At 62.5% G+C, this 114654-nt stretch carries 103 protein-coding genes, 1 tRNA gene and 1 pseudogene (1 of these 105 running past the window's edge); 54 read left to right on the top strand and 51 right to left on the bottom strand.

Features of this window, described 5'->3' with window-relative positions:
* Positions 1-73: 73 nt before the first annotated feature.
* A complete protein-coding gene (locus tag MSIL_RS08330; RefSeq protein WP_012590652.1) occupies positions 74-1879 on the bottom strand; it encodes a chloride channel protein in 1806 nt (601 codons plus the stop codon).
* 161 nt (positions 1880-2040) lie between these two features.
* On the opposite strand from MSIL_RS08330, the gene MSIL_RS08325 reads away from it, so the two are divergent.
* From MSIL_RS08325 to MSIL_RS08300, 6 genes are all read left to right on the top strand, one after another.
* Entirely contained in the window at positions 2041-2724 is a 684-nt protein-coding gene (locus MSIL_RS08325) for a 50S ribosomal protein L25/general stress protein Ctc (protein WP_012590651.1), read from the top strand.
* A 121-nt stretch (positions 2725-2845) separates the two neighbouring features.
* Positions 2846-3436, top strand: a complete 591-nt coding sequence (gene pth / locus MSIL_RS08320) for an aminoacyl-tRNA hydrolase (protein WP_012590650.1) — start codon at positions 2846-2848, stop codon at positions 3434-3436.
* 252 nt (positions 3437-3688) lie between these two features.
* Positions 3689-4135, top strand: a complete 447-nt coding sequence (locus MSIL_RS08315) for a PIN domain-containing protein (protein WP_012590649.1) — start codon at positions 3689-3691, stop codon at positions 4133-4135.
* A 15-nt stretch (positions 4136-4150) separates the two neighbouring features.
* A complete protein-coding gene (ychF, locus tag MSIL_RS08310; RefSeq protein ID WP_012590648.1) occupies positions 4151-5248 on the top strand; it encodes a redox-regulated ATPase YchF in 1098 nt (365 codons plus the stop codon).
* 18 nt (positions 5249-5266) lie between these two features.
* Positions 5267-5923 (top strand): 5,6-dimethylbenzimidazole synthase, encoded by a 657-nt coding sequence (gene bluB, locus MSIL_RS08305; protein ID WP_012590647.1) that lies wholly within the window; start codon positions 5267-5269, stop codon positions 5921-5923.
* A 244-nt stretch (positions 5924-6167) separates the two neighbouring features.
* Positions 6168-6401 carry a hypothetical protein gene (locus MSIL_RS08300; RefSeq protein ID WP_012590646.1) on the top strand — a complete coding sequence of 78 codons (234 nt, stop codon included), beginning with the start codon at positions 6168-6170 and terminating at the stop codon, positions 6399-6401.
* Between the two features lie 59 nt (positions 6402-6460).
* On the opposite strand, the gene rpoD is transcribed toward MSIL_RS08300, so the two are convergent.
* The gene (gene rpoD, locus MSIL_RS08295; protein WP_012590645.1) at positions 6461-8512 is read right to left on the bottom strand and encodes an RNA polymerase sigma factor RpoD; all 2052 of its coding nucleotides are present in this window, start codon (positions 8510-8512) and stop codon (positions 6461-6463) included.
* A gap of 432 nt (positions 8513-8944) precedes the next feature.
* Positions 8945-10888 carry a DNA primase gene (gene dnaG / locus MSIL_RS08285; RefSeq protein WP_012590644.1) on the bottom strand — a complete coding sequence of 648 codons (1944 nt, stop codon included), beginning with the start codon at positions 10886-10888 and terminating at the stop codon, positions 8945-8947.
* 208 nt (positions 10889-11096) lie between these two features.
* Between dnaG and panB the strand changes: the two genes are divergently transcribed.
* Both panB and MSIL_RS08275 read left to right on the top strand, forming a co-directional pair.
* Positions 11097-11915, top strand: a complete 819-nt coding sequence (gene panB, locus MSIL_RS08280; protein ID WP_012590643.1) for a 3-methyl-2-oxobutanoate hydroxymethyltransferase — start codon at positions 11097-11099, stop codon at positions 11913-11915.
* Between the two features lie 134 nt (positions 11916-12049).
* A complete protein-coding gene (locus MSIL_RS08275; protein WP_012590642.1) occupies positions 12050-13243 on the top strand; it encodes a serine hydrolase domain-containing protein in 1194 nt (397 codons plus the stop codon).
* Here the strand turns inward: MSIL_RS08275 and MSIL_RS08270 are convergent.
* On the bottom strand, positions 13230-13682 hold the full coding sequence (locus MSIL_RS08270) for a GatB/YqeY domain-containing protein (protein ID WP_041368778.1): 453 nt from the start codon (positions 13680-13682) through the stop codon (positions 13230-13232). The two genes, MSIL_RS08275 and MSIL_RS08270, sit on opposite strands and share 14 nt — an antisense overlap.
* Before the next feature lie 244 nt (positions 13683-13926).
* On the opposite strand from MSIL_RS08270, the gene carA reads away from it, so the two are divergent.
* The 3 genes from carA (at position 13927) to MSIL_RS08255 (ending at position 17009) form a co-directional block, all read left to right on the top strand.
* The gene (carA, locus tag MSIL_RS08265) at positions 13927-15123 is read left to right on the top strand and encodes a glutamine-hydrolyzing carbamoyl-phosphate synthase small subunit (protein WP_012590640.1); all 1197 of its coding nucleotides are present in this window, start codon (positions 13927-13929) and stop codon (positions 15121-15123) included.
* A gap of 297 nt (positions 15124-15420) precedes the next feature.
* Positions 15421-16272, top strand: coding sequence for a 3'(2'),5'-bisphosphate nucleotidase CysQ (gene cysQ, locus MSIL_RS08260; RefSeq protein ID WP_012590639.1), 852 nt, complete (start codon positions 15421-15423; stop codon positions 16270-16272).
* A 149-nt stretch (positions 16273-16421) separates the two neighbouring features.
* Positions 16422-17009: a DUF1134 domain-containing protein gene (locus tag MSIL_RS08255; RefSeq protein WP_012590638.1), complete on the top strand. Its 588-nt coding sequence runs from the start codon at positions 16422-16424 to the stop codon at positions 17007-17009.
* A gap of 29 nt (positions 17010-17038) precedes the next feature.
* Here the strand turns inward: MSIL_RS08255 and MSIL_RS08250 are convergent, their stop codons facing one another.
* Positions 17039-17524 carry a peroxiredoxin gene (locus MSIL_RS08250; protein ID WP_012590637.1) on the bottom strand — a complete coding sequence of 162 codons (486 nt, stop codon included), beginning with the start codon at positions 17522-17524 and terminating at the stop codon, positions 17039-17041.
* Between the two features lie 273 nt (positions 17525-17797).
* Here MSIL_RS08250 and MSIL_RS08245 point away from each other — a divergent pair, with 273 nt between their 5' ends.
* Positions 17798-21391: a YhdP family protein gene (locus tag MSIL_RS08245; protein WP_012590636.1), complete on the top strand. Its 3594-nt coding sequence runs from the start codon at positions 17798-17800 to the stop codon at positions 21389-21391.
* Between the two features lie 132 nt (positions 21392-21523).
* Here MSIL_RS08245 and MSIL_RS08240 read toward each other — a convergent pair whose 3' ends face one another.
* The 5 genes from MSIL_RS08240 to MSIL_RS08220 all read right to left on the bottom strand — a co-directional run bounded on the left by MSIL_RS08240 (position 21524) and on the right by MSIL_RS08220 (position 28503).
* On the bottom strand, positions 21524-22651 hold the full coding sequence (locus tag MSIL_RS08240; RefSeq protein ID WP_012590635.1) for an alpha/beta hydrolase family protein: 1128 nt from the start codon (positions 22649-22651) through the stop codon (positions 21524-21526).
* Between the two features lie 269 nt (positions 22652-22920).
* Positions 22921-24180, bottom strand: a complete 1260-nt coding sequence (gene tyrS / locus MSIL_RS08235; RefSeq protein WP_012590634.1) for a tyrosine--tRNA ligase — start codon at positions 24178-24180, stop codon at positions 22921-22923.
* Between the two features lie 67 nt (positions 24181-24247).
* The gene (locus tag MSIL_RS08230) at positions 24248-25870 is read right to left on the bottom strand and encodes a PEP/pyruvate-binding domain-containing protein (protein ID WP_012590633.1); all 1623 of its coding nucleotides are present in this window, start codon (positions 25868-25870) and stop codon (positions 24248-24250) included.
* Positions 25867-27792, bottom strand: coding sequence for a hypothetical protein (locus MSIL_RS08225; protein WP_012590632.1), 1926 nt, complete (start codon positions 27790-27792; stop codon positions 25867-25869). The genes MSIL_RS08230 and MSIL_RS08225 overlap by 4 nt, the downstream gene beginning before the upstream one ends.
* Positions 27793-27903: 111 nt before the next feature.
* On the bottom strand, positions 27904-28503 hold the full coding sequence (locus MSIL_RS08220) for a hypothetical protein (RefSeq protein WP_012590631.1): 600 nt from the start codon (positions 28501-28503) through the stop codon (positions 27904-27906).
* A gap of 151 nt (positions 28504-28654) precedes the next feature.
* Here MSIL_RS08220 and MSIL_RS08215 point away from each other — a divergent pair, with 151 nt between their 5' ends.
* Together MSIL_RS08215 and MSIL_RS08210 are read left to right on the top strand one after the other, a co-directional pair.
* Positions 28655-29767 carry an anhydro-N-acetylmuramic acid kinase gene (locus MSIL_RS08215; protein ID WP_012590630.1) on the top strand — a complete coding sequence of 371 codons (1113 nt, stop codon included), beginning with the start codon at positions 28655-28657 and terminating at the stop codon, positions 29765-29767.
* A 97-nt stretch (positions 29768-29864) separates the two neighbouring features.
* Positions 29865-30434: a carboxymuconolactone decarboxylase family protein gene (locus tag MSIL_RS08210; protein ID WP_012590629.1), complete on the top strand. Its 570-nt coding sequence runs from the start codon at positions 29865-29867 to the stop codon at positions 30432-30434.
* Between the two features lie 25 nt (positions 30435-30459).
* Here the strand turns inward: MSIL_RS08210 and MSIL_RS08205 are convergent, their stop codons facing one another.
* The gene (locus MSIL_RS08205) at positions 30460-31149 is read right to left on the bottom strand and encodes an alpha/beta hydrolase (RefSeq protein WP_012590628.1); all 690 of its coding nucleotides are present in this window, start codon (positions 31147-31149) and stop codon (positions 30460-30462) included.
* 424 nt (positions 31150-31573) lie between these two features.
* Between MSIL_RS08205 and MSIL_RS08200 the strand changes: the two genes are divergently transcribed.
* From MSIL_RS08200 to MSIL_RS08175, 6 genes and pseudogenes are all read left to right on the top strand, one after another.
* Positions 31574-32752, top strand: a complete 1179-nt coding sequence (locus MSIL_RS08200) for a cysteine desulfurase family protein (RefSeq protein ID WP_012590627.1) — start codon at positions 31574-31576, stop codon at positions 32750-32752.
* A 100-nt stretch (positions 32753-32852) separates the two neighbouring features.
* Positions 32853-34325, top strand: a complete 1473-nt coding sequence (sufB, locus tag MSIL_RS08195; protein WP_012590626.1) for a Fe-S cluster assembly protein SufB — start codon at positions 32853-32855, stop codon at positions 34323-34325.
* Between the two features lie 113 nt (positions 34326-34438).
* Complete coding sequence (gene sufC, locus MSIL_RS08190; protein WP_012590625.1) at positions 34439-35188, top strand: Fe-S cluster assembly ATPase SufC; 750 nt, start codon at positions 34439-34441, stop codon at positions 35186-35188.
* 12 nt (positions 35189-35200) lie between these two features.
* A complete protein-coding gene (locus tag MSIL_RS08185; protein WP_012590624.1) occupies positions 35201-36547 on the top strand; it encodes a SufB/SufD family protein in 1347 nt (448 codons plus the stop codon).
* A pseudogene (locus tag MSIL_RS08180) lies at positions 36544-37789 on the top strand (cysteine desulfurase). Before MSIL_RS08185 ends, MSIL_RS08180 begins: the two are co-directional and overlap by 4 nt.
* 226 nt (positions 37790-38015) lie before the next feature.
* On the top strand, positions 38016-38372 hold the full coding sequence (locus MSIL_RS08175) for an iron-sulfur cluster assembly protein (RefSeq protein ID WP_041368776.1): 357 nt from the start codon (positions 38016-38018) through the stop codon (positions 38370-38372).
* 913 nt (positions 38373-39285) lie between these two features.
* Here the strand turns inward: MSIL_RS08175 and MSIL_RS08165 are convergent.
* From MSIL_RS08165 to MSIL_RS08155, 3 genes are all read right to left on the bottom strand, one after another.
* Positions 39286-39975, bottom strand: coding sequence for a DsbA family protein (locus tag MSIL_RS08165; RefSeq protein WP_012590622.1), 690 nt, complete (start codon positions 39973-39975; stop codon positions 39286-39288).
* A 136-nt stretch (positions 39976-40111) separates the two neighbouring features.
* The gene (locus tag MSIL_RS08160) at positions 40112-40618 is read right to left on the bottom strand and encodes a DUF721 domain-containing protein (RefSeq protein WP_012590621.1); all 507 of its coding nucleotides are present in this window, start codon (positions 40616-40618) and stop codon (positions 40112-40114) included.
* A 45-nt stretch (positions 40619-40663) separates the two neighbouring features.
* Positions 40664-41155, bottom strand: a complete 492-nt coding sequence (locus MSIL_RS08155) for a VOC family protein (protein WP_012590620.1) — start codon at positions 41153-41155, stop codon at positions 40664-40666.
* Between the two features lie 171 nt (positions 41156-41326).
* Between MSIL_RS08155 and mutY the strand changes: the two genes are divergently transcribed.
* From mutY to MSIL_RS08140, 3 genes are all read left to right on the top strand, one after another.
* Positions 41327-42406 carry an A/G-specific adenine glycosylase gene (gene mutY, locus MSIL_RS08150; RefSeq protein WP_012590619.1) on the top strand — a complete coding sequence of 360 codons (1080 nt, stop codon included), beginning with the start codon at positions 41327-41329 and terminating at the stop codon, positions 42404-42406.
* The gene (locus tag MSIL_RS08145) at positions 42403-42678 is read left to right on the top strand and encodes an Imm74 family immunity protein (RefSeq protein ID WP_012590618.1); all 276 of its coding nucleotides are present in this window, start codon (positions 42403-42405) and stop codon (positions 42676-42678) included. The genes mutY and MSIL_RS08145 overlap by 4 nt, the downstream gene beginning before the upstream one ends.
* A 73-nt stretch (positions 42679-42751) precedes the next feature.
* A complete protein-coding gene (locus MSIL_RS08140; RefSeq protein WP_012590617.1) occupies positions 42752-43096 on the top strand; it encodes a nuclear transport factor 2 family protein in 345 nt (114 codons plus the stop codon).
* Between the two features lie 15 nt (positions 43097-43111).
* Here the strand turns inward: MSIL_RS08140 and MSIL_RS08135 are convergent, their stop codons facing one another.
* A complete protein-coding gene (locus MSIL_RS08135; RefSeq protein WP_041367777.1) occupies positions 43112-44311 on the bottom strand; it encodes a site-specific DNA-methyltransferase in 1200 nt (399 codons plus the stop codon).
* Between the two features lie 101 nt (positions 44312-44412).
* Positions 44413-45039: a ribonuclease HII gene (locus MSIL_RS08130; protein WP_012590615.1), complete on the bottom strand. Its 627-nt coding sequence runs from the start codon at positions 45037-45039 to the stop codon at positions 44413-44415.
* Between the two features lie 288 nt (positions 45040-45327).
* Between MSIL_RS08130 and MSIL_RS08125 the strand changes: the two genes are divergently transcribed.
* From MSIL_RS08125 to MSIL_RS08075, 11 genes are all read left to right on the top strand, one after another.
* A complete protein-coding gene (locus tag MSIL_RS08125) occupies positions 45328-46740 on the top strand; it encodes a mannose-1-phosphate guanylyltransferase/mannose-6-phosphate isomerase (RefSeq protein WP_012590614.1) in 1413 nt (470 codons plus the stop codon).
* A gap of 157 nt (positions 46741-46897) precedes the next feature.
* Positions 46898-47356 carry a hypothetical protein gene (locus tag MSIL_RS08120; RefSeq protein ID WP_012590613.1) on the top strand — a complete coding sequence of 153 codons (459 nt, stop codon included), beginning with the start codon at positions 46898-46900 and terminating at the stop codon, positions 47354-47356.
* 34 nt (positions 47357-47390) lie between these two features.
* Entirely contained in the window at positions 47391-48266 is an 876-nt protein-coding gene (locus MSIL_RS20685; protein WP_244406237.1) for a ribonuclease T2 family protein, read from the top strand.
* A 3-nt stretch (positions 48267-48269) separates the two neighbouring features.
* Positions 48270-49127, top strand: coding sequence for a 23S rRNA (adenine(2030)-N(6))-methyltransferase RlmJ (locus tag MSIL_RS08110; RefSeq protein ID WP_012590611.1), 858 nt, complete (start codon positions 48270-48272; stop codon positions 49125-49127).
* A 106-nt stretch (positions 49128-49233) separates the two neighbouring features.
* Positions 49234-49779 (top strand): hypothetical protein, encoded by a 546-nt coding sequence (locus MSIL_RS08105; protein WP_012590610.1) that lies wholly within the window; start codon positions 49234-49236, stop codon positions 49777-49779.
* A gap of 110 nt (positions 49780-49889) precedes the next feature.
* The gene (locus tag MSIL_RS08100; protein ID WP_012590609.1) at positions 49890-50486 is read left to right on the top strand and encodes a glutathione S-transferase family protein; all 597 of its coding nucleotides are present in this window, start codon (positions 49890-49892) and stop codon (positions 50484-50486) included.
* 115 nt (positions 50487-50601) lie between these two features.
* Positions 50602-50895 carry a hypothetical protein gene (locus tag MSIL_RS08095; protein ID WP_012590608.1) on the top strand — a complete coding sequence of 98 codons (294 nt, stop codon included), beginning with the start codon at positions 50602-50604 and terminating at the stop codon, positions 50893-50895.
* Positions 50889-51272 (top strand): hypothetical protein, encoded by a 384-nt coding sequence (locus MSIL_RS08090; protein ID WP_012590607.1) that lies wholly within the window; start codon positions 50889-50891, stop codon positions 51270-51272. The genes MSIL_RS08095 and MSIL_RS08090 overlap by 7 nt, the downstream gene beginning before the upstream one ends.
* Positions 51273-51827: 555 nt before the next feature.
* Positions 51828-53633: a lanthanide-dependent methanol dehydrogenase XoxF5 gene (gene xoxF5, locus MSIL_RS08085; RefSeq protein WP_012590606.1), complete on the top strand. Its 1806-nt coding sequence runs from the start codon at positions 51828-51830 to the stop codon at positions 53631-53633.
* A 137-nt stretch (positions 53634-53770) separates the two neighbouring features.
* Positions 53771-54253: a c-type cytochrome, methanol metabolism-related gene (locus tag MSIL_RS08080; protein ID WP_041368769.1), complete on the top strand. Its 483-nt coding sequence runs from the start codon at positions 53771-53773 to the stop codon at positions 54251-54253.
* Positions 54250-55098 carry a substrate-binding domain-containing protein gene (locus MSIL_RS08075; protein ID WP_012590604.1) on the top strand — a complete coding sequence of 283 codons (849 nt, stop codon included), beginning with the start codon at positions 54250-54252 and terminating at the stop codon, positions 55096-55098. The genes MSIL_RS08080 and MSIL_RS08075 overlap by 4 nt, the downstream gene beginning before the upstream one ends.
* A gap of 43 nt (positions 55099-55141) precedes the next feature.
* On the opposite strand, the gene MSIL_RS08070 is transcribed toward MSIL_RS08075, so the two are convergent.
* The gene (locus MSIL_RS08070) at positions 55142-55825 is read right to left on the bottom strand and encodes a hypothetical protein (RefSeq protein WP_012590603.1); all 684 of its coding nucleotides are present in this window, start codon (positions 55823-55825) and stop codon (positions 55142-55144) included.
* A gap of 458 nt (positions 55826-56283) precedes the next feature.
* Between MSIL_RS08070 and folP the strand changes: the two genes are divergently transcribed.
* Positions 56284-57156, top strand: coding sequence for a dihydropteroate synthase (gene folP, locus MSIL_RS08055; protein WP_012590600.1), 873 nt, complete (start codon positions 56284-56286; stop codon positions 57154-57156).
* Positions 57137-57652: a 2-amino-4-hydroxy-6-hydroxymethyldihydropteridine diphosphokinase gene (folK, locus tag MSIL_RS08050; RefSeq protein ID WP_012590599.1), complete on the top strand. Its 516-nt coding sequence runs from the start codon at positions 57137-57139 to the stop codon at positions 57650-57652. The genes folP and folK overlap by 20 nt, the downstream gene beginning before the upstream one ends.
* A gap of 4 nt (positions 57653-57656) precedes the next feature.
* On the opposite strand, the gene MSIL_RS08045 is transcribed toward folK, so the two are convergent.
* A complete protein-coding gene (locus MSIL_RS08045) occupies positions 57657-59585 on the bottom strand; it encodes a S9 family peptidase (protein WP_012590598.1) in 1929 nt (642 codons plus the stop codon).
* 202 nt (positions 59586-59787) lie between these two features.
* On the opposite strand from MSIL_RS08045, the gene MSIL_RS08040 reads away from it, so the two are divergent.
* Entirely contained in the window at positions 59788-60192 is a 405-nt protein-coding gene (locus MSIL_RS08040) for a winged helix-turn-helix domain-containing protein (protein WP_012590597.1), read from the top strand.
* On the opposite strand, the gene MSIL_RS08035 is transcribed toward MSIL_RS08040, so the two are convergent.
* Positions 60122-60625, bottom strand: a complete 504-nt coding sequence (locus tag MSIL_RS08035) for a TOBE domain-containing protein (RefSeq protein ID WP_041367772.1) — start codon at positions 60623-60625, stop codon at positions 60122-60124. The genes MSIL_RS08040 and MSIL_RS08035 overlap by 71 nt on opposite strands.
* 113 nt (positions 60626-60738) lie before the next feature.
* Here MSIL_RS08035 and MSIL_RS08030 point away from each other — a divergent pair, with 113 nt between their 5' ends.
* Complete coding sequence (locus MSIL_RS08030) at positions 60739-60948, top strand: TOBE domain-containing protein (protein WP_012590596.1); 210 nt, start codon at positions 60739-60741, stop codon at positions 60946-60948.
* Positions 60949-61231: 283 nt separating this feature from the next.
* Here MSIL_RS08030 and MSIL_RS08025 read toward each other — a convergent pair whose 3' ends face one another.
* The 3 genes from MSIL_RS08025 to MSIL_RS08015 form a co-directional block, all read right to left on the bottom strand.
* Positions 61232-62065: an amino acid kinase family protein gene (locus MSIL_RS08025; RefSeq protein WP_012590595.1), complete on the bottom strand. Its 834-nt coding sequence runs from the start codon at positions 62063-62065 to the stop codon at positions 61232-61234.
* Between the two features lie 11 nt (positions 62066-62076).
* On the bottom strand, positions 62077-62889 hold the full coding sequence (locus MSIL_RS08020; RefSeq protein ID WP_012590594.1) for an amino acid kinase family protein: 813 nt from the start codon (positions 62887-62889) through the stop codon (positions 62077-62079).
* 422 nt (positions 62890-63311) lie between these two features.
* A complete protein-coding gene (locus MSIL_RS08015) occupies positions 63312-63644 on the bottom strand; it encodes a polyhydroxyalkanoic acid system family protein (protein ID WP_012590593.1) in 333 nt (110 codons plus the stop codon).
* Positions 63645-63926: 282 nt separating this feature from the next.
* Here MSIL_RS08015 and MSIL_RS08010 point away from each other — a divergent pair, with 282 nt between their 5' ends.
* The 3 genes from MSIL_RS08010 (at position 63927) to MSIL_RS08000 (ending at position 68794) form a co-directional block, all read left to right on the top strand.
* Positions 63927-66497 (top strand): heavy metal translocating P-type ATPase, encoded by a 2571-nt coding sequence (locus tag MSIL_RS08010; RefSeq protein ID WP_012590592.1) that lies wholly within the window; start codon positions 63927-63929, stop codon positions 66495-66497.
* A 178-nt stretch (positions 66498-66675) separates the two neighbouring features.
* Positions 66676-68268, top strand: a complete 1593-nt coding sequence (gene purH, locus MSIL_RS08005) for a bifunctional phosphoribosylaminoimidazolecarboxamide formyltransferase/IMP cyclohydrolase (RefSeq protein ID WP_012590591.1) — start codon at positions 66676-66678, stop codon at positions 68266-68268.
* Between the two features lie 238 nt (positions 68269-68506).
* Positions 68507-68794: a heavy metal-binding domain-containing protein gene (locus MSIL_RS08000; RefSeq protein WP_012590590.1), complete on the top strand. Its 288-nt coding sequence runs from the start codon at positions 68507-68509 to the stop codon at positions 68792-68794.
* A 196-nt stretch (positions 68795-68990) separates the two neighbouring features.
* Here the strand turns inward: MSIL_RS08000 and MSIL_RS07995 are convergent, their stop codons facing one another.
* The 3 genes from MSIL_RS07995 to MSIL_RS07985 form a co-directional block, all read right to left on the bottom strand.
* Positions 68991-70298, bottom strand: coding sequence for an alpha/beta hydrolase (locus MSIL_RS07995; RefSeq protein ID WP_012590589.1), 1308 nt, complete (start codon positions 70296-70298; stop codon positions 68991-68993).
* 190 nt (positions 70299-70488) lie between these two features.
* A complete protein-coding gene (locus MSIL_RS07990; RefSeq protein WP_012590588.1) occupies positions 70489-71331 on the bottom strand; it encodes a transglutaminase-like domain-containing protein in 843 nt (280 codons plus the stop codon).
* Between the two features lie 124 nt (positions 71332-71455).
* The gene (locus MSIL_RS07985) at positions 71456-72043 is read right to left on the bottom strand and encodes a YbhB/YbcL family Raf kinase inhibitor-like protein (RefSeq protein WP_012590587.1); all 588 of its coding nucleotides are present in this window, start codon (positions 72041-72043) and stop codon (positions 71456-71458) included.
* Between the two features lie 249 nt (positions 72044-72292).
* Here MSIL_RS07985 and MSIL_RS07980 point away from each other — a divergent pair, with 249 nt between their 5' ends.
* Entirely contained in the window at positions 72293-72610 is a 318-nt protein-coding gene (locus tag MSIL_RS07980; protein ID WP_012590586.1) for a hypothetical protein, read from the top strand.
* Positions 72611-72617: 7 nt separating this feature from the next.
* On the opposite strand, the gene MSIL_RS07975 is transcribed toward MSIL_RS07980, so the two are convergent.
* From MSIL_RS07975 to MSIL_RS07960, 4 genes are all read right to left on the bottom strand, one after another.
* Positions 72618-73058: an EamA family transporter gene (locus MSIL_RS07975; protein ID WP_012590585.1), complete on the bottom strand. Its 441-nt coding sequence runs from the start codon at positions 73056-73058 to the stop codon at positions 72618-72620.
* Positions 73055-74137, bottom strand: coding sequence for a peptide chain release factor 1 (prfA, locus tag MSIL_RS07970; RefSeq protein WP_012590584.1), 1083 nt, complete (start codon positions 74135-74137; stop codon positions 73055-73057). Before prfA ends, MSIL_RS07975 begins: the two co-directional genes overlap by 4 nt.
* A gap of 108 nt (positions 74138-74245) precedes the next feature.
* Entirely contained in the window at positions 74246-76510 is a 2265-nt protein-coding gene (gene ptsP / locus MSIL_RS07965; protein ID WP_012590583.1) for a phosphoenolpyruvate--protein phosphotransferase, read from the bottom strand.
* A gap of 174 nt (positions 76511-76684) precedes the next feature.
* A complete protein-coding gene (locus MSIL_RS07960) occupies positions 76685-77920 on the bottom strand; it encodes an aspartate kinase (protein WP_012590582.1) in 1236 nt (411 codons plus the stop codon).
* 170 nt (positions 77921-78090) lie between these two features.
* Here MSIL_RS07960 and ubiG point away from each other — a divergent pair, with 170 nt between their 5' ends.
* Positions 78091-78861, top strand: a complete 771-nt coding sequence (gene ubiG / locus MSIL_RS07955; RefSeq protein ID WP_012590581.1) for a bifunctional 2-polyprenyl-6-hydroxyphenol methylase/3-demethylubiquinol 3-O-methyltransferase UbiG — start codon at positions 78091-78093, stop codon at positions 78859-78861.
* 123 nt (positions 78862-78984) lie between these two features.
* On the opposite strand, the gene MSIL_RS07950 is transcribed toward ubiG, so the two are convergent.
* Positions 78985-81351: a hypothetical protein gene (locus tag MSIL_RS07950; protein ID WP_210160589.1), complete on the bottom strand. Its 2367-nt coding sequence runs from the start codon at positions 81349-81351 to the stop codon at positions 78985-78987.
* Between the two features lie 780 nt (positions 81352-82131).
* Here MSIL_RS07950 and MSIL_RS21645 point away from each other — a divergent pair.
* The 4 genes from MSIL_RS21645 to MSIL_RS07930 all read left to right on the top strand — a co-directional run bounded on the left by MSIL_RS21645 (position 82132) and on the right by MSIL_RS07930 (position 86575).
* Entirely contained in the window at positions 82132-83409 is a 1278-nt protein-coding gene (locus tag MSIL_RS21645; RefSeq protein WP_012590579.1) for a COG4223 family protein, read from the top strand.
* Positions 83410-83464: 55 nt separating this feature from the next.
* Positions 83465-85015 (top strand): heme biosynthesis protein HemY, encoded by a 1551-nt coding sequence (locus MSIL_RS07940; RefSeq protein ID WP_012590578.1) that lies wholly within the window; start codon positions 83465-83467, stop codon positions 85013-85015.
* Between the two features lie 110 nt (positions 85016-85125).
* Positions 85126-85201, top strand: a tRNA-Thr gene (locus MSIL_RS07935).
* Positions 85202-85363: 162 nt separating this feature from the next.
* The gene (locus MSIL_RS07930; RefSeq protein ID WP_012590577.1) at positions 85364-86575 is read left to right on the top strand and encodes a tyrosine-type recombinase/integrase; all 1212 of its coding nucleotides are present in this window, start codon (positions 85364-85366) and stop codon (positions 86573-86575) included.
* Between the two features lie 647 nt (positions 86576-87222).
* On the opposite strand, the gene MSIL_RS07925 is transcribed toward MSIL_RS07930, so the two are convergent.
* The 10 genes from MSIL_RS07925 to MSIL_RS21245 form a co-directional block, all read right to left on the bottom strand.
* Entirely contained in the window at positions 87223-87609 is a 387-nt protein-coding gene (locus tag MSIL_RS07925; protein ID WP_210160588.1) for a hypothetical protein, read from the bottom strand.
* A 107-nt stretch (positions 87610-87716) separates the two neighbouring features.
* A complete protein-coding gene (locus MSIL_RS20675) occupies positions 87717-88568 on the bottom strand; it encodes a hypothetical protein (RefSeq protein WP_210160587.1) in 852 nt (283 codons plus the stop codon).
* Between the two features lie 92 nt (positions 88569-88660).
* A complete protein-coding gene (locus MSIL_RS07915) occupies positions 88661-91618 on the bottom strand; it encodes a type I restriction endonuclease subunit R (protein ID WP_012590573.1) in 2958 nt (985 codons plus the stop codon).
* A complete protein-coding gene (locus MSIL_RS07910) occupies positions 91615-92658 on the bottom strand; it encodes a restriction endonuclease (RefSeq protein ID WP_012590572.1) in 1044 nt (347 codons plus the stop codon). Before MSIL_RS07910 ends, MSIL_RS07915 begins: the two co-directional genes overlap by 4 nt.
* Entirely contained in the window at positions 92655-93974 is a 1320-nt protein-coding gene (locus MSIL_RS07905; RefSeq protein WP_012590571.1) for a restriction endonuclease subunit S, read from the bottom strand. Before MSIL_RS07905 ends, MSIL_RS07910 begins: the two co-directional genes overlap by 4 nt.
* Positions 93971-95992 carry a type I restriction-modification system subunit M gene (locus MSIL_RS07900; RefSeq protein WP_012590570.1) on the bottom strand — a complete coding sequence of 674 codons (2022 nt, stop codon included), beginning with the start codon at positions 95990-95992 and terminating at the stop codon, positions 93971-93973. The genes MSIL_RS07905 and MSIL_RS07900 overlap by 4 nt, the downstream gene beginning before the upstream one ends.
* Positions 95993-96550: 558 nt before the next feature.
* A complete protein-coding gene (locus MSIL_RS21250) occupies positions 96551-97351 on the bottom strand; it encodes a hypothetical protein (RefSeq protein ID WP_012590569.1) in 801 nt (266 codons plus the stop codon).
* Positions 97352-97465: 114 nt separating this feature from the next.
* Entirely contained in the window at positions 97466-97666 is a 201-nt protein-coding gene (locus MSIL_RS22330) for a helix-turn-helix domain-containing protein (protein WP_083772197.1), read from the bottom strand.
* 106 nt (positions 97667-97772) lie between these two features.
* Positions 97773-98291 (bottom strand): hypothetical protein, encoded by a 519-nt coding sequence (locus MSIL_RS07895; protein WP_012590568.1) that lies wholly within the window; start codon positions 98289-98291, stop codon positions 97773-97775.
* Positions 98292-99152: 861 nt separating this feature from the next.
* Positions 99153-99518 (bottom strand): hypothetical protein, encoded by a 366-nt coding sequence (locus tag MSIL_RS21245; protein ID WP_148213055.1) that lies wholly within the window; start codon positions 99516-99518, stop codon positions 99153-99155.
* A gap of 39 nt (positions 99519-99557) precedes the next feature.
* Here MSIL_RS21245 and MSIL_RS07890 point away from each other — a divergent pair, with 39 nt between their 5' ends.
* Positions 99558-100673 carry a hypothetical protein gene (locus MSIL_RS07890; protein WP_012590567.1) on the top strand — a complete coding sequence of 372 codons (1116 nt, stop codon included), beginning with the start codon at positions 99558-99560 and terminating at the stop codon, positions 100671-100673.
* 190 nt (positions 100674-100863) lie between these two features.
* Here the strand turns inward: MSIL_RS07890 and MSIL_RS07885 are convergent, their stop codons facing one another.
* The 3 genes from MSIL_RS07885 to MSIL_RS07875 all read right to left on the bottom strand — a co-directional run bounded on the left by MSIL_RS07885 (position 100864) and on the right by MSIL_RS07875 (position 103848).
* Complete coding sequence (locus MSIL_RS07885; RefSeq protein ID WP_012590566.1) at positions 100864-102201, bottom strand: S49 family peptidase; 1338 nt, start codon at positions 102199-102201, stop codon at positions 100864-100866.
* Between the two features lie 36 nt (positions 102202-102237).
* Entirely contained in the window at positions 102238-102819 is a 582-nt protein-coding gene (locus MSIL_RS07880; protein WP_187148712.1) for a MarR family transcriptional regulator, read from the bottom strand.
* 324 nt (positions 102820-103143) lie between these two features.
* Positions 103144-103848, bottom strand: a complete 705-nt coding sequence (locus MSIL_RS07875; RefSeq protein WP_148213054.1) for a hypothetical protein — start codon at positions 103846-103848, stop codon at positions 103144-103146.
* A gap of 526 nt (positions 103849-104374) precedes the next feature.
* Here MSIL_RS07875 and MSIL_RS07870 point away from each other — a divergent pair.
* The 4 genes from MSIL_RS07870 to MSIL_RS07855 are packed head-to-tail and all read left to right on the top strand — an operon-like array spanning position 104375 to position 108849.
* The gene (locus MSIL_RS07870; RefSeq protein ID WP_049768125.1) at positions 104375-105781 is read left to right on the top strand and encodes a hypothetical protein; all 1407 of its coding nucleotides are present in this window, start codon (positions 104375-104377) and stop codon (positions 105779-105781) included.
* A complete protein-coding gene (locus MSIL_RS20110; RefSeq protein WP_012590562.1) occupies positions 105756-106583 on the top strand; it encodes a hypothetical protein in 828 nt (275 codons plus the stop codon). Before MSIL_RS07870 ends, MSIL_RS20110 begins: the two co-directional genes overlap by 26 nt.
* Positions 106580-107785, top strand: a complete 1206-nt coding sequence (locus MSIL_RS20105; RefSeq protein ID WP_012590561.1) for a hypothetical protein — start codon at positions 106580-106582, stop codon at positions 107783-107785. Before MSIL_RS20110 ends, MSIL_RS20105 begins: the two co-directional genes overlap by 4 nt.
* The gene (locus tag MSIL_RS07855) at positions 107782-108849 is read left to right on the top strand and encodes an OmpA family protein (protein WP_012590560.1); all 1068 of its coding nucleotides are present in this window, start codon (positions 107782-107784) and stop codon (positions 108847-108849) included. The genes MSIL_RS20105 and MSIL_RS07855 overlap by 4 nt, the downstream gene beginning before the upstream one ends.
* A 329-nt stretch (positions 108850-109178) precedes the next feature.
* Here the strand turns inward: MSIL_RS07855 and MSIL_RS07850 are convergent, their stop codons facing one another.
* The 8 genes from MSIL_RS07850 to MSIL_RS07815 form a co-directional block, all read right to left on the bottom strand.
* On the bottom strand, positions 109179-110378 hold the full coding sequence (locus MSIL_RS07850) for a hypothetical protein (RefSeq protein ID WP_012590559.1): 1200 nt from the start codon (positions 110376-110378) through the stop codon (positions 109179-109181).
* Between the two features lie 69 nt (positions 110379-110447).
* Positions 110448-111266 (bottom strand): hypothetical protein, encoded by an 819-nt coding sequence (locus tag MSIL_RS07845; RefSeq protein WP_012590558.1) that lies wholly within the window; start codon positions 111264-111266, stop codon positions 110448-110450.
* Between the two features lie 34 nt (positions 111267-111300).
* A complete protein-coding gene (locus tag MSIL_RS07840) occupies positions 111301-111612 on the bottom strand; it encodes a hypothetical protein (protein ID WP_012590557.1) in 312 nt (103 codons plus the stop codon).
* Positions 111609-112082, bottom strand: coding sequence for a hypothetical protein (locus MSIL_RS07835; RefSeq protein WP_012590556.1), 474 nt, complete (start codon positions 112080-112082; stop codon positions 111609-111611). The genes MSIL_RS07840 and MSIL_RS07835 overlap by 4 nt, the downstream gene beginning before the upstream one ends.
* A complete protein-coding gene (locus MSIL_RS07830) occupies positions 112079-112300 on the bottom strand; it encodes a helix-turn-helix transcriptional regulator (RefSeq protein WP_012590555.1) in 222 nt (73 codons plus the stop codon). The genes MSIL_RS07835 and MSIL_RS07830 overlap by 4 nt, the downstream gene beginning before the upstream one ends.
* A 221-nt stretch (positions 112301-112521) precedes the next feature.
* Entirely contained in the window at positions 112522-112821 is a 300-nt protein-coding gene (locus tag MSIL_RS07825; protein WP_041367759.1) for a hypothetical protein, read from the bottom strand.
* Positions 112822-112849: 28 nt separating this feature from the next.
* Positions 112850-113299, bottom strand: a complete 450-nt coding sequence (locus MSIL_RS07820; protein WP_012590553.1) for a hypothetical protein — start codon at positions 113297-113299, stop codon at positions 112850-112852.
* Positions 113296-113991, bottom strand: coding sequence for a hypothetical protein (locus MSIL_RS07815; RefSeq protein WP_012590552.1), 696 nt, complete (start codon positions 113989-113991; stop codon positions 113296-113298). The genes MSIL_RS07820 and MSIL_RS07815 overlap by 4 nt, the downstream gene beginning before the upstream one ends.
* A 24-nt stretch (positions 113992-114015) precedes the next feature.
* On the opposite strand from MSIL_RS07815, the gene MSIL_RS22235 reads away from it, so the two are divergent.
* On the top strand, positions 114016-114546 hold the full coding sequence (locus MSIL_RS22235; RefSeq protein WP_083772195.1) for a helix-turn-helix domain-containing protein: 531 nt from the start codon (positions 114016-114018) through the stop codon (positions 114544-114546).
* 44 nt (positions 114547-114590) lie between these two features.
* Positions 114591-114654, top strand: partial view of a hypothetical protein gene (locus tag MSIL_RS07805; protein WP_012590550.1) — the 5' portion only. It continues 1085 nt past the right edge of the window; the window shows 64 of its 1149 coding nt (coding positions 1-64); the start codon lies at positions 114591-114593; its stop codon lies off the right edge, out of view.

Genomic DNA, 114654 nt, shown 5'->3' with positions numbered 1-114654 from the left:
CCCTTTGATTGCAGCGCTTCCAAGCGGGCCGGCAAGCATTGTCGGCCGAAAGAGCGCGGCAAAGGACGAACTCCTATCCGCCCGGCGGCGCGAAGGGTTCGCCCGAGAGTTCGCGCCGCGCCTTGTCCAGCTCCTCAGCGTAGCGACGCAAAAGATGCGCTTCGGTGAGAAGCCCGATCACGCGGCGGTCCGCGCTGTTGTCGACGACGGCGAGGGCCTCAGCTTCCGTCTGCTCGAACAGCTGCGCGGCTCCCTTGACGTTCGTCTCGGCGACGAGGAACTGCCCAGGCAGGCGGGACAACGCCGCAAGGTCCTTGTGCTTGAGCGCGTCCGGCGCCTTCAGCACATAGGCGTCGGGAACGAAAACCATGCCCTTGTAGCGCCCGAGCGGATCGACGCAGACGACCCATTGCGCCGATCCCAGCGGAAACAATCGGATGAATTCGTCGATGCTCATGTCAGATCGCGCGATCTCCACGTCGGGCCGCATCAGGCGGCCGACGGTGAGGTCGCGCATCCAGCCGACGTCCTGCGCGCTGCGGATCGATTCGCCGCGCAGATGCAGGCGCCATGTCGCGAAGGAATAGCCGAAACTGCGGCGCACGATGACCGAGACGAGGGTTGTGACTGTCAGGATCAAGACGCTCAAGGAGAAGTTGCGCGTCGTTTCCAGCGCCAAAAAGCTCATGGTCAGCGGTCCGCCGACGATGGCGACGGCGAGACTGACCATGCCGATGATGGCGCTCGTCAAGCCGTCGAGCGGCGCTTGCGGCATGTAAAGCGCGGCGATCTGCGCATAAAGCCAGCCGACCAGGCTGCCGAGATAAAGCGAGGCGAAAAACAATCCGCCGCGGAAGCCCGAGCCGATCGAGACAGCCGAGGCGATCGATTTGGCGCCGATCGCCAGCGCGACGGCGCCGATCGCCGGCGCGGCGTCGTCGAAAAGTTCGATCGTCGCGCCATGGCCGGAGGACAGGACATGCGGGGACACGAAGACGAGGGCGCCGACGATGAGGCCGCCGATGACGGGATGCAGCCATTGCGGCAGGCGCGACCAGCGAAACAGCGCCTCGACGCTACCGACGCCGCGCATGATGGCGATGCCGAACGCCGCGCAAAGAATGCCAAGAGCCAGCAACAGCGCCATGTCGGTTTCATGCAGGACAATGGCGGGGTCCGGCATTTTCACGAAATCGCCGGCCGAGCCGAGCAGGCGCGAGACCACGGCGCCGCCGATGGCCGCCGCGCCGACGGGAGCCAATCCGAACGGCGTATAGGCGCCAAGGATCAATTCGAAGGCGTAGAACGCGCCGGTCAGCGGCGCCGCAAACGCCGCGGCGATGGCGCCGGCCGAGCCGCAGGCGACCAGCGTGCGCAGATCGGCGCGCCTGAGGCCGAGCAGCGAGCCGACAGAGGAGGCGAAGCCCGATCCCATCTGCGTATAGGCCGCCTCGAGGCCGACCGAGGCGCCAAAGCCGTTGGAGATCACCGTCTGGCCGACGATGACCGCGCTGTCGGCAAGCGACATCTGGCCGCCGCGCAGCGCATTGGCCTCGATCGGATCGACCGGCCGCTCCTTGCGCCAGCGCCGGATGAAGAGCCCGGATATGCCGAGAAGCAGGCCGCCGGCGGCCGGCACGAGCGCCTGCCAGGGCGACTCCAGCCGGGCGATGGCGCTGATCCGCTCATGTCCGAACAGATGCGTATGCAGGAACAGCGAGGCCCATAAGATGCCGGTCGCGAAAAGACCCGCCGTCGCGCCGACCACAAGGCCGAGCGCGATCAGGCTGATTTCGTTGCGCCGGATCAGGGCGCGCGCCCGCTGCGAGAGGGAGAGACGACCGGCGGGCTTTGCTTCGGCGCGCGCGGCCTCGGCCATCGGCGGTCAACCCTTCAAAAGTTCATGGCGGAGCGCGCGAGGCTCCGGGCGGCGTCGCGCAAGGTTGCGCTGCGGCCGCGCCGCCGTTATAAGCCGCCTCGCGTCCCTTCCGACACCCCTGGAGGCGTGGGCGCACATTCTTTTTATTTAAGGACAGCAACATGGCCGAGACCAAAACTCTCGCGGCCGCGGCGCGTCATGGGACCGGCAAGGGGGCCGCCCGCAGCGTTCGTCGTGAAGGCCGCATACCCGGCGTCATCTATGGCGGCGGCGATCCCGCCGAGCCGATCACGCTCGACTACCGCGAATTGAACAAGCTCATCTACGCCGGTCACTTCCTGACGACGCTCTTCGAGATCGACGTCGCGGGAACGAAGCAGCGCGTGATTCCGCGCGACTATCAGCTCGATCCGATCAAGGATCTGCCGCTGCATGTCGATTTTCTCCGGCTGAAGCCGGGCGCGAGCCTCAAGGTCGAGGTGCCGGTGCATTTCCTCAATCAGGAAACCTGCCCGGGCGTCAAAAAGGGCGGCAGCGTCAATATCGTGCGCCATTCGATCGAGCTGCGCGTGCCGGCCGACGATATCCCCGAGGCGATCACCGCCGATCTCGGCGAGCTTGAAATCAATGATTCGCTGCATCTGACCGCGCTCGCCCTGCCGCAAGGCTGCAGGCCGACGCAGCGCGAGCGTGATTTCACCATTGTGACCATCACGCCGCCGCTGGTCGTCGCCGAAACCCCCGTCGCCGCCGCCGCGGCCGCCGCCGCGCCGAAGGGCAAGGCCGGGGCGAAGGCCGCTCCCGCCGCAGCCGCGGCTCCGGCCGCTCCCGCGAAAAAGAAGTAGTTTTCGCGAGACTTTCGCTGCGTTCCGCGCCGGGGCAGGTCAATCCTGACCCCGGCGATTTTTTGTCCGACGGAGCGAACGCGGGCCGACGCGAGCCGTCGATCTTTTAAGGCATGGGGCCATGATCCTTCTTGTCGGTCTCGGCAATCCGGGCAAAGCCTATGCCGGCAATCGGCACAATATCGGCTTTATGGCGCTCGATCAGATCGCGCGCGATTATTCTGCCCCGCCATTCCGGTCAAAGTTCAACGGATTAATCAGCGAGATCACGCTCGCCGGCGAGCGTTGCGTGCTGCTCGCGCCGCAGACCTATATGAATGACTCCGGCCGCTCCGTGGGCGAGGCCGCGCGCTATCTCAAAATCGAGCCCAAAGACATCGTCGTGCTGCACGATGAACTCGATCTGCCGGCGGGAAAAGTGCGGGTCAAGACGGGCGGCGGCAACGCCGGCCATAATGGCTTGAAATCGATCACCGCCCATATTGGCAATGAATACCGCCGCGTGCGCCTCGGCATCGGCCACCCCGGCGACCGCGCGCTGGTGCATAATTATGTGCTCGGCGATTTCGCCAAATCCGAAGCCGCCTGGGTCGAGGCGCTGTGCAAAGCCGTCGCGGCCAGCGCCCCGCTGCTCGCCAAGGGCGAGGACGACGCGTTCCAGACCAAGATTTTCAAGGATATGGAGGCGGCGCTGGGGAAGAACGTTCCATAGATCTTGACACAAGATCTGTGTTGCACGATATCCGTGTGATGAAGAACGTCACCATCACCCTGCGCGAAGAGATTGCCGATTGGCTGCGGGTCGAAGCCGCAAAGGCGGGGATGAGCATGTCCGCTTTTGTCGGCAGCCTGCTCGAAACCCGCATGGGCCGCGGCAAGGAGCAGGTCGCCGGCCTTGAATTTTTCCTGAGCGGGCCCGGCTTTCCGGGCCTCGCCGCCGACCTGCCCAAGCGAGACGAGCTTTATGACCGCGCGGCTCTTCATCGACACCAACATTCTGATCTACGCGCTCGATCCGGCGGAGCCGATGAAGCGCGCGATCTCGGCGGATTTGCTGAGGCGGACGATAGCGGACCATACGCTGGTTCTCAGCCCGCAAAATCTAAATGAATGCTATAGGGTGCTGTCGCAGCGCCGCCACTTTGTTGACGAGGCGGCGGCGCGGTCCTATTTGACCCAGCTCATGCCCTGGTGCGTCGCGCCGCTCGACGCCAAGACGACCGTCAAGGCCTGGGCTGTTCAGGACGAGGCCGGGCTTGGCTGGTGGGACGCCTTGCTGGTCGCGTCGGCGCTGATGGCGGGTTGCCGGCTTTTCATCTCCGAGGACATGCAGGACGGCCGGACAATCGCCGGAATGCGCATCGCCAATCCCTTTACGGCTGAGTTTTCCAACCGCGCTGAAGCGCATTAGACGAGTTTCAAAACCATGGGCTTCAAATGCGGCATCGTCGGCCTGCCCAATGTCGGCAAGTCGACCCTTTTCAATGCGCTGACGCAGACCGCGGCGGCGCAGGCGGCCAATTACCCATTCTGCACCATCGAGCCCAATGTGGGCGACGTCGCGGTGCCGGACCCCCGTATCGAGATATTGGCGCGCATCGCCGGATCGAAGGAGATCATCCCGACGCGGCTGACTTTCGTCGATATCGCCGGCCTTGTGCGCGGCGCCTCGAAAGGCGAGGGGCTCGGCAATCAGTTTCTGGCCAATATCCGCGAATGCGACGCCATCGCCCATGTCGTGCGCTGTTTTGAAGACGACGACGTCACCCATGTCGAGGGCAAGATCGCGCCGGTCAACGACATCGAGACGGTCGAGACCGAATTGATGCTGGCCGATCTCGACAGCCTCGAAAAACGGGTCATCGCGCTCGAAAAGAAAGCCAAGGGCGCCGATAAGGAGGCCAAGGAAACGCTGGACCTGGTGCAGCGCTGTCTGGTCCTGCTGCGCGAAGGCAGACCGGCGCGTCTCGTCGAGACAAAGCCCGAAGAGCGCAAGCTGTTCGCGGGGCTCGGGCTGCTGTCGTCAAAGCCGGTGCTCTATGTCTGCAATGTCGAGGAAAGCTCCGCCGCCTCCGGCAACAGCTTCTCCAGGGCGGTCGAGGCGCGGGCGGCAGAGGAGGGCGCGGCGGCGGTGACCGTCTCAGCCAAGATCGAGGCCGAGATCGCCGTGCTGCCGGAAGAGGAGCGCAAGGACTATCTCGAAGCCGTCGGCCTTGCCGAGCCCGGCCTCAACCGGGTGATCCGGGCGGGCTATGACCTTTTGCATCTCATCACCTATTTCACGGTGGGGCCCAAGGAGGCGCGCGCCTGGACCATCGAGGCCGGGACGCGGGCGCCGCAGGCGGCTGGCGTCATCCATACCGATTTCGAAAAAGGCTTTATCCGCTCCGAGACGATCGCCTATGCTGACTATGTCGCAAACGACGGCGAGGCCGGCGCGCGCGAGGCGGGCAAATTCCGTCTTGAGGGCAAGGATTATGTGGTCGGCGATGGCGACGTGCTGCATTTCCGCTTCGCCAACTAAGGCGCGAGGGCGATCGCTTTGAGCGAGCGTCTAGCTGAGCGGCCGCCTGTCTTCGACGCGGGTTTCTTGCGCGGGCTTGAGGATTTGTTCAAATGGCGGCGCGACGTTCGCAGCTTCCGCTCGGACGCAGTGCCGGACGGATTGGTCGAGCGATTGCTGCGCGCAGCGTCGCACTCTCCCTCCGTCGGCAACAGCCAACCCTGGCGCTTCGTCAGCGTCGAGACTCCCGCCCGCCGCGAGGCGGTCATCGCTAATTTCTCTGCCTGCAATGCGGCGGCGCTCGCAACCTATGACGGCGAACGCGCCTCGCTCTATGCGCGGCTGAAGCTCGCCGGCCTTCGCGACGCGCCTGTCCATCTCGCAGTTTTCTGCGATCATGCGACCGCGACCGGCCACGGCCTCGGCCGCGCCACCATGCCGGAAATGCTGGATTACTCCGTGGTCGCCGCAATCCATACGCTGTGGCTGACGGCGCGCGCGCATGGTCTGGGATTGGGCTGGGTCTCGATCATCGATCCGCTGGAAATAACGCGCGCGCTCGATGCGCCGGCGCCCTGGAAGCTGATCGCCTATCTCTGCCTCGGCTACCCGGAAGAGGAATGCCCGGACCCCGAACTTGAGCGGCGCGGCTGGCAGGCGCATGAGGCGGCGGGCGCCGAACTGCATCGCCGCTAGGTCTGGCTCTGCGTAAGAGATTTTATTGCGCGGGCAGGGGCTCCGTGTAACAAAATTCTCCGCGGCTCCGAAATATTCGGCGACTGACCCGTCACGCCGCCCCGCTCCCGGATCAGTGAGAGCGGATCCAACAGCGCAGGCGGCCTCTGCCTGCGCGCAGATACGCTTCAATCCCAAATCTTTAACCGCAGAACGGACGCGACGCGGCCAACTACGGGTAACGATAATCCAAGGAGTAAAAATAATGCTCGGACGCCTGATCCCGGCCGCCGCTTTCGGCGCGGCCCTATTCTTTGCCGCCGGTGCGGTCGAAGCCAAGATGATGCAAGTCGAACTGGTGAAACAGCAGGAAGTAACGCTTGCTGACGGCAAGAAGGCGACCGTCTATGTCGTCAAGATGAACGGCCATACGATGGTGGCTATGCCGGAAAGCACCATTCCGGATGCTCTGCATCAACAATTATTCAAGGTTCAGTAGAATCTAAAAAGCATTGCGCGCCGTTATCAGCTTAGACCTGATTGCGGCGTCGCACGCGATTAGTTGTCGAGGAAGCTGCGCAGTTTGCGCGATCGCGACGGATGCTTCAGCTTGCGCAGCGCCTTTGCCTCGATTTGCCGGATGCGCTCACGCGTCACCGAAAACTGCTGGCCGACTTCCTCCAGCGTGTGATCGGTGTTCATGCCGATGCCAAAGCGCATGCGCAGGACGCGCTCCTCGCGCGGCGTCAGCGAGGCGAGCACACGGGTCGTCGTCTCGCGCAGATTGGACTGGATCGCGGCGTCGATCGGCAAAATCGCGTTCTTGTCTTCGATGAAATCGCCAAGATGCGAATCTTCCTCATCGCCGATCGGCGTTTCGAGGGAGATCGGCTCTTTGGCGATCTTCAAAACCTTGCGCACTTTCTCAAGCGGCATGGCGAGCTTTTCGGCGAGTTCTTCAGGCGTCGGCTCGCGGCCGATCTCATGCAGCATCTGTCGCGAGGTGCGCACGATCTTGTTGATCGTCTCGATCATATGGACCGGAATGCGGATCGTTCTGGCCTGATCCGCAATGCTGCGGGTGATCGCCTGCCGGATCCACCACGTCGCGTAAGTCGAGAATTTGTAGCCGCGGCGATATTCGAATTTATCGACCGCCTTCATCAGGCCGATATTGCCTTCCTGGATGAGGTCGAGGAATTGCAGGCCGCGATTGGTGTATTTCTTGGCGATCGAGATGACGAGGCGAAGATTGGCCTCGACCATTTCCTTTTTCGCCTGCCGGGCTTCGCGCTCGCCCTTTTGCACCATATGCACGATCTTGCGGAATTCCTGGATTTCGAGTCCGGTTTCCGTGGCGAGCGCATGGATTTCGGCGAGCAGATCCTTGATCTGATCCTTGGCGGTCGCGACGAAATCACGCCAACCGCGCCCGCCAAGCTTCGAGACGCGCAGCAGCCATTTCGGATCGAGCTCGGAATTCTGGTAATTGCGCAAGAAATCTTCGCGCGTGACCCCGGAGCCCTCGGCCAGCCGCAAAAGCCGCGTCTCGAGTCCGATCAGGCGCTTGTTGATGTCGTAGAGCTGCTCGACCAGCGCCTCGATCCGGTTCGGATTGAGCGACAGCGATTTGACGTCGGTGACGACCTCTTTCTTGAGCGTTTTATATTTGCGCTCCTGCGAGGGCGACAGCGACTCGTTCTTCAGCTTGTTCTCGACGTTCTGGTCCTGCAGCCGGCGCAGCTTCTTATAGGCGTCGGCGACGCGATCAAAGGTGTCGAGCACCTTCGGCTTCAGCTCGGCCTCCATCGCCGAGAGGGAGACGGAATTCTCCATATCGTCTTCTTCGTCGAAGACGTCCTCGGGGATCGGCGGATCTACGCCATCTTCGCCGGCGGGGCGAAGACGCGCGGGCGGCGTCAGCGGCGCAGTGGCCGGCGCGGCCTGCTGCGCGGCGAGGGCCTCGGCGGCGCCGGGAGCAGTCATGTCGATTTTCGGCGTATTGCGTCCGTCCGGGCCCGCGTAGGTCGCCTCGAGATCGATGATGTCGCGCAGCAGAACCTTGCTGTCGTTCAATTCGTCGCGCCAGATGATGATGGCCTGAAACGTCAGCGGGCTTTCGCAAAGTCCAGCGATCATCGCCTCGCGTCCCGCCTCGATGCGCTTGGCGATCGCGATTTCGCCCTCGCGCGACAAAAGCTCGACCGAGCCCATCTCGCGCAGATACATGCGCACCGGATCGTCGGTGCGGTCAGCGGGCTCGGAGGAGCGGACCGTGACGGCTTTCACGGTCGAGGCCTCGACGAGATCGCCGCCTTCGGCTTCCTCTTCCTCGGCGGCTTCCTCGGCTTCGCCTTCTTCCTGCTCTTCGGTCTCGACGACATTGATGCCCATTTCATTGAGCATCGCCAGAATGTCTTCGATCTGTTCCGAATTGACTTCCTCGGACGGAAGCACGGCGTTCAATTCGGCATAGGTGACGAAGCCGCGCTTCTTGGCGGCCTTGATCATCCGCTTGACGGCGGCGTCGGACAGATCGAGCAGGGGGCTGTCCGCGGTCTCGACCACGCCGCCTTCCGCCTCGGTCTTTTCGTTATCCTTCTTCGCCATCATGGTCTCCGCGTTGAGGACCGTTCAAACAGACGTTTCGCGCACAAAGAGGCTGCCGCCGCCGGCGAATTCCGCGGCGAAAGCGCTGGAGCGCGTCGCGTCTGTCGTGAACAGTCCTTCAAGATGAACAGGGCCAGCTTTGGGCCAGCCGTTAAGGTGACATGCGCCATCGATTGCAGCGAGGCGGCCCGCACGCCGATCCAAGCTGCGCGAAAAGATCCTGACGTCCTCGAGATCGCGATGGGTCACCAGATCGTGAACTTTGAAAATTCGTCAACCCTGAAGCGCACACATGATCTTTTTGTTTTCGCCGACGCTCGTTCCAAACAGCCGCGCGCCGCCAAACACAAACCAGCGCCCGAAGCTCGCTATGAGTTTCGGGGGTTTGCCCCTTCTATATGAAGAAAAACGCACGAGTCAAAGACCCGAGCGTCACAAGCTCCCGCTTTGGCGCCCGGAAAGCGCCCCAAACCCCTCGACCGTGGCCTCCGTTCCGCCCAAAGCATTAAGGTCCTCGCGGATGGCCTTGAGGCGCGCGAGATTGACGTCGGTCATATCCCGCTCGAACGCCTGCTGCGCGGCGCGGAGGTCCTTATTTAAGCCGCGCTCCTTGTGGTGCAAGGTCAAAGCCTGCTTCAAAACCTCATCGGCGTCCGCTTCGGCGGCGTTTTCCTTCATATACCAATGCGAGGCATGGGCGGCGAAGGCGTCGAGCCGCGCCAGCACGGCCCCAAATCCCTCCTCCTGCGCGAAGGCGCGCGCGCCGGCCGGATCGAGCGGCGCCGAACTGACCTTGTCGATAAGCCGATCGCGCAGAACGCCGGCGTCACGGCCGGAAAATTCAATATCGGCGATGTCTTCCAAATGCTGCTCGATCAGGCCCGGATGGCTGATCAAAATCAACAAGATAAGGGCCTCGCGCGGGGGCAGGCCGGAGGCGCCGGAGCGCATCATCAGCGCGGATCCCGCAAGGCTCGGGCTTGCGGTAAGCCGGACGGGCGCCGCGTCGGCGGTTTGGAAGCCGTCGCGCCCCGGTCCGAATCCGCGCCGCGCGCCTTGCGCGGGCCGGGAGCCCTCGCGCCAGGGCGCTTTGACGGTGCTGCGCTGCGGCGCGAAGAGGGATTGCCGGCGCTGGCGGAACTCGTCCCGATAGTAGCGCCGCAGAGTTTCGTCGCGGATCTCCTGGGCGATCTCATCAAGCCGGCGCTCGAATCCCGCGCGCCGTTCGGGCGTTGAAAAATCCGCGCCTTCGGTCTCGCGGCGCCAGATCAAATCGGCGAGCGGCAGGGCCTGCGACAAAACGTCCGCCATGGCATGAGGGCCGGCCGAGCGGATCAGATCGTCCGGGTCCTGGCCTTCGGGCAGCAGCGCGAAACGCAGCGAGCGGCCGGCGCCGATCAGCGGCAGGGCCATGTCGATCGCGCGATAGGCCGCCTTGCGGCCGGCCTTGTCGCCGTCGAAACAGAGGATCGGCTCCGCCGTCATCTGCCACAAAAGCTCGGCCTGATCCGGCGTCAGCGCCGTGCCGAGCGGGGCGACCGTCTCCGCAAACCCGGCTTCGGACAAAGCGATCACATCGACATAGCCCTCGACGACGATGATTCGATCCGAGCTATGCGCAGCCGTCCGCGCGCGGTGGTGATTGAACAGCACGCCGCCCTTGTGAAACAGCGTCGTTTCCGGCGAATTCAGATATTTGGGCTGCGCCTCGGCGCTCAGCGCCCGGCCGCCAAAGGCGATCGGCCGGCCCGAGCGGTCGCAGATCGGGAAGATGATGCGGTCGCGGAAGCGGTCATAGGGGACGGCGATATCCTCGCCATGGATCAAAAGACCGGCTTCGATCATGGTGTCGCGCGCGACGCCCTTGCCGGCGAGGTGGTCGCGCAGGGCGAATTTGTCGGCGGGCGCATAGCCGATGCGGAAGTTTTTTTGCGCCTCAGCGCTCAGCGCGCGCCCGGTGAGATAATCGCGGGCCTTGCCGCCGGACGGCCCGGCGAGTTGCGCGCAGAAAAAATCCGCGGCCAGCCCGAGCGTCTCATGCAGGCCGGCGCGCTTTTGCTCCTGCGCCTCGGCTTCCGGCGAGGCCTGCGGCAGCGGCACGCCGGCCTCGGCGGCGAGCCGCTCGACGGCCTCGCGGAACGACAGGCCCTCGGTCTCCATGACGAAGTCAAAAATATTGCCGTTCTTGCCGGCCGACAGGTCGAACCAGGCCATTTTCTGGTCGTTGACGAAAAAGGACGGCGTCTTCTCCGTATTGAACGGCGACAGCCCTTTCCACTCGCGTCCGGCGCGAATCAGCTTGACGCGCCGGCGCACGACCTCCGAGACCGGAAGCCTCGCCTTGACGTCATCGAGGAAGCTTGGAGAAAAGCGCATGGTCAATGTCCAAAGGCGCAGAACGGGGCGAAGGATCAAGCCGGATCGCGCTTTTCCCCACAGATCAAGATGCCGGTTCGAACGTCTGCGACTTTTCGGGATCATATCAGGCGCAGCGGAATCATGATTTAAGATCGCGCAAAAGGGCGCGGCGACGTTGCTCCGCCGCATGATTGCGGCGTGTTGAACCTGCGAGGCACGGCTGGCGATGAACAAAAGCGCACGATTTTTCGAAATGAAGCGGCGCGGCGAACCCATCGCCGTGCTGACCGCCTATGACGCGCCGACCGCTCGCGCCGAGGCCGAGGCCGGCGTCGATGTCATTCTCGTCGGCGACAGCGTCGGAGCCAATGTGCTTGGCTATGCGAGCGAGCGCGAAGTGACGCTTGCCGACATGCGCCATCATGTCGCCGCCGCGCGGCGCGGCGCGCCGGACGCCGTGATCATCGGCGATCTGCCGTTTGAAACTTATGGCGGCCCCGAGATCGCCATCGCCAGCGCGCGCGCGCTGATCGGCGCGGGCGCCGACATCGTCAAATTCGAGGGCGCCGACGTTGCGGTCCTGAAAGCGCTTACCGACGCGGGGATCGAGGTCTGCTGCCACTTGGGCCTTGAGCCGCAAACGCATGCCGACAAGCGCCTCAAGGGCCGCTCGGCGCAAGATGCCGCAAGACTCCTCGCCGACGCGATCCGTCTCGACGAGGCCGGCATGAAAATGCTGGTGCTGGAAATGATCCCCGAGGAGGTGGCGGCGGAAATCACCCGGGCCGTCCGCGCCCCGACCATCGGCATCGGCGCCGGCCGCCGGACCGACGGGCAGGTGCTGGTGATCACCGATGTTTTGGGCTTTGGCGCGCGGAATTTCCGCCACAACCGCCGCTATCAGGAGGTCGGCCGGCTGATGCGGGAGACGGCCGCGGCCTATGTGCGCGACGTGCATGACGGCGGCTTTCCGGCCGAGGAAAACCTGGTTCACATGACGCCCGAGGAGCTTGATCTTTTCATGGCCGCGCGCGCCCATGTCTGAATGCAGGCCCAAGTCTTAAGGCCGTTTTGCGCGCGAAACCCGCTTGACGCCAGCTTCGGTTGGTTGACGCCGCACGGCCTCAAGATGACTTTACCGCCCGTGCAAGGACGCGGGAGCGTTGGGTGGGGGAAGCAATGCCGGAGTTTTACGAGCCGAGCCGAAGCGATCTTTTGAATCTCGTCAGGCTCTATTTCAAGACGCAGCCGAAAGGTCTTGGCATTGCGGCGGGATGCGCCAGCCCCTCTTTCCCCGAGGGTCGAATGTTTTTCTTCGGCAATGTGCAAAACCAGTTCGGCCAGGATCTCGCGCTCGACCCGCATACGCCGTTCGAGATCGCCTCGGTGTCAAAGACATTCACCTCGACGCTCTACGTCGACGCGCTCCGCAGTCTCTCCGGCGACGATACGCTCGCGATCTACACGGCGCCGAGCGGGCTGCTGCCGATCAGCCCGAAGCTCGGCAAGATCACGCTCGACAGCCTGATGAGCTACAGCTCCGGCCTGCCGGCGGATAATCTTCCCGGGCCGACCGATTTGCCGCCGTTTCTGCCGCAGCCCTATTCGCAGATGGCGATGCTCAATTATCTCAACGCCGCGCCGCCGGCGCTCGTCGGGCTCAACGAGCAATATCTCTATTCCAATCTCGGCTTCGCCCTGATGGGCGCAATCCTGTCCGGCGACAGCCTCGAACTCCGCAGTTTCACCGATCTCGTCGCCGAAACGCTCTTCCAGCCGCTCGGCATGAAATCCTGCTTTTTCGACTGGGCCTCGCTGGAGCGCCTCCCTCAAGGCTTTAACTACGACTACTCCGTCAAGCCGAATTTCTCGGCCGTAACGCCGGGTTGGCCTCTGTTTCCCGCCTATTTCGGCGCCGGGGGCATCGTCGCCTCGGCCGCCGACATGCTGCAATGGCTGCTGTTCAACATGGGCCTGATTTCTAACGATCTATCGCCCACCCTGGCGGCGACGCAATCGGCGGCGACGACGGTCAAATGGGGCGATCAGAGCCTTGGCCTTGGCTGGTTCCTGAGCCCTGCCGCCGGGAACTTTCCCGCCACCGTTTGGAAAGACGGCGATCTCGACGGCTTCCGATCCTATATTGCGTTTACAGCAAGCAATCAGCCGGGCGTCACAGCCGCCAACGCCGGCGCCTTTGTGATGATCAACGCCCTTGGAGTCACGGTCGATCAAACGAACTCCGGCCCCGATCTCGCCGTGGCGCTGACCAACGATATTATCAATTTGATTCTCGGCCAAAGCATTCCCGAGGACAAATCATCCTATCCGGGCACACTCCGCGGCCGCAGCCGCCTCGTCACGCCGCGTTGAGCTTCGCCTTGACGCCGGCGCTGGCCTTGGCGAAATCCATCCGCCCGGCATATTTCGCCTTGAGCGCGGCGACCACCTTGCCCATGTCCTTGATCGAGGCAGCGCCGGTCTCGGCGATGGCCGCAGCAATGGCGGCCTCGACCGCGCTGTCATCGAGCGGTTCGGGCAGAAAGCTTCGGATCACGGCGATCTCTCCGCTCTCCTGCTGCGCCAGGTCGTCGCGGCCGGCTTTTTCATAGATTTCGAGCGATTCCTGGCGGCTTTTGACCATCTTTTGCAGCAGCGCGAGGATATCGTCGTCGCTGACCGTCTTGCCAAGGCCGCGCGCCTCGATGTCCTTATCCTTCAGCGCCGCCGTGATCATCCGGATCGCCCCGACGCGGACCTTGTCGCCGGCTTTCATCGCTACTTTGAGCTCGCTCGTAAAATCTTCCCGCATCGACATGGTCGTTAACTTTCCAAAAACACCGGCAAAAACCGCCACAAATTGACGCGAGGGGCCCTTCCCTCTAATTTTGCGCCGGTCGAAACCCCACATGGATTTCGAGCCCCTGGCCGCGCAAGGCGCCTTATGCGCCAGACTGAGAAGCGCGCGACTCTCGTCAGGGGTTCGACCAAATCAAACAGCGCGAGCGATCCCGCCGGGACGTCATCGCTCTCAGGCGCATGGGTGTAAAGCGAGCATGATTTTGGATCAAGACAAAGCGCCGACCCCCGTTTGGCCGGCTCCGCGCCCGACCGCCCTTCTGGTGCTTGCGAACGGCCTTGTGCTTGAGGGCGTCGGCCTGGGGGCGACCGGCGAGGCGGTCGGCGAGGTTTGCTTCAACACGGCGATGACCGGCTATCAGGAAATCCTGACTGACCCCTCCTATGCTGGCCAGATCGTCACCTTCACCTTTCCTCACATCGGCAATGTCGGGGCCAATGACGAGGACATCGAAACCAGCAATCCGGCCGCCGCCGCCGGCGTGCGCGGCGCCATCGTGCATGCGCCGATCACGGGCCCGTCAAATTACCGCTCGACGCGCCATTTCGACGGCTGGCTCAAAAGCCGCGGCATTATTGGCCTTTGCGGCGTCGACACGCGGGCGCTGACCGCGCTGATTCGCGACAGCGGCATGCCGAATGCAGTGATCGCCCATTCGCCCGACGGCGAATTCGACCTTGAGCATTTGAAGCGGCTCGCGGCGCAATGGCCCGGCCTCGAAGGCATGGATCTCGTGCCGAGCGTCGCCTCGACGCAGCGTTACGAATGGAGCCAGACCCCCTGGACGCAGGCGAACGGCTATGGCTCCGCCGAGGGCGGCAAGTTCAAGGTCGTCGCCATCGACTATGGCGTCAAGAGCACCATCCTGCGGCTCCTCACCGACGCCGGCTGCGACGTCACCGTCGCGCCCTCGACCGCGACGGCGGCGGAAATCCTCGCGCTGAAGCCGGACGGCATCTTTCTGTCGAACGGTCCGGGGGACCCGGCCGAGACCGGCAAATACGCCGTTCCGGTCATCAAGGCGCTGCTCGACGAGAAAATCCCGACCTTCGGCATCTGCCTCGGCCACCAGATGCTGGCTCTCGCCCTTGGCGGGCGAACCGTCAAAATGCGCCAGGGCCATCATGGCGCGAATCATCCGGTGCAGGACTTCACCACTGGAAAGGTCGAGATCGTCTCGATGAATCATGGCTTTGCGGTCGACCCTTTGAGCCTTCCCGAAAATGCGCGCGAGACGCATCGCTCGCTGTTCGATGGCTCCAATTGCGGTTTGGAGCTGACCGACCGGCCGGCTTTTTCGGTCCAGCATCATCCCGAAGCCTCGCCCGGCCCGCGCGATAGTCATTATTTGTTCCGCCGTTTTGCCCAGATGATGGAAAAGTCAGCGGGTTAGAGAAATATTAATCAGATTTAACAATTCTTGGCCGCCAAAATTCAAGCGGTTGAATCTCTTGAGCTTTGAGGCGGAATTGATCTGCTGACCGGCGGCGATAGTGAGCGCGGCCCCCCACGAAAGCCGCCTCTGCCAGCCCCTGCGCGAAGTTGTGATTTCACGAATATTGCCTGATTGTTAAATAATTTGCGTCTTACTTTATTTTGCGGCGCGCCGTTCCTACGTTACTGTGATGCTCGGAACCGCGCCGCGCCGATCGTCGCCAAAAAACGCGGTCGGGCGGAACCTGGAAATTTCATGGCTTTCGAAATTAATTCCATTGTCGACGCAGGGCCAAACGAGGGCCCACTGGACCGGGACGCAGCCGCCGAGATTTTCGCCGAAATCGCCGTCGAGGCGGCGATCGCTGTGATGTCGGTCTACACGTCGGACGCCCACGCCCGCCATAAGCCGGACAAAAGCCCCGTCTGCGACGCCGACGAATATGCCGAGGCAATTATCCTTGAGCGCCTCGCCGAGCGGCTCCCCGCCTATCCCGTCCTCGCCGAAGAAGCTTCCGCTCACGGCAAGAAGACGGTCGAAGGCGCAAGCTTCATTCTCGTCGATCCGGTCGACGGCACACGCGAATTCCTGCAACACAGCGGCGAATTCACGATCAACATCGCTCTCATCGTCGATGGCGCCCCGGTCGCCGGCGTCGTCTACGCTCCTGCGCTCGGGCGGATCTGGATCGGCGGAGCTGTCGCGACAAGCTGCCTCGTCGAGCCCGGCGCGCCGCTGCCGCCGCCCGCGGAGCGCCGCGCCATCCATGTCCGCACAGCGCCCTCGCATGGCCTGACCGCGCTGGCGAGCCGCTCGCATCTTGACGCGGAGACGGAAGCCTTCCTCGCCAGCCTGCCCATTCACGAGCGCCGGGCCGCCGGCTCCTCGCTGAAATTCTGCACCGTCGCCGAGGGCGACGCGGACGTCTATCCGCGCTTCGGCCAGACGATGGAATGGGACACGGCGGCGGGCGACGCCATTTTGCGCGCCGCCGGCGGCATCGTGCTCGATGGCGAGCGCCACCCGCTGCAATATGGCAAGGCCGGACGGCAGTTCCGCAACGGACCGTTCATCGCCTGGGGCGATCGCAACGCCATTCGCCCGTAGGAACGCGGACTTCGTTCGCTCCGCTTCGCCCCCGGGGTGAGGCGGATCTGACGCGTTTCCAACATCCTCAACGGTTCGTTAACCCTCTTGCCGCAATGCTCGCTATAAGAGCGCAGCGTTTGGCGCGAGGATAGGCGCGGAGGATCGACATGCGGTCGCGAAGGGAGTTCACCCAAAATCTCGCCGCCTTGGCGGGCGCCTCATGGATCGGGGTCGGCGGGGCCGCTTTCGCCAATCCGGGGTCTGAGCGGCCGGCCGAATATTCGCCTGACGACATTGTCGCCGACGGCCATAAATTCTTCGGCTCGATCTCGCGCGGCCTCGCCCAGGCCGTCGAGTCGGCGACGCAGCGTTGGGGCAAGCCGAACGGCTATATCCTTGGCCAGGAAGCGGGAGGCGCCTTCTTCGGCGGTCTGCGCTATGGCGAAGGCGTCATGCATACCCGCAATGCCGGCGACCTGCGCGTCTTTTGGCAGGGGCCGTCGCTTGGGCTCGACGCCGGCGCCGACGGCGACCGCACGATGATGCTCGTCTACAATCTGCCCTCGACCAATGCGATCTTCCGCCGCTTCGGCGGCGTCGACGGATCGGCCTATCTCGTCGGCGGCTTCGGCGTCACTGCGCTGATCAACGACGATGTTTACGTCGTGCCGATCCGCTCCGGCGTCGGCGCGCGGCTGGGATTCAACGTCAGCTATCTAAAATTCACCCCGGCCTCGACCTGGAACCCGTTCTGACGCCCTGACCTTGATCTGCGGCCTGCCGTTCAGGGCAGCGCCTTTGCCGCCGCCAGCACGGCCTCGGCGTGTCCCGGCACCTTCACCTTCGACCAGATCTGCGCGATGACGCCCTGCCTGTCGATCAGCAGAGTGGTGCGTTCGACGCCCATATATTTGCGTCCATACATGCTCTTTTCGACCCAGACGCCATAGGCGCCGAGCATTGCCTTGGATTCGTCCGAGGCGAGATCGAGGCCGAGCTGGTGCTTTGTCTTGAACTTTACGTGACTTGCCACCGTATCCGGCGAGACGCCAAGGATCGCGGCGCCGGCCTTTTCGAACTCCGGCTTCAGCTGATTGAAATCGATCGCTTCCTTGGTGCAGCCCGAGGTGTCGTCCTTCGGATAGAAATAGAGCACGAGTTTGCGCCCTTTGAAGCTTTGCAGCGAGATCGGCTCACCGCGATCGCCGGGAAGCTTGAACTCCGGCGCAGCCATTCCCGGCTCGCATTTTCCCCCTGCCGCGCGCGTCATGCCGCCTTCCTTTCGTCGCAATGGACCGCCATCGATCTTTCCTCAATCTGAAAACAAAATTGCTAGAGCCGCGAGCGCGCCGCAGTTGATAAATCAGAGGCTTCCCGGAGCCGAAGCCGTATCATTACGCCGCCCCCGCATTGTCGCGCGTCGCGGGCGGACGCGGTGACGGACGAGGCGTTTCATGACGGCGAACCAGCGCTTCACGGCAAGCGTTGGCTTCGACAGTTTTCCTATAATCGCGTAGCATCGAAGTTTCCAGCTTCAGCTTGCATGAAAGGCCGCGAGCGGTTGGTCGAACAGCGTGAGGACTCGCCAGAGCGCGCCGTCCCGGACAAGCCGGCAGAGTTCCCGGCCGGCGTCGATCTGCCTCGGCTGAAAATGCGCGGCCGGTTGCCCGTGTTTGCGCGCTCCTGCGCTTATGTCGCCGCCTCCCTGCTCGCCATCTTCGTCACCGCGGGCGTGTTCCTGACCGTCCGGCTTGCGCAGGGGCCCATGGCGATCGACGCGCTGGGCTCCAGCATCGCGCAGGCGCTCGATCAGCGTTTTGGTCACGGCTATGATTTTGCCTTCGGCCAGACGTCCATGCTGCAGCGCGGCTATGCGCCGACGCTCGGCGTCGACCGGCTCGTCGTCAAGGACCAGTCGGGACGGACGCTGCTCAGCGCGCCGCGCGCCGAGGTCTCGGTCGATCTCCTGTCGCTCGTCGCCGGCAAGGTCGCGCCCAAAAGGCTCGAAATTTTCGATGTCGAAGTACGGCTGGCCCTGCTGCCGGACGGCTCGATCGCGCAGCTCGCCGGCGCCGGGTCGGACGACGCCATTGCAATCACCCCGCCGCTCGCCGAATCGCTGCGGCGGGAGGCGATCCCGGCCGCCGCGGCGCCAGAACCGGCGGTCCCCGGCGGGGCGCCCGCCGCCGAGCCGCCCGCGCAGCCAAAGCCGCGCGCGCTGCTCGTCAAGCAGCTGTCCTCGGCCATGCGTCTCGTCATTGACGCTTTGACCAGTCCGGACAGCCAGATCGCCGCCGTTGATCGTGTGGGGATCACGCGCGGGCGCATCGTCGTCGACGACCGCACCTCCAATCAGAAGATGACCTTCGACGGCGTCAATCTCGCCTTCGACAAGACCGACGCTGGCACACGTTTCACCCTGTCGGTCGACGGCCCGAATGGGCGCTGGTCGGCGAGCGGGCTCGCCAGCGGACAGCCAGGCGCCGACCGTCGGCTGACGTTCTCCTTGGAGAATCTGTCGATCGACGAAATTTTGCTCGCGACCGGCGTGCGTTCGATTGGGGCGGATTTCGATATGCCCCTGTCGGCGCATGTGAATGTGGGGCTGCGCGCCGACGGCGTGCTGTCGGAGGCGGTCGCGACTTTCGGCCTTGGCTCCGGCTATCTGCGCTTCGACGATCCGAACGATGAGCCGATGCTCGTCGATGAGATCAAGGGCGGCGTCCATTGGGACGGCGGCCAGCGGCGCATCGTGGTCGATCCGGTGCGGCTGGTCGCCGGACAATCGCATGGCGCGGTCTCCGGCTTCATCGCGCTGCCGCAGCGCGAGGGCGACGCCTGGACCTTCGAACTCGGCGCGCCGGAGCCTCTGGTCGCTGCGCCCGAGCGTCCGGGTCAACAGCCGGTCGTCCTCGATCTTGCCGCTCTGACGGCGCGCCTCTTCCTCGCCGACAAGAAATTCATCATCGACAAATTCGTTCTCGGCGGCCCGCAGGCGGGCTTCTCCATGACCGGCGATGTCGACTGGACCAATGGGCCGCGAGTGCGCCTCGGCGCCTCGATCGATCCGACGCCTGTTTCGGTCGTCACTCGCCTCTGGCCGTCCTTCATGGCCGCGCCGATCCGCAATTACCTGCTCGATCATGTCAAGGCGGGCGTCATTCGGCAGGGCTCGATGCGGCTTGACTTCAACGCCGCCGACATCGAGTCGATGCGCAACGAGCATTCGCCGCCGGACGAGGCTCTGCTGGTTGATTTCACCGTGTCCGGGGGAAGCGTCGAATTCCTGAACGGCGCGCCGCCCTTGACCGGGGTCGACGGCGTCGGACATGTCACCGGCCGCAGTTCGACTTTTACGACGACAAACGCCGGCGTCGTCGAGGCGGGCGCCGGCCGCATCTTGACGGTTGCGCCGGGCGGGTCCTTCCATATTCCCGATTCGGAGCAAAGACCTGTTCCGGCGGCGATCGTCGCCAATATCTCAGGCGCCGTCGAGGCGGTCAGCGAACTCTTGTCGCGGGACGCGCTAAAACCATACGCCAGCCTGCCGCTCGATCCGGCGACCTTGCGCGGACAGGTCGACGGCCGGCTCGAGGTCGATCTGCGGCTCGGCCCAAAAATGGGACCGGCCGACACCAGCCTGAAAATCAACGCCACCGCCTCCAATTTCACCGCCGAAAATATTCTCGGCAAAGAGCCGCTCGATGCAGCCACCTTGAGCATCATCGTTGACTCGACGGGGCTGAAGGCGAGCGGGCAGGGCAAGATGTTTGGCGCGCCGGCGACCGTCGAGCTTGCGCAGCCCGCCGGCAAGCCGGCTTTCGCCAATGTGCATGTCCTTGTCGACGACGCCGCCCGCGCTCGGCAGGGACTTGGCGGCGTTCCGGGCGTGACCGGCGTGATCGCCGCCGCGATCAGCGCGCCGCTCGGCGCGGGTCCCAACATCAAAGCGGAGGTCGATCTCGATTTGAGCCGCGCGGCGATCGACTGGCCGGGCGCCTCGAAGCCTTTGGGGCGGCCAGGCAAGGCTAAATTCGCGCTGATCGTGACGGATGGGCAAAGCGTGCTCGACCAGATCGCTTTCGACGCGGGGACGATCCAGGCGCGCGGCCAGATCGAGCTTGGCGCCGATCAGTCGATCCAGTCGGCGAAATTTCCTCAAGTGAAATTTTCGACCGGCGACGACGCCAGGATGGAGGCCTTGAAGGTCGGCGAAACGCTCAAGGTCGTCGTGCGCGCCCAGTCGATCGACGCGCGGCCGTTCCTCAAGACTCTGCTCGCCTCGTCGGCCGATTCAACGCCCGCCCCCGGCGCCGCGGGAGGATTGCCGGCCGCCGGCGCGTCCGCCTCGGCGATCAAGGAAATCGATCTCGATGTGAAATCCTCGCTGCTCACCGGCTACAACAAGCAGGTCTTGAGCGGGCTTGAGCTGCGCATGCTGAAACGAGGCGATCAGTTCAAGCAGTTATCCTTCGCCGGCCGTTTCGGCCGCGATACCGTCTCGGGCAATCTTGCCGGGCCCTCGAGCGCTTCGCAGCTGACGATGCTGTCCGACGACGCTGGATCATTGCTTCTATTCACCGATCTCTACCGGCATATGGAGCGGGGGCGCCTGCAGGCCGATATGCAGCTTGGCCCGGCGATGTCGGGCACGCTCGTCATCAATTCCTTCGTGCTGCGGGACGAGCCGGCCCTGCGCCGTCTCGTCGCCGAAAGCGCTCCCGCGGGCGACGCCGCCGACAAGTTGCGCAACATCGACGCCGGCGCGATGGCGTTCAATCGTCTGCAGGTGCGGTTCGATCGCGCCGGCACCAGGCTGCAGCTCCATGACGGCGTCATCAATGGCGAGGCGATCGGGCTCACGGTTGACGGCTGGCTCGATTTCGCGCGCGACTCGGTCGATATGAAAGGCACCTTCGTGCCGGCCTATGCGGTCAATAATCTGTTCTCGAAAATTCCCGTCGTCGGCCTCATTCTCGGCGGCGGCGCCAACGAAGGGCTGATCGGCGTCAATTTTCGCGTCGAGGGCAGCATCAGCGCGCCTACGCTCAGCATCAATCCGCTATCGGCCATCGCGCCCGGAATTTTCCGGCAGATTTTCGGAGTCGGGCAGCATATACCGGGCCCGGGGCAGTAACGCCTCTCCCCTCCAACTTATGACGCCGGCCGCGCCTGAGCCTTTGTGTCTGCGAGGCCGGCCGCAACCCGCATACTCTGCGATGATGGAGGCGGCCTGTTAACAGGCCGCCTGTTTTGGGTATGCTGCGCCTCAGTTATCCGACGCGTTGCGGTTCTTCCCGACAAGCGCCCTACCGTGATTCTGCTTCACATTCTTGTCGATCCAGTCGAGAACATAGTCTGCTATTTCCAGATTGTTCCTGTCCTGCATCAGCATGTGGCTGTTGCCGTGAAGTCCGATTTGCGGGAGTTGCACCAGTGTTGCTTTTCCTCCGGCGGCCTTCAGCTGCTGGACGAAGGTCTGGCAGCCCTGCAGGGCGGACGACCACAGCGAAGCTGAGATGGGCGAGCCGGTGAGATGATCGCCGAACATAATGAGCGTCGGTATCTTCGCCAGCGTCTTGATCTGGGCGCCATTCAACGGGGAGCAAACGCCCTCGATCGAGATGACGCCTTTGACGGCGGAGCTGTTCACGAGCGCCGCCTGTTCGGGGAAAAAGCCCGACTCTGAATGGCCGACGAGGACGGCGCCGCCGGCGAGGATGGCGAGGTTCGCCATGTTCTGGTAAGTCGGATTGGGCGTCGGCAAGGTCGCGTTGAGATCGGGGATCACCTGATTGCCGAAATCGCTTAACGATTCGACCGGGAATTGCTCGTCCGCGAAGGGCGTCGGATAGGCTGGTCCAAACCGGAAAAGATCCCAAGCGGACACGCGGCCGAAAAGGAAGACATTTGGCAGAGCGGTCGCCGGTTTTTGGCCAAGCTTGACCTCGTTGATCGTCGTCGCGTCAAAGCCCGATCGCGCGCGCGACGATTGGTCCGGCAGATAGACGGCATGATTGTTTCGCAGGAAATATTCGGCCCAGCCCATGCGGCCATCCGGCGTGTCCTCCCATGTTTTCGCCGTCAGACAACAGCCATGCAACAGCACGATCGGGATGTTGCGCGCGCTTTTCATCGGGACCTGGAACTGAACATACATCTGATTGACTTTGATGTAGTCCGAGTTCGAATATCCAAATCCGCCTGGCCCGCTCGTCTGTCCGGAAATCGCGTCGCTGAATTCGGTGTCGCCGCCGACGAAGAAGCTGCCCTGGTCCTTGAGGATCAGAGGCCCTCCGATGTTGTTGTTCGCGGCTTGTGCGGAGGTCGTCAGCGCCAGCGCGCTCGCCAGCAAAGCCGCGGCTCCAATTTTCAGAGCTAAGGTTTTCTGCGTCATGTTGTCCCCCCTCGTACGCCGATTGATGTCGGCTGCTCTCAAGGCGGCCATCGATCCACATGCGATCGACGGCGGGGACGAATCTACCAACAGCATTCAGCAAAGTTCTTCCATGAACTTCCGCCAACTATAAGAAAATGGATATTATTCGCCATGACAGGCCGTAAATTGACTCTGTCATTGATGTATTGCTCAGGCGACGTTTGAACTCTGATCGGACAAACGGAATAGTCTATTGGACGTATTCTCGCCGAGCTCTACTCTGAGCGTCAGACAAGCTTCAGCAGCACATGCCGTTTGCGGCCGAGCGAAAGTTTAATGACGCCGCTGGCGACGTCGCCTTGTTGAAGCGCAGCCCGCTCGTCCGCGACGGGCGCGTCATTCACCCGCAATCCGCCGCCTTTGATCTGGCGGCGCGCCTCGCTGGTCGAAGCCACCAGCCCGGCCTTGACGAAGGCGGCGAGAACGCCAAGCCCCGCCTCGATCTCCGCGGCGTCGATGTCGATCGAAGGCAGGCTTTCGGCGAGCGCGCCTTCCTCGAAGGTTTGGCGCGCGGCCTCTTCGGCGAGCAGCGCGGCCTCGCGCCCATGCGCCATGCTGGTGGCTTCCGTCGCGAGAATTTTCTTGGCTTCGTTGATCTCGGCGCCACCCAGGGATTCGAGCCGGACGGTTTCGTCGAGCGGCAATTCTGTGAACAGCTTTAAAAAGCGCCCGACGTCGCGATCCTCGCAATTCCGCCAGAACTGCCAATAGTCGAATACCGGCAGCATGTCCTCGTTGAGCCAGACCGCCCCTTGCGCCGTCTTGCCCATTTTGGCGCCGGACGCCGTGGTCAGCAGCGGCGAGGTCAGCGCATAGAGCTGCGGGGCGCCTAACCTGCGTCCAAGATCGAGGCCGGTGACGATATTGCCCCATTGATCGGAGCCGCCCATCTGCAGCACACAGCCATAACGGCGGTTGAGCTCGACGAAATCATAGGCCTGCAGGCACATATAGTTGAATTCGAGGAAGGACAGCTCCTGGTCGCGTTCGAGCCGCAGCTTGACAGAGTCCATCGCCATCATGCGATTGACCGAGAAGTGCCGTCCGACGTCGCGCAGGAAGTCGACATATTTCAGCGCCGTCAGCCATTCCGCATTGTCGACCATAAGCGCTTGCGTCTTTCCGTCGCCGAAGGCGATGAATTTGGAAAAGACGCTGGCGATGCCAGCCTTGTTGGCCTCAATCGTCTCAAGCGAGAGGATCTTGCGGCTTTCGTCCTTGCCGGAGGGGTCGCCGACCTGCGTCGTGCCGCCGCCCATGAGCGCAATCGGCTTGCCGCCGGTTTTTTGCAGCCAGCGCAGCATCATGATCTGCACGAGCGAGCCGACATGCAGCGACGGCGCCGTGCAGTCGAAGCCGATATAAGCGACAAGTTCGCCCGACTGCGCCTTGGCGTCGATGCCCTCGAGGTCGGAGCATTGATGCACATAGCCGCGCAGGAGCAGCGTCTGCAGGAAATCGGAGCGGGGGCGAAAATCTTCGGACATGGCGCTGTCCGTAGCGTGGCGCCGCGCGCTTATCAAGCCGGGTGCGGCTCGCTGCGCCGCGGCGGGCTCAGCTCGCCTTTCGCGCTTCGCGCCAGGAGGCGATTTCGGCGAGCTCGGCGTCCGGGCGCTCGATCACGATTTCCCGCCGCCCAAGGAAAATCTCGCCGCTCGATCCGTCGAGCGAGAGGAAATCGCCTTGGCGGACGACGTGCTCCCCGAGCCGCGCCTCGTGCAGCGCCGGGTCGACGCGCAGCGCTGCGCAGCCGACGAGACACACCTTGCCCATTTGCCGCGCCACCACTGCGGCGTGGGCGGTTCGCCCGCCCGTCGCCGTGAGAACGCCGGCGGCGGCGGCAAAGCCCGCTATATCGTCAGTCGCAACGTCCGGCCGCACGAGAATGACGGGATCGCCCGCGGCCGCCAGCTCCTTGGCGCTTTCGCTGTCGAAGGCGGCGCGCCCGCTGGCGACGCCCTGCGCGGCCGCAGTCGCATGCGCGACCGCTTCGGCAGAGCCGACAAAGCGCTGCTCGCCGAGGGCTGCAAGATCAATCCCCTCGATGCGCTGCAGCGCGGCCGCCGCGTCGATGACGCCCTCGCGCTTCAGATCGGCGGCGATGCGCACGGCCGCCAGCGGCGCGCGTTTCGCCGCACGGGTTTGCAGGAAAAAGAGCTTTCCTTCCTCCACGGTGAATTCGATATCCTGAACGTCCTTGAACTCGGCCTCCAGCCGCGCCGCCGCGAGGCCAAGCTCCTGCGCGACCTGCGGCAGACGCGCCGCCAGAAGCGCGGCGTCGCCCGGCGTGCGCCGCCCTGACACAACGTCCTCGCCCTGCGCGTCGAGAAGGAAGTCGACGTAAAGCTCTTTCGCCCCGGTCGAGGGATTGCGCGAGAAAGCGACGCCCGCGCCCGATTGTCCGCCAGCGTTGCCAAAGACCATGGCCTGAACGGTCACGGCCGTCCCTTGCAGTCCTTCCAGCGCGTTGAGCCGGCGATATTCCCGCGCCTTGGGGCTGTCCCAGGAGCGATAGACGGCGCGGGCGGCGCCGGCCAATTGCTCGAACGGATCGTCGGGCAGAGGCGCCTCGCATTCGCGCGCGGCGATCGCCTCGAAATCCTTGACGAGCCGCTCCAGCGCCTCGCAATCGAGCTCAGCTTCGTTCAAAGCGTCCTCTTCGCCCATCATGGCCGCGAGGCGCTGCGCCAGGGCGGACGGATCGACGCCGCCGACGACCTCGCAATAACTTTCGATGAAGCGGCGGCGGCTGTCGAAGGCGAGCCGCGGGTTGCCGGTGAGGCGGATCAGGCCGCGCAGCGTCGCAGCGTTGAGGCCGACGTCAAGGACGGTTTCGAGCATTCCCGGCATCGAGCGTTCGGCCCCGGAGCGCACCGAGACGAGCAGGGGCCGGCGGGCGTCGCCAAAGTGTCGTCCCGTCGCCTGTTCGAGAAAGGCGACGCCCGCGCGCAGCCCTTCGTCAATGGCCCGCAGCGCGGGCGCCTCGCCGGCGTTGGCCGGCGCGCACAGGGCCGTCGGCAGGACGAAGGCGGGGGGGACCGCGAAGCCAAGCGCATTCATGCGCCAGAGCATCGCGGCCTTCGAGCCCAGCTCTCTTGCGCCGAAATCTTTGGCGGCGGCCTCGTCCCCCGTCCCGGCGGCGCCGATGAAGATTGGCTCAAAACTTTGCTGGATCATGCAGATAACTCCTTCAGGACATGATCGCGCAGGGCCAGCGCCGCATGAGCGAGATGATCGGTTGAGGCCTCAATCATGCGCGCGACTTCGAGCCGCAGCGTCAGGCCGCGCGCGTCGAGGCTTGCCGCGCCGAAGCAGGCGCGCATCGCCTCGCGCAGGGCGGCGTCGGCGCGATGTTCGGCGTCGAGCACGGCGTCGATCGAACGCAGCGCGTCTGTGGCGTCAGCGCGCTGGCCGGCTGGCGCAAGCATCGCCGCCTCGCTGGCCCGGATGAGATGGCTGAAGCTTTCGAGCCCGATGCCGGCGAGCGTCGAAAGCTCGGCTTCCGCCGCGCCCGCCGCTTCTTTCTCGGGCCGAAGACTGATCAGGAAGGCGCATTCATCGAGCGAGTCCATGGCGTTCTCGACCGCATTGACGAGACGCAGCAGACGGTCGGCGCCGCTCAGGCGGCCCGCTATTTCGCGCGCGGAAACTGTCAGCGCATCGGCCTTTTTTTCGAGGAGGGCGGAGCGGGCGGCAAGGCGGCGCCAGTCCGCCGCGCCGCCGGACGTCATGTCGGCGACCCAGCCGGCCAGCATGCGGGAGAGCCCGAGATGGCGCACGACCAGTTCGAGAAGGGTCGCCTCGGCGCTTTGAAATCTTTGCGAAAGATCGGCCTGGATTTCGTCGCGGATCAGTCGCGCCGATCGGCCGGCGGAAAGGCCAAGGCTCGACCGCCGAAGAACCTCGCGCAGGAAGTCGCGCGTCGCCATGCGGCCGAGCGCGTCGTCAAGGCGGGCGCCATAGGGGATGCGCCCTTCGGCGACTTTGCGGACCGAATCGAAGACGAGGTCCGCGCCGCCGAGTTCGAGAAAGGCGCGATGGCCGAACTCATGGCGCGCGGCGAAGGCGAGCAATTCGGCCGCGGCCTCCTTGCCGGTAAAGATCTGGAGCGCCTTGCGCGCTTTGTTCCAGTCGATCAGGAAGACGAGCCGCGCGCCGAGCGCTTCAAGAAAGCCCAGCAGCGCCGGTTCGGCGCCGGAAAAGCGGCCGGTCAGCAGATAGAAGACGTCCTCCTCGCCGACGCCCCGCGACTCATGTTCGGTCAGCGGACTGAATTCGACGTCCTGTCCGGCGAACAGCCCGATGAAGAATTTGGCGCGGATCCGGTGCACGTCCGTGTAGGTGACGGCGACGCTCTGACCCTCGACGTGAACGACGAGAACATGGGCGTCCGTGGTGCCGATATCGTTCTGGATCGTCAGCGAGGCTCCGGTGCGCACGGCCGTCGTGCCAAGCCCCGGATGGCCGAAGGCGAGCGCGCGCGTGCGATTGACGCCGCGCATGAAGGCGGCGATCCGCACGCGGTCCTGCGGCGTCGCGCCATGGGCGCTGGCGCCGTCGATGGTCTCGGGCGCGCTCGCCGCCGCAATCGCGTTGATCGCCTTGTGCAGATCCATGACCAGGAGATGCAGGCTGTCGCCCGCCTCGCGCCGGCCCGAGGTCATGGCGGAGATCTTGTCGGCGCTGACGGCGTCGCCGTCCGGCCCTGCGAGGGAAGCGCCGAGCCGTTCGAGCCTTGCGGAGAAACTGGCCGCCGCAGTCGGGTCGGCGGCCTCGACCGGCGCCAGCATGGCGGCAAGGTCGGGCTTTATCCCGGCGATAAGGGCGCCGGCGCCGGGCGCGAGGATGGCGCCGGCGTCGATGGCTTTTGCGCCCGAGACGATGGCGTCGAATTGGGCCTCGCCGAGCCCGGCCGACTGCCGTTCGGCGGCGAATGTGGCGGGCCGCTCGTGCGGGTTGCGCGCCTGCGCCAACGCCTCCTGCAACAGGCTGAAGCGGAGCTTGATTCGGTCGTTCGCCTGGAGCGCCTCGCCGATCAGGGACGGCAGTAGAAGTCCGCGTTCGCCAAGCCTTGCGGCGATAGCGCTCTTGCCAGTCATGTCGCGTTTCTCTTTCCGGTGGAGAGAAACGCACTATAGACCGAATAAGGATCGCTGCCTTGCGGTTAATCAGTCATAAAACTGACATGAATACTGCGCGCGTGCGCGACTCTAATAGGGTATTCCGCTCATTCGTTCGACATCAGGAACGATCTTGCCGGCGGCCTTCGCGCGCACCTCGTCGCCGCCGCGCAGGGTCTCGCCAATAAGCGTCACCGCCCGCGGATCGATGACGAGGGGGGGACCTTTAGGGGCGGCTTCGATGGCTTTGCCGGCGACATCATAGAGCGACTCGTAAAAATCGCCGGTTTTTGTCATTTTCTCGCCCGTCAGCATTCTGTAAATCGTCTCCGCGATCCAGGCCGTCGCCTCATTGTCGGCGCGCCGGACCAATCCGCCGGGATGGGCGAGATCGATGATCGCATGGGTGCATTCATGGACGATCAGCGCGCGGCTCTCGTTGGTCGCGTAGAAGCCCGGGTCACGGCTCTTGAAGCGCAACGTATCTGTTTTATCGTCATATTCGCCATTGGCGCTCGGATCGACGGTTCCGAACCGGATGTCGACGCTGCATCGGTTGATGAGGTCGGCGAGATAGCGGTAATGATAGCCCATGATCGACATGCCGGCGGCCACGAAGGCGATTTTCCGGCATGGGGTTGAATTCAGAACATCAAGGACTTTGACCCGGAGCATGAATTCGTCGAACATCGTCCTCTCCTCGACCGGCGCGCTATCTGGCCAATATCGTTGGTATGGGTGAACGTTGCGGTGCGCCGCGGCACGGCTCCAAGGCGCGAGCGGCCCGCCATCTTGAATTAGCCCGAAGGACCAGACCGAAAATGTCCGTAAAGGATCCGCAATGACTGTCACAGCCATCGGCCTGATGAGCGGCACGTCGATGGACGGCGTCGACGTCGCCCTGATCGAGACGGATGGGGAAGGCCAGATTCGCCTCGGCGGCGTGAGCGCGTTTCCCTATGCGGAGGCGGACCGCGCCTTATTGCGGCGCGCGCTCGCCGACGCCGCAACGCTCGGCGACCAGCGGGCGCGTCCGGGCTCGCTTGTCGAGGCCGAGGCAATGATTACCGACCGGCACGTCGCTGCGGTCAAGCGCTTCCTCGAAATCCAGCATCTCGAGCCGGCGGACATAACGGTCATCGGCTTCCACGGGCAAACCGTTCTGCACCGGCCGCAAAGCGGGCTCACTGTCCAGATCGGCGACGGCCCCGCGCTTGCGCAGACCCTTGGAATCGACGTGGTGCATGATTTCCGCGCTGCCGATGTGGCGCAGGGGGGGCAGGGCGCGCCGCTCGTGCCGGTGTTCCATAGCGCCCTCGCCGCCGCCGCCGGCTTCGAAAAGCCGGTTGTCGTCATCAATATCGGCGGCGTTTCCAACATTACCTTCTGCGCGCCCGGAAACACGCCGATCGCCTGCGACGCCGGCCCCGGCAACGCCCTTATCGACGATCTCATGCTGTCGCGCACCGGCGAGGCGATGGACCGCAACGGCGCCGCGGCGGCCGAAGGCGACATCGACGAAAAAATCCTGGAAGAGCTGCTGGATCATCCGTTCTTCGCGCTGCCGGCGCCAAAATCGCTCGACCGCAACGCCTTCTCGGCAGCCCCGGTCGCTGACCTTTCCACCAACGACGCGGCGGCGACCTTGACCGCCTTCACAGCGGCGGCCATCGCCCGCGCGATCGCGCTCATGCCGCAGCGGCCGGAACTCGCCGTCGTCTGCGGCGGCGGCGCGCGAAATGCGACGCTGATGCGCGAACTGGCGCGCCGTCTGCCGTGCAAGGTCGCGACGGCCGAGACGCTCGGCTGGTCGATCGACGCCATGGAAGCGCAGGCCTTCGCCTATATGGCGGTGCGGAGCCTGAAAAATCTCGCAATCACCTTTCCGACCACCACCGGCGTCGCCGCGCCGCTCGCCGGCGGCGAGATCGCGCGCGCCGCGACGGGTCACTAATCGAAGCTGCGGCTGTGCGGCGCCATGGAATCGATAAGATTTTGGGAAAGACTGCGTTGGCTTCCCGATTCGGCGGGGAGCGCCGTCAGGAGTTGCCATGCGTCTTCCGTTGATACCCCCGTCAGACCTCACGCCTGAACAACGCGCGCTCTACAACGACATGAGCGAAGGCATCGCCGCCAATTTCAAGGGATTCATCGCCGTGCGCGAGGACGGCGCGCTTGTTGGGCCGTGGAATCCCTGGCTGCATGAGCCGGCGTTCGGCAAGGCGAGCTGGGATCTCGTCAAGGCGCTGGCAAGCAATCCGTCGCTCCCGAAAAATGTGCGCGAGGTCGCGATCCTGGTGACGGGCGCGCATTTCCACTCAGCCTATGAGCTCTACGCCCATGTGCTGGTCGGCGAATTGCGCGGCCTCTCGGACGAAAAGATCGCCACCATCGTCGCCGGTCAACGGCCGGGCGACCTCACGCGGCAGGAAGCGATCGCCTATGACGTCGCGAGCGCGCTAGTCGGCGGCGGCGTCCTGCCGGAAATCGTCTACAACGTGGCGGTCGAGGCGTTTGGCCAGCATGGCGCGGCCGAACTCTCCTATCTCGTCGGGCTTTATTGCCTCGTGTCGGTCACGCTCAACACCTTTGACGTGCCGATCCCCGAGCCAAGCAAATAGGCGCGCCGGGCCGCCAGGGACGAAGCTAGCGCTTCTCGGCGACGTCGCTGCGCGTCGGCGTCGGCAGGCGTGGCGGATTGCCAAGGCGCCGGTCGAGATAGATGCCGACTTCCTCGATCAGCGGCTCGACGCGATTTTCGAAGAAATGATTGGCGCCCGGAATCACCGCATGCTCGATTAAAATGCCCTTTTGCGTCTTCAGCTTCTCGATCAGCGCAGTGACTTCCTTCAGCGGGGCGACGCGGTCCTGATCGCCATGCACGAACAGGCCGGATGAAGGGCAGGGGGCGAGAAAGGAGAAATCGAAACGGTTGGCCGGCGGGGCGATGGAAATGAAGCCTTCGATCTCGGGCCGGCGCATCAGCAATTGCATGCCGATCCATGAGCCGAAGGAAATGCCGGCGATCCAGCAGGCGCGCGCTTCGGGATTGACCGATTGCGCCCAGTCGAGCGCTGCGGCGGCGTCCGACAATTCGCCCTGGCCATGATCGAAGCTGCCCTGGCTGCGCCCGACGCCGCGGAAATTGAACCGCAGCACGGCGAAGCCCCGCTCGGCGAAAGCGTAATAAAGATTATACACAATCTGATTGTTCATCGTCCCGCCAAATTGCGGGTGCGGATGCAGAATGATGGCGATCGGCGCGCCGCGAACGGTCGATGGATGAAACCGTCCTTCAATTCGACCCGCTGGACCATTGAACATAACTTCTGGCATTTTATCTCCGTAATAACTCCGTGAGGGCGCGGCTTGCGTGAGGCTTGTCTTGGCGAGCGCCGCGCCTCGTCTTGACTTCCCGGTCGCGCGCCTTCTAGTGAATTGTGCTCAACAATCGCCGCGGCGGTCTGATGCCGGCCCCCTCGAATCCGGGGACTGGCCGCGCGTCGCCTTTGGCCGATCGGTGCGCCGCGCCAAAGACCCGATAATGGCTCGCGACCGGATCGGCGCCCGAGCGCGTTTGACGAAGATAGGGCGTCCTGTCTTTAGCGCGCGTCTTGTCTCAATTCGCGCGGCGTCTGCGATCGCTGGGGTATGATATTGACCGTCGCCGGCCTTTCTAGCACGTCCGGCCGGACGGATTGCAAGCACTTTGAAGGGTTTCCGCTCCCCGACGGGCGGTTCATGTTTGGGATGACGGGCTGTGCCGCCGATCCGCGCCTATCTCGATCATAATGCGACGACGCCGCTGCGCCCGGCGGCGCGCGAGGCGATGCTGGCCGTGCTCGACCGGCCGGGCAACGCCTCCTCCGTTCATGCCGAGGGCCGCGCCGCGCGCGCGCTGATCGAAAACGCCCGGATCGCGCTTGGCGGTTTTATCAACGCGCCGCCGAAAGCGATCGTGTTCGCCTCCGGCGGCACCGAGGCGCTCAATCTGGCTTTGACGCCGACGCTTCGACTCGGAGCGACCGGACCTTTCGACATGCTGCTGGTCGGCGCCGGCGAACATGCCGCGGTCCTTTCCGGACATCGATTTGCGCCGGAGACTGTCGCAATCGCGACATTAACGCCGGGCGGCGTGATCGATCTTGAGGAGCTGGGCCGGACCTTGCGGCAGAATCAGGGCCGGCGAATCCTGCTGGCGCTGCAGGCGGCGAACAATGAGACCGGCGTCATCCAGCCCGTCGCCGCCGCCGCCGCGCTGGCGCATGCCGCAGGCGGCGCGCTCATCTGCGACGCCGTGCAGGCGGCCGGCAAGATCGATTGCGACCTCGCCCGCCTCGGTGCGGACGCCATTGTCGTGTCGGCGCATAAGTTTGGCGGCCCGCAGGGCGCGGCGGCGCTTTGCTTCAGAGAGGAGACTTCCCATATAGGGGCGACGATGGTTCGCGGCGGCGGTCAGGAGCGCGGCTTTCGCGGCGGCACGGAAAATGTCGCGGCGATCGCAGGGATGGCGGCGGCGCTCGGGCCCGCGCGGGAGGCGGTCGAGCGATCTGACCAATTGGCGTCCTGGCGCGACGAGATCGAGACTGAAATCGCACGGTTCGCGCCGGACGCAACGGTTTTCGGACAGGGCGAGGAGCGCTTGCCGAACACGAGCTGTTTCGCGATCCCGGGCGTCGAGGCACAGCTCTTGCTCATGAGGCTGGATATCGAGGGCGTCGCCGTATCCTCAGGGTCCGCGTGTTCATCCGGAAAGGTGAAGCGGTCCCATGTTCTGACGGCGATGCGCGTCGCGCCGGATTTGGCGCGCGGCGCTATCCGGGTCAGTCTGGGCTGGGATTCGACGAAGGCCGATTGCGCGACGTTCGTCGGGGCGCTCGAAAATGCGGTCCGAGCCGTCAAGGCGAGGACGCTGCGGGCGTCTGGTCAAATGGCGTGAACGCGAAAGGCGCGACCCGCTGAAGACGGCGGCGAGCGCGCGGTCTATAGTCGAAGTCTGAACCGGCGGTCCTTGAAACCGGCAGGGTGAGGAGAAAGATATGGCAGCGGTCCAGGAGACCGTCGATCGCGTCAAGTCGATCGACGTCAGCGAGTATAAGTACGGTTTCTTTTCTGACATCGAGTCTGAAAAGGCTCCAAAAGGTCTGAATGAGGACATTGTCAGATTTATCTCGGCCAAAAAGAATGAGCCGGACTGGCTGACGCAATGGCGTCTTGGCGCCTTCCGCCGCTGGCTGACCATGGCCGAGCCGACCTGGGCTCGCGTCGATTTTCCGAAAATCGATTATCAGGACCTCTACTATTATTCGGCGCCGAAGACGGCCGCCGGCCCGAAATCGCTCGATGAAGTCGATCCGGAGCTGTTGAAGGTCTACGCCAAGCTGGGCATTCCGCTCGGCGAACAGGAGATTCTGGCCGGCGTCGCGCCGGAGCGCCGCGTCGCAGTCGACGCCGTGTTCGATTCCGTCTCGGTCGTCACCACCTTCAAGGAAGAGCTGGCAAAGGCGGGCGTGATCTTCTGCCCGATCTCCGAGGCCGTCCATACCCACCCTGAACTGGTGCAGAAATATCTCGGCTCGGTCGTGCCGACCACCGACAATTATTTCGCGACGCTGAACAGCGCCGTGTTTTCCGACGGCTCCTTCGTCTACATCCCGCCGGGGGTGCGCTGCCCGATGGAGCTCTCGACCTATTTCCGCATCAACGAGCAGAACACCGGCCAGTTCGAGCGGACGCTGATCATCGCCGATAAGGGCTCCTACGTCTCCTATCTCGAAGGCTGCACCGCGCCGAAGCGGGATGAGAACCAGCTTCACGCCGCCGTCGTCGAGCTGGTCACCCATGAGGACGCCGAGATCAAATATTCGACGGTGCAGAATTGGTATCCGGGCGATTCAGAGGGCAAGGGCGGGATCTTCAATTTCGTCACCAAGCGCGGCGACTGCCGCGGCGCCCGGTCGAAAATCTCCTGGACGCAGGTCGAGACTGGATCGGCGATCACCTGGAAATATCCGTCCTGCATCCTGCGCGGCGACGAATCGCGCGGCGAATTTTACTCGATCGCCATCTCGAACGGGCGCCAGCAGGTCGATTCCGGCACCAAGATGATCCATCTCGGCAAGAACACGACGAGCCGGATCATCTCGAAGGGCATTTCGGCGGGAAAATCGCAGAACACCTATCGCGGCCAGGTCTCCTCGCACCGCAAGGCGACGGGCGCGCGCAATTTCACCAATTGTGACTCGCTGCTGATCGGCAATTCCTGCGGCGCGCATACGGTGCCCTATATCGAATCGCGCAATACGAGCACGCAATTCGAGCATGAGGCGACGACGTCGAAAATCTCCGACGACCAGCTGTTCTATTGCATGCAGCGCGGGCTCTCGGCGGAAGAGGCGACGGCGCTGATCGTCAACGGCTTCGTCCGTGACGTGCTGCAGCAGCTGCCGATGGAATTCGCGGTCGAAGCGCAAAAGCTGATCGCGATCTCGCTCGAAGGCAGCGTCGGCTAGCGACCGATCGACCAACCGTCGTCTGAGGCGAAAGCCGCCTCGTTGGCCAATATATCGGCCGGACAGCGCAGGGCGAAGCGGCCCGCGCCCGCCGCAACGCGAAGGACAAGATCATGCTGGAAATCAAGAATCTCACCGTCTCGATCGACGGCCGCCCCATTCTCGACGATCTCAACCTGACCGTGCGGGACGGTGAAGTCGCGGCCATCATGGGCCCGAACGGCACCGGCAAATCGACGCTGTCCTACGTCATCGCCGGGCGCAAGGACTATACGGTGGAATCGGGCGAGATCCTTCTCGATGGGGTCGATCTGCTCGGCCTCGAACCGGATGTGCGGGCCGCCAAGGGCGTCTTTCTGGCGTTTCAATATCCGCTCGAAATTCCGGGCGTTGCGACCATGACCTTCCTCAAGGCGGCGCTGAACGCGCAGCGCAAGCAGCGCGGCGAGGAGGAATTGTCGACGCCGGAACTCATGAAGCGGGTCAAGGCCGGCGCCGAAAAGCTCGAAATCAAGCCGGATATGCTGAAGCGGGCGCTGAACGTCGGCTTCTCCGGCGGCGAAAAGAAGCGCATGGACATTTTGCAGATGGCGCTGCTCGAGCCGACCCTCGCCATTCTCGACGAGACCGACTCCGGGCTCGATATCGACGCGCTGCGCGTCGTGGCGGCGGGCGTCAACGCCCTTCGCTCGCCAAAGCGCAGCTTCCTCATCATCACCCACTATCAGCGCCTGCTCGACTATATCGTGCCGGACACGGTGCATGTCATGGCCAAGGGCCGAATCGCCAAGACCGGCGGCGCCGATCTCGCGCTTGAGCTCGAAAAGAGCGGCTATCGCGACTATGTCGCCGACGCGGCCTGAGGGGGAACGAAGATGAGCGCTCCATTGACGCCGCCGCGCACGCCCGCCGAGGCTGCCCTCGCCGAAGCGTTCGACGCCGCCCTGCCAGGCTTGCCCGGGGGCCCGGACGCGCGAAAATTGCGAGAGGCGGCGTTCAGCAAGTTTTACGACGCCGGCCTGCCGCATCGGCGCATCGAAGCGTGGCACTACACCGATCTGCGCGCGCTGATGCGCACCGCCGCGCCGCTCGCCGAACCGGCTTCGGCTGAGGCGCTCGCCGCATTGCGCGAAAAACTCGCCGCCTCCGCGCCGGGCCAGCGTCTCGTCGTCGTCGACGGCGTGTTCGTCGCCGAATTGTCGGATCCGGCGCCGGAAGGCGTCGTCATCCAGTCGCTCGCCTCGGTTCTCGCCGCCGGGCGTCCCGATTTGATCGCGCTGCTGGCGGCGCAGGATTTCGGCGGAACCGACACGATCGTCTCGCTCAACGCCGCGCTGATGCAGGACGGCGTCGTCATCGAGGTCGCGCCCGGCGCCGTGGTCGCCGAGCCGATCCGCATCGTCTACGCCTCGACCGCGAGCGAGCCGCGCGCGTCCTATGCGCGCTCGGCGCTGATCGTCGGCGCCGGGGCGTCGGTTCGGCTGATCGAGGATGATTTCGGCGCGCAGGCGGCGCAGACCAATCGCTGCCTGGTCGTATCGGTCGCCGACGACGCGGCCTGCGACCACATCGTCTCGATGACGGGAATGGGCCGCGCCAGTCTTCGCATCGAGAGCATGATCGTCCGCCTTGGCGCGCGCGTGAAGTTCAAGAGTTTTGGGCTGATCGGCGACGGCGGCGTCGTGCGCCGTCAGATCTTCATGCGCTTCGACGGCGCTGATTCCGAGGGGCTTCTCAGCGGCGTCTCTCTGCTGCGCGGCCGCGAGCACGCCGACACGACCTTGCTGGTCGAACATGCCGGCACGGGCTGCGCCGGGCGCGAGACCTTCAAATATGTCCTCGACGAAGAAGCTGTCGGGGTGTTCCAGGGCAAGATCACCGTCGAGAAAGAGGCGCAGAAGACCGACGGACGGATGATGAGCAAGGCGCTGCTCCTGTCCGATGGCGTCGCCATGAACAACAAGCCCGAGCTTGAGATCTTCGCGGACGACGTCGCCTGCGGCCATGGCGCGACCTGCGGCGGCCTCGACGAAAATCAGCTTTTCTATCTGCAGACGCGCGGCTTGCCCTTCGCCGAGGCCGAGGCGCTGTTGCTCGAGGCCTTCGCCGCCGATCTCGTCGACGAACTTCTCGACGAGGCCACCGGCGCCGAATTGCGCGAAAAGATCGTGGGCTGGCTGTCGGCCAGAGGGACGACCCCAGTCACGGGAGGTCCGGCATGAACAAGCACATTCACGCGCCGGCGCCTTACGACGTCGCCGCCGTGCGCAGGGATTTTCCGATCCTCGCCACCGAGGTCTATGGCAAGAAGCTGGTCTATCTCGACAATGGCGCGTCGGCGCAAAAGCCCAAAGCGGTTGTGGAGCGAATGGTCGCGGCGACCTATCATGAATACGCCAATGTCCATCGGGGACTGCATTTCCTCGCCAACGCCGCGACCGACGCCTTTGAAGCCGCCCGTGAAAGCGTGCGTTCGTTCCTCAACGCGGAGACGGTGAACGAAATCATCTTCACCAAATCCGCGACCGAGGCGATCAATCTCGTCGCCGCCTCTTTCGGCGAGGCTTACATCAAGTCCGGCGATGAAATCGTCCTCTCGGTGATGGAGCACCACGCTAACATCGTGCCATGGCATTTTCTGCGTGAGCGGAGAGGCGCGGTTCTAAAATGGGTCGACGTCGAGGACGACGGCGCCTTCTCGCTCGAGCGTTTCGAGGCGGCGCTGGGCCCGAAGACCAAGATCGTCGCCATCACCCATATGTCCAATGTGCTCGGCACGGTGACGCCGATCAAGGAGATCATCCGGGATCGCGCATGAGCGGGGGATTCCCGTCCTGGTCGATGGTTCGCAGGGCGCCGTGCATCTGCCGGTCGACGTGCGCGATCTCGACGTCGATTTTTACGTGGTGACTGGCCACAAGCTCTATGGCCCAACCGGAATCGGCGCCCTCTACGGCAAGGCGAAATGGCTGGAAGTGATGCCGCCCTTCCTCGGCGGCGGCGAGATGATCAAGGACGTGACGCAGGAATACGTCACGTATAATGAACCGCCGCACCGCTTCGAGGCCGGCACGCCGCCGATCATCCAGGCGGTCGGGCTCGGCGCCGCGCTCGAATATATGCGCGCGCTCGGCCGCGACCGCATCCATGCGCATGAGATGGCCTTGAGCGATTATGCGCATCAGCGTCTGGCGGAGGTCGAATCCCTGCGAATCTTCGGACAGGCGGAAGGCAAGGGCGCTATCATTTCCTTTGAAATGAAGAACGCCCACGCCCATGACGTCGCGACGATCCTCGATCATGCCGGCGTCGCCGTGCGGGCCGGCACGCATTGCGCGCAGCCGCTGCTGCGACGTTATGGCGTCACTTCGACCTGCAGGGCGTCATTTGCGCTCTATAACACCTTCGAGGAGGTGGATAAGCTGGTCGAGGCCTTGCTCAAGGCGGAGCGGATGTTCGCCTGAGGCCGCAGCCGGATTTATAATCCGTCTCAACTGGATCGCATCTTGGCGGGAAATTCGCATATAGTGGGCGGCAGGACGCTCACCGACAAAGCGGATTGCTTTCTGACTTAAGCGGGTAGGTCGAACGGGAAAGGGTATTTGCATGGCCAGCCTTGAACCGGCTCATGCGGAAGGAATGAGGAATCAATCGATGGGCGAAGAGAACCCGGCCGGAGCGGCGGAAACGATGCCGCATGAGCCGAAGTGGATCTTCGACGCGTCGATTCCGCAGGCCGAACGCACAAGATTCATCGACGATTGCGTCGCTTCCTTCAAGACCGTCTTCGATCCCGAAATTCCCTGCGATATCTATGAGCTCGGCCTGATCTACAAGGTCGACGTGACAGCCGACCGCCTGGTCAAGGTCGATATGACCCTGACGGCCCCCGGTTGCCCCGTCGCCGGCGAGTTGACGCGCTCGGTCGAGACGGCGGTCAATTCCGTCGGCGGCATTCTGGGCGTGATCGTCGACGTCGTCTTCGATCCGCCATGGGATCAGGCGCGAATGTCGGACGAGGCGCGCGTCGCGCTGGATATGTTCTGACATTTTTGCCGGGGCTTGCTTCGGAGGGCGCTTAGGCCGCCCTCCGTGACGCCTCGCCTAATCCTGATCCTTTAGAATCTGCGCCAGCAACTCCTCGCCACCCTCGATCGATTCATCTCCGCGGAAGCGCGAAATTTCGAGGTGGTCGTCCTCGAAGATGTCGATTCGATCCGCTCTCCGACGATCGTGACCAACAGCGTGATCGCGTCTGGCCGAGATATCCGACAGAACTTGTCCGTGGCCGACCAAGGCCAGAGTCGGAGCGGCTCCCGCGCTCGATCCCCTTTGGCCACTGGCCTGGCCGTTGCCGGCCGGAACGCGCGGCTGGTCGGGATAGATCTCTTCCTCGCCTCGAGCGCGGCAGGATCGAGGCCGAGACAATCAGGGCGTTGGGCGTCATGCCGGCTTTAAGGAGTCGTCGGTCGCGAAGAGCGTGAAGCCTGCACAGCGCACGCGAGGGGCGGCGGCCGGGCGCAAGTCAAAGGCGTTTGCGCAAGAAACTTTTCACCGCCGGTCCAGAGGCCGACGGATTGTTGATGATTTAAACGATATGAGGGGGAGTCGGCGCGTCCGTGCGTCGCCGCCAGCAGCGCGAGACTGCGCCGCTCTTCCCCCTCCGGCGTGAGGCTGGCGATCACTGTATTGACGCCGGGCAAGCCCGTCGCCGGTCAGCTCCAGAGAGCGCCGAAGTCCGAGCGCGCACCGCTTTGGGGCAAATCGCCGTTCCAGATCGTCAAACTCAATCACCAAGCTCCTCCGTGCTGACGGATTCGAGATTGGCGGAATTTATGCGAGTTCGGTATTTCTACCTAGTCGGCGGAAGGACGCTTTCGAAGGCGGGAGATTGCACGATCGCGTCGGGCGCGCGCGCAATCAGCCGGCGCGGCGCGGCGCACTTTGCTTGAGGGCAGCCTCACCCCTTCAGCAGAGGCTCCAGCAATTTGTCGAGCGTCTCCGGCGAGATCTCGCCGCTTTCCTTCTTGCCATTGATGAAGAAAGTTGGCGTCGCGGTCACGTTGAATTTCGCCGAGGCGTTGTCGCGCACCTTGTTGACGTTGTTGTAAAGCTCCTGGTTCTTCAGGCAGGCTTCGAACCCCTCCTGTCCGATGCCCGCCTGTTTCAGGAGGGACGAAAGCGCCTCGACCGGCTTTTCGGTAAAGGCCCAGTTCTTCTGCTGCGCAAAGAGAAGATCGACGATGGCGTTGCGCTTGTCGTCGCCGGCGCAGCGGGCCAGCATGAAGCCGGCGGTCGCCAGGGGGTCGAGCGGAAATTCGCGCAGGATGAAGCGCACCTTGCCCGTATCGATATATTTGCTTTTCAGCACCGGGAAGGTCGTCGTGTGGAAGGCGGCGCAATGCGAGCACGTCATCGAGGCGTATTCGACGATGGTGATTGGAGCGTCGGCGGATCCGAGCGGCAAATCGGGAAGGGCGCCCGGCGCCATCAGCTGATCGGGCGGAACGGTCGCGCCTTGGGCCAGCGCAGGCGCCGCGCCGAATGCGGCGGGGACCACGAAGGCGGCGGCGAGGGCCAGCGCCGCGCCGGCGAAACGGAACAGGAATCGCCGGCTCGGATTGGCCGGAGCTTTGGTCAAAGTCGTCATGGATTTCGATTCCATCCGGCGGGTAGGAGTGGCGAAGTCAGCGAAGGCCGACGATGGAGTGTGGCCCGCGGACCGCTTCATCGCCAGAAAAAACATGCGCGGCAAAACGCATGTCCGCGCGGCGGAACGATGGCGGTCAGCCGCCGTCCTCGCGCTGGGAGCGGGTTAGCACACAGGCGCCGAGGCGCGTCAAGGCGTCGCGGAGCGCTTCATCCGCGATATCGCCGGTTGCAGCGGCCGCGGCCTTCACAATTTCGGGAGTCGGCGGCGCGTTGCGGCGTCTTGGGCCGGGCCGCGGCTCCAGCGGGCCCTGTTTTAAAAGCAGCCGGTCGACGCAGCGCCAGCCAAGATGGGCGTTGACGCGTTCGACGACAATTCCCGCAAGATGCTGAAGCTCGAGCGCGAAGCCGGTCTCGACCCTTACGATGAGCGTAGCCGGCGTCGCGGCGGCGCGGCCCCGGGGCGGCCATTGCAGCTTGATCGGCTGCGACATGGAGGCGATGCGCGCGCCGACGATTTCCTCCCAGTAGAGGATGACGTCGGATTTGCCGAAGCCGCGCCGCGCCAGCGCCGGATCGATGATCGGCCCGACGAGGTCGGCGATCGGCCGCGACCATGGATCCTTGAAACGCTTTGCGCGCATGAATCTTTGTAGCGCGTTTCGGCCCGGCCGCAAGGCGGCGGCGATTCAGCCCTGTGCCGGCGCCTCGCCGTGGAGAGCCGCGGCACGGCGGCGAATTTCCTCGGTCGAGAGATCCTCGATGTGACTGGCGATCCACCAGCGATGTCCGAACGGATCTTCGAATTTGCCGCCGCGATCGCCATAAAACTGGTCGGCCACCGGCCGTAGGGTCTTCAGCCCTTCCTGCTCGGCGCGACGGATGAAGGCGTCGACGTCCTCGACATAGAGATGGATCAATACCGGCGTGCCGCCGATCGTTTGCGGCGACAACGCCTCATGATCGGGAAATTCATCCGACAGCATGATTTTCGCCGGGCCGATCTCGAGTTCGGCGTGGCCGACGCGCCCCTCATGCTCGATGCGCATGGCCTCCGCCGCGCCAAAAGCGCGTTTGTAGAATTCGATGGCGCCGGAGCCGTCGCGCACGGTGAGATAGGGGATCGCGCCCTCGCGCCCTGCCGGGACGGGCTTGGCGCTGGGCGCGGATTGCTGGTTCATCGATGCTCCTCCGGGCGCTTTTTTGCTGCGCCTCTGTTTGAAGGTTTCGGACGGCCTTGCGGCGTCAAAACGCCAGTCACGCCGCTGTGTCGGACGCTCACGCGCCGGGGTCCGCGTTCCGATCAATCTGGCTCGCTTTGCGAAGCAGATGAGACCGGCTAAACGAGGCGCATGTGTGACGCCGCAATCGCAGACGCCGCAATCCCAGACGCAGTTCTTGCCTGGTACGACCGTCATCGCCGCGTTCTGCCCTGGCGCGCGCCGCCCGGCGCGGCGGCCGACCCTTACGCCGTCTGGCTCTCGGAAATCATGCTGCAGCAGACGACGGTCGCGGCGGTCAAATCCTATTTCTCCGCGTTTCTGGCGCGCTGGCCCAACGTCGACGCCCTCGCGCGGGCGCCGGCCGAGGAGGTGATGCGGCAGTGGGCCGGGCTTGGCTATTATTCGCGGGCGCGCAATTTGCACGCCTGCGCCAAGACCGTGTCCGCAAAATTTGGCGGACAATTTCCGGACGAGGAGGCGGCCCTGCGCGCCCTGCCAGGTCTTGGCCCTTATACCGCCGCGGCGGTCGCCGCGATCGCCTTTTGCCGCAAGGCCGCCGTCGTCGACGGCAATGTCGAGCGCGTCCTGTCGCGCCTCTACGCGATCGAGGCGCCACCGCCGGCGGGAAAACGCCTGATCTACGCACGGGCCGAAGCGCTGACGCCGGCGGAGCGTCCCGGCGATTATGCGCAGGCGATGATGGATCTTGGCGCGACGATCTGCACGCCGAAAAGCCCCGCCTGCGCGATCTGCCCCCTGAACGGAGCCTGCGCCGCGTTCAGGATCGGCGATCCAGCGCGTTTTCCGGTGAAGGCCGCGAAACCGGAGCGGCCGCTCCGGCGAGGCGCCGCCTTTTATGTGGCGCGGCCCGACGGCGCGGTCCTGGTGCGAACGCGCCCGCCGAAAGGGCTGCTCGGCGGCATGACGGAGATCCCGGGCTCACCCTGGACCGAGGATTTCGACGAGGCCGGCGCGCCGCGCCATGCCCCGGTCGAGGCGCGCTATCGCCGGCTGGCGCGCCCGGTCGAGCACAGTTTCACGCATTTTGCCTTGCAGCTTTCGGTGTATGTGGGGGAGGCTGGGGCAAACATGCCGGCGCCCGACGGTTGCCGCTGGGCGGCGGCCGATCTTGAGAATGAGGCGCTGCCGACTCTCATGCGCAAACTCGTCAGCGCGGCGAGGCGGCGGGAATTTGGGGGAGATCTGTGACAAAGGCCAAGCGGCGCGGATCAGGACCGCAGATCACTCTGACGGAGGGCGCGATCCGGATCGCCTGGGCGGACAGGCGCCTCACGATCCTGCCCTCGGCGCAGCTTCCCGACGCCGAGGAGCCGGCCGATTTCGTCGTCGATCTCGATCAGATCGTCGCCTGGGACGCGCCTCATGAGGGCGCAGAGATCACCATCGAAGAGCTGCAGGTCATCGTGCAGGCGATCGAAGGAGAGTTCGAGAAGCTTGGCCTTATCGTCGAGCTGGATTGATTGCGGCAGGTCAAGCTTGCGCTGTCGTCATCTTCGCGGCACAAGAGCGCCATTGTAATGGGAGCGCTGTTTTATGACCCGTACGCCGCAAGAAATTTTCCAGCACCATGCCGAGACGCTCGTGGCCGCTGACCTCGACGGCATCGTCTATGATTATGCCGAAGACGCCGTCATCCTGACTGCGGCGGGCGTGAAGCGCGGCAAGGCGGGCGTTCGCGAGGCTTTCGTCGCGCTGCTCGCGGATTTGCCGCAGGCCGACTGGGCTTTGCCGACCGTCCTCTTTGAAGGGGATGCGTTGTTTCTGGAGTGGACGGCGAAATCGAAGGAAAATTACGCCGACGATGGCGTCGACACCTTCATTTTCCGCGACGGGTTCATCCGGCTGCAGTCGGTGCGCTACACGCTAAAGAAGGTCTGATCAGGTAAATCCCAATCAGGCTTCGGCCTCGCGCAGTTTTCCGCGCGCCACCGTGCGCAGCGCGTCGATCGGCTGCAATTTGCCGCCTTGTGCGAAGTGCCAATAGGTCCAGCCGTTGCAAGCCGGCAGGCCCTGCGCCAGCGCGCCGATTTTGTGGATCGAGCCGACGACCGGCCCAAGCGTGATGGCGCCGTCGGCCCTCACGGTCGCGCGATGACGCTGCTTGTCGTCGACGAGACTGTCGCCGGGCGCGATCAGCCCGGCCTCAACGATTGCCGAAAAGGCGACGCGCGGCTCGGTGCGCTTGCTCGGCGTCAGCGCGATTGCTGCTTCGGGCAGAGTCTCGACGGCGTCGATGCGCGCCCGCGCGGCGGCGGCGTAGGTTTTATCACGCTCGATGCCGACGAAATGCCGCCCGAGCCGTTTCGCGGCGGCGCCCGTGGTGCCCGAGCCGAAGAACGGGTCGAGCACGACATCGCCGGGGTTCGTCGCGGCGATCAGGATACGGGCCAGCAAAGCTTCCGGCTTTTGCGTCGGATGCGTCTTGCGCCCGTCCGAACCTTTCAGCCGTTCGGCGCCGGTGCAGATCGGGAAAAGCCAGTCCGAGCGGAGCTGGCAATCCTCATTGCCCGCTTTCAGAAGCTCATAATTGAAGCGGTAGTTTTTGGCGGCGGAATCCTTCGCGGCCCAGATCAGGGTTTCATGGGCGTTGGTGAAGCGGCGTCCGCGAAAGTTCGGCATCGGATTGGCCTTGCGCCAGACGATGTCGTTCAAGATCCAAAAGCCTTCGTCCTGCAGCGTCGAGCCGACCCGGAAAATATTGTGATAGGAGCCGATCACGAACAGCGTCGCTTCGGGCTTCATGACGCGGCGCACGGCCTTGAGCCATGACCTGCTGAAGGAATCATAATGGGAGAAGCTGTCGAACTTGTCCCAATCGTCGTTGACGGCGTCGACGAGGCTCTGATCCGGCCGCGACAGCGTCGATTCGAGCTGCAGATTATAGGGCGGATCGGCGAAGACGGCGTCGACCGAGGCCGCAGGCAGGCGCGCCAGCTGCTCGAGGCAGTCGCCGATCAGGATTTCATTGAGCGGAAGCGCGGGAGAACAATCCGCCGGGAGAGGCGCGGAAAACGCTCCGGTCTCAGTACGCAATACCTTAAGCTGAGATCGGGCGAGCGCTGCGCGCGCGGCCCCGGCGGATGCTGGACGCATGATTAAAAACCGATACGCAACTGACGCACATTGTTTACCGTCCGAGCGGTAAAGGGCGCGTTGCGGGGTCCAGCCGGGGTTGTCCCGATTTTGGACGGGTTTCAGTCGGCCCGGAACGGCCGAAAGGTCAGCCGGTGAAACGGGCAGGGGCCGTGCGCCTCGATCGCCTGCAAATGCGCCGGCGTGCCATAGCCGACATGCTGGCTGAAGCCATACACCGGGTGGACGGCGCAGAGCCGGCTCATCAGCCGGTCGCGCGTGACCTTGGCGACGATCGAGGCGGCGGCGATTGAAAGGATCGAGGCGTCGCCTTTGACGATTGTCTCGCCTTCGCAGCAAAGATCTGGAGCCAGATCATTGCCGTCGATCAGCACATAGCGCGGCGAGGCGGCGAGGGCCGCTAAGGCGCGGCGCATGGCGCGGAAGGTCGCCTGACGAATGTTTACGGCGTCGATCTCTTTGACGCTGGAAAAGCCGACCGCGACCGCCAGCGCCCGCTTCATGATCGATTCATAGAGCTTTTCACGCTCCTCGCGCGTCAGCTGCTTCGAATCATTCAGCCCGCGCGGCAGATTGTCGGGATCGAGAATTACGGCCGCGGCGGCGACCGGTCCGGCCAGCGGCCCGCGTCCCGCCTCGTCGACGCCGGCGACGGGCCAGACGTCGCGGCGCAGCAGCTTGCGCTCCAGCCGGAAGTCAGGGCGATCCAGGATCGGCTTTTCGGCCAAGGCGATCTACCGAGGCTGCGGCAGGGCGCCGCGCAAGGCGCGGAAGGCGGCGCCGGCGGGCGCCAAAGGCGAGGGAGGCGACATTTTTTTCATTGCCCTTTATAACTTGTCCCGCGCTCCGCTCAGCTTGAGGCGGTCCGATTGGCTGCGCCGACCTTTTGACGGATTGAGGACGGCGCAGAACCGTCCCGCCTCTGGCGCGCTCGCCTAAACCGGGCCGTTATGCTAGATCGCGCGAAATTTTCCAGGATCAGACCAACCAACCGATTTGCCTGCAGGGAATGAAGAATGCCGAAAATCCTTCCGGTTATCATGTGTGGCGGCTCCGGGACGCGGGTCTGGCCGGAATCCCGCGAAAGCCTGCCGAAGCAATTCATCTCCCTTGTCGGAACGCGCTCGACCTTCCAGATGGCCGCCGAGATCCTGAAGGATCCGGTGTTCGAAAACCCGATCGTCATTTCCAATCACGATTACCGCTTTCTCGTGTCCGAGCAACTGGCCGAGATCAAACGGGAAGCCCGCATCGTCCTTGAGCCGGTGCGGCGCGATTCGGCCCCCGCCGTCGCGGTCGCCGCCGAACTCGCCGCGCAGCTTGGCCCTGAGACGGTCGTCGCCCTGCTCGCCGCGGACCATGTCGTGCAAGACACAAAAGGCTTCGTTGAGCTCTGCAAGCAGGCCGCCGAGGCCGCCGCGCTTGGCTATATCGTGACTCTCGGCATCAAGCCGACAGAGCCCGCGACAGGCTACGGCTACATCAAGACCGGCAAGCCTGTGAGCCTCGACGGCGCGGTGCTGAAAGTGGCGGGCTTTGTCGAAAAGCCCGACGCCGCCACGGCGGAAAAATATATCGCCGAGAATTATCTCTGGAATTCCGGCAATTTCTTCTTCCGCGCCGACGTCATGCAGGCCGAATTGCAGAAATTTGCGCCCGCCGTCGCAGAGGCCGCCGCCGCGGCCGTCGCAGCGGCGAAGCAGGATCTGAATTTCCTCGTCCTCGACAAAGACGCGTTCAGCGCCGCGCCGAAAATCTCGATCGACTATGCCGTCATGGAGCGGACCGACAAGGCGGCGGTGGTTCCAGCCGACATCGGCTGGTCCGACGTCGGCAATTGGGCGGCCGTCTGGGATCTGTCGGATCGCGATGAATTTGGCAATTCGACGCGCGGCAACGGCGTCGTGATGAACGCCTCCAACGTGCATATCCGCTCGGATGATTTCCTGACGACGGTCGTCGGCGTCGACAATGTCATCGTCGTCACGACGCAGGACGCCGTGCTCGTGCTCAACAAGGCTTGTGGCGATCAGGTCAAGCAGCTCGTCGACAGGCTGAAAGCGGAAGGCCGGCCGGAGGCGCTGCAGCACAAGCGCTCCTACCGGCCCTGGGGCTATTATCAGTCGGTCGACAATGGCGCCCGCTATCAGGTCAAGCGCATCGTCGTGAAGCCGGGCCAGCGGCTCTCGCTGCAAAAGCATTTCCACCGCGCCGAGCATTGGATCGTGGTCCGGGGCACGGCGGAGGTCACGCGCGACAGTGAGGTGATCTTCGTTCACGAGAACGAATCGATCTATCTGCCGATCGGCTGCACCCACCGCATGACCAATCCGGGGCGGATCGATCTCGAATTGATCGAGGTGCAGACAGGCTCCTATCTCGGTGAGGACGATATCATCCGCATCGAGGACATCTATAATCGCGGCTGAAATTTCGCCGCCGGCGCAGGGTTGCAACAGGCGCCGTAAAACGCGCCCCTCGGCCGCCGCGCGCTCTTGACGGCTTGACCTTCGCGCCGCATCGTCGCCGCTCTTTCGGGAGGCAAGCGCGACGTTTGCCGCCCGGCCGACAAATGGCGGAGCGCCCATGGCGAACAGAACATCAGGTCTTGCTGCAGCGGTCGCCTTGTTTGCCGCCGCGGCGGCGATCGGCGGCCCGGCCGCGTCGGCGCGTCCGCTGGTGCCGTCCGAATATCGCTACGAGCCGTTCGACAGCAATCTGCCGGCCTGCGCCGATCCGGAGCCGCTTGGCGAGATCAGGACCACGTTTCGCGAGCGCGAGGAGCAGTACTGGCGCACGGGCCTCGACATCGTCGCCTTCGAGGTGGTGCAGGAAACCGGCTTTCGTTCAAACGGCCTCGACTATATTCCACGCCGCTATTGCGAGGCGCGCATCGCAATGAGCGACTCAAAAGTGCGGCTGATCTCCTATTCGATCTCGCAGAGCCTTGGCCCGATTGGTTTTGGCTTCGGCGTCGAATGGTGCGTCAGCGGTCTTGATCGCTTCAACGCCAATGCGCCGAACTGCAAGATGGCGCGGCCGTAGCTCAATGGTCGGCTTCCGCATCGGCGCGCGCGCCTTGGCTGCCTGTCTGGTCGCCGCACTCGCTGGCGCGCCTGCATTTGCGCCCGGCGCAGCCATCGCAGGCGAACAGAACTGCGCACTCGACGAATGCGTCAATCAAAATTCCCCGGCGGAGCCTGCCGCGGGCGCGCCGGCGCCCGCGCCTTCCACCCCGCCCGCCATCGCCGGCGCACAGGACTGCGTGCTCGATGAATGCGCCGGCGCCGACCCCTCGGCAACGCCGCCGCAAACCGCTGCGCCGGCGCCCGCGCCTGTCACGCCTGCGGCTCCAGCCGTCTACCGGCGCAGCGCCAATGCGCCAGGCGATTTCGATTTCTACGTGCTCGCACTGTCCTGGTCGCCCGGCTTCTGCCGCACCGCCGCGGCTGAGCGCGCCGGCAGCCAATGCGCGCCGGGCGCAGGCCTCGGCTTCGTCGTGCATGGGCTCTGGCCGCAATATGAGCGCGGCTATCCGCAAAATTGTCCGCTCGGCGCGTCATTTCCCTCGCGCATCGCGCTTCAGAACGCGTCCGGCGTTTATCCGAGCGAAAGCCTCGCCCGCTACGAATGGCGCAAGCATGGGGTCTGCTCCGGCCGCAGCCCGACCGATTATTGCGCGGACGTGCGCCGGGCGCGCGAGGCGGTCGTCGTTCCGCCGTCCTTCGCCAATCCCGCGCTGACGCAAACCTCGACCTCGATCGATATTGAGCGCGCCTTCATCGCCGCCAATCCCCGCCTGCGGCCGGGGATGATCGGCGTGTCCTGCAAGCAAAGCGTGTTGCAGGAGGTCAGGGTCTGCCTCTCCAAGGATCTGCGCGATTTCCATGCTTGCCCGGAGATCAGCCGCCGCCACTGCCCGATCGGCCAGATCGCCGTCCCGCCGGCGCTGTGAGTTTTGAACTACGCGCATGATTTCCACGCCGGCAATTTCGCCGACGTGCTCAAGCATATTTTTCTCGTCCGCATCCTTTTGTATCTGCGCCGCAAGGAGGCAGGGTTCCGTTATATCGAAACCCACGCCGGCGGCGGCCTGTATGATCTTGGCTGCGCAAGGGCCGAAAAAACCGGCGAGTGGCGCGGCGGCGTCCTGCGGCTGATGCAGAGCGAAGTTGCCGGGCCGGTGCGGGAGCTGATCCAGCCCTATCTTGACTGCGTCGCGCCCTATCTTTCCCAAGAGCCCCCGCTTTATCCGGGCTCGCCGCTGATCGGCGCGGCGCTGCTGCGGCCGCAGGACCGGTTGATCGCCTGCGAGCTTCATCCCGAAGCGTTCGATCGCCTTGCTGAAAATCTCAAAACCTATCGCCACGCAAAACCGATCGAGATCGACGGCTATTCTGGTCTCAAGGCCTATATTCCGCCGCCCGAGCGCCGCGGCCTCGTGCTGATCGATCCGCCCTTTGAAGACGCCGGTGAATTCGCCCGCCTGGGCGAGGCGCTGCCCGCGGCGGCGCGCAAATGGCCGACCGGAATTTATATGCTCTGGCGCCCGGTGAAGGATCGCGCCGCGGTCGCCGGCTTCACCCGCAGCCTCGCGCAGGGGCTTGCCGCGGCAGGGGCACGCGCGGCGCTGCGGCTTGAATTGCAGATTCGGCCGCAGGAACGCGACGGTCCGCTGACGCGGACGGATCTCCTGATCGTCAATCCGCCCTTCACCCTCGCCGATGAAGCGCGGCTGATCATGCCCGAGCTCGCCCGCAGCCTCGGCGAGGCCGGGTCCGATTGCGGCGTCGAGGTCCTGTTTGAGGCGGGGTAGCGGCCGGGCGCCATGAATTTGGCGTCCGCTTCATTTTTCCGGCGCCAGCGGGGCCGTTCCATACGTTAAGCGCTCCAGAAACGTCAATTCGGGAGAGGACTTCGCGATGGGGAAATCAACGAGGCGCCTTGCCGCCGCCTTTGCCGGCGTTTGCGGCGCTGTTCTGCTTGCGAGTTCCGGCGCCGGGCAGGCGGCGGAGACGTGCTTTCATGTCTGCCTCAAACAAAGGATGGCGTCGCCCGACATCGCGGATTCCGCCATTCGCGACGCGATGGCCTCCTGTCGCGACGATTGCGACGAAGAGGCCGAAGCGCGCCTCGCGCAGTCCGGCCTTGCAGAGAAAATCGCCGCCTGCGAGCCGGCGCCCCTGGGCGCAGAGGAGTTCCGAAAAATCCGTTCCGCCAGTCCCTCGGTGGTCGGCTTCGCCAACGCCTTCACCTGGGAGGTCAACAATGTGCTCCCGGACAAGATCATCCGCCGCGTTGAACTCGTGACCCAGAGCCTCGGGCTCCAGGATGTCACCATGGCGGCGAGCGGCATTGTCGCGCCCGGAGAACGCGGCGCTTTCTTCGTCAACAATGTCGCCGACGGCTACCCGGCGGTGCGTCTGACCTCCCGCGTCAAGGCCATCTATGCCTGCCCCGCGAAATGAAAAAGACACTCTCGCGCCTCATCCGCATTGGCCCCCTCGCCAGCAGCGCCCGGCGCCTTTATGGCTTGCGCGGCGCGCGGCGCCCGGCCGCGCTCTGGATGAGGTTTTGTATGATGCAGTTGCGAACGTCCGGGGCGTCTCCCTTTGGGCGGAAAGTTCAGCTGGCCGCCGCGATCGCCGGCCTGGCGGACCAAATCAAGGTGATCGCGACCGACACCAACGATCCGGCCTGCGGCCTGAGCGACCTCAATCCGCTTGGCAAGATTCCGGCTCTCACGCTCGATGGCGGCCCGACCTATTTCGACAGCCGGGTCATTGTCGAATATCTCGACCATCTCGCCGGCGGCGATGTCCTGATCCCCAAAGAGCCCGGCCCGCGCTTCAAGGATTTGACGCTGGCCGCGCTTGCCGATGGCGTGATGGAGGCGAGCCTGCTCCAGATCTATGAGAGCCGCCGTCGCGCAGCCGCCAAGCAGGATCCGCTTTGGCTCGACTGGCAATCCGGGAAAGTCGCGCGCGGCCTCGCCGCTTTCGCCGCCGCGCCGCCTTCGGGCCGTCGCACGGCGGGCCATATCGGCCTTGCCGCCGCGCTCGGCTATCTTGACCTGCGTTTTGAAGGACGCTGGCGAAAGGACTATCCGGAGCTCGCCGCCTGGCTCGCCACTTTCGCCGCGGAGGTTCCGGCCTACGCGGCGACCGCCGCTTAAGCCAAAGCGGGCGCGAGCCCATCGAAGCGCGTTATCGCACAGTCGGCATGGCGAGCAATTGACATGGTTAATGCATCCGGGCGCACGCGCTCGCAGGCATTCGCTAGGGGCGCCCATGTCTCTCAACGCCATTTCGACGATCGGATTGCGGCTTTATCTCGGCTTCGCGCTTTGCGTCTTTTCGGCGCTGGCCATGGCGCTGGCCGCAAGCTATCTTGGCGGCGGTTCGACGCCCGCGACGATCCTTTATTCTTTCTTGTGCGTTGGCTGCAGCGCCGGTCCGTCTCTTCTGGCGCTGGCCGCGGGCGCGATTCTTGCCGCAGCGTTGCTTCGGACCGGAAGAAGAGCCGCTTCGCGCCGGCAACAGCGAACCGCCCCGTCCATTGGAACAGTGAAGCCGCAATGCTGAATTCCCATTTGAGAAACAAAGGCGTCGTCAAGACAGTGATGGCTGCGTTCTTCGCGCTGGCGCCCTTGCCGTTGATCGCCGCGGCCGCCGGCGACAAGACCGTCAACGACTATCCGACGGAGGCGCGCGCGGACTATGTCTATGTCTGCATGAAGACCAATGGCGAATCGCGGGACAATCTGAAGCGGTGCTCCTGCTCGATCGACGTCATCGCTTCGCTATTGCCCTATGAGCGCTATGAAGCGGCCGAAACCGTGTCGAGCCTGAATCAGGCGCTGGGCCAGATCGGCACGATGTTTCGCAACAGCCCGCAGGCTCAGGCGACCTCGCAGGAGCTCCGCCGCGCTCAGGCCGAAGCTGAGGTCCGCTGCTTCTAACGTTTTGCGCGTCCATGTGCGCGGCGGGCCGCCGCGAATACTTGGCGCGGCGCGCAATCGATCAAGTTTGCATCGCAGCCATTACATGCGTGCGGCGCACAACAACAGATGCTGCTGTGCAGCAATTACCGGAATATGAATTTTTCTATAAAGACCGGGAGAGTTACGTTAATTTTATATCCGGGTCTTCTCTCGGCGAGGCCGCCGCGCCGATGCGCGCAAGGCGTGCGAGGCGATAAAAACAGACTTATTTACAGATACTTATGCGCTTTCGGCGGGGCCGCGCCGACCTGCGCCAAAGCCTTCTTTCGCGGATTTTCCCGATTTTTTTGGACTATTGTCTCACCGCTCTTGCCAATATATACAGGTCCCGTAGTTTTCCGGTTTCATGAGCGGCTGGTCGGGGCCGCCGCTCTTTTCGAAGACGTGAGCGAGGCGTGCTTGGTCGGCATGACTTTGCTGAGGTGGTGACACGCTGCCGGAAAGACATACAAGAAGCGCTGCCGAAGCAGGATAAGCTTCGCAGTCCGCATACATACGGTCCGGAGGAAATACATGCGCAAAATCCTATTGATGTCCTGTGTCGCCGCATCTGCGCTCATGGCGAACGGGGCGTTCGCAAACGAAGAGCTGATCACTCTTCAAAAGAACGCCAAGAACTGGGCTCTGCCCACCGGTGACTATTCTAACCACCGCTTCTCGGAACTCAATCAAATCACCAACAAGAACGTTAAGGATCTCGTTCCGGTTTGGACGTTCTCGACAGGCGTGCTGCGCGGCCACGAAGGCAATCCGCTCGTGATCGGCGACGTGATGTATTTCTCGACGCCCTTCCCCAACATCGTCTACGCTCTCGATCTCAACAATGACGGCAAGATCCTTTGGAAATATGAGCCGAAGCAGGATCCGAGCGTCATTCCGGTGATGTGCTGCGATACCGTAACGCGCGGCGTCGCTTACGGCGACGGCAAGATTATTCTCGGCCAGGCCGACACCACGCTCGTTGCTCTCGACGCCAAGACCGGCCAGCCGGTTTGGTCCGTGAAGAACGGCGATCCGGCGAAGGGCGAAACCAACACGTCCGCCCCGCAGGTCATCAAAGACAATGTGATCATCGGCATCTCCGGCGGCGAGTTCGGCGTCCGCGGTTCGGTGACGGCTTACGATCTCAAGACTGGCAAAAAGGTGTGGCGCGGCTATTCGATGGGCCCGGACTCCGATACGCTGATCGATCCCGAGAAGACCACCGCTCTCGGCAAGCCGGTCGGCGCGAACTCCGGCACCAACACCTGGGAAGGCGATCAGTGGAAGATCGGCGGCGGAACGACGTGGGGCTGGATCTCCTATGATCCCGAACTGAACCTCGTCTACTACGGCTCCGGCAATCCCTCGACCTGGAACCCGGTGCAGCGTCCCGGCGACAACCGTTGGTCGATGTCGGTCTGGGCGCGTGACGCGGACAGCGGCAAGGTCAAGTGGATCTACCAGATGACCCCCCACGACGAGTGGGATTATGACGGCATCAATGAAATGGTGCTGACCGAGCAGAAGATCGGCGGCAAGGAGCGCAAGCTTCTGACCCACTTCGATCGTAACGGCTTCGGCTATACGCTCGACCGCGTCACCGGCGAATTGCTCGTCGCCGAGAAATACGATCCGGCCGTCAACTGGGCGACCAAGGTCGATATGGACAAGTCGTCGAAGAGCTACGGCCGTCCGCTCGTCGTGCCGCAGTTTTCGACCGCTCACGGCGGCGAAGACGTGAACACGAAGGGCATCTGCCCGGCCGCTCTCGGCTCCAAGGACGAGCAGCCTTCGGCTTACTCGCCCCTCACCGAACTGCACTATGTTCCGACCAATCACGTCTGCATGGACTATGAGCCCTTCAGAGTGAGCTACACCGCTGGCCAGCCCTACGTTGGCGCGACGCTGTCCATGTATCCGCCGAAGGGCGAATCCAACATGGGCAACTTCATCGCTTGGGACGCCAAGGTCGGCAAGATCGTATGGTCGAACAAGGAGCAGTTCTCGGTGTGGTCGGGCGCGCTCGCGACCGCCGGCAACGTCGTGTTCTACGGCACGCTCGAAGGCTACCTCAAGGCTGTCGACGCCAAGACGGGCGAAGAACTCTACAAGTTCAAAACGCCGTCGGGCATCATCGGCAACGTGATGACCTATGAGCACAAGGGCAAGCAGTTCGTCGCCATCCTGTCCGGCGTCGGCGGCTGGGCCGGCATCGGCCTCGCGGCCGGCTTGACCGATCCGAACGCCGGCCTCGGCGCCGTCGGTGGTTACGCCGCCCTGTCGAACTACACAGCGCTCGGCGGTCAGCTGACCGTTTTCGCTCTGCACGGTAAGTAAGCCTGCCCACTTAATCGCAAATCAACCGGAGACCTCGGCGCTGCAGCGCCGAGGTCTTTCGCGTTGGCGTCCATCCAAAAAGGGATTGTTTCGTGCTTATCAGCTCTCGCGTTCGGGCCTTCTCCTTCGCCCTTCTGATCTCCTCCGCTGGCGTCGCATGGGCCGAAGCTCCCAGCGATCCGGCAGCGGTCAAGCAGGATGACCTTGGCAAATGGTTCGATGCGAAAGGCGATCCCACCTATAAGATCGAATCGGACGGCAAACTCGACTGGTTCTCCTATTCCGGCTTTCGCCGCTACCACTCCGAATGCCACGTCTGCCACGGCCCTGATGGCGAAGGCTCAAGCTACGCGCCCGCATTGAAAAACTCGTTGAAGACGCTCACCTACGCAGAGTTCGTCGGCATTGTTGTCGGCGGCCGGCGCAATGTGACAAGCAGCCAGGAGAACGTCATGCCGGCGTTCGGCGACAACAAAAATGTGATGTGCTATCTGGATGATATCTACGCTTATCTACGTGGGCGCTCCACCGAGTCGATTGCCCGCGGCCGCCCCGCCGGGCATGTCGAAAAGCCTGAGAAGGCGACCGAGGCCGAGAAGGCCTGCTTGGGACTCCAATGACGTCACGCTCTCGCGCTTTCCTTTTGCTGGTCGCCCTGTCGTCTGCTGCGGCCTTCGGGCTTGAAGTTAGGGCCGAGGGCGCCGACGACGCGGCGATCGAACTTGTCGATCCCGACGTATTGCGCGTTTGCGCCGATCCGCGCGATTTGCCGTTCTCGAACGAGGCCGGCGAGGGGTTTGAAAACAAGATCGCGGATCTGCTGGCGCAGAAGCTCGGCAAGTCGGTCGCCTACGTCTATTATCCGAACACAACAGGCTTCATCCGCAACACCTTGAACGCCCATCGTTGCGATGTCGTGATGGGAATCCCGCAGGGCGACGATATCGTCCAGGTCACCAACCCCTATTATCGCGCCTCCTATGCCGTGGTGACGAAGAAGGGGAGCGATCTCGAAAGCGTCGAGAGCCTGAGCGATCCGCGCCTCAAGGGAAAACATATCGGGATTGTCGCAGGCACCCCGCCGGCGACGATCATCGCCCTCAATGGGCTGCTGCCCAACATCAAGTCCTATGCGCTCGTCGTCGACACGCGGGCCGACGCGCCGCCTGTGGAAATGATCAAGGATCTTGAAGCCGGCGACATCGACATCGCCGTTCTTTGGGGGCCGATCGCCGGAAACTTCGCCAAGAACGCCAAAACGCCGCTGGTCGCGACGCCGCTGCTGCTCGAAAAGATCGGGCCGCGCATGGTCTATCGGATGGGCATGGGCGTTCGCCACTCCGATCAGGAGTGGAAGCGGACGCTGAATAAATTCATCGCCGAGAACCAGACGGAAATTGACGCCATCCTGACGAATTATGGCGTGCCGCTGCTGGACGAGAACGACAAGCCCAAGACGCACTAAGCCCGCGTTCGGCGCGCGAAACGCGCGCCGGCTGCTGGCGCCGTCAATCCATGGCGTTCTGGATGCTTCGCGCCACGGCGAACAGGCGCTGCTCGATGAGCGTCGGCGCTTCGCAGGCGTAGGTCAGCGACTTTCGCCCTTCGTCGAACAGGCGAATATCCCACTGCAATTTCTCGACCGCGGGATTGTCAGCGGGTTCGGGCTGCTCCGGCCGCGAGGCGCCGGGAGCATTCTGAATCGCCGCATTCTCGGCCCGTATCTTTGACGCGAGCGCCTTCTGCTTGCGGCTGAAGCGCATCAGGCCCTCGATGACGTCCGATCGCTCTCGGTTGAGCGTTTCGAACGCTCCGGCGAACAGCGCCGTCAGTTTGGCGTTTTTGTCGGAGCCCGCTGCGGCGGCGAAGCTCTCGATTTCCTTTTCCGCCGTCTCGATCGTGGTTTTCCGCGCCGCAATCTCTGCGACGAGATCGGCCGTCGCGCCGTCGTCGCGCCATTGCACGGAGTCGATCGAGGGACCGGACCAGACCGCGGGCAGGGAAATCTGATCGACAAGGATCTGCTTGCACGGCCAATCCTTATTGGCGGGCGGCTCCGGCTGGACCGCGGCGCCCTTATCGGCTGGCGTGTCCTGCGCGCGGGACGGGCCGAGCGGCAAGCCGGCGAAAAAGGCGATGGCCGCGGCGGCGGTGGTCGTAAGCGCTGCGCTGACGCTGCGTTGAGACCGCATTAGTCCTCCGAACTCTTATGGCGCTTGTTGGCCTTGGCGGGAGCTTGGGCGAACGCTTGAGCGAGCGCCTGCTTCGCGTCGGGCGAGGCTTTTTCTCTGACATAAGTCGCCTTCATAAGCCAACCTCCGAATCGCGCTGTAGTTCGGCGTTGGACGGCGTCGATAGCTGACTTGTGCTTTTGCATCCATTTCTGCATGCTGAGCGTTTGCGCGTTTGGTTGATCGTCTATCTTCGGGGGCGCTGACATGGGACTTATGGAATTGATCCTGACAGTTTGCGCGCTCGCGCAGCCGTCGGCATGCGAAGAAAAGAATCTCGTCTTTGAAGATCGGGGCCAAAGTCTCGCGGAATGCGCCATGGCGGCGCCGCCGACGATCGCTGATTGGGTCAATCACCATCCCGCGCGAATCGTGGTCAAATGGCGTTGCGACTACCCCGGGCGCGAAGGCCACGACCTTTGAGCGAAACCGGCGCGATCGCCGTCGACCCGGATTCGATGGCGCATAAACGGGACGCATTCCTCGCCCGCATCGGCCTTGGCGCGCTAATCATGGGCATCGTCAATGTGACGCCGGATTCCTTTTCCGACGGCGGCAAATTCGAAACAGCCGCTGCGGCGGTGGCGCAGGCGCGCAGGCTCGCGCAGGAGGGCGCGGCGATCATCGACGTCGGAGCGGAATCGACGCGGCCCGGACACGAGCCCGTGCCCGCCGAGGTGGAACGCGCACGGCTCGAGCCGCTGCTAGGCGCGATCGTCGCGAGCGTCGCGGAGCCTGTCTCGATCGACACCTCCAAGGCCTCGGTCGCCCGCTTCGCCACCGGGCAGGGCGTCGCCTTCATCAATGATGTCTGGGGTCTGCAACGCGATCCGGCCATGGCCGACGTCGTCGCCGAGAGCGGGGCGGGCGTCGTCATCATGCATAATCGCGGCGAGCTCGACCCCGAATGCGACATTGTCGACGACATGCGGCGCTTCTTCGACAAATCCCTGATGCTTGCTGAAAAAGCGGGCGTGCCGCGCCAGCGCATCATCCTCGATCCGGGCGTCGGCTTCGGCAAGACGCGGCAGCAAAACCTTCAGGCCATTCATGGCATGCGCGCGCTTTTGACGTATGAGCTGCCGATCCTGCTCGGCGTCTCGCGCAAATCCTTGCTCCGGTCGCTGGTGCCGGACGCGCCCGTGTCCGCAGCGCAGGTCGAGCCGCGGCTTGTCGCCACGATCGCCGCTAATCTCGCCGGGGCGGCGGCGGGCGCCGCCATTTTTCGCGTGCATGACGTCGCCGATCATGTCGCCGCCTTCAAGGTTTTCGATGCTATCGAACGGGCCTGAGCCGGTCGAAGCGCCGGTCGCGATTGGCCTCGGCCTTGGCAGCAATATTGGCGACAAGCCCGCCAATCTTGCGGCGGGCCTTGCGCATCTTGAGGCGCGCGGCGCCGTCAAGATCGACGCTGTTTCCTCGATCTACCGCACTGCGCCCTGGGGCTATCTCGACCAGGAGGATTTCGCCAACGCTTGCGCCCTGGCGACGACGACGCTGTCGCCCCGCGCGCTTTTGGCCGAGGTCAAAGCCGTCGAGGCGGAAATGGGCCGGTTGCAGGGCCTGCGCTGGGGCCCGCGCCTGATCGATATCGACATTCTGTTTTATGGCGACCATGAAATCGAATGGGCGGAGCTCGTGCTGCCGCATAAGGAGCTGTTCCGGCGCGCCTTCGTGCTGGAGCCCTTGGCGGAGATCGCGCCGCAGCTGATGCTTGGCGGTCGCAGCGTGCGGGAGGCCGCGGCCGAGGCCGGCGGCAAGGGCGTCGAACGCTGGTTCAAATCCTGAACGATCACGAATTGGCGATGACCACGCGCTCGCTCAAGCCCGGCGCCAAAAATCCAAAGATGCGTCCGTAAAAATCAAGCTCGAGCTCAAGAACGCGGCGCAGCGTTTCGGCCTTGCGAAAGCCGTGACCCTCCCCGGCGAAAAGATAATAGGCGACAGGCAATCCGCGCGCCTTCATCGCCGCGACCATCTCCTCCGCCTGATTCGGCGGCACGGTGCGGTCCTCCTCGCCTTGAAAGAAGATCACCGGGCAGCCGAGCTTGTCGAGATGGTTGATCGGCGAGCGCTCGGCGTAAAGCGCCTCGGCCTCGGGAAGTGGGCCGATCAAAGCGTCGAGATAGCGCGATTCGAATTTATGCGTGTCGCGGGCGAGCAGCATCAGATCGGCGACGCCGTAAAGGCTGGCGCCGGCCTTAAACACGTCGCCGGAGGTCAAGGCGGCGAGGGTCGTGAAGCCCCCCGCGCTACCGCCGCGGATCGCGAGACGCGCACCGTCGACGAGGCCCCTTTCGACGAGAGAGGCTGCGGCCGCCTGGCAATCGGCGACGTCGACGATCCCCCAGGCGCCGTTGAGAAGGCGCCGGAACGGACGTCCATAGCCGGTCGAGCCGCCGTAATTGACGTCGACGACGGCGACGCCGCGGCTGGTCCACCATTGCACGTTGAGGCTGAAGGCGTTGGTGGTCATGCTGGTCGGACCGCCATGGGTTAGCGCCACCAGCGGCGGCAGCGCGCCGTCCGGGCCGCAAAAATCGCGATTTTTCGGTGCATACCAAAAGGCGTGGCCTCTCCCGTGCGGCGTCTCGAATTCGATCGGCGCGCCAACCGAGATCGTCTCCCCAGGCAGGATGGAGGGGGCCGCCGCCCGGACGAGAAGGGCGGGCGCATTGAGCGCGGGTTTGAGCATGATCGCGGGCGGCGCCGTCGGCGTGGCGGCGATGAAGGCTGCGCCGTCGCCGACCGGCAGCGGACAATCCTGCACCTGCCCAAAATCCAGGGCGCCCTCATCGAGGCGGATCAACGCGCCGCCGCCGATCAGGGCCGTGCGCCGAACGCCATCCTGCACCACGCTGACGATGATGCGTCCATTGGCGAAAAAGGCGTAAAAGCGCTGGCGGAACACCCAATGCGGTCCGCCGATCTCGGCCTCGACCGGGCCGAGCGCGACGTCAGCGCCGTCTTCGCGCGCGTAAAGATTCCACCAACCGGTGCGGTCGGAGCAGAAATACAGGACATTTTGCGGCGACCAGCCGGGCTGGACGATCGCCTCCGCCGCGCCGCCTCCGGCGATCAGCTCCGGCGCGCCGACGCCGCCGCCATCAAGCGGCGCGCAAAAAAGCTGCGTGCGGTCCCAGGGCATGTCCGGGTGGTCCCAGGCGATCCAGGCGAGGCTTTGGCCATCCGGCGAGAGACGCGGCGAACTTAGAAAATCCGGTCCCCGGATCAGGACCGCTTCCTCCGCCCCGGCGAGCGACAGGGCGACGATCGCCGCCTCGGGGTCCGTCGGCGGGCGTCCCCGATGGTCTTCCCGCACGGCGAACACGCGCTGGCGGGGCAGATCGAATTCGAAATCGGCGTAGCGGCAGCCGTCCGGCGTCGCGATTTTTCGCGGCGCTGCGCCGCCTTCAATCGCCCAGACCGACCCGTCGCTGCGCTCGCTGTAGACAATCCAGCCCTCAGTGACGCCATAGGCGCCGCCGCCATATTCATGCACGCGGCTGCCGACATTGACCGGCGCCGGCGTCACATCCGCGATGATTCCGTCGGCGCTGCGCCGGCACAACGCCTGACGGCCGCCCTCCGTGGGGCGTCCTTCCAGCCAGTACAGGGCGCCGCCGCAGGCGGAGAGCGAGCCGAGGCTGATCGAGGCGCCTGTCATCAGCTCGGTCGTAACCGGCGAGATCCAGGCGCCGTAGGGCGCGATTGTCGTCATGCGATGGGGAGTTTGGAGAACGGGGCGGGTGAAACTGGGTCGGCGCGGCGAGCGCCAGATCCTGAGGCATTATGGGCCTGCGCAGAGGCGCGGCGCAAGCGGCGCGGAGGTTTTGCGTCGAGGCCGCTCAAGCTGTATAAGGAGCGGCATTAGAGGCCGATTTGAGAGCCTTGGCCGGACAAGGCAGCGCAGGAGCCGCTCTATGTCGAACAGCAAACGGGCGCCCGCGACGCTCGCCATTGAGCTGCGTCTGCCGAACGGAGGCTGGTTCGGGGAAGAGGAGCTCGCCCTCGTCGAAGCGATCGGCAAGGAGCGTTCGATCATCGGAGCAAGCCGGGCGCTCGGCATTTCCTACCGCAAATGCTGGCTTATCGTCGATATGATGAATCGCTGCTTCGAATCCCCTGTCGTCGTCACTTTTCCGGGGCGGCGGTCCGGCGGCTCCGAAATCTCGCAATTCGGCGAGCGGCTTGTCGCGCTTTACCGGTCGATCGGCCGCCATTCCGCCAGCGCCTCGAAGAAATCTCTCGAGGAGCTTACAGCTTCCTTGGATTGGAGCTTTGATCCGAAGGCCAGGGTCGCGGCGTCAGAGAGTAGTCCGGCGTAAGATCCTCACCCGAAATGGCCACCGCCTTGATCATCACCCAGGCGCGCAGCCCGACGACGAGAGCGAGGCGTTCGACCGATTCGCTGGTGACGAGCGTGTGCATGCGCGTGACGCCAAGGCTGAATGTGACGCGCACATAGGGCGCCTGCAAAGCGGCGATTTCGACAATTTCGCCCGGCAGGCGATTGGTAATCGAAACATCCATCGGGCGCGAGAGCGCGATCGAGACGTCGCTGGCGTCGATGTGCACCGCGACGGCGGCGCCGACAGGGTCGTCGATCAGCGGCGCGCGCAATTCTCCGTCCTCGAATTGCAGCGTCGTCATCGCCGCCGGCAGATCATGACGCAGGACCCGCGCCGCCAGGGTCGTCGTCAGGAGGGGGCGCGCTATGCGCGAGGGCGAATTTCCGATCAGCTTATCGCCCGCAGTCATGCTTTGTCGTTGCCTTCGTCGCTCGATAAATCTAGGAATACTGGCCAAAGCCGTGCTGGTAAACAATAACGCTTTTGGCGCGGCGAGCGCCTGCCTTAAATAAAGGAAATTCAATGAAAATTTCAGCTCGCAATTCGCTTGAGGGCGTCGTGAAGACGGTCATCAAGGGCGCGACCACGGCTCATGTCGAAATCGAATTGACGGGCGGCGCTATCGTTACGGCGTCGATCACGAATGAAGCTGTCGACGATCTGAAGCTCGCCGTCGGATCCAAGGCGTTCGCCGTGATCAAATCCTCCGATGTCATGGTCGCCGTCGCCTGAGGCGCCGTTGCGCCAAGAGGCCGCTTTGCTGCGCCGACAAACTGCCAAATGGCGAGGTCTCCCGCGCCCAGGCCGAACCGCAACGCCATCCTCGAACTCCGGCGCCGCTATAATCCGCGTGAGCCGGAAAAATTATCGGCGCTGGAGGCTGTCGCCTGCCAGCGTCCCGCCCGCCCGCTCCGTCGCCTCCGCCCGGGCTACTCCAACGAAGCATCGCTGACTTTGATGCCCGAGCCGCCAGTGTCACCCGACGCCTGATCGCCGCCCGGGAAGGGGCGCGCGCTCAGGCGGCGTGCGCGCCGGTGCGGATGATCGTCCCGACATGCTCGCCACGCAGCGCGGCGGTGAGACGGCCGGGCACGAGCCCGTTCACGATCTGCACGCGCTCGAGATGGCGCGCGGTCGCCATGACCTCGAGCAGCGCAGGGTCGAAGGGCAGCGTCCCTTTGGACTTGGCGAGGTCGGCGGCGTTGGCCTCGCGGATGAATTGCGCCTTTTTCCCGTCGGGGCCATTCGGGTCGGCATCGTATAACCCATCAACGTCCTCCACGATCGTGAGGCCGGCGGCTCCGAGCGCGTCGGCGAGCAGAAACGCGCCGGTGTCGGCCCGGTGAATCGGGATGCGGGAGCCTGGGAACTCGTGGTGGTGATAGGGAGGAAAGGCGCTCCCAACGACCGCTCGGGCCGCCGTGAGGTGGATTGCGAGCTGGCTCGCCAGGGTGGGGTGCTCAACGTAGGAGACGCCTTCCGGGGCAAGCAGCGCCGCGAGGATGTGGCCGTTCTGGCCGGCCTCGCTCGCGGCGAGCGGCGCGAGCGATCCGACTGGCAGGCCGAGGTCGAGACCGACGCCATAGAGGTGGCGGGCGCGGATGCCGGCGCCCGTCAGGATCAGCAGGCGGTGCTCGGGCAGGAGCTTGCGCAGCTCGTCCACGATCGGCAGGATCGCCTCATGGCCGCGATCCATGATGGAGCGGCCGCCGATCTTGACGACCTGAAGCCAGGGGAGAATCCGCACGGGGCGCCCGCCCGCGACGGGGCGGGTGAGCGCGTCGTCGAGGAGGGTCTGGCGCGCGAGCGGCGAGGCGACGTGTTTGATGGTGTCGGCAAGTTCGGACATGGCGTTGGCCTCTAGCGCGCGGTGATGATGGTGCCGACATGCTCGCCAGCGAGCGCGCGGGTCAGGTTGCCGGGAACGAGGCCGTTCACAATCTGCACCTCGTGGACGTGGCGCGCCGACTGGAGCAGGTCGAGCATCGGGAACTCAAGGATCGAATCGTGCAGCCCCCGCGCCTTCATCTCGTCAACCGAGATCTTTGGGATGAAACTTGCGTCCTTTGAGGTTTTCGGGTTGGCGGTGAAGAGTCCGTCTTCGTCCTTCACGAAGATCATCGCCTTGCAGCCGAACTGTTCCGCGAGGAGGAAACATCCGGCGTCGGTGCGGTAGGGCGGGATGACGCCTTCCGCCGCCGGTCGCGTCCACAGGCCGTAGGGCGGCATGCCGCTGAATATGACGGCGTTTACCTCAGCGAGGAAGAGCGGCACCGCCGAGAGTCCAGCGCCGTCGACCGCGCAGATGCCGTGCTTGGCGAAGAGTTGCGCCAGCATCGCGGCGTTCTGGTCGGCGACGGAGGCGCCAAGCTGCGAGAGCAAGCCCGCCGGCAGATTAAGCCCCGCCGCGATCGAATAGAGGTGACGGGCTCTTGTGCCGGCGCCGGTACCGATCAGCAGCTGGTGGGCTTTGCGCGCGGCGACGATCTCGTCCACAAGCGGGTAGACGGCGGCGCGGCCGCGGTCGATGACGCTCTGGCCGCCGATCTTGATCACCGTCGCGTCCGGCAGGATCCGGAAGTCCGACGCCGTCTCCGTCGCCTCTAGAAGCTGCGCGTCGGTCAGCGATCGCTGCATCAGGAGCGCCTCGAGCTCCGCCGTCGTATTGGCCATGGGGGTACCTTTCGTCGCTTATATTGTTCTTTCTTCGAGCGAAGAGATACGTCTTATAGAAATACTCTGCAATATACTAAAAGTATGCATCTTTTACCTGGCAGGGAAAAGATGCACAATTAAGCGCATCTCGTCAGTTGCCGGAATGGAGATCGTCAAAAACCTGCCCATCCACACTAGAATTCAGAAACCACATGGCAACGGTTATTGCGTGTCTTTCAATACTTGATTTGAGGATTGGCCGGCGGCAGCGAATGGCGTTATTGGCGGCGTCGGGGAAAGAAAGAAACAGGACCGCCGCCGCGCAACGGCTTCCTCGATCACAATCCACGCGCGCAAACGCTGGCGGTCTCGCTCGTTATGACAAGCTCGCCGAAGGTTTCATGGGCGTCGCCCGACTCGGCCACGCCCGAATCGGGGCCTCAATTTTTCGGCGGCGGCGTATAACCAATTGTCAAAGAATCCTTGGCGTTGCTGGTCAGGACGCCCTGGATCTTATTCGCGAGCACTCCAAGCAGCCATGGCAGTTGCACTTCGATCCGCAGTTGGTCGGGCATCACGTCGATCTGCGCCGTAACGGACTGCCCCAAGGCGACGACGCGCACATCGGCCTTGTCGCCGGTCCATTTGATCTCCGAATAGGCCAATTTATCGATATAGGCGCCCCGCAACGCCTCGACGCGTTCGCAAATGCGCTTTTTCGCGGCTTCGACGCCAAGATCATGCGGTACGGTAATGACAATCGATTTGGACATGAGGCTTCTCCGTTTCCTGCATGTAGCGATGCGCCGGGTTCAAGTGAAGATGGAGCGGCGTCGAATCCGGTCAGCGCTTGAGATACGATCAGGGCGGCGTGCGCTTAAGCCTTACTTTGGCGCATGATGCGGCTCCGGATCCCGCGCAACCCTTGCGCCGCCTGGCATTAGCCTTGATTTCTGGCCAAGTCGGATGATCTACATACCAGGCGTCAGGCGTTTTCAACTCGGAGAAAAAGCTCCGGGGCGAGAAAGCGCCGGCGCCCTGATAAGGATCGACCGATGTCCGCTCATCCCGACGAAATCTCTTCGCCCCCCGTCAGCGTTCCCATCAAGGGCATGCATTGCGCCTCCTGCGTCGGGCGCGTCGAAAAGGCGATTGCGACGGTGCCCGGCGTCGCCGACGTCTCGGTCAATCTGGCGACGGAAAAGGCGAGCGTCAGCTTCCTCGGGCCGGTCGATCTCGACGCGGTGATCGCGGCGATCAATAAGGCGGGCTATTCCGCCGTGCTTGCCTCAGCCGAATTTTCGATCGCGCAAATGACCTGCGATCATTGCGTGAAAACCGTCGAGGAGGCGTTTCGCGGCGTCACCGGCGTCGTCGATGCGACGGTTAACCTGGCGACTGGCGCCGGAGTTGTCCGCTATGTGAGCTCGATCACCGATCCCCACTCCATCGCCAAGGCCGCGACCGAGGCGGGCTACCCGACGCGCGAAATTAAGACAGGAGCGGCCCCGCCGCCGTCGCATGCGGCGCATCACCATGGCGACGCCGAGACGCTTGCCCGCGATGCGCGGCTGGCTCTCATCCTTACGCTGCCCGTGTTCCTGCTCGAGATGGGGGCGCACTTCATTCCCGGCCTGCACGGCTTTCTCATGGACACGATCGGCATGCAGCCGATCCGCATCGCCGAATTCGTGCTGACGGCGATCGTGCTGTTCGGTCCCGGCCGGCAATTTTTCACCACCGGCGTTCCCGCGCTGCTGCGCGGCGCGCCCGAAATGAATTCGCTCGTCGCTCTCGGCGCCGGGGCGGCCTTTCTCTATTCGACGCTCGCGACTTTCGCGCCGCAGCTTTTCCCGGAAGGCACGGCGCAGGTCTATTTTGAGTCGGCGGGCGTGATCGTGACCCTGATCCTGTTTGGCCGCATGCTCGAGGCGCGCGCCAAGGGCAGGGCGGGCGCGGCGATCGAGCGGCTGGTCGGGCTGCAGCCGCAATCGGCCGCCGTGCTGAAGGGCGGCGAGGCAGTGGATACGCCGCTCGACCAGATCGTGGTCGGCGACGTCGTGCTGGTGCGGCCCGGAGAGAAGATCGCCGTCGATGGCGTCGTCGTCGAGGGCTCCTCCTTCGTCGATGAATCGATGCTGACCGGCGAGGCGCGACCGGTCCAGAAAGCTGCCGGCTCCGACGTCGTCGGCGCGACGATCAATACGACCGGCAGCTTTTCCTTCAAGGTGACGAAGATCGGCGCCGACACGGCGCTGTCCCATATCATCCGGCTTGTCGAGCAGGCCCAGGGCGCGAAGCTGCCCATCCAGGCGCTGGCCGACAAGATCACGGCGCGGTTCGTGCCGGTTGTGATGGGTATCGCCGCCGCGACCTTCCTGCTCTGGCTGCTGCTCGGCCCGGCGCCGTCGCTAAGCCATGCGCTCGTCGCCATGGTGTCCGTGCTGATTATCGCCTGCCCCTGCGCCATGGGCCTCGCCACGCCAATGTCGGTGATGGTCGGCGCAGGGCGCGGCGCCGAGCTTGGCGTTCTGTTCCGCAAGGGCGACGCGCTGCAGCGGCTGTCCGAGCCGAGGACGGCGGCGCTGGACAAGACCGGCACCATCACCAAGGGGGCGCCCGAACTGACCGACCTTGCGCCTGCGCCTGGCTTTGCCAGTGACGAGCTTCTGGCGGCGGTGGCAGCGGTCGAGGCGCGCTCCGAGCATCCCGTCGCCGCCGCAATCGTCGCCGCGGCGCGGGCGAAGGGGCTCGCGATCAAGCCGGCCGAGCAATTTCTCGCCAAGACTGGCTATGGGGTCGAGGCGATCGTCGAGGGCCGCAAAATATCGATCGGCGCCGAGCGTTTCATGACGGAGCTCGGCGTCGACGTCAGCGTCTTCGCGCAAGAGGCCGCGCGTTTCGCCGCTGAGGCGAAATCGCCGCTCTATGCCGCAATCGACGGCAGGCTCGCCGGACTCATCTGCGTCGCCGATCCCCTCGCGGAGGGCGCGGCGAGCGCCGTCGCCGCATTGCGGGGCCTCGGCTTCCGGCTCGTCATGGTGACCGGCGACAATCGCAAGACGGCGGCGGCGATCGCCAACGCCGTCGGCATCGACCGCGTCATCGCCGAGGTTCTGCCCGAGGGCAAGGTCGCGGAGGTGCGCCGGCTTCAGACCGAAAACGGCCGCGTCATCTTTGTCGGCGACGGCGTCAATGACGCGCCCGCGCTCGCCGCCGCCGATATCGGCCTCGCCATCGGCAAGGGGACGGATGTCGCGATCGAGGCCGCCGACGCGGTGCTGATTGGCGGCGATCTGCGCGCCGTCGCGGCGGCCGTCGCGCTGAGCCGGGCGACGATGCGCAACATCAAGGAGAATCTGTTCTGGGCGTTCGCCTATAACGTCGTGCTTATTCCGGTCGCGGCCGGCGCATTATATCCCTTCTTCGGGATCATGCTGTCGCCGATGCTCGCCGCCGGGGCGATGGCCTTCTCCTCCATCTTCGTGGTTTTGAACGCGCTGCGGCTGCGCGGCTTCATGCCGCCGGCCGGCTATGGGGCTGAGGCGGTCGGCGCACCGAGGAGCATCGCGCCAGCGGCCGCGCCCGCGGCGGAGGCCGACCTTGCGGGCGCGCGTCTGCGCTGATTTTGGGCTGATCCCCGGGATAGGATCGCGGCGCGCTTCATGCTAACAGCCAGTCGTCCGGCGGGGCGGCGCGCGCCGTTTCCGCGGGCCGATCTGGGTTACGGATCGTCGTTGTAGCGCATTTTCGGGACCCGATTCGCTTCGCCTGAAAATGCTTTGGGCTGTTGGATTCCCTCAAATGTCGCAAGAATTCCGCCGCGCCGCCCGGGCGCTGATCTCCGTTTCCGACAAGACCGGCCTCATCGACTTCGCGCGCGGCCTCACCACGCTCGGGATCGAACTCATCTCGACCGGGGGCACCCATGCCGCTCTGGTCGAGGCGGGGCTGAAGGTCGTCGACGTCGCCGACGTCACCGGATTTCCCGAATTGATGGACGGAAGGGTCAAAACGCTGCACCCCAAGGTGCATGGCGGTCTTCTCGCCATTCGCGAAAATCCGGAACACGAGGCGGCAATGCTCGCCCATGGCATCGAGCCGATCGACCTGCTCGTCGTCAATCTCTATCCGTTTCAGGCGACGATCGACGCGGGCGCCGACTTCGACCAGTGCATCGAGAACATCGACATCGGCGGCCCGGCCATGATCCGCGCCGCCTCCAAGAATTTCAACGACGTCGCGGTCGTCGTCGCAATCGAGGATTACGCGCCTCTGCTTGCCGAACTCGAGGCCAATGGCGGCGCGACGACCCTGGCGCTTCGGCAAAGGCTGGCGCAGAAGGCGTTCGCGCGCACGGCCGTCTATGACGCCGCGATCTCGAACTGGTTCGCAGAGCAGATCGGCGCGGATGCGCCGGATTTCCGCGCCATCGGCGGCAAGCTCGCGCTGAACTTGCGCTATGGCGAGAATCCACATCAGCAGGCGGCCTTCTACGCCACCGGCGAACGGCGCTATGGCGTTTCGACCGCCCGCCAGCTCCAGGGCAAGCAGCTCTCCTACAATAATATCGGCGATACGGACGCGGCCTACGAACTCGTCGCCGAATTCGATCCGGAGCGGACCGCCGCCGTCGCGATCATCAAGCATTCAAATCCCTGCGGCGTCGCCGAGGCCGCGACCCTGGAAGAAGCCTATCGGCTGGCGCTGCGCTGCGATCCGGTCTCCGCCTTCGGCGGCGTTGTGGCGGTGAACCGCAAGCTCGACGCCAAAGCGGCGGCCGAAATCGTGCAAATTTTCACCGAAGTCATCATCGCGCCGGACGCCGATGAAGCGGCGATCGAGATCGTCGCCGCCAAGAAGAATTTGCGGCTGCTGATCGCAGGGGGACTGCCGGATCCCCGCGCGACAGGCCTCTTTGTTCGCCCCGTCGCCGGCGGCTTCCTGGCGCAGGGGCGCGACAATGCCGTCGTCGACGATATGGATCTGCGCGTCGTCACCAAGCGCGAGCCGACCGAGGCGGAATGGAGCGATCTCACTTTCGCGTTTCGCGTCGCGAAACATGTGAAGTCGAATGCGATCGTCTACGCCAGGTCCGGCGCGACGGTTGGCGTGGGGGCAGGTCAGATGAGCCGGGTCGATTCGACGCGCATCGCCGCAATCAAAGCCGCGGAAGCGGCGCGGCAGGCGGGGCTGCCCGAAAGTCTGGCGCTGCGATCGGTCGTCGCCTCGGACGCTTTCTTTCCCTTCGCCGATGGCGTGGAGACGGCGATCGAAGCCGGCGCGACGGCGCTGATCCAGCCGGGCGGCTCCCTGCGCGACGCCGAGGTCATCGCCGCCGCCGACGCGGCAGGGGTGGCGATGGTCTTCACCGGCGTGAGACATTTCCGTCATTGAGCCCGTTTGTGGCGCAAAAGCGGCGGCCGGCGGCGCGGCGCAACAAAGACTAAGCAACTGTTAAAGTTTATGAAATTCAACCCAAACTTTTTTTGAATATTGCGGTGCAGCAAGGTGTGCTAAGTCACCTACGGTTCAGATTGAACCAGCGATAGTCGCTTTACACGAGGGCGAGCCCCCCGGCTTAAGTTTCGGGAAACCCTTGGCTTCTATCGTGGATCGCACCGGAGACAAGTCTATGCATATCAGCTCAACGGACTTCGTGAATGAAGGCCGCATCCTTTACCCGATCGGGAAGATCAGCGCCGCTTCCGCCTGGCATGCCGGGCCGGTCGACGCCTCCCAGGGAGATTGGCGCGCAGTCGCGCTGCAAGAGCTGATCCGCCGGGCCGAAGACGTAGACGCGGACGCGATCATCGACGTGAATTATGTGACCGACGGGATCGCTCCCGCCGATGAGTCCGGCGTCAGCCTGCGTCGCGTTCTGGCGACCGGCACGGCGGTGCGGCTGGCGGATCTGGCTTAAAGCTGGGTTTTCGGGTTCGGATCGCGGCGCAAGAGCAGCCGCGAACCTCCGGCGTTATGTCGATATCTCCCTGAAGTCGTTCGCCCTTCGACGACAATCATCCTTCACGGATCGAGAAGCCTGGCCGCCACCGCGTCATCTGCGCCGCGCGCGGCGGCCTTGCCTCTGCCTCCGACAAGACGCCTTCCACAATATTCTAACGCGTCGGCTCGGACGTCGGCCCGATCTGCTTCACCGACTGGGTGAACTGATCGACCTGCTCGTCGAAATGGTCCCGCGTGTCGGGATCGACGATGGCCACTGGCGCCGAGACGACGAGGCCGGCGGCGTGGCCGACGGAGCTCGCCGCGCTCGCCGTCGTCTGCATGATCTTTTCGCCGAAGCCGACGCGGGAATCGGTCAGCACCTGTCCTGAGGCGAGGCCGCGCCCGATCAACTCGATCACTTTCGGGTCTTCGGCGAATTTGCCGTGGTTGAATTCGTCATGCGAGGGGAACGTGGTCAGATTGATGACCGAAATTTTTTCCTTCGCCAGCATGGTGCGGTAGGGTTCGACGTCGGGATTGATGGCGCCGAGGCGCGGCGCGCCCCACACTTCCTTTGACGCCGCGAGCGCCTTGTCGTCCTCCGAGGTGAAGAGAACCACATGCGGCCGGTCCGGCCCCATCGAGGCGATCTGTTCCTCGGCGACTTCGACGTCGACGTCGGGCGCAGCCAGAAGCACCAGCTGAATTTTCGGCGCAACCCGCCCATCGCGGATCGCCATCTGCCGCAGCGCTTCGAGCGTCACCCAATTGCCCATCGAATGGGCGAGGATCGAGATTTTCTTGACCTTTGGGTCTTTCGCCAGGAAGCGCAGAAGCGATTCAAGCGCGTCGCGCGAATAATTCGTGCTCTCACGGTCGTAGCCATAAGAGAACACGCTGCCCTTCGAGGGCCAGGTGAACAGCACGGGGGCGACCTCGCCCAGCGCGCCGGAATCATGCAGGATTTGCGCGAAACGATAGACGGCGTCGTCGTAGCGCTGGTTGAAGCCATGCACGAAGACCATCGCCTCGCTTTTGTTGGAGTCGCGCAACAGCCGGGCAAAGGTGGCGATCGCCTGATCCCGATTGATGACGTCGGCGCGAAGAGTCACGAAATCCGTCAAGGCGTTGCCGGGAAGCTGCTTTGGCCATTGCACGTCGCCAATTTTACGGTTGGCGGTCGGTGGAATCGACACCAGCATATCGGCAAACTGCGGCTCGGCCGCCCGGCCGCCGCCGAACATGACCGCCCGGGTCGCAGCCGGGGCGCGCGTTGTCGCGACCACCATCTCGACATGCGTCGTGCCCGGCGCATAGAAGGCGTCGGGATTGGGCTCAAGGAAGCCGTTGATATTGGAGCAGCCCGAGAGGCTCAAGGCGCTGACGCAGGCGATCGCGCAAAGCGAGGCGGCAAAGCGGCGCGGAGACGGTGCGCGGTCGCCAACGGGCGACCGCTGATGCCAACTGGATTGACGCATACGCTACGCACCCCGGGGCCGCCGGCCGCTCAGACACGGCGGCGTGGAGAAACACCGTCGCGTTCAGCGCGCAAAGCGGTCAAGAGCAGGGAGCGGTTTCGCAAGCCGAAGAGGCGCTTTGTGGCGCTGTGCTGCGGCGGCGCCACAGTTTTGGCGCCGCCGAGCGGCCAAGAGGGGGGGCGGCCTGAGTTTAAGCGCTGCGTCTTTCCAGGTCGCGCACGACGGATTCGTCGACTTCCTCGGTCCAGACCTTGAAGCGCTTGAGAATATGCGGGCCGAATGACGTCGCGAGCGGGATGTCGGTCGCGTCGCGACCGCGCGCGACCGTGATCCGCCCGATACGCGGCGTGTTATGGCGGGCGTCGAAGGTAATCCATCGTCCATCGAGATAGACTTCGAACCAGGCGTTGTAATCCATCGGCGCGGGATCCGGAGGAACGCCGATGTCGCCCAAAAATCCGTTCGCGTAGCGGGCGGGGATGTTCATGCAGCGGCAGAAGGTCACTGCGAGATGCGCGAAGTCGCGGCAGACGCCAACCCGTTCATTATAGGCCTCGAAGGCCGTCCGGGTGGAGCGGGCGTATTGATAGCCAAAGGTCAGATGGTTCATGACGAAGTCGCAGATCGCCTTGACCCGTGGCCAGCCGCGCGGCGTCGAACCGAACAATTGCCAGGCGATGTCGCCGAGCTTGTCGGTTTCGCAGTAGCGGCTGCCGAGCAGATAGACCAGCGTCTCGCTGGGCAGGAACTCCAGCGGAACTTCCTGCGCGACCTGCTCATAGCCGTCGGCAAGACCGCTGTCCTCGATCACGAAATCGCGCGAGATCGCGAGATCGCCGGCTGGCGCGACGAAGCGCCTGACGCAGTTTCCGAAGGTGTCGTAATAGGTCTGCGTCGCGATCGACGGGGTCGTAAAGAACGGACTCTTGAAGCGGACGCGATAATCATACTCTTGATGCGAGTCGAGCAGACAAACCATCAGCGTTGGCTGAAAGCATTGAAAGACCAGATCGTATCCGTAGCGAATCAACATAGGGATAGTCCCGCATTTTCTCGGGTGGCGTAGAAAAGGGACCGCACTAGCGGTCCCGCGCAATTAAGCTCCTTTCATAAAGCTTGTTTGCCCGGCGGAAGTTCCATGCGTCTTGGCCCATAAGTTAGGCAGAACGCTCGAAGATTCCGGTGAGACGCCCCTTTGCGATGGCTCGGCTCTGCAGGAAGCGGATGATCTCGGCCCGTCCCGGCGGCGCGTCAAAATCGGGGCGCCGGTCGACCGCGTAGATCTGAAAGACATAGCGATGCGGGCTGCGGCCCGGCGGCGGATCGGGCGGCGTCCAGGACGAGGCTCCGCGCGAATTGACGCCGAGCAGAAGCCCTTCCGTGAAGGCGTTCTCGGGGCAGAGCGCGCCGGGAATGAGATCGTCGTCCATGCCTGGCGTTTTCACGGCGATCGCATGAAGAAAGGGTTCCGGCGTCTCGCTGTCGGCGTCCTCGACGACGAGGACGATCGAAGCGGCGCCGTCCGGCACGCCGCGCCAGCGCAGCGGAGGCGATTCGCCCTCGCCGAGCGCGGTAAACAGCGGCGGAATGGCCTCGCCATCTTCAAAGGCGACGCTTTCCACCCGGATCGTCTCAGGGATGTCCGGCCCGGCTTCGGCGTAGATCAAAGCGTCGAGCCAGGGCGCTGACTCCTCGGCTCCATTGGCGCGGAGATGACCGTGGCCCGCGGGCTGTTTCCCGAGCATGCGTCGTTCCTCCAAAAAAGATCATCTTTGGTAAACGCTTAGCCATGGGTTTGGTTCGTTTAATAGTTTGGCGCGCCTTTCGCTAGGCGCTGCGCGACAAAATTGTAACGCACGTTTTGCGCGCCGGGCGTATGTTGTCCTGAACTTCCGATTTTTCGGGCGGCGGCGCGCGTCGAGGGCAGTTCTCGGCGGATAGGGAAGGGGGCGCTTGCAGGCGGCTCCATTCATTGTTTGCGCAAAGGATTGAACATGATCGTAGAAGCGGCGCTCGTGGTCCACATCGCGGAATTTTTGTGCGATTCAAGGCAAACCGCGGTCTTGTTCGAAGACAGGCTGGTCGAGCAGCCGGTCGCGGAGCTCGCGGCGAATGATCTTGCGCGCGAGGCCGGCAAGCAGGTCTGCGGCTTTTATTCCGGAGACGCGGCTGTCGCTTCTGAAACGCGCGTCATTATACATGGCGTTGTTTACCTCATTACCGAATTTGTGTTCGATACCGATCATCGGATGGCGATGAGCGCGCAACGCGTCTTCGACGCGCGAGCGAGATCCGGCGAGCAGGATCTGTAGCTGGCGCCTATTTGCCGAAGGCGATCAAGAGAGCGCCGCAGCCGATGAAGCCGACCCCGAGCCAATTGGCGGGGGAGAGGCGCTCGCCAAGGAACATAACCGCAAAGATTGCGACGAGAACAACGGATAGCTTGTCGATCGGAGCCACCCGCGCGGCGTCGCCGAGCTGAAGCGCGCGGAAATAACAGGCCCAGGATGCGCCGGTCGCGAGCGCCGACAAACTGAGAAACAGCCAGCTCCGCGCGGGAATCGATGAGAGCGCCCGAAGTCCGCCCGTCGCGGCGAGGAAGGCGCCGAGGATCGCCGCGATGATCATGGTGCGGATCAGCGTCGCCAGATTGGAATTGACCTCGGCGACGCCAATCTTGGCGAAGATCGCCGTCAGAGCTGCGAAGGCCGCCGACAGCAGCGCGAAGACCAGCCAGGCGCTCGGCGCGGGCAGGCTCAAAGCCCGCCGCTTTCGCTGTCGGCGAGCAGCGCCGCCTGGTGATGCGTGGTCAGCGCGTCGATGACTTCATCGAGCGCCTCGCCCGTGATGACCTTGTCGAGCTTGTACAGCGTCAGATTGATGCGGTGGTCGGTGACGCGCCCTTGTGGGAAATTATAAGTCCGGATGCGCTCGGAGCGATCGCCCGATCCCACTTGCGAGCGCCGGTCGGCGGCGCGTTCGGCGTCGAGCTTTTGCCTTTGCTCGTCATAGATACGCGAGCGCAGCAGCGCCATCGCCCGGGCGCGGTTCTTGTGTTGCGAGCGCTCGTCCTGCACGAAGACGATCGTGCCGGTCGGGATGTGGGTGATGCGGATCGCCGATTCCGTCTTGTTGACGTGCTGGCCGCCGGCGCCCTGCGCGCGCATGGTGTCGATCTTCAAATCCGCCTCATTGATCTCGACGTCGACCTCCTGCGCCTCCGGCAGAACGGCGACCGTCGCGGCCGAGGTGTGGATGCGCCCCTGCGTTTCGGTGTCCGGCACGCGCTGGACGCGGTGGGCGCCGGATTCGAATTTCAGCTTGGCGAACACGCCGCGGCCGGCAATCTCGGCGATGATTTCCTTGAACCCGCCCGCCGCGCCCTCATTGGCAGAGATGATCTCGACGCTCCATCCCTTTGATTCGGCATAGCGCTGATACATGCGGAACAAATCGCCGGCGAACAGCGCGGCCTCGTCGCCGCCCGTGCCGGCGCGCACTTCGAGGATCGCGCTTCGCTCGTCCGCGGCGTCTTTTGGCAGGAGGGCGATCTTGAGCTGATGCTCCAGCGCTTCGAGCCGCTCCTTCGCGTCGCGCAGCTCCTCCTCTGCGAGCCCGCGCATCTCGGAATCGGTCGTCGGATCGGCCAGCATGGCGGCGAGGCCTTCGACCTCCTGCATCTGCGAGCGATAGTCGCGGATGGCGGCGGCGACCTGCTCGAGGCCGGCGAATTCGCGCGAGAGCTGGACATAGAGCGCCGGCTCCACAGCCTCGTTGAGGCGGGCGGAAACCTCGTCGTAGCGGCGAAGGATGAGATCGAGCTTTTCTTGCGGCAGCATGGCGGTTGGTCGGACCTTTAGCATCGCGCCGAAAAGTTGCAGATTTTTCGGATCGGATTGATGCGTTGAAAGAATTAGCAAGCGCGGCGATCGTTTCGGGGCCGCGGCCTAAATCGGGATCCCATGATCCTCGGCGAATTGGGCCAGCCCTTCGCGCAGACTTGATCCGGTCGATTTTTCGTTCAGCCGGGCCATCACGAGGGCGCGGGCGAGACGCAAATCCGCCGACAGGATCATGGCCTTGACCGGCCCGATCGCGGCGGCCGACATCGACAGGCTGCGATAGCCGATCGCGAGCAAAGCCAGGGCTTCAAGCGGCTTGCCTCCCATTTCGCCGCACAGCGTCAACTGCGTCGAGGCGGCGCGCGCGGCGTCGGCGATCTGCTTCAAGGCGCGCAAAAAAGGCGGCGCGAGCGGATCGAACCGTCTGGAGACGCGCTTATTGTCGCGGTCCGCAGCGAAAAAATACTGCATGAGATCGTTCGAGCCGACGGAGATGAAGTCGACGCTGCGGCAGATGTCGTCGATTTCGAACAGCAGCGACGGCACTTCGACCATGACGCCGACCTTGAGCTCGGAGGGCGGTTCGCGGCGGTGGCGTTTGAGCTGGGCGATTTCGCGGTCGAGGATCGCCCGCGCCGCTTCCAGTTCGGCGAGGCTCGCGATCATCGGAAACATGATGCGCAGGGGGCGCCCCGCTCCCGCGCGTAAGAAGCCGCGCAATTGCGTGCGGAGAAGCCCAGGCCGGTCGAGGCCGATGCGGATGGCGCGCCAGCCAAGCGCCGGGTTTTCCTCCTCGACCTGCGTCATATAGGGCAGCACCTTATCGGAGCCGATATCGAGCGTGCGGAAGGTGATCGATTTGCCCGCGGCGAGGTCAAGCGCCGAGCGATAAAGCCGTTCCTGCTCGCTCATTTTCGGAAAGCGCGAGGCGAGCATGAACTGCAATTCGGTGCGGAACAGGCCGACGGACTGCGCGCCGGTTTCGGCGAGATGCTGCAAATCGACGAGGAGGCCAGCGTTCATATGCAGCTCGATCTCGACGCCGTCCCGAGTGACGGCGGGCAGGTCGCGCAGCTTGTGATATTGCTCCTGCCGCTTGGCGCGGAGCCGCGCCTTCTCGGCATAGGCGTGCTCGACGTCGGGCGCCGGGCGCACATGCACCTCGCCGGAGACGCCGTCGACGATGATGGCGTCGCCAGGTTCGACGAAGTCGAGGATATTGGCGACGTCGCCAGCTGCGGCGATGCCGAGCGCTCTGGCGACGATCGCGACATGGCTGCCGCCGCCGACGTCCTCCAGCACGAGGCCGCGCAATTTCGAACGGTCATATTCGAGCAGGGCGGCGGGCCCCATCGAGCGCGCGACGATGATGGCGTTATGCGGCAATTCGTCATGCGTCGCGACATAGCTCTGCCCGGTCAGCTGATGCAGCAGCCGGTTGGCGAGGTCGTCGAGGTCATGCAGCCGCTCGCGCATCGAGGGCTCGGGATGGCGCTGCAGCTTTGCGCGGGCGTCGTTCTGGACGCGCTCGACGGCCGCTTCGGCGGTGAGGCCGGTGGCGACGGCCTCGCGCAGGCGGCGCAGCCAGCCGCGGTCATGCGCGACCATGCGGAAGGTTTCGAGCACCTCGCGGTGCTCGCCCGGCCCCATATTGCCGGCTTCGATCAGGCTGTCGATCGATTCCCGCATCTCGCCGATGGCCTTGTCGAGCCGCGCCATCTCCTGCTTCATGTCTTCGGCGATGAGCTGCTTGACGATGATGCGCGGCTCATGCAGCACGACATGGCCGAGGCCGACGCCTTCGGCCAAGGCCGATCCCTTGAGCGTACGCGGGCGTCCCAGCGCGATGTCGGCGCCAGGCTCGGCGAGCGACTGCAATTCGCCGGATGCGATCATTTCGGCGAGCAGCATCGCCGTCGTCTGCAGCGCCTCGATTTCCTCGTCGGTATAGACGCGCCGCGCCCTGTTCTGGACGTCGAGCACGCCGAGCGTATTGCCGCCGCGCAGGATCGGCACGCCGAGGAAGGAGGAATAGATCTCCTCGCCTGTCTCCGGACGATAGGAGAAGGAGGGATGATTTTGCGCGTCGGCGAGCGCCAGCGGCTCGGCGGTCTCGGCGATCAGGCCGACGAGACCCTCGCTCGCGCGCATGGTGGTGTTATGAACCGCCTCGCGATTGAGGCCTTCGGTCGCATAGAGCTCGAGCCTTCCGTCGGCGCGCAGGATATAGACCGAACAGACTTCGGCGACCATGTTCGCCGCAATATGCACGACGATCTTGTCGAGCCGAGCCTGCGGGCTGACCGGCTCCGCCATGACTTCGCGAAGCCGGCGCAGCAGCAGACGCGGTCCGCCGAGTGCGCCATACATGGCTGTTTCCTGTTCAGGCCTGTTCCGGCCGCTTTCATTGAACCGGCGCCCAAAAGCGCGCCGCACGAGTCTCGGGCACGCGCTGCGGCCCTGGTCCCGTTTAACCAGCGGGCGCCCCGAACCGCAAGCAATTGTAACGCGGAAGGCCGCTATTCCCGGGCGGCTCTTCCCGTTTCAGCCCTTGTCGAGACCGTAGAGAGAATGCAGCGTACGCACCGCGAGCTCAGTATAGGCCGCTTCGATCAGCACCGAGAATTTAATCTCCGAGGTGGTGATCGCCCGGATATTGATGCCTTTTTCGGCCAGCGCCTTGAACGCTCTCGCGGCGACGCCCGCATGGCTGCGCATGCCGACGCCGATTGCCGAGACTTTCACGACGTCGCTTGCGCCATGAAGACTGGCGAAGCCGATCTGCGGCTGCGCCTTGAGAAGAATCTCCTTGGTCCGCTCGAATTCGGCGCCCGGCACGGTGAAGGTCATGTCGGTCGTCACCGAATCCTCGGAGGCGACCTGGATGATCATGTCGACATTGATATTGGCCTCGGCCAGCGGCATGAATATGGCCGCGGCGACGCCGGGATGGTCGGCGACCTGTTTCAGCGTGATCTGCGCCTCGTCCTTCGAGAAGGCGATGCCGGTGACGACCTGCTGCTCCACGATATCCTCCTCGTCGCACATTAAGGTGCCGGGCTGCGGAAACTCCGGATCGTCGAACGAGGACCGCACGAAGGTCTTGACCTTATGCGTCATGGCGAGCTCGACCGAGCGAACCTGCAGCACCTTGGCGCCGAGCGAAGCCATTTCCAGCATTTCCTCGAAGGCGATGCGGTTTAGCCGCCGCGCCTTCGGCACGATGCGCGGATCCGTCGTATAGACGCCGTCGACGTCCGTATAGATGTCGCAGCGATCGGCCTTGATCGCCGCCGCGATCGCGACCGCGCTGGTGTCGGAGCCGCCGCGTCCGAGCGTGGTGACGCGCCTTGTCGCCGGATCGACGCCCTGAAATCCGGCGATCACCGCGATTTCGCCCTCCGCAAAGCTTTCGAGAAGCGCCGAGCCGTCGATGTCAAGGATGCGCGCCGATCCATGCGCATTCGAGGTTACGATCGGCACCTGCCAGCCTTGCCAGGAACGCGCGGGCAGGCCGTTTCCTTGCAGCACAGCTGCGAGCAGCCCTGCCGTCACCTGCTCGCCCGACGAGACGACCGCGTCATATTCACGCGGGTCGTAGAGCTTGGCGGCGTCCTGGCAAAGGCCGACCAACTCATTGGTCTTGCCGGACATGGCCGAGACGACGACGGCGACGTCGAAGCCGGCCTTGCGCTCGCGCGCGACATGGCGCGCTACATTGCGGATGCGATCCATATTCGCGACCGACGTGCCGCCAAATTTCATAACCAGACGGGGCATCGCGCGAATGGAGCTCCTTGGGCTCGGCCGAAGCGAGACGGGGTGATTTCGGCGGATTTGCCATGACCCGCCGGCGCGGCCTATCAAGGCGCATCGCCGCTTTGGGCGCTTGCGAAAGCGGCAAGCCGGCGCGGCGCGTATATGCAATAAAGCCAGGCGGAATGCAAACCATGGCGCAGCGGGAAGAGGCCGGTCCATCCTCGGTCGATCCGGAGGACGTCGCGCGATTCGACCGGATCGGCGAAGACTGGTGGAGCGCCGACGGGCCGATGGCGGCGCTGCATAAGCTCAATCCTGTTCGCGTCGCCTATCTGCGCGATTTGATGAGCCGCCATTTCCGGGTCGAGGGATTGCCGCGCGACCGTTATGCGCCGCGACCGCTCGAAGGGCTGCGCATCCTTGACGCCGGATGCGGCGCCGGCCTCCTCGCGGAGCCATTGGCGCGCCTTGGGGCGCGCGTCACTGCGATCGATCCCGCGCCGCGCAATATCGAAGTCGCGCGCCGCCACGCCGAAAAATCCGGTCTTTCGATCGATTACCGCATGACGACAATCGAGGCTCTGTCGGGTGAGGCGGCCACGTTCGACGCCGTCCTCGCCATGGAGGTTCTGGAGCATGTGCTCGACGTTGCAGGCTTCGTGCGTTGCTGCGGCGCGCTCGTCCGGCCGGGCGGTCTGATGTTTGCCGCGACGTTGAACCGAACGCTGAAAAGCTTTGCCTTCGCCATTGTCGGCGCCGAATATGTGCTGGGCTGGGCGCCGCGCGGCACGCATGACTGGCGCCGCTTTATTTCGCCGCGAGAACTCGCCAGGGCGATGGCGGCGGCGGACCTCAGCGCTTTTGATGAGACGGGAGTCGTGTTCGATCCGCTCCAAGGCGGGTGGCGGCTCGCCCATGACACGGACATCAATTACATGATGGCGGCGTCGAAACGCCGCTGAGGCTGGGATCTGGACCGGATGTAACGGAAGATGCGGCCCCTTCGGGCCGCATCCTTGTTTTGCAGGGAGCGACAAGCGGCGCGAGGGGGACAATCAATCCGCCGCCGCCTCCTAGGATCGGCCTCAGTCGTTGCCGATGATGGTTCCGGCCGATTTATTGGGCGATGAGGTCACGATTGGGGTGTCATAGACAAAAACGGAGTCGATGCCGACCGGCTTTCCGAACGTATTGTTCCAAAGCACTGTGAAGAGGGCGCCCGTATTCAGGGTGAAAGCTCTGCTGCAGTTAAGGCAGGCGTTCCCTTGCATGACAGTCCCGGTCACTCCGTATATGCCATTCTCTGTGTAGGGCGTTTTGCCCTGAAAGAGTACGATGTTCTGGAAACCGTCGGGGAAGGGGTAGGGAAAGGTTCCCGGCTTGCCAGTAAGCCTGTTGGCGCGCACTTCGACCCCATACAGAGCGGTTCCCCAAGGCGACGCCGGAGAAATCATTGTTTGGCCAATACGAACATAAGCGGGTGTTTTACCATTGGCGTTTGTGATCGTGTTGTTCGTAATTTCTATGTTTTTGGCTGTGTTGAAGGTGAGACTATTTGCAATAAAGGCGTTCGTTGTCGACTTGGGGTCCAGATAGATGCCGCCATTGTTGGTTAGCCGATTGTTGGTGACGGTCGTATTCAGAAACATGCCGGCCCAAAGTCCGATCCCGATCGGGTTGTCGTTCAAGGTGTTGTTGCTGATGATCGCGTTCTCAAAGGACGGGACCGCGATGGCGAAATGATCGCCGGCCGCCGGAACGACGTCCCATGGTTTATTCAGCGTGAAAGTGTTGTTGGTCCGCGCGACAATCTGACGATATTGGCCAGCTCCTTTGCCGCTAACGACAAAGAGGTTCATATTCGGGTAATCGTTCCAGGTGCAAACGCCGGAACATTTGGAGTCCGCGCTGACCGTCGTCGCGCTTGCCGAGGTCACGACGCCGGTATCATCGCGACGAACCGATTCGTTCAGGATCGTCTCGCCATCGTTCTGGTTGACTTGGAGCGTTCCGCCGGACACGTCGAAAGTGTTTCCATAAATAAGGTTATTCCGGCCAAACTGCATCGACAGTTGCCGTCCGAGCCTGCGGCTTATGACTTGGCCGACGACGATCGGCTTGACAATATAGGGCCAGGAGGTCTGCGCGGCCGTCGCAACGATCGTATCGGTCGCGCTGCGCGTGAAGTGATTGCTTTCCACCTTGGCGTTGACTGTGTCGTTGATGCTGATTTGATCGGTCGCCCATTTGATCGTGTTCCAGCCGAGCACGAAGTTTGACACCGGCCCCGCGATCAGCGGACCGTTTCCACCCGTCAGAGCGTCTCCGCCCTGGTGGTTTACGGCTTGAGTGATCGTCGAATTGACGACAGCGATGCGGTCGCCTTTCAAACCGATCGCCGTTCCGGTTCCAAGGTCCCAATTCACCCGCGCGATGAAGAATTTGGAAATGACCCCGCCGCGCACGCCGAAATTGGTGACCTTCTGGCTCAATTTATCGAGATTCTTGAGCGATAGATCGGCGATTCCGGTGAGAACGCCATTGTCGGGAACGCCGGTTGCTCCCATTCCGAATGAGGCGCCCTGATCCGTTGTCGGACCGTAGATAATGTGCGTCGTGGCGTTGCTCTGCCCCTGGAGCACGACGCCAGGGCGGAGGTTGATTCCCGTCGTGCCGAGATTGTAGGTTCCGGCCGGCAGATAGACGATGCCGCCGCCATTTCTCGATGCGCGATCGAGCGCGTCCTGGATCGCCGGGGCGTCATTCGCCACGCCATTACCGACGGCGCGTTTGGTCAGAGCCACATCAGTTCGGACGTTGAAGATATGATGATCGGCCTCCGTCGCAGCGACGCCGGCGCGATAGCCGGGACCGTTCCGTGTGATGTAGTCGAACGCCCACACCTGGCCGACCTTGAAATAGTCATTGCCCGCAGCATGGCCGAGCGTCGTCGCCTCCGAGGTGACCGCGCCAAAACCATTGGACACGATCGCCTTATAAGGGTGTCCGCCAATGATTCCTGCCGGCGGCTTGAAACCAAGCATATAGGACTGGCGGATGGTGACCGTCACGGGCAACTGTGCATTGGTCACTGTGTCGAGGAGAGTGACTTTTGGCGTGGCTCCTCCCACATTGAGATTGCGGCCGTATACCCGGTTCTCCATCCCGGTTGCGAGGTCGGGCGCATCGAAATAATGGATCTGCGGCGCATTGAGCAGCGTGCCATCGCTCCAGGATAATAGATTCTCATAGACCTTGAGCGTGTACAGGCTGAAGGCCATGGTCTTCGGGATGCGCACGATGATCACATTGTCCCGACCTTCCGTGACCGGGATCTCGGTCGGGACGATTGAATTCGCCGGAGTGATGAACACGCGGGGGTTGGCGCCGAAGCCAGAGCCCTGCAACGTGATGAAATCGCCGGGATTTGCCGAGAATGGCGCGGCGGTCACAAATGGCTTTGCGCGAGCCGTTTCCGCCGAGAGCGCCATGAGCAGGGGAAGGACAAGGAGAAGGCCGAGCTTTCTCCAAAGGCGTGGCGGCCGTCGTCCATTTAAATCAGCCGTGCGGAGTGAATAAGGCACCAAACTACCCTCTCTATGGCCGCGTGAGAGGCTTCCAAACAAAGCCTGACCGGAGCTATTAAAAAAATAAGATTTGAATGTGGTTAAATGTTGTAAATGTTATGGCATCATATTCATCAGCGGGCCAGCACGCATGAAGAGCAATCGGATATTTCGTTCATTTTGTTAGAACAAATAGTGAACAATAGGGAACAATATATTCTTTGCGATGTTAGTCTGTCACGGCGATATCTTGCGACTTTGCTGTGTATCTGTTCGCAATCCGTGTAATTGACGGGTCAAGCTCGTAGTCCGCGCAAATAATCAATCTGCTTTCGCGCAACTGCAACTTGCAAGCGGCTAATGTTGTAAAGACCGGTAAATTAGTAAGCTGAGCCGTAGTTTTGGCGCGTCGTCGCGTTTCTGGAGCCTGTCTGCTTAGGCGACCGTCTTCATTGTTCGCGTCGCGCGGACCAAGACGAGGCCCTCCTTTCAAAAAACGTCTCTCGAAAAGAAATGTCGGCGAAATTGTGTCCGCATGGCGCCGCCGCGCGCATTCGCCGAACGTTGCGTCCGGCTGAGGCGCCTTTAAAGCGCTCCGCGAATGGTGCTTCATCGTTGCGATTGAGGAGGGGTTGCTCTACAAGAATCGAAAAGCAGGGGATACGAATGGCCGAGGATAAAGACGAGCCGTTTCGACAGGCCGCCGGAGCCGGCAAGTCGCCCGCCCCCGGCGAGGGCGAGGCTTTTGCCCCCGACAGCCCCGCTGAAACGACCCCTAGAGATCAGGATGGCGAGGCGCCGCGCGACATAGTCGCGGCGCAGGATCATGACGACGCCAGCGACGGCTCGGCCGCCGCAGCGCCCGTGTCGCCGCCGCCTGAGCAGCCCCACAAGGCAAAGCAGCCTTCGCGCGCGCCTCTGCTCATCGGCGCCCTGATTCTGGGCGCGCTTGGCGGCGTTGGCGGCGTTCTGGCGCTGCGCAGCTTCGAGTCCCTCGACACGACGCCGACGGCCGACACGCTTGCCGAACTCAATGCGCGCGCCGTCGAACTTGAAAAGAAGGCGGAGGCCTCGGCGGCGGCGGTTGCCGCGTTGCAGGGCCGCGTCGCCTCCGCGGAGAGCGCGGCGGGCAAAGCCTCGGCCTCGGCCGACGCCGCAGTCAGCGAAATGCACAAGTCCCTTGCTGCAAGCTCCGCCGCTCCGGTCGACGGAGGCGCCGCCGCCCCGCCGCCTCCCGCCGCCGCTGACATCGCCCCCGTCGCGTCGAGGGTCGACGCGGTCGCCTCGCGCGTCAGCGATTTCGAATCGAAGATCGCGGCTGTGCAGGCTAAATTGGGCGACGTCGAAGCGGCGCTCGCGACGCCGAAGATCGACGCGCGGGCGAAGCAGGATCAGGAGGAGGCGGAGTCGGCCGCAAAGGCGCTTGCGACGGCCCATTCGGTTGCTGTCGTTTCGGCGGCGCTAAGCCAGCATGTCGCCGCAGGCGTTCCCTATGAGACGGATGTCGCGGCGCTTTCCAATCTGAAAGTCGATGAAGCGAAGCTGCAGCCTTTGCAGGCGCACGCCAAGACGGGCGTCAGCAAGCCCGGCGATCTCGCCGCCGGGTTCGAGGCTCTCGCGCCGTCGCTCGAAGCCCCCGAACCGGCCAAGGCGGAAAGCGGGATTTTGGAGCGGCTGACGCATGATGCGTTAAATCTCGTCCGCGTCCGCCGCCAGGCCGATCCCTCCGATACGGACGTCCCGGGCCTGGTCGCGGCGATCGAAAGCGCTCTGGCGCGCTTCGACGTCGGCAAGGCCTATGCGCTGTGGTCGCAACTGCCGCCGGATCTCAAAGCCAAATCCGCCAAATGGGGCGAGGCGGCGAAGGCTCGTCTCGACGCGATCGCCGCCGCCAATGCGATTGAGGCCGAGGCGATGACGGCGCTCGGCAAGCCCAAATCTTGACGCTCTCGTCTTAAGCCAATTCTGGCTCCGCAACCGAGCTTACGGCAGGAAACCTATGATCCGCGTCCTCCTGTTTCTCGCCGTGCTGATTGGTCTTGCCATCGCCGAAGCGTGGCTGATCGAGCGGCCGGGCGAACTGGTGCTGAATTGGCAGGGCTATAAGATCGAAACCAGCGTGCTGATGGGCATCGCCGCTGTCTTCGTCGCGGCGGCGATTCTGCTCGGCCTGTGGATGCTGCTGCGCTTCATCTTCAACATTCCCTCGCTGATGGCTCTGGCGAGCCGGGGGCGGCGGCGCGAGAAAGGCTATGCGGCCCTCTCCCGCGGCATGATCGCCGTCGGCGCCGGGGATACGCAGGCGGCGCGCCGGGCGGCGGTCGAGGCGCAAAGAATGCTTCCGAACGATCCTCTGGCGCTGCTCCTCAAGGCGCAGTCGGCGCAGCTCTCCGGCGAAAGCGGCTCTGCCGAGGCGGCGTTCACGGAGATGACCCGGCGCAACGACATGCGCGTCCTTGGCTTGCGTGGACTGCATGTCGAGGCCGAGCGCCAGGGCGACGTCGAGAAAGCGCAACACTACGCCGAGACGGCGCGGGAGATCGCGCCGCTGCCCTGGGCGGCGAAGGCGAATTTCGCGCATAAGGTCGCCGCCGGCGATTGGCGCGGCGCGCTGGCGCTGCTCGAGAGCGGCGCCGGATCGAAGCATATCGACAAGACCATCCGCGAGCGCAGCCGCGCCGTGCTCGAAACCGCCATCGCGATCGAAAAGGCCGACGCCCAGCCGGCGGAAGCGCTTGCGCTGGCGCGGGCCGCGGTCAAGCGCGCGCCGACGCTTGTCCCGGCGGTCGCGCTCGCGGCGCGCCTGACCAGCGAGCAGGGCGACGCGCGCAAAGCGGCAAAGCTGATCGAAGCAGGCTGGGCCGGGACGCATCACCCGGATATCGCCAAGATCTATGTCGGGCTCTATCCCGGCGAATCGAGCGCCGACCGGCTGAAGCGGGCGATCTCGCTGGCGCAGCTCGCCCCGCGCGAGCCGGAAAGCAAGATCATGGTCGCGGAGGCGGCGATCGCGGCGGGCGATTTCAAGGCCGCGCGCGAGGCGATGCAGCCTCTGATCGAGGGACCGGAGCGTCCGACCGCGCGGATGTGCCGGCTGATGGCCGAGCTTGAAGAAAAGCAGCACGGGGCGGCCGGATATATCAGGGAATGGCTGACGCGGGCCTCGCTCGCGCCGCCGGACCCGACCTGGGTGGCGGATGGCGTCGCCTCCGATCAGTGGCGGCCGATCTCGCCGGTGACGGGAAAGCTCGACGCCTTCGTCTGGCAGAAGCCGGTGGAGCGGCTGAGCTCGGGCAATGAGGCCGAAGATGCGATCTTCGCGCAGATCCTTCCGCCCGAGCCTCCGCTCCTGCTGGAGGAAGCGCAGACGGCCTCCGGAGCAAAGACCGGGGCGCTTGACGGGCCGCCGCACCCAGACCCCGAGATCGCCATCCCGATGGGCCCGCCGCCGCCCACGACCGCTGAGCCGTCGGCCGCGCTCACGCCGCAGGAAAAGGAGCGGGACAAGCCGAAGGGCCTCGCCCAGCTCTTTGACGTCAAGCCGAAATAGGGCCTAAAGCCCGGTAGAAGAAGGGCCCAACGCAGCGAAAGGCCAGTTGCGGATCGCGGCGCTTGCCGCTAAGGAGTGACGCCGCAGCGCGCTGCAGGCCAAAACAGGACGCCGCAATAGCTCAGCTGGTAGAGCACGTCATTCGTAATGACGGGGTCGGGGGTTCGAATCCCTCTTGCGGCACCAAAGCGCTGTCTGGCGGCGTCCTAAAACGTCCATAATAGACTTAAAAACAAATGTTTATGGGCTGATCCCCGTCCAAGCGCGTCTCTGGACGTGCGTTGGTATCCGCTCAAATAGTTGGTATATTCGTTGGTACGGCGTGGATACCAACAATCAGATACCAACATGGCTCTCACCGATATGGAAATCCGGGCGGCCAAGCCCAGCGCCCGAATCGTCAAGCTTTCGGACGGTGGCGGCCTTCAATTGTGGCTCATGCCGGACGGCGCAAAGCGCTGGCGGCTCGCCTATCGCTTTGCCGGCGGCCAAAAACTGCTCGCCATCGGCGTTTACCCAGCGATTGGCCTTCGTGAAGCGCGGGAGGCGCGGGAAGGGGCGAAGCGTATTTTGGCCGAAGGAAACGACCCTTCGCTCGCGAAAAAGCTCGCCAAGGCTGCGAAGGCTACCGCTTCCGCCAATACGTTTGACGCCGTTTCAACCGAACTCTTGGACAAGAAGCGGCGCGAGGGGAAAGCCGAGCGTACTCTGGACAAGCTAGGTTGGCTTTTCAGCCTTGCCCGGCCTGCCATTGGCGTCCGGCCGATCGCGGAAATTTCAGCCCGCGAAATCTTGGCTGTTCTCCGCAGCGTCGAATCGCGCGGTACGCACGAAACGGCGAAACGGCTTCGGGCGACCATCAGCGAGGTTTTCCGTTATGCGGTTGCGACGGATCGCGCAGACTCCGATCCGACCGTCGCCTTGAAGGGAGCATTGGCTGCGCCGATCGTAAAACATCGCGCCGCCATCATCGAGCCAAAGGCATTCGGCGGCCTGCTCCGCGCCATCGCGACATATGAGGGCTCCCCGGAAACTTGCGCGGCGCTCGAATTGCTCGCCCTCACCTTTGTACGTCCCGGTGAGCTTCGCGCGGCGGAATGGGTTGAGTTCGACTTCGACAATGGCGTCTGGTCGATACCTGGCGAGAAAATGAAGATGAAGCGCCCTCACCGCGTCCCGCTCGCGGCGCGCGCTGTCGGCTTATTGCAGGAACTCCAAACCATAACCGGCCATGGAAAATTCCTTTTTCCGTCGGTCCGCTCGGCGGCGCGGTGCATGAGTGAGAATACGATCAACGCCGCGCTTCGCCGACTTGGATTCGAAAAGGACGAAATGACCGGGCACGGCTTCCGATCGGCGGCATCCTCTATGCTGAACGAAAGCGGCTTGTGGAACCCTGACGCTATCGAACGCCAACTTGCGCATGTCGATAATGATAGCGTCCGCCGCGCCTATGCCCGCGCCGATTATTGGGACGAGCGCATCCGCATGATGTCCTGGTGGGCCGATCGATGTGAGGAACTGCGACGCAGTGGAATCGTGGCGCCGCTTCGAGCGTGACCCTTTTCTCGGGCATCAAATTCCTGCTTTCGCGACCTTGTATGACGCATCATTTGCCAACACTTGCGGACCAGGATGGATTGTGATGATCAAATGCGGATCACCCGGCCCACGTCACCGAATGCTCATGCTTTTTCTTTGCAGTGGTTTTGGTGGAAGGTCGCGGTGACCTCTTGTTCTTTCGAAAATTTGATTCGGGAGCATTTGATTTGGAGCCTAATGCAGCCGCTCATCAACCATCTTCCAAGGAATCACGGCGCGAATTGCCGCGCATTGTTTCGGCTGGGTTTTGCCAGCTGCAAGACACGCTGAAGCAGCCTCCTCGACCAACGCTCTCGGCACGCCGGCGCCTTCTCCAAGCCAAAGAACCATGGGTGGGCACATTATGTGATTGTAGACAAACTCGGCAGTCCTGCTTTCGTGAACCTTGCGATCATAGGCCCCCGGCCCATTGTATTCACCGAGCCATCCAAGCCAGTGCTCTTTTTGGTGACGGTACCATGCCCTGTTCGGTCCCTTCTTCCGCGCGGCGAGAGCCTCCGTCAGCGAATCTGTGACGGGTCCTGCGGGAGAGAGCTTATGAATCAGCAGCATCAGTTCCCGTGGTTTCACAATCGCTTCTCAACCAAAGAGTGTATCCAATTTTCCTACTGCCTTGGTGGAGGCCTTGTAACCAATCCAATGATTTGTTCAAGAACCCAAATTGTCCGGCCGATCCGAAACAGCGAAAGGAGCACGGCAAAAATCAACAGAATTGTCAGCCACGGCACGGGCGCACTATCACGGTCAAACAGCAGGCAGGTCAAGGCGATAATGGTTCCTAATGCGAGCGCCCGAATTGTTGCGCTAAAAGTCTTCCATAGTGTCGGATATTCCACGCTCTCCCGCACTACTGCGAGTCGATCTGAGGTTGAGAATCCCAGTACGATCGACGTTGCGGTGATGACGAAGCCGAGCAGAGAGCCAAGGATCGACGCAGTGGTTCCAAAGAGCGCCGCGCGATTGTTTTTCAGCAGCGCCGCGGTTGTCGTCATCCCGTCGTAATTGTAATGCCAAACTGTGAATGCAATCGTGATTAAGACTACTAATACGAACTCGACCGTTAGAAAGCGCCTTTTCCAGAAGGCCCAAAGGTGACTCATCACCCGATACCGGCGGCTTGACGTAGCTCTGCTCCCAGTTCGTCGTGAGCCTCCAAAATTGCGCTGAAAGCCGATTCAGCATCGACCGCTCGACTTTTCTTTCCTAGCCTAAGGACCTGCTTATGCGCGATCAATTGATCGCGCAGGAGATCAATTACGTCTACTTTGTTGGTATCCACGTTCTTGCCTTTGATCTGGAAACGCTCAGTATTTTCCCTAAAATGGGCGCCGTGAACCAACGCGCCTGCAAACCGGCGAAATCCTTGAAGCGCGCTCCGTCGCGTTTCTTTCGAGGGCTTGAGGATCAGCTGGATTTCGTCACAATCGCCGTCGAGAACCCGCGCATTTGCGGCAAAGGCGGCGCCAAGCGACGCATCAGCCTCCCGCATCGCTTGGACATAGGTTGCCTTTACCTTCAGGTCAAATAGACGAAGCTCGGTGAAGTGGTTCAATTGTTCCGCTACGTCATTTCGCAATAGCGGGTAGAACGTTGCCAGCGGGACGATGTTTTCCGATTTAATTCGCAGATAATGCCCCAGGCGAGAAAGCCGAGGACCGTAGAAATTAAAGTCGGCACCAACAATGTTATCGGCGAAAAATACAATATGTACCGGCTCCAGCAGCCCTGCATTGTCGGCGATATTAAGATCGGAAACGCTTCCAGCCTGTTCCAGCTGCGGTAGACCAGTTCGTCGGATTTGACAAAAGCGCATTGACGGAAGCGCGCCGGTCCCACCAGAAAAAGCGCAGATCGCATTGCCATCATCGTCGACTAGGTAACGGCCACCATTCCCGTCCACAAAAGGCAACGCGTTGATCTTCGCAAGAGCCGAAGCAGGGTCGAAGGTCAAAGGTCGACCGCGCCCATCGTTACCGATGTCTGCTCGATAGAAGTGGATCTTTCGTTCCAGTGTCGGCGGAGCCCCGTTTGGTCTTCGCGCCGTCACCTTCCCCTCGCCTCTCTCATCGCCCGGCCGAAGAAGTGCCGAATGGCCTGGTCGCGAGCCGTGGCGTCGGCGAGCACGATGTTCTTCATCTCGGCGTCGCGTTGAAACATGCGGATTGCCCCTTTGAAGAAAGCCTGACTGAAAGCCGAGTAGACCACGTCCGGCGGATTGCTGCGCAGCATCTCGATCATGTCTTCGTCCATGATCTCGTGGTTCACCTGCTCGAATCGAACGAAATCCTCCTTCGTGAATTGCGTGCCGTGGCGGTCGTTGAAAGCCCGAATGATCTCGGACAGGGAGATCTCCTCCTCGGCAGTGTAGGGCTTCGCAGCAAACTCCTTGATCGGTAACAGCGGAATTGTATCGCCCGGCGCAAGTGAGGCGCTGGCGGCCTCTTTCTGTTCGATCTTGAAGGCATGTAGTCGCATCATGTCTTCCGTAATCTCAATGTCAGGAGGCAGCTCTCGACCGGGCAGGAGCCGGGTCAGCCAGGCGGCATAGGAATAGAGTTTCTCCAGTTCGGTATCGCCAAGCCTGACCACCTGCGCGACGAAGCTATAAAAGCGCATATAGCTTTTAAGGAGCTGACGAAACTCTTCCTGGCGGCCTTCGTCGTCCTCAAGCTCGAAACGCTGCACCGCCTGGCGCACCAAGCCTTCGAGCTTGATCCGATCGAACGGATCGAGCGGCCCCTTGTAGAAAATTGTCGCGAAGCGGTCGATCTCGGCGGCGTCCAGGACACCGAAGGTTTTGAGCTTGGCTTCCAGCTCATAAATCTGGTTCGGGTCAGAGGTCTCTTCGAGCGCCGCCACCTCATAGAACGGTTTGAAGGCGTCCTGGATGTCCTCGATCTCATTTTGAAAATCAAGGATGTATGTTCGCTCCTTGCCGGGAGCCGTGCGGTTGAGGCGGGAGAGCGTCTGCACGGCCTGGAGCCCGGCGAGTTTCCGATCCACATACATGGCGCAGAGTTTAGGCTGGTCAAAGCCGGTCTGGTACTTCTCGGCCACGATCAGGACTCGGTATTCGTCGCTGTCGAAGCGACGCGGCAATTCTGTCTCGGAAAATTGGTTGACCGCCGCCTCTGTCCATTTCCGGCCGTCAACCTCCAGCTCGCCGGAGAAAGCCACAAGGGCCTTTATGTCGACGTAGCCCTGCTTCTCGATATAGTCTCGCATGCCGAAATAATATTTCAGAGCCGCTTCGCGGCTGGACGTCACCACCATCGCCTTGGCCTGGCCGGCCATCTCGGCCATGACGTGACGCCGAAAATGCTCGACGATCACCTCGACCTTTTGGCTAATTGCCGTCGGGTGCATATGGGCAAAGCGGGCGACCTTGCGTTGCGCCTTTTTAGTCTTGAAGGTGGGGTCGTCTTCGACGACCTTCTCAAGCTCATAATAGGCCTTGTAGGTCATATAATTTTGCAGCACGTCGAGGATGAATCCCTCCTCGATGGCTTGGCGCATGGAATAAAGGTGGAAGGGGTGAGGCAGACCGTCCGGCCCGCGTATGCCGAAGCGCTCCAGGGTTACATTGCGCGGCGTCGCGGTGAAGGCGAAGGCGCTGATGTTGGGCTGCGGCCCCCTGCCTTTCTGATACTCGGCGATGAGATCTTCCACATCGTCGCTTGAGGTCGCCTCGCGGGTCAGCGTGTCGGTCAGCGCCTGGGCGCTCTTGCCGGACTGGCTGCCGTGCGCCTCGTCGATCAAGATCGCGAATTTGCGGCCCGCCTGGCCGGACACTTCCTTCAGATGGTCAGTGCCGAATTTCTGAATGGTGGTGATGATTATACGCGCGCCGCTCTGGATCGCTTCTCTAAGCTGGCGTGAAGTGCCGTCGATCTTCTTCACTACGCCCTTCGTCTGCTCGAATTGCGCGACGGTGTTCTGAAGCTGACGGTCGAGCACGACGCGGTCGGTAACGATGATCGCGGTATCGAAGATCGGGCGGTCCTGCGCATCATGCAGGTTGATCGCCTGATGCGCTGTCCAGCCGATCGTATTGGACTTGCCGGACCCGGCGGAATGCTGAATCAGGTAATTGTTGCCCGGCCCGAAGGTGCGGGCGTGGTCCATCATCCCTGTCACCGCGTCGAGCTGATGAAAGCGGGGGAAGATCATCGCCTCCTTTCTCTCGTCTTTCTCAAGATGCAGGAAGCGGCCAATGACGGAAAGCCACTTCTCCCGGCCAAACACGGCCGCGCCCTCCGGCAAATCCTTATAGAGATAGGCGACGCGGAACTCGTCCCGCACGTCGGGATTGCCGGCTCCGCCCTGATGACCCCGGTTGAAGGGCAGAAAGCGGGTCTTGCCGTTCTGAAGACGCGTCGTCATCGACACGTTGTCTTCATCCAGCGCGAAATGCACGAGCGCGCCGCGCCGGAAGGTCAGGAGCGGCTCGCCTGCCGGCGGGCGGTCAGACTTATATTGCTTCTCCGCATGCTTGAAGGTCGAGCCGGTCAGTAGATTCTTGAACTCAAGTGTGGCAGCCGGGATGCCGTTAACGAACAGCACCGCGTCGAGCGCGTTCTCGCTCTTCTGGCTATAGCGAACCTGGCGGATCACGCTTAGAATATTGGCCTCATAGAGCCGCACCAGTTCGGGGTTGAGGCTGGAGGCCGGCTTGAAGAAGCAGAAGCGGAAATGGATGTTGGGGATCAGCTTCAGGCCTTGGCGCAGCACATCAAGTGCGCCGCGCGTCTTGAGGGCTTTATCGAGCTGTTTGAAGAACTCCGCCTCGGTCGATGCCGCGTATTGTGCCTTTAATTTCTGCCATTCATCGGGTTGCGTCTCGCGCAGAAAACCAAGCGCGAGCCCTTTATCGAGAGCAAGCGCCCGGTCGTAATCCTCCGGGCTGCGATCGATATAGCAATGGGCCTGGACCAACTGGCTGACCAGATGCTGTTCGAGCACGATCTCCCTGTGGACATTGTATGCAGTGTGAGTCGTCAAGCGCTCGCCTCCTTATCGTCGGGAACGAGCATCCAGGTGCGCTGCAACGGCAGTTCCGCACGAAATTCCTCAGGCAAACGGTCATATACCTCGAAGAGAGCGTCCAGAATCTCGACCCTCCCCCAAAGACGGATGCGAAAGAATAGCTCGTTGCGTCTTTGCTCCACAGGCTTCTTGAACCCGCCCCAGCACACCAACAATCCCTGATCCGCTTGCGTGTCTTGGACAGCACCTATCAGCGCCTGAAGAGTCGGCTGATCGGCAACGATGTTGCCAGACTTGACCTGGACAACGAGCCGGGGGGATTCAAAGCCGAGCCCACCGCGACCGGCGACAATATCGATCCCTTGGTCCGGACCGGGCGTCGAAACATTTACGATGTATCCCTGCACTTTCAGGATTTCCGCTACCAAGCGCGTAAAATCATGCCCCGTGAACGCACTGGCGATGCGCCGTTCGATCTGATCCCGCGCGATCTCATCGAGATCAACCTCTGCCTCCTCAGCCGTCGGCGCTTCGGGCAATGCAAGGGTTCTCGAAGGAACAGAGACCCCGCTCTTGTAGCCCGGGTCTCGTCCTGTCTTGAGGATTGCTTCAACGCGACGGAGCGCATCGTTGCGACTGATCTCGCAAACAGTCATGAATGCGCCGAAGCTGTAAAGCAGGTCTTGTCGGAATACGTCGCGAGGGATGTCTGACTTCAACCAATGAACCGGTCGCATCGGATGCCCGTCGGCTTCCGGCGTGTAAGGACCAGTAATCTCACCAATGGCAATCTTCGCTGCCGTTTTTAGTGGCACAACAACGAGATCACCTTTCTGGATCGTATTGCAGAACTGGTTGAGCTGTGCAGCGAAGTTCAATTGTGTCTTGTGTTTCTCATCCGGAAAAGCCTTCTGAACGATCCTGAGTACCGCGTCACGATCCTCGGCAGTTCCGAGATCGTCCACATTGAAACCGAGAACAAGCTCACACTTATCAAGCGCGTGCGCTTCCTGTTCGCCATGCCTCCCGAGACGGACTAGCCAGAGACGCTTCATGCAAGCGCGTCTCCGGCTGACATCTTCTCTTCGATCCGATCGAGGCGGCGGTCCGTCTCACGGCGTTTACCCCATGTATCCACGTTGATCTGACCGGCGACGGCGGCGGTAATGAGGGCGGCGCGGAATTCTTGGATCAGTTTCGCATGATCAAAAATCTTCTCTCGCATGCGTAAGATCTGCTGTTCCTTGATGTCTAAGCGATCAGCTATGACAATCTGCTCTGCCGTGGGCGGAACTGGAACCAAGACTCGATCAACGTCAAAGATGTTGACGCCCCGGACGGCAGCTCCATTTGCCCCCGCTCCGAGTGGAGCGAAGACCGATGGAGCCTGAAGCGCGTACCGCAGCCAGCGGTTTAGGACGCCATGACGAGGAGCAATGCGCGCGGCGTCCTGGGTGAGGTTGGCTCCCTCTATGTCAGCCGGTACGATTTCAACGTCTCCAATACCGCCACGAATAGCCATTACAAGGTCACCTCCGCGCAGGCGGGACCTAACGTATCCGGCCTCGATTTCCCTACTGGTTTTGCAGAGGCGGTCTGGTGACAAGCGGTTCGGCTTCACGTCGCCACCTTTGACGATCATAATGCCATTCTCGACGTTTGGGCCTGGCAAGACGATGCCGTACATGACGGGCCTGCGCGGATCGACAAGATGCTTGAGCGGAGTAAGAACCCAGTCGGCGGGGACGTCGGAAATATACGGTTGGCCGCTTGTTAGGCTCCGTTTGCCGGCGGTCGTGCGTCCAAGTATCTCAGCGTCCAGTGTGGCGCGCCAGCGTTCAGCTGCGAGCGCTGAGAACCGTTCCTTCTTCTCGATCAATTGATCGATGCGGGCGGTCTCACGGTCGAGGAAATCAGCAATCACCTTCTGAGCGGCGAGGCCTGGAAGATCAATCTCCGTAGCAAGAAGTGCATCTGGGTATAGACGCAATCGAGAGTCAATTATGCCCTTGGATCGGGAGCGGAAAAGCGCTCGCATTGGGTTAGATCTAGTCCTATGGTGTAAATATTTTAGATCGATCTTAGATTTATCTATTTGGAAAACCGCGTATGCTGGGCTGACGATACCGTCATACTCAGAAATGCCGTATGCACCCTTCCAGGCAAGCATATAGTTCATGACGAAATCGCCGCGTTGAACTTGACGATAGCCTTCCAAGGACTCTGCCCGGGATTCGTATTCCTCGCCCTGAAAGGCTTCTGCTCTTGGCTTTACGCCGTAATATTCAGAAACAGAAAGAAGCGTTTCTTCTCCGGTCTCTGAAAGGTCGACACGCTCCCGCATGACGTTTTTGAAACGAAGAGACTTCACGCCGCGACCTCCTTCAAAAGTCCGGCTATTTCCGCTTCAAGCTGCTTTAATTCACAGTCGATTTGTGCGAGGGGGCGCGGCGGGACGTATTTGTAGAAGTAGCGGTTGAAATTGATCTCATAGGCGACACGGCCGGTTTCACCGTCGCGGTCATCGCGATAATTCTCATCGACCCAAGCGTCCGGCACAAAGGGTGTAACCTCGCGGGCCACAAAATCACGCCAGTCGTCATTCAATGGCACTAGCTCATGATCGCGCAACTGGGTATCCGATTCCGGCTTGCCGTTAGCATCAAGACAAATGTCGGCGCTCTCATCCCGCTCGGACAAAGCCGACAGGATCGCCTTTTTCAGCGGCGCACCGATCTTGCCCCCGACCCCCTTCAGAGCCCTTGTCAACACCTTTTCGAAGGCGTCGCGGTTGGTGAAGGACTGCGTTGGCAGGTTATGTGCAAGCGCATCGAGTAGCTCTTGCCGTTCGCCAATCTCCAGCTTTTGAACGGCCTTTTCCTCGGCCAACCGGGCCAGGCGTTTGGGCGTGGCCTGAAAGTTCAGCCGCAGGGGCCGCTCAATGCGGATTTCTCGATAGCCGAAATCCTCCCGATCGACAATTTTCGAAAATTCGCCGTAGGGGCCGTCGCCGTTCAGCATTTCGGCATAAATGCGCACGATCTCATGGCGGGCTGCCTCGGGAATTTCCCGGCGCTTGCTGCCCAGGCTCTTGCGCATGGATTTCCAAAAGCGCTCCGAGCTGGCGTCAATCAGCTGCACTTTGCCGCGCCGCGCCGATGGTTTGCGGTTGTTGAGTAGCCAAACATACGTCGAGATACCGGTGTTATAAAAAAGGTCGGTTGGCATGGCGACGATGGCTTCAACCCAGTCTTTTTCCAGCATCCAACGACGGATTTCGCTTTCGCCCGATCCGGCCCCGCCGGTGAAAAGCGGCGAGCCGTTCATGACAATGCCGATGCGGCTGCCCTGCTCGTCATCGCGCATTTTCGAGATCATGTGCAGCAGGAACAGCAGTTGCCCGTCGGAGATGCGCGGCAGGCCGGGGCCGAAGCGGCCATCAAAACCCTTGGTTTCGTGCTCCGCGCGGATTGGGTCCTGGTATTTTTTCCAGTCCACGCCATAAGGCGGATTGGACAGCATGTAGTGGAAGGTTTTGCCGAGGTGGGCGTCCTCAGTCAGCGTGTTGCCAAAGGCGATCTGCTCCGGGTTGTGGCCCGTCACCAGCATGTCGGATTTGCAAATGCCGAAAGATTCGCCGTTTAGCTCCTGACCGAACAATTCCACGCGGACTTTCGGGTTGAGCGCCGTCATCGCCTCTTCGGTGAGCGCCAGCATGCCGCCGGTGCCGCACGCTGGATCATAGACCGTGCGGATAATGCCCGTGCCGGTCAGCGCCGCATGGTCGTTGGCGAGCAGCAGCTCGACAATCAGGCGGATGACCTCGCGCGGGGTGAAATGCTCTCCAGCTGTTTCGTTCGAGATTTCCGAAAACCGGCGGATCAGATCCTCGAACAAATAGCCCATTTCAATATTCGAGACGTGATTCGGGTGCAGGTCGATGGCGCAGAAGCGCTCGAACACTTGCCAAAGAATGCCGCCATCCTTTAGTCGCTTGAGGGCTTCGGTGAAGCGAAATTTGTCGAGAAAAATATCGCGGACGTTGGGCGAAAAGCCGGTGATGAAATCGATCAGATTGTCGTGGACCTGGCCAGGGTCCTGGCCCTTTAGGCTGGTAAAGGTAAAGCGGCTCGTATTATAAACGCGGATCTTATCGCCGGCGGCCCCGAACAGGATCATATCCCGCGTTTCATCGTCGATGCCTTCGGGCAGGCTTTTCGCGGCCTCCAGAACGTACGGCTTGGTTGCCTCCAGGATGCAATCGAGCCGTCGCATCACGATAAATGGCAGGATCACCTTGCCATAGTCGGATTGCTTGAAGTCGCCGCGCAGGATTTCCGCAATCGACCAGACGAAGGAGCCGAGGTTGCTGGTCTTTTCTATTCTCATTTATTCAATACCTTACTGGGCGTCCGCAATTATGCCGCCGCCTCGGAAAATTCGGTCGAAAGCAAACTATGTCCCAGAATCGGTTCGCACAATCACCGACACTGTTTACATCCTCCGATGCAAATGCAAAGCGCTCTCGGGTAACAAGCCCCCGGCCGAATCTCCGAAGATTGAAAGTCATCGGACGAATTGTGACTCGTAAACGCGTTGCCTTGCGACGCTGGATGACCGCCTGCCTGGATTTTCCGCAGCTGCCTGGCGGTGAAGCCGATTGAGGCGGCAGCCGATGAACGATCGCGGCGGGATTAGCCGTGCCTCGAAGAAAAAGGAAACGTCGAGATCAGTGTTTAAATAAGAAATTCTATAATCAACAGAAGATACGTATGGGGATCGGCAACCTCAGGCCTGCGGAAACTAGCAACAAGCCTTAATACTTTCCACACCATTTACGAGCATCTGTTCTGGGATGGCCGAGTGAATATAGAACAGGCGCGCGCTCGAGCGCGCGCCTGTTCCTGTCCTCCTTGAGAAGAGCAACGGCCGACGAGATTGACGTGTTCATTGGCCGGAGAAAGCGCCGGTCGAACATTTATGTTGCGAATTTTGGCGCCCTTGCACAACCTCCTGCACATTGAACAGATGACTCGCTACGGGCACTGGGACAAGTGCCGCGCAGTCTGGTAGAAGATCTCTTTTGACTGGAACCGCAGTTGTCTCAGCACGCTTATTGCGCCGATACCAAGTTGATCGTGATATTCCAAGCGGAACCCATGGCGCGGTCCTGGTAAGGCTTTCCGCTTCGTAAAGCCCTCGCGGTTTGGCGCCGGACAAAGCTCGGTCGGTGTGCTTTCGTTCCTTTTTGTTTTTGGCGCGGATCGCCGCTCGTTGGGCGCTCGTGACGTCTATCGCCAGCATCGTCTTCAACTTCGCAGATATCCGCTCTGCTTCGGTCACTTGCAGTAGATCAGCGCATTTTTGATAGCCGATCGGTCGTACGCCGCGCTCTTCGACGAATTTCTGCTGACGTTGCATTACCGCCCAGAGTTCATCGTCGTCGATTTCACCAAGATGGCATCTCTTAATCGCGCGGCGAAACGTAGTGATGTTGAGCCCGGGCCAATCGGTAAACACCCTTCCGATCGAGCGGGGTCCTGGGCTTCCGCACCCAAGGGCAGACGCCAAGACGAGAAGCCAAGGCGCCCGTTCACGGGGAATTTCATAGCCAACTCTCAGGTTTGCAAGCGCATAGCAATCAGCGAGACGCAAGGCTCCTTGCTGACGCAGAGTTGGAGGATTTCGCTTGCCTATGTTTCTTCGGCTTTGATTTCCAAAAATTTCGTTTCTATTCTCTTTTCTCATAAGGAATTAGGTCCACCTTTATAAAGTCGCTACGTCGGCGTGTTTCGTTGTTTTTTGAATATAAACGACCGAAAGCGCTGTCATGATCCGATAAAAGTATTGGTATTCACTTTCTTACGTCGAACTTCCATTCAACAGAGAATGTAAATCTTGGATCAATATCAACCGACGGCCGCCAACCTTGACGTGACGTAACTTCTTAGCGTCCAATAATTTGTATAAAGTGGATCTTGAGAGACCGGAGACCGCGACAGCTTCATTGATACGGAGCGCGATTTTGTCTTCCAGCGAAATATTTACAGATTTATTAGACATAGGGCCACCTCTGTTTGAGATAGCTCCCCATTAAGCACACATTTCCATACAAGTCCCAATCAGTCGCCACGCGCTTCAAGATCCGTGGCGGCGCGAACCACGCTCTTCAAGACGGTGGCATTTTAAGCTTTTCATAGATTGCGCGAGCGGAGGTCGATTTGTGTCCGGCACCGGCGAGGCGCCTATTTACGGCAGCCTCGATGGATTCGGCATCTTTCCAATGATGCCCTGTCAAATCCGTCTTCTCGGCCTCGACGGCGGCTCGCAGTGCGACTTGATAGGAATTCTCGCTACGGCTTTTTCGGGCGAGCGCGGCCTGTTTGTTGGCCAGATAGGTCGACGCTTGCGTTGAAATAGTTCCCGAACTGCCAATCACGAAAGCAGCGTGAAGCGCATTCCAAAGGCTTGAATATCCGACCTCTCTAAGTTCACGAAATGGCACCTCATCGAAAACTTTCAATATTTCAAGAAAATTGCGTTTCAGTCTATCTTCAGCACTGAGAAGTTCCTTTTTTTCAGAAGCGTCGAATTTTTCCCAATGCGCCGCGTCCGCCGCGATCTTCACCAGTTCGCCGACGTAATCTTCCAGATCGCCCTTCCAGCTATGAAGCTCCTTTTCTTCCATCGCTCCCATCCACGATCTAACAAGTCGGCAAAAAGAGTTTGGCCAGCGCCCATGACCCTAGCTTGTTGGCTGTTAACTCATGCGCGCGTGTTGAAGAAAGCCCTTTTTCCGTGTCGCTCTCGTCATTCATAAAATTTGCTCATACGATCATGCGACGCTCGTGCGGTCCATCGCACGCTGGCGTTCATGCGAGCGGTGAGCGCGACCGAATAGGCGGACGGCACCCTCGCGGGCTCGCCTGATATACGAAAGCCTAGTCTGGAAAATTGTTGGTATATTTATTGGTATATATATTTTACTGTGAAATATTTACATGTAATATCAAATACTTAAGTGTAGAATTCGAATCCCTCTTGCGCACCACCTAACCTACTGAAATAACATGATTTTTTATTTTGGTGCGCGCTCCCGGTCTTTTAAATTCTCCGCCGTGTAAGCACTATGTAAGCAGTCGGATCAATTCCGCCCGTTTCCCGACCCCGCTCCCCTTCCTCACTAGAGCCGCACGCTTCCAGCGCTGCGCGCTGGACATTGCCCCCTCTTTCTCTTCTTTTTAGTTAGATAAAGAAGGGAGCCGTCCAAGCCGTCCAAAAGGCGCGAATTCAATCGGTTATCTTTCTGCTCAGCCGTCCAGGAGCCGTCCAAAGTTGTCCAAATCTCGCCGGGAACGGCCGCCAGATAGGGCGGGATGGCGGAAAAGGGCTGGGCGCATGCGGCGAAATCCGGGTCTTTTCGGGCACCAGCAGCGGAGCAGGAGCCCAGGCGTCGGAAAACCGAAATCCTCACGCCGACGGGACGTGAGGCGGCCGCCTGGAGCCGGCTTTCGTGCATCCGTGCGTTGAAAGCGTGCGGGCGCGTGTATCAGTTTTGGAATCGAGCCACTGGAGAAATGCCGGACTGCGGCGGCGGCGCGGTGGAGAAGGCTCCGGGAAGGACCCATGTTTCAATGGCCTTGCGGCGCAGGCTGTGAAGTTTTGCCCATGGCGGAATAATGTCGAACGTCTTGCGGGCAATAGGGCCGAAAGGAGAATGGCCGGTGTGGAGTGAGCGGCGGCGGTCGGCGGTCAATGGAAGGGAAGTAGCGCGCAGCTGGGTATCGACCCAAAGCCGCCATTTCAGCTTCAAAATTCGATCGCTAAAACCAGGCAAAGGTTCAGTCGGTTGCACGGCGGCTGATCGAACAAGAATGGCCCAGGTTTTTGAACTATCCAGACTGAAATGCATCAAGGAGAGCAAATTCACGTGTCGAGGGCTGAGGCGATCCGATTGATCAAAGAGAACGCCGACGACCTGGAGGCGCTACAAAGGCGTCGCGTCCCTTGCATGATCGCCTATCTCCACCCGTTTCGGATTATCGAGACAGCGGACGAACCAGCGTGGGAGGTGACGATCGAGCAAGTGAACACCCGCAGCTGGGATTATGTCGCGCTTCATCGGCTCGTCGGCGGGGTTGATGTCGGGCTTGAGCCCCCCTACCACCTTGCCGTAGGGCGTGATGGCGCGCTTGCGCTGCCTCCGCTCGAAGCCCTGCGAAATCCGCAGGCGGCAGTCGAGAGGTTCAACCTCTATCTCGCGGCGCTGCTGCTCGGCGGGATCTATTGCGAGGCGATCACGCCCGACGGCTTGGATCTCGGCTCCATCATCGACTGGAAATATATCCGCAGCCAACGTCCAGGCGTTGCTGCGCCCAATCGTTTCCATGATCAAATCCGTCGCGTCCAGGCGGGCCCCTCAGAGGCCATCGCATTAATTGGTCCCCGCCGCGTCACCCATGCCAATTTAGATCAGGCGATGCGCGCAGGACTGCGGATGCTATCTACCGTGCCGCTGGTGCGAGGCGAATATCTGCTCAAGGGCACCACCGGACTCGCCCGACTCGACTGGGGTGCGGCACTCGCCGATCTGTGGATCGTGGTCGAACAGCTGGTGGCGTCTCTATGGGAACGACATATCGTCACCCCGACGGTGGCGGCCGATTCGAGCAAGGTGCGGCGCAGCCAACTTTCCGATACTCGGACTTGGACTGCCTCGGCACGGATCGAGATGCTCACCCAAAAGGACGTGATCCCGCTCGAGAGTTTCAAGGCGCTGGCGACAGCCCGTAAGGCTCGTAATGACCTGCACCATTGCGGCGCGCACCCGACCGCAGAGGACGCGCGGGCGGCCTATAAAGGGATGACGGGATTGCTAGTCGTAGCGCTGGGAGGCGAAAGGCCGCCGCTGCTCGATCTCGATCTCGCAGATCACGGCCTGTCCGATCCCTTCGCACCGCCCGGACCACTTCCAGGCCAGCCAACACATTGGATGGCGATACCAAAGCTGCCTGGCGAGGAAGATCTCGAACGCGCCGAAGCGAAAATGTTCAGCGTAAAACGGGAATGACGTCACAGGCATCGTCACACACATCGGCGATGGGCAGAGTCTGACCCGAAGACAGCTAATTCTAAATTCGGCTTCGAAAGCGGACCTTCTGGAGCTCCCCCGACCTGGTCGACCAGGGGGCGACCACGAGTGTCGGCTTCAGAGCATTCCCCGATGAGGGCAGGGCGAGCCGCTACGCGCTCTGACTGGACTAGCGAACGAAATTTGGCCTGGGCGAATTTGCGCCTGTCTTCGGGCTCGAGTTCGCCGTGGGCGGCGCGACGAATCCGGGACTTGAACGGCCGGCCGCGCCATTGGGCTCATCGACGATGGGCGCCCAACTCGCGGCTTTCGCTGCTGCGACCTGGCGGTCGCGCTCTTCCGCGATACTTCGTTGGCCGACGATCCGTCCTCGAGCGGATCCGCTCCCCGGCACCGCCTTCGGCGCAACGGCGATGAGCGCCAACGCCGTCTTGACGTCGAGATCCGTCTCGCAAGCGAGGTGGCGCGCGAAGTCGGGGCAGCCTTGCGCCTCCGGCCCCGTGATGATCGCCTGCAGGCGCGCGCGCTCCGCCAGTCGCACGGCGCGGAGCGCGTCAGCTGCCGGCGACAAGCCTGTAGCGGCGAGCGCCCGGTCTGCCGCTGCAGTTTTCGGAGCCGGTGCCCTCGCTGGGGCGGCGATCGCGCGCGGGGCGGCGCGCCTGGTCGAAGTCGTGAGGGCCATCGCGGTTTTGAAATCGCCGGTCTCATCGGCGAGGCCAACGCTCACGGCCCGGGCGCCCATGAACAGGCCGGCCTCGGTCGCGCGCACGACCGCCTCGGTCAGGCCGCGATGGCTCGCCACCGTCTTGACGAACAGATCATAGAGCTCATCGATCGAGGCCTGAATGCGAGCGCGGGCGTCAGGCGCCAAGGCGTGGAGGCTCGTGCCATCCGTCTTGTGGGCTCCCGCCGAGATCAAAGTCGGCTTGAGGCCGGCGCGCGCGATCGCTTCCGAGCGGTCGAGGTGCAAAAGCACCACGCCGATCGAGCCGAGCGAGCTCGAGGGCGTCACGACGATGTTGGATGCGCCCGAGGCGATGGCATAGGCGGCCGAACCGGCGAGGCCATTGACGAAGGCGACGACGGGTTTTGCGTTTGCCGCCTCGCGCACCAGCGCGCCGGCCTCCATCGCCCCCGACGCTTCGCCGCCCGGCGAATCGATCTCGAGCAGAATGGCGCGAACGCCTGGATCGGCGACGGCTGCGCGCAGCTGGGCGCCGATGCTTTCATAGCTGGTAAAGCCGGCCGCCGCCGCGAGCGAGGCGGCGCGATTAACGAGTTCGCCGAGGATCGGGATCCGCGCGAGGCCGTCCTGGAGTTGATAGCCAGAACTGCCGGCGGCCGCTGCGCGGCGCGGCCGGCCGGGCAAACCAGCGGCTTCGGGCGCCGACGCGGGCTCGCCGGCAAAGCGCGCGGCGAGGTTTGAGGCAAGCAGGCCTGCCGCATGCGGCGTCAGCAGCAGCGGCGTGTTGAAAACCTGGGCGGCAAGGCGAAGCGGAAGGGTCATGCAAGAGGGTTCCTGTTTGATGGGGCGAGCCGGCGCTCATGGCGCGGCGTGAGCCTCCGCCGCATGCGCCGCCGCGCCGGCGGCAACAAGCTTCGTGAGGTCGTCGGCCATTTTCGGCCGCAGATCGCGCGTCATCGTCTTCAAAAAAGCCCGCGCCCCGGGCGCGCCTCGCTCGCCGATCGCTTGCGCGAGGGCCTCGGCGCAATCCGGAAGCCGGTCGACGCGATGAAGCATCGCGGCCTCACAGGTCTCGATTGCCTCCCACACCTCGTCAGCAGGAAGTAGGCATTTCAATCGTTCCTCGAGATCGAGCTTGGCGATCTCCGCCTGATAGGAGACGCGGCGCGCCTGCTCGCGGGCGAGGATCGGGTTCGATGCGGCAGCCCGCGCCGGCGTGGCGGCGTTCATCGTGCGAATCGCGTCGCCAACTTCGCCGACGGCGAAATCGAAGGCGGCGATGTTGACGAGCTTGACGCCGCCTGGGCCCGGACGCGTCTCGATGGCGCCCAAAGCCTCGAGGCGGGCGACGCGCTTGGCGATCGCCTGTTTGGTCACGCCGCGTTGCCGGGCGATCTCGGAAATAGAGAGCCAATTCAGGCCGTTTGCCTCAGTCTCCATGGCGGCGTTACTTCCGATCGCGCGGGCAGAATTATAATCGCAAGTATAGACGGAATCGGCCTGAAAAGACAGCCAAAACAGCAGCTTCGATATTTTGGAGGCCGCGAAATCCGAGGCGGATCGAGCTATCGCGCATAGGCCCGACATGCGCGCGCTGCGGCCGCAAAGCGGAGGTTGAAGCGGTAGAAACGCCTGCAATGTCAACCCGTTGTCAGGGTTGCCGACAACCGCGTCAACCCCGACTCACCAAGGTCTCGCTAGAGGATTTGCGGACTGCGGCGGCGGCGTGGGCGAGAGGGGAGGCGGGAAGGACCCGCGATTTCCTCACCCAAGGTGCCTTCCCAGCCGCTTGAGCACGGCCACTGGTACGAACGCGAGAGAGGCCAGGAATGCCTCACGCGCGGCCCCGGTCGTCAGCTCTTTAGGCAACGAAGGTCCATATAGCTTGCGGATTGGGAAGCGCTTGCCAGTCAATCTCGCCCTGAACCCGGCGACGCCTTGCCCAGGGACGCCAAACGAGCGCTTGAACAGATGGTCGACGCCCCACGTTTTTGCGGCGATACCCTTTTTTGTCAGGCGGACCGGGAATTCCGCGATTGGAATGCCCTTGCCCTTGGCGATAATATGGTAGGACATTGATCCAGAAGACGAAAATCCAGATCCGTGGTTTGCGCCGATCGACCCTGCGTTGCGCGACGCATATGCGCGAAGCGTGTCGATTCTCGAAGTGATGGACGAGTATTTGCTGACGCCCGTCTGCGTCTTGAGCGCACGCTGGACCTGCGTGCGCACCTTGTCGCCGCCCTCATTCAAGCCGCGCGCAATCACCATCGGAATGCCAGCGGCAAGGTTTTTCTTTAGTCCTTCGACTTTAACGCGAAAGGTGATCATCAGCGAGTCCAGTTGGGCCCGTGCGTGAGCGCGATTTCGAGCGCCTACGTCCTCAATGTTCCACGTTGCGACAAGCAACGCATTGGCGATCTTCGAGAAAACTGTGCCGGCGCGGAACGCGGACGGATGCGTAATCATTAACTACCACAGAATAGACAAACCAGGTGAGCGATATCAACCGGCTTTCCGGCGCACACGCACTTCCCGCCGGGCCGCTCACCGCAAGCGTTGGAGGCGCATGAATGATTTAACGAAAACCGTTTGCGCCGAACCTTGGGGATTTCGGCTTCAGAACTCTTTTCGCAAAACATTTGCAAACCACTGATTCGAAACGCGCGAAACAGCTTCCGTTTTCCAACAAACCCGTTATATATTGACGAACCTTGGCTGTTAAGATTCCGTCAATCGTGTTCGAGTCCACACCAGCCGCCATCGATATAATTTTGGTTTCCACCTAAAATCAGCGGTCGCAAATAGATCATTCTCCAATGCTTTTCCAAATTGGGTTGCGAAAAGCGTTCTCGCAAAGCCAATAAAGCTATAGACTAAGGAAGGCGGTTGCGTACCCCAACGCTACGATTGCTCCAAAGTCGCAAATTGAGTCCGGAGTTCATGAGTGACGCGTTCGTCCGCAATTTCCCGTTTGCTCTCGGGCTTACGACGTGTGCCCCATGACTATTCGCGCCCAACCGCGATCTTTCCCGATCTTAGCGTTGACAAACTCGCTGCAGATCTCCGCCTGCAAGAAAAAGGAATGGGCCGAGGCCAAGACAATGAGCCTGCCCCCGATTCGCTGACCCTTGATGATGTGGAAGCCATCATCGTCGAGCGCGTGGAAACGGAAAAGCGTTCAGCGCACGCATTATACTGCGACCAATTGCAGACCTATGCCGAGCGAATGACTGGCCTCGATTTCGAAGGGCGCTTTAACGACATTCGCCAAGCCTCACCGGAAGCTGTCAGCGAGTTTCATGCTGAAGTTACAAAAGGCCGAGATAAGCTTTTTGGCCTTCGCCGCAGAATCCAAGAAACAGAGCGCGATCGGGATGATTTTAAAGCGGATCACAAGCTGAAGCGGTCGGCTCGTGTGACAACTCCAGTCGCCAAGGCCGTGAAGATTGGGGTGCTTTTCGTCTTGGCCGCGATGGAAATCGTCGTCAACGGCATCTTTTTGTCCAAAGGGAGCGAAGAGGGCCTACTTGGCGGTGCCGCCCTTGCGCTTTCCTTTGCTCTTATCAACATTTTTGCGAGCTTCTTTCTTGCTTTTATTCTCATACGTCAGCTCAATCACCGGGCGCTTCTTCGCAAGCTCGGCGGCATTCTGGGGCTTCTGATCTATGTGTGCTTTGCGTTGGCGCTCAACCTTGTCCTAGCGCATTACCGTGAAGCTTCGGGCGTGGTGACGGAGGATATCGGTGTTGCGGTCATCGCCCGGTTTAAGGCCGCCCCGTTTGACCTCAAGGATGTCAACTCATTCATCTTTTTCTGCGGAGGATTTTTTTTCTCCCTCCTAGCGATGGCCGACGGCATCATCTTTCGGGATCCGTATCCCGGTTACGAAGCGGTCGAGCGCGCGTGCATCGACGCCCACGATGCCTATGCAAAGAGCAGATCTGATCTGATCGACGAATTGAAAGACATTCGCGATGACGCCAGTGAGGCCATGCGCGAGGCAGCGCGGGACCTAAATATCAGGCGCGGCGAATATGATTCCATTCTTCAAGGTCGGGTACGCTTGAGCGCCGCCTTCGTCGATTTCCAAGCGCAGCTTGAGCGAACGGCGCAGGCCTTATTGTCGATCTATAGGGAGGCCAACCGCAGGGCTCGCTCGGCGCCAGAGCCAGCGCGATTCAATCAAACATATCCATTTACCCCAATCCCAGCGACTGTTGACGCACCGAGCGAAACTGCGCGCGACGATCTGCGCAAGGCAATCGCAAAGTCGCAGGATATATTGACGGAACAGGTCGGCGCTGTGCACAAAGCATTTGCAACCGCGATCGACGCCTATCGGCAAATTGACGACATGATTGTGGAAAAAGACTATGGCACGCGCGGCGCGGCGGCGTAGATCAGCACACAAAAGCACGTCCAACGCGCTCTGGGCCGGCGTGCTCATCGCCTTGCCTGTGCTCGCGCTAGCTGGGTTTGGCTTCGTCTATTTCACTATCCAGCGCGGCCCTGTGCTGGATAAAATGACGCTTTGCCCTGTCAACGGTCCCCGGTCGGTGTCCGTTCTGCTCATTGATGCGTCGGACGATCTCCCGGCCGCTGCCAAGAGGGAACTCGCCAAAATCCTTAACGATGAGGCTGAAGCGTTGGCGCCCTATGGATTGCTGGACATACGACTACTCGACCCGGCTACAGCCCGCAGCCACTCGATTTTCGCGCGCTGTAATCCAGGCGATGGCGCGGGCCTTAGCGAGTGGACCGCAAATCCAGCTCTCGCGAGAAAGCGCTGGACCACGAGCTTTCAGCAACCGGTAAGCGAGGCGATCGAACGAAGTCTTGGCGCCGCGCCTTCACTACTCTCCCCGATCATGGCCGCCATTCAGGATATAGCCATTGAACGATTCACTGGCCGCGCCGCTGAGACCAGCACTCGCCGGCTCATCGTCATTTCCGATATGATCGAAAATGATCCCGATTATTCGCAATACAATGTCGATCTGAGCTACGCTCGCTACAAGAAATCAACCGCCTATCAAAAATTTAGTACCGATCTCCATGCAGCAGATGTATCGATCTATTATGTTCAAAGACTTATGAAACATCCCATCGATGCGACCGCCCTTGTCCGGTTTTGGTCAGACTGGATCGCAGACAACAATGGGCGCCTGCGCAGCGTGACTCGGTTGCAGGGCGCCGCATGAGCGAGAACATCGAGGCGCGTCAAACTCAGCTATCGTCGCAGTTGCTTGGCTTGCCACTAACGAATGCTCTATTCTTCTTCTCGGTCGTACTGTTGGGCTCCGCTTATATCGTTATGGCGAAGCTTTGGGGTTTCACCGCGACATCGGTCACATTCGTACCCGTTACCGTCATGTTCGCTTACGCTCTCCTCATCGGGGCAGCACGCTCGCTCCGCTTGCGCGACGACCAATCCGGCGACAACCTCTACTATATGGGATTCCTCTTCACGCTGACGAGTCTTGGGGTGTCGCTGTATCAGTTCAACGCCAACGGCGCTGCGGAGCAGATCGTTCAGAATTTTGGCGTCGCAATCGCCTCGACGATCGCAGGAATAGCCTTGCGTGTTTTTTTCAATCAAATGCGACGGGACCCAATCGAGGTTGAGGCGACGGCCCGCCTCGAGCTTGCAGAAGCCTCGCGCAAGGTGCGCCGGGAGCTCGACTACACCATCCAGGAATTCAGTTATTTTCGCCGCGCCGCCCAACAGATGATTATGGATGGCTTCGAAGAAACGAAACTGAAGGTCGACGAAGTTGGCCAAAACCTGTTGAGCGGGCTCGAGGACGTCACGCGGAAATCGGCAGAACCGCTTGAAGCAGCCTCGAGGAAAAGCGGAATGACGGTCGATGAAATGACCAGAAGGATTGTTGCAAGCCTCGAATCCTCGGCGCTGAAGCTGTCCGATGGGAGCGCCCAGCTTTCAGATTCCGCCACCAAGGTCGCCGAGACTCTGGATGTGCTCTCGGCCAAGCTCAGCGCCATGCAGACCCCCGAACAAATCATAGAAATCAAGCTTACGCCCGTGTTGCAGGGCGTTTCCCGCGCCGTCAATTCCTTCGGCAAAAGCGCGGATGCGCAAACCTCCGCAATCAACCAGGCAGTTGAAGGCGCCCGCGCCGCGACAGAGAGTGCGGTCTCCCTCGCCGCTTCCTTCCATAGCCAGTTCGCAACCGTTAATGCCGAGTCACGCGCCGCCGCGCACGATATGCGCGCAGCGGCGGAGTCTGCTGCTGGCGCTGCCCAAGCGGCAAGCAGCACCGCCGCCTCCAGTGCCTCGCAGACGACAACGGTTCTCGGTAAGATTGATGAGATCCTGCGTATGATCTCTGGCTTGTCAAAGCGTGAAAAGAGTGATCACGCGCCTTCCGAACAATCGCCATGACTGAAGTGTCCGAACGCGGGCAGATCGGGCGTCAATCTGCGTCCTACAGGCAAGGGCTGGTGCTCGGCCTCACTATGGCCGAAGTCATGCTGCTGCTTGTTTTTTGCTTGCTTATCTCGACCGGCGTCGTGCTTTCGAAGCAGAATGCAGAGCGCCTGCGTCTTGAACAGGCGCTCCGTCAAGCCTTAATCGAAAGCGATGCGAACGCCCACGTCGCGCGACTACTCCAAGAGAACCCACAATTGCGCGAGGCGCTCGAGCGCCGAGCCGGCTCGTCCTCTCCTACCGCGATCGACGAGTTCTGGCGCAAATTAGTCGACGCGCTCGCCGTTACTGACGAATTGGAACGCAATGGGCTCTCAAACGAGAACGCTCGCAAAGACGCTCAATTTCTCGCCGAGGCCGAGAGACTACACATGCGTGGCCTCGTTCTAAAGGACGCTGAGGCGAACGCGAGTCTCGTCGCAAAGATCGAGGCAGCGCTCGGTGAGCAGCCGGTCTCCGAAGCAACCATTCTCACGGCCGTCGAGAAAGGCCAGTTTCAAGACAAAATGCCCCCAGGGCATCGTTGGCCCCCGATAATCAAGCTGAGCGAGGCTGACGGTTATTTCTTCGCTAACGGCAGCGCCGAACTTGAGCCAAAATTTAAGGAGGTCCTGCACAGTTCCGTGGTGGACTCCCTGCTTAAAACGGCGAAAGAGTACGATGTCGACATCATTGAGGTCGTTGGCCACACCGACGAACAGCCAATAGCGCCAAGAACTTCAAACCTCGACAAGGATCTCGCGTTCAGTATTGACCATCCGGATGCGTCTGCAAGATTGCGGCCTGCGGATAATGCGGGCCTTGGATTAGCGCGGGCCGTCGCCGTCGTCAGCGTTCTGTCGTCCGACAAAAGATTAAGCCCTTACAAGATCCTACCTTTGTCCGGTGCGCAGCTGATTCAAACAAACGAAACTCTCTCGAAAGGATCCTCTCCGGGAAATGTGAAAGAGCGTCGACGCATCGAGATAAGGCTGCGGAAGTCCACCGTTCCGAATGATGTCACAAGCAGCACACATTGAGGATGTGACGGGGCAATCTGTTAGCCGGTCTGCACTTGTGTTGGTCTACATTTTTGGGTGTCGCCCGAGTAGTCCAATTTGATGATCGCCAGGTCGCGCTTTTGAGAGCGCAAGTTCTTGATTACGACATGGCTTAGCCGCACGGCGGGCCATCCAGAATAGGCTTTGGAGGTCCCGAAAGGCAGTCTGTGCCACAAACAAAATTTGAGAAAATTCTGAGATTAACGTCTGTTGGCGAAAAAAGGTATCTAACCGGTCGTTTTAATTCGTCGGATTTGCAGGATACAAACCTCCCTCCCTTCGCCTTGCAGCTGAAACAGCTCGGCCATTTATGCCACCCGCGAGATCGTAATCGTCCGCACGCCGCTATGCCGCCGGTCGACCAAAATCCCCTTCGTCCGCAGGACCGGGATCGACCGTTCGATACAATTCCCCAAGCCCTGCGCCGTCTTCGGCCAGATCCGCATCTGCCTGACCTGCTCTCCGACGTTTCCGCTCAGCTGCCCGAGCAGCTCGGTGGCCGTGCCGCTCCAGACGCGAGCATGGTCGCGCGTCATAAAGTCTTCGATCGCCACCGCGACGACGTCGCTCTCAAATGCCGCGCTTTGCGAATCGCGGCGGCGGCGCTCATAAGCCGCTGAGAACGAACCCGCTTCCCATCCAAGGCCGGGCTCGGCGGCCGCTAGCCACTTCTCAAAATCCGCCATGCGGCTCGAGCGTGCGAGCCTCGTCGTACCGATGTTCCGTAGCGCCGAGGAGATGGCGTCATAAAGCGCCCCAAGGATGCGCGGCCGCGCGATGTTCCAATCCCGCTCGATCTCGTCTTCCGGGCGTCGCCGATCTTCCGGGATCGAGGCGAGGCGAGCAGTCACGCAGCGCTCGGCCAGATCGGCGCGCTCGGCGAGAGCCGGAATGCCGTTCACGGCGATCGGCCGCGCGCCGTCGAAAATATTGTCGTCTTTGTCCGTATGAAGCGCGCGGACGGCGAAGCCGCTGCCCGTGGCGAGCCGGCAGAGGCCGTCCGAGAGCTCCGCGCCAATGTGCGAGAGATTGTCGAAGATGATCAGGTGGCCGTTCTGCGCCGTGACGATAAGATTTTGCTCATCCTTGGGCGGCCCCTGGATCGCGGGCGAGGCGGGATCGATCAGGCTGCGGAGCAGCCGAGAAAAGCTCGATTTCCCGGAGCCTTGTTCACCGTTCAAAACGAGAATCGGATAGGGTCCCCGCTCTCGCAGCGCGGCGACGAGCCAAGCGACGACGATCAAAAAATCATCCTCCGTGGCGATGTTGGCAAAGGCGCGTAGCTCGTCGATCGACGATCCTGCCTCGGGCTCGCACAACGGCCGCATCCGCGGCGAGCGGATGAAGGGCAAATCGTGCTTCTCCAGCACGCTCCAGCCGTGTGGAGTGATCCCGACAGCCCGCCAGGCGGCGTCGCCAAGGTCGACATAGAGTTTGCCCTCCTGCGCGCCCACGCGCCGCCAGGGGGCGCGCTCAGGGCCCTCGCTATTGGCCCGTGCATCGAGCACGCGCACGGTATCCTCGACCGCCTGCGCGCCAGGCGCCAGCCCGGAGTCCTCATAGGCGCGAAGGGCGAGCTAGCGCTTGAACGCCTGCGATCGCACCGGCCAATTTTCATTATGGCCGTTGACCGGCACGGTCGCGAAGGCCTCGTAGTCGGCGCCGTGCCAGAACGCGCAAAATTGCGTCAGCGCCATGAGCGCGTCGCGTTGCGGCCGCCGGCGCGGAGCCTTGCCTTCACTCGCTTGCTTCGCTTGTGTCGCGCCGCCAACAGCCTTTGCGGCGTCAACGAGCGCGAGCGTCTTTTCGCTCGTCCAGCCCTCCGCCAAAGCATCGGCCGCGTCCCATCCCTCGTCGACGTCGTCTGGCGGAGATAGGAGCGCAAGGGCTTTTGCGCCGGCGGCCAAGGCCAGCTTTGTGACGTCCCGCGCATAGGCGGCGCCCGCTTCGTCTGCGTCGGGCCAGATCATCACATCGCGCCGGGCAAGCGATCCCCAGTCGGCCTTCGCGGCCGACTTCGCGCCGTTTGGCGAGGTGATGCAGACATGCCCTGGCAGAAGCTTGCCGGCCGCGTCCGCCGCCTTTTCACCCTCGCACAGAAGGACGGGCGCGCTGGGCCGTTGCGCGAGGCGTTCCAGCCCATAGAGCGGGCGGGGAGCCGACCAGGCCTCCCAGCGCCAAGCGCGCGCGCCGTCGTCTTCCTCGAAAAACACGAGCGGCCGAAACTGCTTGCCGCCTTTTCTGTCGAAGCGGCAAACGAACCCGGCCAGCTCGCCTTTCGCCGTCAAATAGGTCCAGCGCGCCGATGGCTCGCCAAGCGTCGGATGTTTCGTTGGAGGCCCCGGCGGCGCCGCGGGCGCGGGAACGACCGCGCGCCGCTTCGGAGCCGTGCCCATCGTCGACGCCTTTTTATCTATCGGCGCAAATGGATCACTCAAATAAATCGACCCCAAGCATGTCAGCGACTTTCCGCGCCGCCTCGACCTGGCTCAGCCCGAAAAGGTAGGCGGCAAGGGAAACCAGATCGCCGCCGGCGTCGCCGGTCGAGAAATCGCTCCACCTACCCGTGTTCAGATTCACCTTAAAGCTGCCTCGCCGACGGTCCTGTCGTGTTGGATTATGCGCGACCCATTCGTGTCCTTCGCGCCGGCCATCGGGTAGCCAGCGCCGCAGTAACGTGTCGGCGTGCGCGCGGGCATGTATGGCGATGCGGGAAAAGGCGATCGAGCGCGGGAAGGTCACTGAAAACTGTCCGGCTCTGCCGGGCCGGCCTCCAGACTCTCACGCCAGCGTATCTCACCGCTCAAATACTCAAAGACGCCCCGGCCGAACAGCTCGCAAGTTCGCGCGGCGACATCGGCTTCGGAATTCCCTAAGAATGCGGCGATCGCCGAAACGACGCCCTGGCCGGCGGCGGGGCCACATATCCATTCGCGCGTTGTGAGGTTGAACAGCAATGCGTCGGGGCGGTCGGCGCGCCGCAACGTGCGCACCGGCATTGCGTCATCATCGTCGTGCGAGATCGCATAGAGCAGCTCCCGCAACGCGAAATCCTCAAGGCTGATCTCAATGGCTTCGCGCGTATCGCGGGCGCGGCCTTCCCGGATGACGTCGAAGGCCTCGGCGGCGAGGGCGAGCGCCTCCTTGAGATCGACGATTGCACTCTCGTTTTCCGCGAGCAGGCCCGGCGCGGCAAGAGGCTTCCGCGTCACTGCCGCAGCTCCTGCGATGTGCTCGCGCGCGTCCGCGCGTCGAGCCACGCCTCGACCCCGGATTCGCGGTAGCGAACGCACCTCCCGACGGAAACATATTCTGGGCCGCCGCCCTTGACCCGCCATTGCCGCAGGCAAGCGCGCGAAACGCCAAGCAAGGCCGCCACCGCGACTTCGTCGAGGAGGGGCGCAATCGTTTTTGCCGAAGGTGAACTCATAACCATTACCTCTCACGGGGAAATACTGAGAGTGATTTTGAGCAACAGACGGCAAGGTTGGAAGGCGAGCAGAAGCGGTCGATTTCATGGATTAAAACTCATGAGGGCGCGAGAACGTTTGAGCCTTTGAAAGCGCAAGCTCTCACCGGCGTGAGAGCTAATCGCGGGAGATGAGCGTTGAAGCTCTCATTGACAAACGCGCGGTGTTGTAACCTCAAACGCTATGTGGATTCTGCGAACGCAAGCAGATCACGGATCAGGCCCGCGGCGAGCGCGCCGCTGAGCGTCGAGCCCTCATCTTTCCCAAAATCCGCATCGCAAATCGCGCCGCCAAAAAAGCACCATGAAATCGCCCGCGCTTTCGCGATGAGTTCGGGCAGCGTCTGCGCGCGCAGCTCGAGCATTTGCGCCACGAAGCCGGCCGTTTCCTCACAGGCGTCGCCATAGCGAAAATCTCGCGATCGCTGCCACGCGAGCTCGCGCACCCATGCGGCCTCAAACCGGGCGGCGATCGCCGGCAATTCGGCGACGGGCGCCCTGCGCGCAGGCTCAGCCGTCCGGCGCGTCGAAGCGAGCGGCCTTATTCTTCGCACCTAAATCGGAAATCATTCGTCTTGCCCGCGGCGACGTCAAAGTCTTCAAGCCTGCGCCGTGCCGCGGACGGTCCTTGCGAATGTGCTGAACGCCGATTTCAAGCAGGGCCGCCGCGAGCGTTCGCATTGCCCGGACGGCGCTGAAATGCTCCCCATCATGTTCGGCGAGGTTCGGAATCTCCGCGATATATTCGGCGAATTGTTGCGCGCCTTCGAGGGAAGTCGCCCGCGTCGCGAAAAGTCTTCGGTGCAAATTCGTCTCGCGGTCGTGGGCTTCGATAAAGGCCTCATCGTCGTCCACGCTCTCCGCCGCCGCGCGCGCCGCGAGAGCGGCGCGGTGCGCGGCGATGACGGCGAACACCGGATCGCTGGCCGCAGGCGCCGGCCTTTTGTTGAGCGGGCTCACGAGCGCGCCTCCGCAGGAAAGAGCGAGCGCAGAAAAGTGAGAAAATCCTCGTGCTCGTCGAGATCGATTTCAGAGTCGGCGAAATATTCCACCTTGAGGCGCGTGTCTGCGAGCGAAGCGCAAGGCCAGGCGCAAATGGCGCGCAACAAGCGCCGCGCGGCCATGAATGTGGCGTCTGACGCGATTTCCGCCGCCGCCAGCCCGCAGGCTTCGCGGTAGGCCTCACGCGCGCGGAAGGCTTCATCGATCGCGGCGAATTTTTGTGCCGCCGCAGCCGCGAAGCCGGCCTCGAATAGCCGCGAGAAAGTGGGCGTGTCGATCGCCTTCATCTCGCGCCGCCAGCGCTGGGCCCGGTGGTCAAGGCAGCCGTGCAGATGCGCCTTGCATTCGTCCGCGGTGGCGCCGCCGAGCTGTATGCCGTCGAAAGTTAGAGCTTCGGCGTCCTTTCGATTCGCGGCGAGCCACGTCTCGTAATCGGCCAGAGCGTCATCGTCGCGCCGGAACGCCTCGTCGACTTTCTGGAGCGCGACGCGATGCTCCTCAATCAAACGCGCCAGCTCCGGCGAGGCCGTCGAGGCTTGGGCCGCCGCGGCGCCGATGGCGGAGAGGACGGCGCCGGCCGAGCCGGCGGCAAGGAAAAGGCGACGATTTGGCAAGCCTTTCGCGGCTGCCGGAACGAGATCGTTCGGCATTGTGGTTGCTCCGTAAAACCAGATATGATAGATTTTCTATTAGTTGGCGCGCTGCTGCGTGTCAATAGTTTTTCTATCAAAGGACATTCTGTGGCAGCGACCATCCGTCAGATCAAAGCTGCGCGAGCGCTCTTAGGTTGGTCGCAGGCTGACCTCGCGAAAGCGTCGGGGATATCTGAGCCAACAATTTGGCGGCTCGAAGCAGCTGATGGCGCCTTAGGCGGCCGCGCCAACACGGGAGTGAAAATTGTTGCGGCCCTCGAAGCCGCTGGTGTGATCTTCGTCGAGGAAAATGGGGAAGGGCCAGGCGTCCGGCTGAAAAAGCAGCCGCCAGCGCCGGCCGAGCTGACAGAAAAAATCGAAGCCCTCGGCGCGAAAGCCGCCAGCCTCGACGTCGCGGGCCGGCCCAGCCCGCAAAAAGCGATGAACCAGATGACCAAGGCGCTCGTCGAAAACGAAAAAACAAAGCTCAAAAATCAGCGGGCAAAGCTAACGAAAAAGACACCCTCTCAAAATGAAACGACAAAGTCAGAGAACAAGAACCCAAAATACTAAAGTAAATCAACGAGAACGTAACAGCAAGCTGGCGCACAAAGTCGATGACAGCCGACAACTTTAAAGATCATCCCACCACGGTGATGAAGGTAGTCCTTCGTCATCTTT

It is taken from the genome of Methylocella silvestris BL2, assembly GCF_000021745.1.
In the GTDB taxonomy this organism is placed as follows: domain Bacteria; phylum Pseudomonadota; class Alphaproteobacteria; order Rhizobiales; family Beijerinckiaceae; genus Methylocapsa; species Methylocapsa silvestris.
The sequence above is the reverse complement of the archived record's forward strand: the minus strand, read 5'-3'. Positions and strand labels throughout refer to the sequence as shown.

Bases quoted from the DNA above. Each gene is read 5' to 3' on its own strand.
- MSIL_RS08330 (WP_012590652.1), bottom strand. From the start codon at position 1,879: ATGGCCGAGGCCGCGCGCGCCGAAGCAAAGCCCGCCGGTCGTCTCTCC.
- MSIL_RS08325 (WP_012590651.1), top strand. From the start codon at position 2,041: ATGGCCGAGACCAAAACTCTCGCGGCCGCGGCGCGTCATGGGACCGGC.
- pth (WP_012590650.1), top strand. From the start codon at position 2,846: ATGATCCTTCTTGTCGGTCTCGGCAATCCGGGCAAAGCCTATGCCGGC.
- MSIL_RS08315 (WP_012590649.1), top strand. From the start codon at position 3,689: ATGACCGCGCGGCTCTTCATCGACACCAACATTCTGATCTACGCGCTC.
- ychF (WP_012590648.1), top strand. From the start codon at position 4,151: ATGGGCTTCAAATGCGGCATCGTCGGCCTGCCCAATGTCGGCAAGTCG.
- MSIL_RS08300 (WP_012590646.1), top strand. From the start codon at position 6,168: ATGCTCGGACGCCTGATCCCGGCCGCCGCTTTCGGCGCGGCCCTATTC.
- rpoD (WP_012590645.1), bottom strand. From the start codon at position 8,512: ATGGCGAAGAAGGATAACGAAAAGACCGAGGCGGAAGGCGGCGTGGTC.
- dnaG (WP_012590644.1), bottom strand. From the start codon at position 10,888: ATGCGCTTTTCTCCAAGCTTCCTCGATGACGTCAAGGCGAGGCTTCCG.
- panB (WP_012590643.1), top strand. From the start codon at position 11,097: ATGAACAAAAGCGCACGATTTTTCGAAATGAAGCGGCGCGGCGAACCC.
- MSIL_RS08275 (WP_012590642.1), top strand. From the start codon at position 12,050: ATGCCGGAGTTTTACGAGCCGAGCCGAAGCGATCTTTTGAATCTCGTC.
- MSIL_RS08270 (WP_041368778.1), bottom strand. From the start codon at position 13,682: ATGCGGGAAGATTTTACGAGCGAGCTCAAAGTAGCGATGAAAGCCGGC.
- carA (WP_012590640.1), top strand. From the start codon at position 13,927: ATGATTTTGGATCAAGACAAAGCGCCGACCCCCGTTTGGCCGGCTCCG.
- cysQ (WP_012590639.1), top strand. From the start codon at position 15,421: ATGGCTTTCGAAATTAATTCCATTGTCGACGCAGGGCCAAACGAGGGC.
- MSIL_RS08255 (WP_012590638.1), top strand. From the start codon at position 16,422: ATGCGGTCGCGAAGGGAGTTCACCCAAAATCTCGCCGCCTTGGCGGGC.
- MSIL_RS08250 (WP_012590637.1), bottom strand. From the start codon at position 17,524: ATGACGCGCGCGGCAGGGGGAAAATGCGAGCCGGGAATGGCTGCGCCG.
- MSIL_RS08245 (WP_012590636.1), top strand. From the start codon at position 17,798: ATGAAAGGCCGCGAGCGGTTGGTCGAACAGCGTGAGGACTCGCCAGAG.
- MSIL_RS08240 (WP_012590635.1), bottom strand. From the start codon at position 22,651: ATGACGCAGAAAACCTTAGCTCTGAAAATTGGAGCCGCGGCTTTGCTG.
- tyrS (WP_012590634.1), bottom strand. From the start codon at position 24,180: ATGTCCGAAGATTTTCGCCCCCGCTCCGATTTCCTGCAGACGCTGCTC.
- MSIL_RS08230 (WP_012590633.1), bottom strand. From the start codon at position 25,870: ATGATCCAGCAAAGTTTTGAGCCAATCTTCATCGGCGCCGCCGGGACG.
- MSIL_RS08225 (WP_012590632.1), bottom strand. From the start codon at position 27,792: ATGACTGGCAAGAGCGCTATCGCCGCAAGGCTTGGCGAACGCGGACTT.
- MSIL_RS08220 (WP_012590631.1), bottom strand. From the start codon at position 28,503: ATGTTCGACGAATTCATGCTCCGGGTCAAAGTCCTTGATGTTCTGAAT.
- MSIL_RS08215 (WP_012590630.1), top strand. From the start codon at position 28,655: ATGACTGTCACAGCCATCGGCCTGATGAGCGGCACGTCGATGGACGGC.
- MSIL_RS08210 (WP_012590629.1), top strand. From the start codon at position 29,865: ATGCGTCTTCCGTTGATACCCCCGTCAGACCTCACGCCTGAACAACGC.
- MSIL_RS08205 (WP_012590628.1), bottom strand. From the start codon at position 31,149: ATGCCAGAAGTTATGTTCAATGGTCCAGCGGGTCGAATTGAAGGACGG.
- sufB (WP_012590626.1), top strand. From the start codon at position 32,853: ATGGCAGCGGTCCAGGAGACCGTCGATCGCGTCAAGTCGATCGACGTC.
- sufC (WP_012590625.1), top strand. From the start codon at position 34,439: ATGCTGGAAATCAAGAATCTCACCGTCTCGATCGACGGCCGCCCCATT.
- MSIL_RS08185 (WP_012590624.1), top strand. From the start codon at position 35,201: ATGAGCGCTCCATTGACGCCGCCGCGCACGCCCGCCGAGGCTGCCCTC.
- MSIL_RS08175 (WP_041368776.1), top strand. From the start codon at position 38,016: ATGCCGCATGAGCCGAAGTGGATCTTCGACGCGTCGATTCCGCAGGCC.
- MSIL_RS08165 (WP_012590622.1), bottom strand. From the start codon at position 39,975: ATGACGACTTTGACCAAAGCTCCGGCCAATCCGAGCCGGCGATTCCTG.
- MSIL_RS08160 (WP_012590621.1), bottom strand. From the start codon at position 40,618: ATGCGCGCAAAGCGTTTCAAGGATCCATGGTCGCGGCCGATCGCCGAC.
- MSIL_RS08155 (WP_012590620.1), bottom strand. From the start codon at position 41,155: ATGAACCAGCAATCCGCGCCCAGCGCCAAGCCCGTCCCGGCAGGGCGC.
- mutY (WP_012590619.1), top strand. From the start codon at position 41,327: ATGTGTGACGCCGCAATCGCAGACGCCGCAATCCCAGACGCAGTTCTT.
- MSIL_RS08140 (WP_012590617.1), top strand. From the start codon at position 42,752: ATGACCCGTACGCCGCAAGAAATTTTCCAGCACCATGCCGAGACGCTC.
- MSIL_RS08135 (WP_041367777.1), bottom strand. From the start codon at position 44,311: ATGCGTCCAGCATCCGCCGGGGCCGCGCGCGCAGCGCTCGCCCGATCT.
- MSIL_RS08125 (WP_012590614.1), top strand. From the start codon at position 45,328: ATGCCGAAAATCCTTCCGGTTATCATGTGTGGCGGCTCCGGGACGCGG.
- MSIL_RS08120 (WP_012590613.1), top strand. From the start codon at position 46,898: ATGGCGAACAGAACATCAGGTCTTGCTGCAGCGGTCGCCTTGTTTGCC.
- MSIL_RS08105 (WP_012590610.1), top strand. From the start codon at position 49,234: ATGGGGAAATCAACGAGGCGCCTTGCCGCCGCCTTTGCCGGCGTTTGC.
- MSIL_RS08100 (WP_012590609.1), top strand. From the start codon at position 49,890: ATGATGCAGTTGCGAACGTCCGGGGCGTCTCCCTTTGGGCGGAAAGTT.
- MSIL_RS08095 (WP_012590608.1), top strand. From the start codon at position 50,602: ATGTCTCTCAACGCCATTTCGACGATCGGATTGCGGCTTTATCTCGGC.
- MSIL_RS08090 (WP_012590607.1), top strand. From the start codon at position 50,889: ATGCTGAATTCCCATTTGAGAAACAAAGGCGTCGTCAAGACAGTGATG.
- xoxF5 (WP_012590606.1), top strand. From the start codon at position 51,828: ATGCGCAAAATCCTATTGATGTCCTGTGTCGCCGCATCTGCGCTCATG.
- MSIL_RS08075 (WP_012590604.1), top strand. From the start codon at position 54,250: ATGACGTCACGCTCTCGCGCTTTCCTTTTGCTGGTCGCCCTGTCGTCT.
- MSIL_RS08070 (WP_012590603.1), bottom strand. From the start codon at position 55,825: ATGCGGTCTCAACGCAGCGTCAGCGCAGCGCTTACGACCACCGCCGCC.
- folK (WP_012590599.1), top strand. From the start codon at position 57,137: ATGCTATCGAACGGGCCTGAGCCGGTCGAAGCGCCGGTCGCGATTGGC.
- MSIL_RS08045 (WP_012590598.1), bottom strand. From the start codon at position 59,585: ATGACGACAATCGCGCCCTACGGCGCCTGGATCTCGCCGGTTACGACC.
- MSIL_RS08040 (WP_012590597.1), top strand. From the start codon at position 59,788: ATGTCGAACAGCAAACGGGCGCCCGCGACGCTCGCCATTGAGCTGCGT.
- MSIL_RS08035 (WP_041367772.1), bottom strand. From the start codon at position 60,625: ATGACTGCGGGCGATAAGCTGATCGGAAATTCGCCCTCGCGCATAGCG.
- MSIL_RS08030 (WP_012590596.1), top strand. From the start codon at position 60,739: ATGAAAATTTCAGCTCGCAATTCGCTTGAGGGCGTCGTGAAGACGGTC.
- MSIL_RS08025 (WP_012590595.1), bottom strand. From the start codon at position 62,065: ATGTCCGAACTTGCCGACACCATCAAACACGTCGCCTCGCCGCTCGCG.
- MSIL_RS08020 (WP_012590594.1), bottom strand. From the start codon at position 62,889: ATGGCCAATACGACGGCGGAGCTCGAGGCGCTCCTGATGCAGCGATCG.
- MSIL_RS08015 (WP_012590593.1), bottom strand. From the start codon at position 63,644: ATGTCCAAATCGATTGTCATTACCGTACCGCATGATCTTGGCGTCGAA.
- MSIL_RS08010 (WP_012590592.1), top strand. From the start codon at position 63,927: ATGTCCGCTCATCCCGACGAAATCTCTTCGCCCCCCGTCAGCGTTCCC.
- purH (WP_012590591.1), top strand. From the start codon at position 66,676: ATGTCGCAAGAATTCCGCCGCGCCGCCCGGGCGCTGATCTCCGTTTCC.
- MSIL_RS08000 (WP_012590590.1), top strand. From the start codon at position 68,507: ATGCATATCAGCTCAACGGACTTCGTGAATGAAGGCCGCATCCTTTAC.
- MSIL_RS07995 (WP_012590589.1), bottom strand. From the start codon at position 70,298: ATGCGTCAATCCAGTTGGCATCAGCGGTCGCCCGTTGGCGACCGCGCA.
- MSIL_RS07990 (WP_012590588.1), bottom strand. From the start codon at position 71,331: ATGTTGATTCGCTACGGATACGATCTGGTCTTTCAATGCTTTCAGCCA.
- MSIL_RS07985 (WP_012590587.1), bottom strand. From the start codon at position 72,043: ATGCTCGGGAAACAGCCCGCGGGCCACGGTCATCTCCGCGCCAATGGA.
- MSIL_RS07980 (WP_012590586.1), top strand. From the start codon at position 72,293: ATGATCGTAGAAGCGGCGCTCGTGGTCCACATCGCGGAATTTTTGTGC.
- prfA (WP_012590584.1), bottom strand. From the start codon at position 74,137: ATGCTGCCGCAAGAAAAGCTCGATCTCATCCTTCGCCGCTACGACGAG.
- ptsP (WP_012590583.1), bottom strand. From the start codon at position 76,510: ATGTATGGCGCACTCGGCGGACCGCGTCTGCTGCTGCGCCGGCTTCGC.
- MSIL_RS07960 (WP_012590582.1), bottom strand. From the start codon at position 77,920: ATGCCCCGTCTGGTTATGAAATTTGGCGGCACGTCGGTCGCGAATATG.
- ubiG (WP_012590581.1), top strand. From the start codon at position 78,091: ATGGCGCAGCGGGAAGAGGCCGGTCCATCCTCGGTCGATCCGGAGGAC.
- MSIL_RS21645 (WP_012590579.1), top strand. From the start codon at position 82,132: ATGGCCGAGGATAAAGACGAGCCGTTTCGACAGGCCGCCGGAGCCGGC.
- MSIL_RS07940 (WP_012590578.1), top strand. From the start codon at position 83,465: ATGATCCGCGTCCTCCTGTTTCTCGCCGTGCTGATTGGTCTTGCCATC.
- MSIL_RS07930 (WP_012590577.1), top strand. From the start codon at position 85,364: ATGGCTCTCACCGATATGGAAATCCGGGCGGCCAAGCCCAGCGCCCGA.
- MSIL_RS07925 (WP_210160588.1), bottom strand. From the start codon at position 87,609: ATGACGACAACCGCGGCGCTGCTGAAAAACAATCGCGCGGCGCTCTTT.
- MSIL_RS07910 (WP_012590572.1), bottom strand. From the start codon at position 92,658: ATGAAGCGTCTCTGGCTAGTCCGTCTCGGGAGGCATGGCGAACAGGAA.
- MSIL_RS07900 (WP_012590570.1), bottom strand. From the start codon at position 95,992: ATGAGAATAGAAAAGACCAGCAACCTCGGCTCCTTCGTCTGGTCGATT.
- MSIL_RS21250 (WP_012590569.1), bottom strand. From the start codon at position 97,351: ATGAGAAAAGAGAATAGAAACGAAATTTTTGGAAATCAAAGCCGAAGA.
- MSIL_RS22330 (WP_083772197.1), bottom strand. From the start codon at position 97,666: ATGTCTAATAAATCTGTAAATATTTCGCTGGAAGACAAAATCGCGCTC.
- MSIL_RS07895 (WP_012590568.1), bottom strand. From the start codon at position 98,291: ATGGAAGAAAAGGAGCTTCATAGCTGGAAGGGCGATCTGGAAGATTAC.
- MSIL_RS07885 (WP_012590566.1), bottom strand. From the start codon at position 102,201: ATGACCCTTCCGCTTCGCCTTGCCGCCCAGGTTTTCAACACGCCGCTG.
- MSIL_RS07880 (WP_187148712.1), bottom strand. From the start codon at position 102,819: ATGGAGACTGAGGCAAACGGCCTGAATTGGCTCTCTATTTCCGAGATC.
- MSIL_RS07875 (WP_148213054.1), bottom strand. From the start codon at position 103,848: ATGATTACGCATCCGTCCGCGTTCCGCGCCGGCACAGTTTTCTCGAAG.
- MSIL_RS20110 (WP_012590562.1), top strand. From the start codon at position 105,756: ATGGCACGCGCGGCGCGGCGGCGTAGATCAGCACACAAAAGCACGTCC.
- MSIL_RS20105 (WP_012590561.1), top strand. From the start codon at position 106,580: ATGAGCGAGAACATCGAGGCGCGTCAAACTCAGCTATCGTCGCAGTTG.
- MSIL_RS07855 (WP_012590560.1), top strand. From the start codon at position 107,782: ATGACTGAAGTGTCCGAACGCGGGCAGATCGGGCGTCAATCTGCGTCC.
- MSIL_RS07845 (WP_012590558.1), bottom strand. From the start codon at position 111,266: ATGGGCACGGCTCCGAAGCGGCGCGCGGTCGTTCCCGCGCCCGCGGCG.
- MSIL_RS07830 (WP_012590555.1), bottom strand. From the start codon at position 112,300: ATGAGTTCACCTTCGGCAAAAACGATTGCGCCCCTCCTCGACGAAGTC.
- MSIL_RS07815 (WP_012590552.1), bottom strand. From the start codon at position 113,991: ATGCCGAACGATCTCGTTCCGGCAGCCGCGAAAGGCTTGCCAAATCGT.
- MSIL_RS22235 (WP_083772195.1), top strand. From the start codon at position 114,016: ATGATAGATTTTCTATTAGTTGGCGCGCTGCTGCGTGTCAATAGTTTT.